We start from the raw sequence: 115,343 nt of genomic DNA on the forward strand, positions 1-115,343 counted from the left end.
CTGGCGGCAACACCAGCACCTGCAAAGCTCAGGAACGCCGTTATCAGCGCCCCTACCAAGAAGACATGCCTCAGCTTCATACATACCTCCGTGTTGATGAAAAAGAGAACTCCAGTAACTCCATTGATCGGCGGCAGCACCGCCGGATCGTTCACCCCTATTGCATGTCGCTCCATGCGCTGCGGCAACTAGCCCCAGCGCTGGACGGCAACAATGAAGCCCACGGAAAACACAGTTGCAATCCAGACAGGCAGGTCGGTAAAGCCCACCCAGGCCAGATGGATATATGCACTGCTCAGCAATCCTATGAAAAGACGGTCACCGCGGGTGGTCACAATGGGCAGCAGCCCCTTGCGTTCCACATTGGGCGAGAAGATCTCCCAGCAGGTCATGCCGATCAGCATAATCACAATAACAATAAAAAAACCAGCAGTAACAGGCGTCCACGCCATCCATTCCATATCCATGTCCGGCTCCTTTGCCTGAAAACTAAACCCGGCCGAGGGCAAAGCCCTTGGCGAGATGGTTACGCACAAACCAGATGACCAGCGCGCCGGGCACGATGGTCAGAATGCCAGCCGCGGCAAGCAGGCCCCAGTCAAGACCGGTGGCGCTTACGGTACGGGTCATGGTGGCAGCAATGGGCTTGGCCGCCGTGGTGGTCAGGGTACGCGCCAGCAACAGTTCAACCCAGCTGAACATGAAGCAGAAGAACGCGGTTACGCCGATACCTGCACGGATAAGCGGAATGAACACGCGCAGGAAGAAGTGCGGGAAGGTATAGCCGTCAATAAAGGCGGTCTCGTCAATCTCGCGCGGCACGCCGGACATGAAGCCTTCCAGAATCCATACAGCCAGAGGCACGTTGAACAGACAGTGGGCAAGGGCCACCGCGATATGCGTGTCGATAAGGTTGAAGGTGGAATACAACTGGAAGAAGGGCAGCAGGAAAACCGCGGGCGGAGCCATACGGTTGGTCAGCAGCCAGAAGAACACGTGCTTGTCGCCGATGAAACGGTAGCGGGAAAAGGCATAGGCCGCGGGCAACGCCGTGACCAGCGAAATGACCATGTTCATGGTCACATAAATGATGGAGTTTATGTAACCGGAATACCATGAAGGATCGCCGAAGATCTTCATGTAGTTATCAAAGGTGGGGTGTTCCGGATACATGGCAAAGGTGCCGAGAATGTCCGCGTTGGTACGCAGCGACATGTTCAGCATCCAGTATATGGGCAGGAACAGTACCATCAGATAGACGGCAAGCATTATGTAACGTTTACGTATCTTCATTACTTGTCTCCCGTGCCCACGGCCTGCAGTGCCTGGTAGAAAAGCCAGCAGAACAGCAGGACAATAAGGAAGTAGATCAGCGAGAACGCGGCAGCAGGACCAAGGTCAAACTGCCCCACCGCAACCTTCACCAGATAGATGGACAGGAAGGTCGTCGAGTTACCGGGACCGCCGCCCGTAAGGACGAAGGGCTCGGCGTAGATAAGGAAGCTGTCCATGAATCGCAGCAACAGCGCGATGGTCAGAACGCCGCGCATCTTGGGCAACTGGATATACCGGAAAATGGCCCAGGCGGATGCGCCGTCGATCTTGGCTGCCTGATAATAGGCTTCCGGAATGGCGCGCAGGCCCGCGTAGGCCAGCAGCGCAACCAGCGGCGTCCAGTGCCACACTTCCATCAGCATCACGGTTACCCACGCGTCCACGGGACTCGCCGTATGGTCGAATGGTATGCCGAAGTTATTGATGGCCGCACCGAAGAGGCCGATATCCGGTCTGGTAAAGATGATCCAGATGGTGCCGATGACGTTCCACGGAATCAGAAGCGGCAACGCAAGCACAACCAGACAGGCCGAGGAGCCCCAGCCCTTCTTGGGCATCATCAGGGCGATGCCTATGCCCAGCGGCATTTCAATGAGCAGCACCAGCCCCGAGAACAGGAGCTGACGCCACAGAGCCTCGTGCAGGCGGCTATCTGAAAGCACGTCCTTGAACCATTCGGTGCCGATGAAGAACCGCTGTCCGGGGCCGAAGATATCCTGCACGGAGTAGTTCACAACAGTCATCAGCGGAATGACCGCACTGAATGCAACAATGATAAAGACGGGCAGAATGAGGAACCACGCCTTGTTGTCTTCCCATTTATTCATAGCGTCCTCCCTACCCTACCAGTCGTTCATTGAAGTAGAGCTTGGTTCTGTCGGCAGGAAAGGTCAGCCAACAGGCTCCGTCGGAAATCGTGCGGCTGTCGCTAATGCGGGCCTTGATTTCCTGCCCGCCGAACTGGACCGTCACAATCCTGCAGAAGCCCTGATCTTCCACAGCCAGCACGCGCCCTTCAAAGGCCGGAGCATCGCCGCACGCTTCGCGGGTGGCATGCACCCCTGTGTACATGGGACGGATACCCAGCTTGAAGTCAGTGCCCAGCTTTCCGGCACGCTCGCCGTACCCTGCCAGAAGCGGAATGGCTGATCCGTTTACACGGGCAAAGTCGCCATCAAGCGTACACTTCATGAAATTCATACCGGGGCTGCCGATGAAGTAACCGACAAACACATGCTCGGGACGCTCGAACAACTCTTCGGGAGTTCCCGTCTGAACGATCTCGCCTTCATACATGACCACAATCTTGTCTGCGAAGGTCATGGCCTCCACCTGGTCGTGGGTCACGTAGATCATAGTGAGACCGAACTCGTTATGAATCTCCTTGAGCTTGCGGCGCAGTTCCCACTTCAGGTGCGGGTCAATAACGGTAAGCGGCTCGTCAAAGAGAATGGCCGCCACGTCGCTGCGCACCAAACCCCGCCCGAGGGAGATCTTCTGCTTCGCGTCAGCGGAAAGCCCAGCGGCCCGCTTTCCGAGATCCGCGGAAAGCTCCAGCGTTTCTGCAATCTTGCGGACACGCGCATCCACATCCCGACTGGAAACGCCCCTGTTCCGAAGCGGAAAGGCAAGGTTGTCGTACACCGTCATGGTGTCGTAGAGCACGGGGAACTGGAACACCTGCGCAATGTTGCGCTGTTCCGGCTGCATGGAGGATACATCCACGCCGTCATACAGAATCTGCCCGTGCGAAGGCTTGAGCAGACCGGAAATAATGTTCAGCATGGTAGTTTTGCCGCAACCGGAAGGACCGAGCAGTGCATAGGCCCCGCCGTCATCCCACGTGGTATGCACGCGCTTGAGCGCAAAATCGTCTTCGCTCTGCGGGTTGGGCTTGTAACTGTGTTTTATTTCATTCAGATCAATACGAGCCATGGTCTTTCTCCGCTACCTGCCGTGCTTCGGCGCGACAAGCAGATTGCCCGCCTTGTTGAACACATAGAAATCGCCGGGGTGCGCATACACGGAAATACGGCTGCCCACCTTATGGGTATGCACGCCTTCTTCCTGCACAACATACGATGCGTTGCCGTGCATAAAATGTATGAACGTTTCCGATCCGTTGATTTCCGCCAGTCCCACAGTGCCGGTAATGGGGAAATACCCCTCGCCCAGATCAAAGAGTGAAAGCTTGTTGGAACGAATGCCGAAGGTATACTCGCCCTTGGGCAAAGCGGCGATTTCCGGCGTCGAAGGAAGACACAGGTCTTCACCGAAACGGTTGCATTTGTCTTCAATGACAACGGGAATGAAGTTGATAGGCGGATCGCTGAAGACTTCAGCCACCTGCATGTTGGCCGGATTCTGGTAGACTTCCGTTGTAGGACCAACCTGCAGCACGCGTCCTTCATGCATAACAATAACGTTACCGCCGAGCATCAGGGCTTCCGTGGGTTCGGTGGTCGTGTACACCACAACCGAATCACGCTGCCCGAATATCTTCTGCAGTTCGTCGCGCAGTTCCTCCCGCAGCTTGTAGTCCAGATTCACCAGCGGTTCGTCCAGCAGCAACAGGTCGACATCCTTCACCAGAGCACGGGCTATGGCGGTACGCTGCTGCTGTCCGCCGGAAAGCTCGGCAGGCAGACGATCCAGCAGATGGTCAATGTGAAGCATGGCAGCAGCCTCGCGGACACGCTTGTCCACTTCGGCCTTGGGAACGCCCTGAATCTTCAGAGGGGAAGCAATGTTGTCGTAGATGGTAAGGGAGGGATAGTTGATGAATTGCTGATACACCATACCGATGTTCCGGTCACGGACGGACATCCCTGTCACATCCTTGCCGTTGGCAACCACGGCACCTTTACTCGGCCTGTCCAGTCCAGCCATTATTCGCAGCAGCGATGTCTTGCCGGCCAGCGTTCTTCCGAGCACCACATACCGCGAGCCCGGATCCAGTTGCAGGGAAATGTCTTTGAGATGAACTTCCTGCCCTACAAATTTGGAAACATCCTTGAGTTCTAAACCCATACAAAGCACTCCAAGTATACACTATCGGCTATATAGCCCACACACACGCCTTCAACTTGGGTAACAATCGAAATGAATGTTCACAAGCGAAAAGAAACAAAATGAAACAAACCGAACCTGTTCGGAATCTTCCATAAAGACACAAACAACTATTCCGCAACATGCAGTGCAACGCCTGAACGTCGCATTATTTCTACCAGCTCTTCGGGTGGTCGCTTGTCCGTAAACAGTGCATCCACCTCTTCAATACTGCCGAGCCGCACCATGGCGTTACGCCCGAACTTGGTATGGTCTGTCACCAGGAACACCTTTCGTGAATTCTCCATGATAGCCCGCGCAGCGCGAACCTCACGATAGTCAAAATCCAGCAGGGTGCCGTCCATGTCGATACTGCTGATACCTATGATCCCATAATCCACCTTGAACTGGCGAATGAAGTCGATGGTCGCTTCTCCGACAATGCCGCAATCCTTGTGGCGGACAAGACCGCCTGAAACGATCACCTCAAACGACGAGTTCTTGGACATGATCTGCGCCACATTCAGGTTGTTGGTAATAACCCGCAGCCGCTCATGCTTGAACAGGGCCTTGGCAACTTCTTCCGTCGTTGTGCCGATATTGATGAACAGCGACGAACGCGCCGGAACCTGCTCCGCGACCAGCTGGGCAATTTCACGTTTTTCCTGAAGACACATGATCCTGCGGTCCAGATAGTCCACATTCTCCGTACTCAGAACCGGTCCGGCACCGCCATGATGCCGCTGCAACAACCCCTGTCTGCTGAGAATGTTGATATCGCGACGCACCGTCTGCGGGGTGACATTAAACCGTTCGGACAGGGTCCCGATGGACATGAACCCCTGTTCCCGAATGAGCTGCAACACCTGCTCATGCCGCATGCGGACGGCCTCGTGCCGGCTTTCCGCTGTTTCCTCTGCCGCAGATTGCGCTTCCACCATCTCTGCTCACCTCACGCTACGCGTAGCCCATTTTCACTTTCAAACAAAAAACGTTCGTTTTTTGATCACAACCGAAAAAGTTAATGACTATCTGCCATGATTTTGTTATTATCAGCCATCATCCAGCTACTAGCCGGTATATTTTTTCTTCTTTCATTGGTATCACGATCAGTTTTTTGCTACAAGAGAAAATAACTCTTTTCACAATACACGCAAAAAGCACCATGTTAATATGATGTGACATCAAACGAAACGAAGACCCATGTGCGGCGAACACGCCGCGAACCGGCAGGTAAGCTTCCTGCGGACACAAGGTCGGCTCAATGAAGACACTTTCAACTACCGTTCTGATTATCGGCGGCGGCGCGACAGGCACCGGGCTTGCCCGGGACCTCTCTCTGCGCGGCATACGCTGCCTGCTTGTGGAAAAGCGCGACATCAACTCCGGTGCATCCGGCGCAAACCACGGACTTTTGCACAGCGGTGCCCGCTATGTGGCATCGGACTCGGAAGCGGCCATAGAGTGCCGCGAAGAAGGCGAAATCCTCAAAAGACTCGCCCCGCAGTGTATTGACGACACGGGCGGGCTTTTCGTGGCCGTACCCGGCGACAGCGAGCAGTACATTGCCGACTTCGAGTCCATGTGCGCCAGAAGCGCCATTCCCTGCAGCCCCATTTCGACTGTCGAAGCACGCGAACTGGAACCCTCGCTTTCCGACCGCATCATTGCGGCCTACAGCGTGGAAGACGCCGCCGTAGATCCGTTCATGCTCTCGCTGGACAACCTTGCGCACGCCGTGAGCCTTGGCAGCGAATTCCGCTGCAATGCACGCGTCACGAACCTGCACATCAGCAACGGGGGCATTGAACGCGTTACTCTTCATGACGACACCACCGGCGAAGACTTTCAGGTAGAAGCCGAGCTTGTGGTCAACGCCGCCGGTGCATGGGCAGGCAACATTGCCGCCATGGCCGGTGCGAGAATCAACCTGCTTTACTCGTCCGGCAGCCTGCTCATTACCCAGAACAGACTGACCACCCGCGTCATCAACCGTCTTCGCAAGCCTGCGGACTCGGACATTCTCGTTCCCGGAGGCACGGTTTCGGTACTCGGCACCACCTCTGTGACCATTGACGATCCGGACAAAAGCCGCCCCACGGTGGAAGAGGCCGACCGCATCATCGACGATGCACGCGCCATGATGCCCATACTGGAGACCACCCGCTACATCCGTGCCTATGCAGGCGTACGCCCGCTCGTTCTGGCAGGAGACTCCAGCGATGCCCGCAACGTCAGCCGAGGTTTCAGCCTTATCGACCACGAACGGGACAACATCGGCAACTTTGTAACCATCACTGGCGGCAAGCTCACCACCTACCGGCTCATGGCCGAAAAAACTGCCGACCTCGTCTGCGCCAAGCTCGGAATCAACGCCCGCTGCGCTACGCGGGAAGTCCCCCTGCCCGCTTCCACCATGGGCAGATGGACGGAACCCGGCCTGACCGCCAAGACATGGCTCGGCACCCGCGACGTGCATGACCAGATTCTGTGCGAATGCGAAATGGTCTCCCGCAGTGTCATCGACAACATTATCGACACGATCGGCTCCGAAGGCCCCAACAGAGGCGACTCCATGCTGACGGCCATCGGCCTGCGCAGCCGCGTGGGCAAGGGCCCGTGTCAGGGCGGCTTCTGCGGCCTGCGCGTTACCAGCCACCTGTACGACCGGGGCTGCGTGCAATCGGATCAGGGCGTTGCCGAGCTCAAGAACTTCATAGAACGCCGCTGGCGTGGGTTCTCTCCCATCCTCTGGGGGCTTCCCGCCATGCAGGCAGACCTGCAGGAAGCGCTCTACTGCGGCATGATGGACATGGAACTCTGCGGCCAAAGGCCGGATGCCGACGCTCTGGGAGCCGACAGCATGCAGGAAATTTCCGCTCTCGGGGGCAGGGAATGAATCGATACGACACAATTTACGATGTCATGGTCATCGGCGCCGGATTCGCCGGCATGGCCGCAACCCTTTTTGCCGCTGAACGCGGCTTGAAGGTCGCCCAGACCGGTGCGACCGGGGGCATTGATTTCAGCACGGGCTTTCTGGACCTGATGGCCGTCCACCCTGTTGCCGAGGGACGGTATTGGGACTCGCCTTGGGACGCGATTGATGCCGTCATCGCCGAACATCCGGGCCACCCCTACGCCCGCCTCGGCAAGGATCGCATCCGTACGGCCATGAACGACTTCACGTCCTTCCTGCAAAGCCAGAAGCTTGAGTACATGGGGCATGAAGACCGTAACACCCCCATTCTGACCCCTGCCGGAACCGTCAAACGCACCTACCGCATTCCCCGCACCGCATGGAAGGGAACCGAGGCGTTGCGCGACAAGGCCCCCACGCTGATTGTGGATTTCAACGGCCTCAAGGGCTTCAGCGGACGCCAGATCGTGGAAATGCAACACAAGGAATGGCCCCGTCTCAAGGCCGTCAGAGTGGATTTCCCCGGATCCTTCGGTGAACTCTATCCTGAACACATGGCGTGGACACTGAGTTCACCTGACCGATGCAAGGAACTGGCAGACTCCATCGCCGAACACGCGAAGGACGTTGAGTACATCGGTTTTCCCGCCGTGCTGGGTCTGAATGATCCCGTACGGACCGTCACTCTGCTGGAAGAACTCACGGGCAAGCACGTATTTGAAATTCCCACCCTGCCGCCGTCGATTACCGGACCGCGTCTCAGGGCGACTTTTGATCGCGGCCTCGCTCCCAAGGGGGTATGCACCTTCTCCCAGAAGATGGTTCTTGAGGCCCGCCGCGACGAAGACGGTCTCTTCAGCTTCCTCATCGGCGTACCGGGAGACGCCCGCACCGTTCGGGCCAAGAACGCCATCCTTGCATCCGGACGCTTCTTCGGCAAAGGGCTGCGCGCGGAACGCACCGGCGTTGTCGAACCCGTTTTCGGCATTCCCGTCACTCAGCCCGAACAACGGGCGGACTGGCACCACCCCCATTTCTTCGACAAACAGGGACATGCGATCAACATGTCCGGCATTGAAGTGAATGACAGCCAGCAGCCGCTGGATGCCGCAGGAAAGGTACTGCACGACAACCTGTATGCGGCGGGAGCCATTCAGGCGCACCATGACTGGATGCGCATGAAGTGCGGCGCGGGCATTGCCATTGCCACTGCATACAGGGCTGTGGAAGTCATTACCGAGAAGAACGGGGAATAGCGCCGGACCCAAAACAACTGTTACAGAAATAATGCATGCGGGAAGGATGACTTCCCGCATGACAACAAGGTACGGGAAAGAACGGAACCATACAGGAGGGCCCCTCGACAATGACCGTTTTTCGCATACTTCTCGCACTGGCTTGTTGCATCTGTATCGCAGGTATTGTCAGACGGTATACCCGACACCACAAACAATCATTTTCTCCCTCGGCTCCCAAAGCGTCAGCCCCATCTGCCTTCTCAGCGCTTGCCGTCATGGCCGACATCCTTCTGCTGCGCCGCACTGCCCGCACCAGTTGGTATCGCTGGGCCATGCACACCCTCATTTTCATCGGCTTCACAGGCCTGCTCGTCTTCCACGCGCTGGACGACATCATCAGCTACCCCTTCATCAGCGGCTACGAATCCACCCTTGATCCCTGGCAATGGCTCCGCAATCTCTTCGGCGGCATGGCCCTCGCCGGGGTCTGTCTTGCCGTAGCACGCCGGCTCGGCAACAGGCAGCTCAAGGCCATTTCCCGACCGCAGGACTGGCTTCTGCTGGGCATCGTGGGCGGCATCATGCTTTCAGGCTTCCTGCTCGAAGCCACCAAGATCATTTCGCCCAACGTCTTCGACAGAATGACGGAATCTTACTTCCTGCCTGAAGAAGAGACCGACGTTCCCGCTTTGCAGGCATACTGGTCCGCCCGCAACGGCGTCATATTTTCTCCTCCTGCAAGCACGGATGCCGACCTTGTTGCCAAAGGCGAGGAACTCAGCGCCAACAACTGCAACTACTGTCATTCCGATACCGCGTCTGCATTCCTGTCCAGAGCACTGTCCACTGCCATCAGTCCGGCGGCTCAAACACTGAACACAACACACGCTGACGAATACTTCTGGTATCTGCATATCGTGCTCGCGCTGCTCGCACTGGCGCTCATGCCCTACGGCAAGTTCCTGCATCCGGTGGCCACGCCTGCCAACCTCGCCGCACGTGGAGGAAGCCATACTGCCACACCACCGCTGGCTTCCGCAGCAGCGCGCAAGCTGGGACTGGAAGCCTGCACCCGCTGCGGGGAATGCAGCCTGCACTGCAGCGTTGCCCCCGCTCATGCCGCTATCGGCAACGCCAACATCCTGCCTTCGGAGAAACTGGTTTCCCTGCGCAAATATGCCGACGACGGCCTTTCCGATCACGATGCAGACGCCTTTGCCGAAGGCAGCCGCATCTGCACGGAATGTCTGCGCTGCACCGAGATATGCCCTTCAGGTATTAATCTGCAGGAACTGTGGCTCTCGTCCAAAGAATCACTCAAACAACGGGAACTGGACGGCCCCAACACCACCATTCGTCAATGCAACGCCCTGCAATGGGCAGAGGTACTCAGCGCACAAGGCAAATCACGATTCGAGCAGATAAAAGGCAACGGCCTTGCAGACAAGGCTGAATCCTTCTGGGGCTGCGTGCAGTGCACGACCTGCACCAGCGTTTGCCCCGTGGTTGCCGTATCCGAAGCACCGGCCAAGGACCTTGATCTTACCCCGCAGCAGATCATGAACCTGCTGCGCATGGGGCTGAAAGACCAAACCCTCGCCGCACGCATGGTCTGGAGCTGCACCACCTGTTACAAATGCCAGGAGCATTGTCCCCAGAACATACAGGTCGCCGACATTCTGTTTGAACTCCGGCAGATTGCCACAGAACGATTGAAGGAACGCAAACTCACGGCCTGCCCCCTGCCCGCAGCTACTTCGGGACGATTCAGCGACACAACAAGAGACATACAAGGCCAGGGCAGCGATTCGGAAGGAGGCAAGGCATGAGATACGCCTATTTTCCCGGTTGCAAGATTCCGCACCACCTGCCGGAGTATGGAGATTCCGTCCGTTCCGTCTGCACCGCCCTCGGCATTGAACTCGTTCCTGTCGAGTTCTCCTGCTGCGGCTGGCCCATCCGTCATGAAAACGCCGTAGCCTCTACGTACTCCGCCGTTCGCAACTTCGCGGTGGTGGCTCAGGAGGGCCTGCCCATCATGACGCCATGCAAATGCTGTTTCGGCAATCTCAAGCATGCGCTGGCCAGAATGAATCAGGATGCCCGCATCGCCGCGGAAGTGGGCAACCTGTTGGGCAAGGAAGGGCTCAGACTGCCGGAGAAGGTCGAAGTGTTCCATCTCCTCACCGTACTGGACAAGGACGTGGGAGCGCAGAAACTGAAAGAACATGTCCGCACCCCGTTGTCAGGACTTCATGTGGCCTGCCACTACGGGTGCCACGCCCTTCGTCCCGGCAACGTCACGGAGTTTGACGACCCGCTGGCTCCGACCGTGTTCGAGCGCATTCTCACCCCAACCGGCGCCGCCATGGTGGACTGGGATCTGCGACTTGAATGCTGCGGGCACCCCTTGCGCGGACGGGACGACACTATTTCAGACGCCCTCATGCGCAAGAAGCTGGAAAACGCCCGTGAAGCCGGAGCTCACGTGGTAGCCACTGGCTGCACGTACTGCCAGATGCAGTTCGAACAGGAGCGAAACAGGCTCGGGGAATCTGCGGAACAAAAACAAACGCCCAAGGCGATACTGTTCACCCGCCTGCTTGAGGCGGCGCTGGGATTGAAGTCGCTGCCGGCATGAGGATGGCATTCCGAAGACAGACACCTCAGTTGATTGTATTTTTAGTGTTTTTTCGGCATATTCACGACCAGATGTGTATGACGCAGAATGCATAAGGAGGAAGGGATGGCGAGATATATCGGCGCAGTGGATTCAGGCACCACCAGCAGCAGATTCATCATTTTTGACCAGAGCGGCAGAATCGTCGGGCTGGACCAGAAGGAACACCGGCAGATCTACCCCAAACCCGGCTGGGTTGAGCATGACCCGATGGAAATCTGGAACAACACGCAGGAAGTGATTCGCGGAGCGCTCACCAAATCCGGCCTGAAGGGATCGGATCTTGCCGCCATCGGCATCACCAACCAGCGTGAAACCACGGTGGTCTGGGACCGCAATACGGGCAAGCCATTCTACAACGCCATTGTCTGGCAATGCACGCGCACCCATGACATCTGCAAGGAGCTTGCTGCAGAAGGCGGTCAGGACCGCTTCCGTGCGCAGACGGGCCTGCCCATTGCCACCTATTTCTCCGGTCCCAAAATCCGCTGGATTCTGGACAACGTTCCGGAAGCCAGGACCGCTGCCGAGAAAGGCGACATCATGTACGGCACCATCGAAACATGGATCATCTGGTGGCTCACCGGCGGTCCCAAGGGCGGTGCCCACGTAACGGACGTGACCAATGCCAGCCGCACCATGCTGATGGATCTGAAGTCCCTGCAGTGGGAAGACAGCATTCTCAATGCCATGGGCATTCCGGCGCAGGGACTGCCCCGCATCGTGCCCTCTTCCGACTCGGCAACGTGGGGCCCCACCAGTGAAGACGGCCCCCTCGGAGCCCGTATTCCCGTCTGCGGTGCCGTTGGCGACCAGCAGGCCGCCCTTGTGGGGCAGACCTGCTTTGCTCCGGGCGAAGCAAAGAACACCTACGGTACGGGTTGCTTCCTGCTCATGCATACCGGCCATGAACCCATCCAGTCCAAGCACGGGCTCATCACCACCCTCGCCTACCAGTTCAGCGGCAGAAAACCCTCCTATTGTCTGGAAGGTTCCATCGCTATTGCAGGTGCGCTGGTCCAGTGGCTGCGAGACAACCTCGGCATGTTTGAATCCGCACCGGAGGTGGAAGCGCTCGCCAAAGAGGTCGAGGATACCGGCGGCATGTATATCGTTCCCGCCTTCTCGGGTCTTTTCGCTCCCTACTGGCGGCCAGATGCCCGGGGTGTGATGGTGGGCCTTACCCGATACATCAACCGCAACCACATTGCCCGCGCCGTTCTGGAAGCCACAGCCTACCAGACCAAGGACATCGTGGAAGCCATGAACAAGGATTCGGGCGTTGAACTGAAGACCCTGAAGGTTGACGGCGGCATGGTTACCAACGAACTGCTCATGCAATTCCAGTCCGACATTCTCGATGTTCCCGTGGTACGCCCGAAGGTGGCGGAAACCACCTGCCTCGGTGCAGCCTATGCGGCTGGCATTGCCTGCGGCTACTGGTCCGGCCGTGAGGAACTTTACAACAACTGGGAAGAGGACAAGACATGGCGTCCCGCTATGGATAATGGAAAACGCGAGATCATGTACTCCGGCTGGAAAAAGGCCGTAGAAAGAACCCTTAACTGGGTTGAGTAGTTCCCTTAACACGGTACAATCAAGCGCCCCGCCTTACGGCGGGGCGCTTTGTCTTTGCATATTGTGCTAAACCACATCCCCGAAGCCGAGCTTTTCCAACACATAGCCGTAGCTCACAGGGAACACACCGACCAGATTCTCAACTTCGCCGAGTGTCAAATCAGGGTCCGGAGGCACAAGCCACGTCCCGTCAGCCTGCGCGATAGCATTCGGTGCGGGAGATGGTTCAATCATCTCGACAGTTCCTGCGGGTTGCTGCCACGGAGTGCTGATAATCTGCGTGGTTTTGCCAACGTATGCATAAACAGGCATATTAATACCCTCGCTCTATCGTAATAGAAACATAGCCAGAATCGTCTACCGTTGCTCCGCCCTGCGATGTCGGGGCAGTTCTTGCATTGGCAAGAATGTTCGGTACGCCAAGCACCCCGAAGGCTTCTTCAAGCCCTACGATTACACCAACAGAAACGGAAGAGCCCGTCATGTAATGAGCAACTACAGGATGAAACTGCCCATCAGAAAACTTTACAGACGCCAGCCCTTTTGCCTTAGCAGAAATCAGAAAAGGCGTTTGAAACAGATAGTCCGTATCGTCTAAACAGATGTCCCCGTTGTTGGCAGGCACAGTTACCTGCCTACCAAGCGCATAACAATTGATGGCAACAACCTTCCCGCCGCTTTTGAGCACGCTTCCGAGTGGCACACGGCGAATTGACTGGTCGTCAACATCAAGAGTCTGTTGTGTCGCCGGATTGAAATGGTCTTCGGAGAAATACAAAATCGCGCCAAGACATGCCAAAGAGTTACGCACAACTCCGTCAGTGCACATAAGACGAAGATAGTGAAACTCGGAGTCTATGGTATGAATGCCACCGTCTCTGTAGCCGCCACCAATGGTATAGCCGCCCCAAGCTGGAGTTATGCTACTTACGTCAGTCCAGTCAGCACCGTTATCACTGGCCTGCACAATCACGCGCGTAGGTTCCCCGTTGCCGGTAAAGGTACTGCGCCCTCCATACAGATGAATGTTCGCAATCCGCCGCTTCTTGGTAAACTGCATCTGCACCCATCCCCCAAGCTCGTTGGAGGACCACATGCCCGTGTCACCGTGAACGAACGCTGCCCAAGGAAGGTACGACTGGTTTGTAGAGACGGTGCTTGCGGAAGCGGTGCCCCACCCCGCCAGAGTGTAGTCGGCAAAGGGCGGCATAGCATCCACACCTTTGCGCTCGGTTCCGACTTCCATTGGTACATCACTGAAGCCAAAGTGGGTGAACGCCCCATCCGCGTTCAGATTCGCATACAGGTAGTGAAAACCATCCGCCGCCGAGCCAAGATCAACAGAAGCCATAGCTCCAAGCACTTCCGAAACCTTCACCCTACCGTTGTCGGCGTAGGAAACTTGCAGACCTGCGGGGAACCCAACATGGCCAAGCGAAAGGTCGGCAAAGATCGGCTCAAGCCGTCCAAAGACAACATAGTTTGAGCCAGAGGTTTCGTTGTTCCTCGTGATTCTCATCCGCAATATTCGGCACGTAATCAGGTCGGAAAGCGGGATGGATTGCAAAACGCCCTGGCCTGCCGCCGTAAAGCCCGTGACGTTTTCTACAACAACGCCATCAGCCAACAGCTCAAATTCTTTGGGGAATCGAATTGCCCAGTCTGTACTGTTATGAGAAGCAATATTCACTGCTCCCACCGTGCGCACCATACCGAAATCGATCTCTACCCACTGATCGCCGGTCCCATTGACGAACGTCCCAGAGGCACTTGCCCATCCATCGTTAGTTCCCGAAGCAGTACCGTTTAAAAGCTTCCATGCCTCTGTTTCCACATACTGGGAACTCGCGTTGATTCTTGCGCCTCCGTTCCAGTTGGTCGAAAACAGGGGAAGACGGTCGGCAACGATACTCATGACAGGCGCGTCACAATCCAAAGCACTCCAACCGAAGGGACGATTACCAGTAATAGCCTTGATAATGGCCTGTGTGGAAGTGGGGCTGCTTACGACTGCATTCCTCGCCACGTCCTCCGGCGCAGCTCCGGAATTCAACCCGGCAGCCGTGCCGCCAAGCGCCCAGCCGCCAACGCCGTCAGCAACAAGGCCGCGCCCGGCATCCCCTTCTATGTGCAAGGGCAGTGCAATGGAAGCAGCCGCAGCCACAGCCTCATCACGCGCCGCGCCTGCCGCACTGGCCGCACCGGCAGAAGCCCCAGCGAACTCGCTAGCGGCTTGCGCGCTGCTGATGCAGCTGTCCGCACTCGCGTCAATGCTCAACAGCAACCCTGACGGATTCAACCCACTTGTGCGGTCAACCTGCACACATCTGCTGATCTGTTCCTGCTGCTGCTGGACCATCAGAGTCAGACGATCCAGACTCCGTTCCAATATTTCCGGAGCAAGAATACCGGTATTGCGAAGATCCACCTCCTGCGTCGGCTCAAGCTCCAGAAACAGCGTCAACCGCTCCCCATCACCCAACGAACAGATGCAGGTCCCCCCAGCCTCCAACGGAACAACGGAATAATCGCTGCCATACTCCAGGGCGCTGTCCCCTCCTGCCACATCCGTCCGGATGGCCTTCACCTCTTCCGGTGCAAAAAACGGAAACAGAATCGGCCAATCCGATTGTGTCCCGTTGCCCACATAAGTGTGAACTATAACCCTTGAAGAAACTGTCATGTATCCATCTCCTTTCAACAACGGCCGCTAAGGCCGACTATTTTGAAACAGGCTACACGACGAAGAGGCTCACATTCCACACCAACGCAGCTCAGTTCCCTTACTTTATCTGCATTTTGTCTTTTAACCGGCTGAGAATTCCGCTATCCCTTGCAGCCGTAACACATTTCACACATGCCAAAGGACTTCCCCATGACCGCTACAGCCGAGCACTACAGGGCAGCACCGAATACCACCCTTTTACGCATGTCCATTCCAGTTCTGATCTCGCTGATAGCCGAGCCTCTCACAGGACTGGCGGATACCGCTTTCGTGGCCCGTCTGGGTGCAGACGCCCTTGCATCGCTGGGCATCGGCACCATGGTGCTCACGTCGACCTTCTGGATATTCAACTTTCTCGGCGTAGGAACACAGACAGAACTTGCCAGACATCTTGGAAGCGGTAAGGCAGGTAACGCTTCGGCCCTGTGCACTGCGTCCATAGCGCTGGCAGTAACGCTTGGAATCCTTTCCATGCTTATCGCATGGCCTTTTCTTGAAACAGCGGCACAGGCCATGGGCGGAAAGGGAGATATGCTGGTTCTGGCGGTGGAATACATGCAGGCAAGGCTGTTCGGAGCTCCGGCCGTACTCATCACGTTTTCATGCTTCGGCGCTCTGCGCGGCGTTCAGGATATGAAGGCACCCCTTTTGATCGCCGCCATGGTGAACGCACTGAATATTCTGCTCGACTGGCTGCTGATCTTCGGCATCGGCCCCTTTCCTGCCCTTGGTGTACAGGGAGCCGCTCTTGCCACGTCTGCCAGCCAATGGGGAGGGGCAATCTGGTCTCTGGCCCTTGTTCATAAACATATAGGATTCAGCCGCACCATACACACCGACGATGTACGCCGTCTGATCTCCATTGGTGGAGACATGTTTGCAAGAACCGGAATGGTGCTTGTCTTTCTGCTACTTGCCACCAGAGTGGCTACAGAGGCAGGCGCAGACTCCGGTGCGGCGCATCAGGCCATCCGACAGTTCTTTTTCTTTACGGCATTGTTCCTTGATGCTTTTGCCATAAGCGGACAAAGCCTCATCGGATTTTTCATGGGCAGCGATGACAGACCCACCGCTCGTAATGTGGCAAAAACCGTATGCATCTGGAGCCTTGGAACAGGGTGCCTGCTGCTTGTCGCCATGCTCGTCTTGAAACAGCAAATCGCCTGGCTGCTCATCCCGCAGGAGTCCTATGCCATCTTCAGCGCAGCGTGGCTCATTGCGGCACTCATACAACCGGTAAATGCCCTGTCCTTTGCCACTGACGGAATTCATTGGGGTACGGGTGATTTCCGATTTCTCAGAAATGCCATGTTCGCATCCGCAACAGCCGGGGCCGCCATTCTTGGGGCCACAACACTGCTTGAACCTGCCACCCCTCTTGTATGGGTATGGATTGCAACAGGCGTCTGGACAACCGCAAGAACCGCCTTCGGCGTATTTCGTGTTTGGCCCGGATCAAAAAAGAGCCCGTTACACATCAATGCCATACAGTAAGGGCTATGGCAGCTTTCCGGCAGCACAGTAATTTCTGTTGAAATAATCCCTGAAAGATGTATAGCCCCCCCAGAAAACAGCAGATACTGCATATCATCTTCACATTGAGGACGCCCTAGTGAATTTCAAGGAATCGGTCTTGTTTGCCATAAAAAAAGCATACAGGGAAAAAAAAGAACTTGTGGTGGGAAAAGAGGAAAACCAATGGGTTATCCGCGAACTTGCCGATCCGAAGTCAGACATGCTTTCACCGAGCATTATTGTCACCGGCCAAGGCATCAAATACCCAGACCATGAAGACCTGTACGCCCGACTTGTATCCATGGGGGCCTGATAGTTTCATGCAGATAACAAATAATCTTGTCATAAGCCTTTTTTTTGAGCTAGATTAGAAACATTCGATTTCACAGTCCGCAACCTTCATTAAGGAGATTTCAATGAAACTTGTAAAAATCATCGCAGCTATTGCAGTTGCCGTGCTCGGGCTTACTGCCGTCGCACAAGCCCAGCCGACCATGCGTATGGAACCCAAAATTGCCAGCTTCGACATTTTCATGGACCACTCCGGTTCCATGATGATGAAGCACAAGACCCTTAACGAGCAGAAGATCGTTCTTGCCCGCGACCTCATGATGAAGGTCAACAAGAAAGTTCCCGCCCTGCCGTACGATGCGGCCATGCATACGTTTGCTCCTTACAGCGAACGCCTGGCGCTTGGCGCGTTCGATTCCGTAGCAATGGATAAGGCACTTGGCGGCATCAGCACCGACGAGAAAATCCGTGGCCGTTACACCCCCATGGGCGACGGCATCATGAAGGTACAGCCCGCCGTGCATCCCATGAAGCGCGAAGGCGCAGTCATCCTCGTTTCCGACGGTGAATCCAACAGGGGCAGCGATCCCGTTGCAGAAGCCCGCGTACTTTACAGCACCGAACCCGGCATCTGCCTGCACGTAGTATCCTTTGCCGATACTCCGGCCGGTGAAGAAACCCTGAAGCAGATTGCCGCTCTCAACGGTTGTTCCGTATACGCAGACGGCCCTGCCCTGCTGGCCAACGAGGTAACTCTGGACAAGTTCATGCAGGACGTTTTCTACCGTATGGTTGAAGAATCCGCTCCCGTTCAGGAAATGGCAGCTCAGGAAACCGCCCCTGCCGAAGAAGAAGCCATCGTGCTGCGCAACGTCAACTTTGCCTTTGACAGCGCCGAGATCAATCAGGAATCCGCAGCTATTCTCACTGAAGCTGCCATGCTGATTCAGGATCGTCCCGGCACTATCGTTCTGACCGGCCATACCGACTCCACCGGTCCTGACGCATACAACCAGAAGCTTTCCGAACGCCGCGCCCAGTCCGTTCGCGCATTCCTTGCCAAGCAAGGCGTCAGCGCCGACCGGATGAAGGCCTTCGGCAAGGGTGAAGCAGAACCCGAGTACGACAACAAGACCAGCGAAGGCCGTCGCCTGAACCGTCGCGTCGTTATCAACTTCGAATAACTCAAGAAAAACTAAAGGCCCGTCAGCCCTTGCCTGACGGGCCTTTTCCATTGTACCAACAACGCCTATGAACATTGCACTGTCATCGCTCAAACGACTTGGCTACGTAGCTGCCTGCCTTGCCATACTCCTGACAAGCCCGGCGGCCTTTGCAGCCCAGCCGGAGGCGATACCGTCTTCAGACGTTGCAACGCCAACGCAGATAGTTCAACCAGCCGATTCAGCCCCAGTCTCCTCTGCAACACAGCAGATTACCCCTGTTACAGTTCCTGCTCCCTCCACCGGCACACTGCAAACGCAGCCTGCCGCGACTGAGGCAGGACAAAACAACTCCAACTCATGCCCTCCTCCTTCGCCCCCTCCGGCCCAGAAGGAACTAGCTCCCCAAGAGGCCGTTGAACCTGCCCATTTAGTCAAAGCCAGAAATCACCTGCATGACTTTGCGTACTCGCGGCTCATCTCCATGGCCAGCAAGCTTTGCTATACCGAATCAAAGCCCAACATCGAAAGGCGAACCGACAAGTGGGTAGCGTCATACAAGAATATTTCTCCGGATACGCTCATCGTGCAGGTCAAACCCATAGAAGGTGCCAAGAACCGTTTCATGGGACTGATAAAGTATGCTGTGCTGCACTACGAAGCTTCCGCAGAGACAAAGCCCATGCTTGCCAAGCAGGATTACCAGATGGTCAAGCGCCTCTGGCAGCTTGAGATACTCCGTTTCGACGGAAAAACTTGGAAGTAGGCTACTGTAAATAAAGCAAGGCGCGGGATAACAATCCCGCGCCTTTTTTTATGTCGTCACAACAAGGCACCGAGTGCATCAGGAGTCGCATTCAAAACAGTCCTCAGGGCAAAAGGCCTGAAGCTCGTTGATAACGTCGTCCGGAGCCACATCAGACAGCAGCAGCGGCCTGCTTTCGCCTTCTTCCCACCCAATATAATCCGGTTGCAGTTCAGCACACCCTCCACAGCCGGTACAATCTCCCATAACTATGTAAAAACGCTTCAGTTCAGCCATTCGGCACCTCCTGTCAGAATCGTAGCAGTCATTGTTCCTTTTCCTGTGCCTATAATAAAATAAGCCCCTCGGGCACGAGGGGCAAGACAAAGGAAGCGGTATGGGAAACTGTTTTTGGCTGAGCTTCTTGCAAAAGGGCTATCAACTCTCCATGACGATTTCAGGACAGCCTGACAACGATTTGGTTGCGCCCCTCTGCTGAACCTCGCTCCGGGTAAAGACAAAAGCGCCGACCAGTGCGGTGAATGGAGCTACCAGCACCAAACCGAAACTTCCGACCATGGTTTTCACCACCTCCGCAGCGACATAGAGCAAATTGAAAATATTGATGAGCGGAACCCCCTGCGCCATGAAGGCCATGAGCAAGGTAATGTACCCGCCGGAGTACGCGAGCAACAGGGTTGTCGTCATGGTGCCCACCACAGATCTGCCGACACGAACGCCTGACCAGAGAGCTTGTGTAGTTGTAACACCAGGCGCCTGATTAACAATCTCATTCTGGCTGGCAGCAACATCCATGGCCAAATCCATCACCGCACCGGATGCCGCAACAAATATTGCGGCCACATAAATACCGGTAATATCCAGATGCGCATAACCGGAATAGAGCAAAGTTTCAGCAAAAGGCATGACAGCCCCGCTCAAATGAAAAGCACTGGCAGCCCACATTGCCAATCCGGTACTGGCTCCCACCCCGAGCATCGCGCCCGAGAATGCGACAACCCCGAGCCGTGTCGGACCAGCCACAAGGAAGATGATACAGGCAGTCAGCAGAGCTACAATAACAAAGGCAAGAGGCACAGGAGAAACTCCGGCCAGCAAGGCCGGCACAAACAGCTTCCATAAGACCATCCCGGAAAAGATAAAAGACAGCAAAGCCTTTGCCCCTGTCCATCCGCCAAAGGCCAAGAGAAGAAGTGAGAATAGACCAAATAGACCAAGCTCAAGCCCGACTCTGTAGTGGTCCTGCGCCACAACCGAATTCACAGAACCATCCACGTTTCTGGTAATCACCAGAAGCACCTCTTCTCCCCTGTCAAACACCTTATCCAAGTCCAACCGCCCCAAAAGCTGGTTCACCACCTGATAACGAGTTCCAGACAATGGGCCTTCCAGCACTTCGACAATCAATTGCTGCGCACCAACCTTGATGATGGCGTGCTGTTGCAGGTTTGCGCTGTCCACCTCAACAACTTTGCCGCGAACCCGTAAGGCGTTATCGTCCACCCGCCCCTCAAATCCCGTCGGCACAAACCACAGCGCAAACGAAAGCAGGGTAAAAACGAACACCAGCATACGGTCTTTATTGCAGATCCGATCCATGTAGCCTTGCCTCCAATTGCACAAAGGGCGGCACAGCCCCGCTGCACCGCCCAAGTTCATTAATTCCGTGTCTTCACTGCAGTTACTTTACCGCCAGATACACGTGAGGCTTGTTGCCCAGAATCGCCATAATCTTCTTGGCAATTTCCGCCTGATGGTAAGAGCTGTTAAAAGACTCTGCACCAACGCCGAGAGCAGAGGTCATGACAGGCACTGCGGTATGGGAGAAAGAAGTCCAGGCCAGTCCGGCCTTGTTGTTCACGATATGCGTAATCGCAACAGTCAGGGGGTCATATCCGCCATAAAGACGATTGCTGTCGCCATCAGGCTTGACCACTTCTTCCAGCATGCTCCGTGCATACGCATCCTTCAGTGCTTCCACCTCATAGGGCTTGAGCACAAGCGGATTCTTTGCGGGATCACCGGAGAACTCCAGACCGAAATAGTGGGTTATGGAAGGCTGCAGCGCCTCGAAGGTCACATCGCCCTTGTTCTCCTGCTTGAAAAGCTTGAGTACATCGTCGGTGAAATACTGGAAGGAAACGCACTGAGACTTGAGAACGTCAAAGTTGGTGTCATACTTCGTCCCGGCAAACCCCAGACTCATGCCCCCGCACTCATGGTCGCCGGTCACAATGATAGCGGTTTCCTCAGGATGCTTCTTGTAAAAGGCCAGCGCTTCGCGAACCGCTTCGTCAAAAGCCACGGTGTCCATGATGGCAGCCTTGGCATCGTTGGCATGGCAGGCCCAGTCGATCTTGCCGCCCTCAACCATCATGAAGAAGCCCTTGCTGTTGTCCAACAGTTCGATACCCTTGCGGGTAAACTCGGCCAACGAAATATCCTTGTCCTTGCGCTGGTCAATAGCATAGGGCAACGCTGCGGAATCCTGCAGCCACTGATTGTAGGCCAGTACCTTTCCGGACTTTCGGGAAAGGGAAAGGAAGTCTTCACGATTATCCACCACCGTAAAGCCAGCGTTACGAATGGCTTCCATGGCATCACCGCGGGACTCAATGCCCTTCTTCTTCCCCTTGGGGTCTTTCAGGCCGCCACCGGCAAAATAGTCAAAACCGCTCTCGGCAATGGCGTGGTCAATGTAGTGATACTGCGATCTGCTCGGAACATGCGCATAAAATGCCGCAGGAGTCGCATGGTCAATGGAAACGCTGGAAACAATGCCCACCTTCATTCCGCGTTCCTTGGCCATTTCAGCGATGGTTTTGACTTTGCTCTTATCCGGAGCAAGGCCAATCATACCCACATTGGTTATTTGCCCCGCGCTCATGGCCGTGGCCGCAGCAGCGGAGTCAACGATGAAACGGTCTGCTGCAGGAGTGGTGGTCACTCCCTGCGCCGGAAACGACCGCATGGACAATTCCTTGCCGAGAAATGCCTCGGTGGCCACCTGCTGCGGTATGCCCATACCGTCACCAATGAATAGAAAAACGTACTTGGCAGCCTTGCCGGAGTAGTAGTCGCTTCCGCCTGCCGCCGCCCCGCCAGCCAGCATGGTGCCGAGCAACATGCATGCGACCAGAAAGATCTTGTACCCCCGTAGCAACACAGTAGACATAACCTGAACCTCCTGAAGGATAGATAGCGTCCGCGACAAGCGAATCGCCCATATCCTGCAGGGATAGTTATGCAAAGTTACATGCCAGTGACAGAGGAACAACAATAAGGCGACGGCATCACCAAGATGCTCAAACTCGCAAGGTGGGAATCAGTCAAGAAGGATGGGATCGAGGTCCAGCCTTAGGGACTCTCTCCTTTCCCGTGTTTGAGAGGAAAAAGAATCGTCTTGTCCGCTGACAAGGGAGCCAGACGAACAATGCGATGAAGAACCAGAACCAGTGGGCGCGGACTGGGAGTCCGAAGCAGGTTTGGAATCCGCATCCGCTGACAAAACACTCTCCGCAGCGGCATCCTCGTCCCCTGCAGAGCCTGAAACAGCTTCAAGCGCTTCCACCATCAGGCAGAAATCCGCCCACGGAACAATGACGGATTCCGGCATACCGTCATGAAGCAGTACCGCGGAATGAATCTCTCCATTGCGCAATTGTTCTGCAATTTCGGCCAGCCGCTCGCGGGCTTCATCAACGTTTTGAAAAAAAATCACATTGCCCCCTAATGCAACGAATCAAGCATAACAACGCCAACCGAAAAGGACCAGACAGGCTTCATTCATGCCAGCCCAATCAAGCATGGACAGCAAGCCAGGCGTTTATGGAATCCGTAGTATCCGCAACAATCGCCAGCAACCTGCTTTTAAGCTCGCCCATGCCAGCAACATTCTCATCGCGAGCCGCCACTTCAAGCTCCAACGCGCAGGCATGAAGAGCATCGGCATTGATGGTTCCACTTGCTCCTTTCAGACTATGGGCTTCCTTGCGAAGCACCTCAAAGTCGCGGGCATCAATTGCACTGGCGATACGCTGGATACGCGCATCAAGGGTATCAAGAAATGTCACATACAGCTCACCCACAAACGCGGCATCGTTCATCAACCGCGTGAGCGTGACTTCGGAGTTCAATATCAGCATGCTTTTCTCCTCATACGGGAAACACCTCAGGTTCAACGACGCCATATCCCCTGACTTCATCCTCCCCCATTATGAGAACAGCATCATGCTAGGCCATATGTCTGAAATATGCAATTCCGGCCCGCTTTTCGGTGAAAAAGGCCGGACATGGATCAGTTTCGCTTGGTCAGACCATACTTCCGCAACTTGTATTGCAGGGTGCGGCGGCTTATCCCCAATGCGTCGGCGGTTCTTTCGCGGTGACCACCTTGCGCTTCCAGTGCGTCCATCAAGGCAATCCGTTCGGCATCGTCAAGAGTTTTCGGCCTGCTTCGCTGGGGCTCGGCACTGGTCTCCACATCCTCCCTGAACGCTGACGGGGCAGGCTCCACAGAAGGAATGCGCCGCATCTCGCCAGCCCTGAACTGAGCCGGCAAAGACTCCGTTCCCAGCGTCTCGGAGCGGGAAAGGATAAGCGCCCTTTCCAACACGTTTTCCAGTTCACGCACATTGCCGGGCCAATCATACTCCAGAAGCGCCTGCATGAAATCAGGACTTACCGTACGGATGTCCTTGCGGTTCTTCTTGCCCAGCTTATCCAGCAAACGGCTGACCAACAGGGGGATGTCCTCCTTGCGATCCCGCAGAGAGGGAGAGACTATCTCCAGCACGTTAAGACGGAAGTACAGATCTTCGCGGAACTCACCACGAGCCACGGCTTCACGCAGATTCTTGTTGGTTGCTGCGATGATGCGGACATCCACTTCAACCGGACGCACAGCACCGAGAGGCTCCACAATGCGCTCCTGCAAGGCTCTGAGCAGCTTGGCCTGCAGTTCCACGGGCATCTCGCCCACTTCATCGAGAAACAGGGTACCCCCGCGAGCCAGTTGGAAGCGTCCTGGTTTGTCCTTGATGGCACCAGTAAACGCGCCCTTCATATAGCCAAACAGCTCGCTTTCAAGAAGGTTTCCCGGCAAGGCCGCACAGTTGACCTTTACCAGTGCATGTGGGGAGCGCGGGCTCGCCTCGTGAAGGGCTTCGGCAATCAGCTCTTTGCCAGTACCGGACTCGCCCATGATAAGCACCGTTGCCTCCGAAGGACCGGCCTGTCTGATCAGTTCCAGCAAATGAAGCATGGCAGGGCTGCTGCCAACGATCCTTTCGGAAGGATCACCTGCGGCCAACTTCTTGCGCAGATTTTCATTTTCAGACAACAACCTTCCATATTCATAGGCCTTTTCAAGAACAGCAACCAGCTCTTCGTTATCGGCAGGCTTGGAAAGATAATCGAACGCACCACGCTTCATGGCTTCTACGGCAGAGCCGACCGTGCCATAGGCCGTGAGCATAATTACAGGCAGACTGGGACGAATCTCCTGAATGCGGGCCAGCGCTTCGCTGCCGCTCATACCGGGCATGCGCATATCCAGCAGAACGACATTGGCGTCGTTGTACATCAGATAATCAATGCCCGCCTCACCGGAGCCCGCCTCATCCACATGCCAGCCAGCATCTTCCATGACGGCGCGCATCATGAGGCGCAGGCCGGGTTCGTCATCAATAACCAGTAATCTTTTCACGATGCGCTCCAATCGTACTCAGTATCTTCGCTATCCGGGAAGAACAGGGCCACGGTGGTACCCCGTCCTATTTCCGACTCAATGAGAGCCTTGCCACCATGTTCCCGCATGGTCTTATGCACCAGTGCCAGGCCCAATCCGGTGCCCTTGGATTTGGTAGTGAAGAAGGGCTCAAAGGCCTGCTCCTTCTGTTCACGGGTCATTCCGGGCCCGCTGTCCCGGACAAATATCCACACGCCGTCTTCGCCGAAAGTGGACGCGATATGGATCTGCTTTGTCTCCACGCCACTCTCGGTGAGGGCATCCAGGCTGTTCAGCACAAGATTGAGCACAGCCTGTTTGAGGAGATCTTCATCTGCTCGCACAGATTGGGATTCAAGGCTGATATCCAATGTTACGCCTCTGTCTTCCAGATCCATCCGCACGAGGTTGCTGATGTCTTCGGCCAGTTGCAGCAGACTGATTTCTGCAGGCTGCACGGAACGGGGACGGGACAGGTACAGAAGGTCGGTAATAACACGGTTCAGACGATCCGCCTCGCGAATCATTGTCTGGGCGTAGGTTTCATCTGGTGTGCTGCCCTTGAATTTCTTGGCAAAATACTGTGCAAAACCGCGAAGAGAACTGAGCGGATTACGAATCTCGTGGGCAACGCCTGCCGCCAGAGTGCCCAAAGCCGCCATTTTCTCGGCATCGGCCAGACTCTTTTCCAGCTCTCTCATGCGGGTTCTGTCACGGATGATGACCAGACGCACCCCCACCTCGTCGTGCTCCCGCAGGGGAACAGACAAAATTTCTAGGTGTGTCCCTTTGGCTGTCTTACGCTGCCATCCTGCGTCCGCGCCATCTTCAGGCGGCAGCAGGCACTCGCCCACGCTGTCCGGCAGTTGATCCAGCGCCAGACCGGCAAGGCCCGACCCCTTGGCATCCAATATGGTATGCGCTGCCGGGTTAGCCGCCCTGATCACGTTTTTCGGGCTGACGATAAGCAGGCCATCCGGCAGATTATCCAACAGCTTGGCCTGAAAGCGCTCCAATTGGAGAGCCTTGCCCGCCAACTCACGGCGCTTGAGAAGTCCCATTGCCAAAGCCCAGATAAAAAGGGCTGCGGCCAGAATGTAGGCAGCCTGAAACAAGGCGTTCTGCCTGAAGCCGTGATACACGGCCATATGCTTGGTCATATCCAGCCCGACAACTAGAAAGGAAGGTAAAGGCTTACCGGCGGCATCCTGCCGCGCGGCATTACCCAGCGCGGTATTACGCGCGTAGACGTATACCTTGTCCTTCCCGTAGGTGGCTCTGCCGGACCATTCCCCCTGCTCCCGCAACGTACCGAGAGCATCAGGCGGGAAGACAATGGTGGCGGTTTCGCTGCTGCTATCACGGGAAGTAATTACACGCCCCCCCCGTTCGTCCAAAATACCCACGAACACCACTTCGCCACTGCGTTCAAGCTCACGAAAGTATTCAGCAGTTCCCGGACGGAACAATCCGGCGTCGGGACGTGTGATAATGCCAGTGCGCAACGAGCTTTCAACAGCCTGCAAAACAGAACGGGCACTCAGTTGCAAGTGCAGCACGCCTGCCTCTTCCTGTCTGGACAAGGTCTGCCCCGTGGAGATGATGAGCGACAACCCTATCGTCACAAGAGTCATCACCGCGATTATCAGGGTGCTTCGTTCTTTATTGAGATCTGCAACTTCCATTTACTACCCGCTTAGATATTCAGTCGTTCCTCAGACTGCGCTTGCAACTTCACCAGTTGCACACAGCGCATGTCAGATGAAAAAGACGTGCCAAAACTGCACATGATGACCGCCTTTGCGCATGCACAAGCCAGTCGGCAACAACATATTAAAATAAAACAAAATATAGAAACAGAGAATAAGAACCCCAACCTCCCGTCTCGGCTTGTGCAATATATGCACTCATGGCAATGGTCATTTTTTGCACAAAAAAACCTCATGTGCAAGATAATGCACATGAGGCCAACACAAAAGCCCTTCATATCAGGAGCAAAACAACGAACGAGGGATGAAAAGGCAAGCAAAGACTACTTGGAAACAGTACCGTTTCCGGCCAGCCTGCCCAGCATTTCCAGAGCCTTGAACGGTGTAGTGATGACGCGTTTGAAGAGGTTGAATACACCACCACCAATCTTTCCAATGGTTTGGGGCAATATCTCAGCGCCACGGATGGAAGTTTTAGGATCGTTTAACGGACCGTAGATACGCACGGGAAAAGTCGGTATCTCTGCGTAGGTTACGCTTACACGATAATCCACAGACTTGCGGGCAAGATCCACATCCCCTGCCCCCTGCATGGATACGAGCAGCGAATCAAGCTTCAAATTATTGTTCCTGAGTACGCCCTGTTCCATGGAACCGGATGCAGATGCTTTGGAAAAACTGGAGCGCTGACGCGTTCCGTTGGTGCTCTTGCTCAGGCTGTAGTAGCCGTCAACGATGTCGAATCCCCAAAAACCATTAAGGCGTGCAGGAATATCATCATTGCTGGTCAGCATCCCCGTCACGTCCAGTGTTGCCGAAGTGGTTCCGCCGAGATAGTCGTCACCCGCAAGCCGCATAGCCGGATGTTCAAGGTCCACACCTTTGAGCCTCAGGGCAAAGTGGCTATTGAGGGCTTTTCTCTGAATAGTTGTGCCTGCTACGGGCTCCTCGGCAACACGCCCCGTAAACTCTCCCTCAAGCGTTCCTTTGTAAAACCCTGATGAGAAAGGAGCCAGCGTCACAACGCCATTACCGATCTTCGTACGGGCAGCGACCGAAGAGAAATCCAGATTCTTGTATGTGAGCCTGCCCACGGCAATTTCACCGGCCAAATCCAAATCATTAATCCAGTCCAGCTTCCAAGGCGTTGCCGCTCTCTTTTTGCCGTTTTCAGAAGGAGGCAAATACCGATCAAGGTCAACCGAGTCTGCCTTGAAGCTATAACGGGCCACAAAAGGCTTGCCGTGCGTAAAGGCCACGCCGCCGGTTATCTTGCTGCTATCAAGTCCGATGGTCATATCCTGAAGAGATGTGTTGCCGGACTCCACATGAAAGCGGGAGCGCACCGCGGCATACGAAAGCGCCCTGAGGTCTGCGGTGTTCCAAAGCGTTCCGTTGAAAGCAGCAATGGTCTTGCGCAAATCAATCTCATCGGTTGCCACAGACCCGTCCCACACCGGAGATCCCAGAAGACTACCACCTGAAAGACTGCACGCTCCGGTCAAATAGGGCGTTTTCAGACGACCGTCGGCAAGCTTCAAGGTTTCCCTTTCGAGATCGAAGTCCAACGTACCAGTCAAAGAAATATCCTGCGAAACGGCCTGCCCAAATGTGGGCACCTTACCGCGCCACCGCAGCTCGGACACAGCCCCATTCACCTTGACCGGCAAAGCACGTCGGGAATCAATAATCACCGGACCGTTCAACCGCACATCATAACGCTCCTGAGCCCGGGGAGGCACAAAGCCCAGTTGCAGGTTCCATGAGTAGGGTAAATATCGCTCCGCATTATCCGGATTGGGATGCTGGCTCTTGCCCGACAACCGAATGGAGCATGCTTCCAGCTCATGCTTGGGCTTGGTACCGTCTCGCTTGGCGACTGTCTGAATATACCCGTCGTTCAACGTCGCTTCGGCCTTGCCTTCAAGACCAGCCACCATTCCCCATATGGTATGGGCACCGGACTTCACAGAGGCCTTACCGCTCAGTCTGCCGCCAAGAATGGGCTCTCCGGTAATAAGCCTGCTCACCTCACGGGTTCGAACGTTGCTGACGCTGATATCCAGCCCCATGGTATCACGGATGCTCAGAAGCGAATCAACAGAACCGCCGTAGAAAGAGTCCACGGTATAGGACGTGTATGTCCCTGTTGCAGGCATGGGCCAGCAACGGAAGGAAAGTCCACCCATCTCGAAAGAGCGTGCAACGGCCTTGTCCGCCCTGACGCGGATGTCATAGCCCATGTCATCCTCAGGGTTATCATCCGGATCCATATCTGCGGAAAAAACAGCCTTTCCCGGACGTGCAGGCTTGGGAAACTTTGCCGGCGGCTTTTCCATGATCTCGGGAAACACCTTGTTCACATCAATGAAAGGCCCCGCGACATCAATAAAGATTTCAGGACGGCTAAAGTCTGCCACCGCCCCTTTGCCATGGAAGGGCATCCCCAGAATGCTCACGTCCAGCGAATCCACCTGCAGGCCTTTGCGGTCCATTCTGAGTGAAAGCGTACCTTCAAGGGAATCAAGGGCATGCTGAAGGCTGGTGGGCAGCAGTTCACCAAAGGCGAACCAGTACGGCAGACTCAACTTGCGGACAGAGGCCTTGCCGGAGAGCTGCCAACCGGGCGAGGTGCAGTTTGCCAACCTCAGGTCGCCGTCGAGTTCCAGACCATCAATATTCACATCCTGCAGACTGAACTCCGCGTTCTGCACTGCGGGAGCATACTTGGCCCGCGTCGCCAGGGAGAGCGGCAACGACCGGCCCTCCACCGCAACACTGCCTCTGGCGGAAAGAAAGCTCTGCACAATATCCGGCTTCATGGTTCCGGCAACAAAATCCACAGCCCCGTTCGTCAGAAAGGCCAGATTGAGCGAAGCAACCGAACTCTCCAGCACCCCGTTTCCTTCCCAGATGCCTCTTCCGTTCACGTCGGCTTCCAATTCAAGACGGGAAACCCGCACGAAAGGCGCTGTGCCATTGCCGGACACAGCGGATTCATCAATCCACTCGAACAATCCGTTCTCAATGTTAACGCCAGTGACGGAAACAGCATTGAGCGCATACCCGGAATCAGGTTCGCTGACTCCGGCCTGCCCTTCCACCGGGGAGACTGTGGACAACATGGTTCGCCAAGGGACAGTCCCGTTCTGCGAAGTACGCAGGGTGACAACAGGATTGGCCAGAGTAATCTCGGCAAACTCAAGGGAACGGGAAAGAAGAGGTTTAAGGCGGAGCGCGGCGTAGAGCTTGTCTACCCTGATGACTTCAGTTCCCTGTTCCGGCTCTTTCAGAACCACATCATCAAGGGCCAGCGCCAGCCACGGATAGAAAGAGAGGGTGATACCGCCTTCTACGCTGCATTCACCGCCCGTAAGAGAAGACACACGCGTTTCAATGCGTGCTCTGAGGGCCTCCGTATCCAGCAACCTCGAAAGCAAAAGAGCCGCTCCCCCTGCCCCAAGCAAAGAGAACAGCACGAGGATAATCAGAATTCTCGCGATACTGCGCAACAGCCCGCTCCTGACATCTGTCTTGTATTGACCGGCTCAAGACTCAGAAAAGTCCAGCCACATCACTATAGACCGGAAACGTCCTTGAAGTCACCTGATTCGGTTGAGACTCTGAGGTATGCCAGAGGCTCTTTCATTGCAAGCAGAGAGTCGACGTCTGTACAGGAAAGACTGGAGGAATACAAAAACCCTTGCAGGTAGCGGCATTCCATATCTTCCAGCAACTGTTCCTGATGCAGACTTTCCACCCCTTCGGCAATGACGTCCAAACCAAGACTGTGCCCGAGAGACAGAATGCTGCGCACGATGGAACGCCCTTCTTTGTCGTCCTGCAACTGGGCAATGAACGATCTGTCAATCTTGATGGTGTCTACAGGCAGCCGCTGCAGATAACTGAGAGAAGAATAGCCGGTACCGAAATCATCTATACACATGCGCACACCAAACGAACGCAGACGTGCGATAGTCTCTGCAACAAAACTCACCTGCTCCATCAATACGCTTTCCGTAATCTCAAAGCGCAGATGCTCCGGATTCGCATTCCACTCGCGAATGAGGTATTCCACGTGTCCTGCAAAATCGGGTTGCATAAACTGCCTGCCGGAAATGTTGACGCACACATAGAGACCGCCGTGCAATGCAATGCCTTCCGGCGTATTCCATTTCTTGAGGTCGCTAACCGCCTGCTCGAACACGAAGTCACCGATTTCCCCGATCAGGCCGGAATCTTCAGCCAAAGGAATAAACTCGGCAGGAGATATGAAACCAAGAGTCTCATGCTGCCACCGGACAAGTGCCTCGAATCCGCAGATTCTGCCCTCCGAAATGTCGATGATGGGCTGATATTGCAGATAGAGTTCCTTGCGCTCAACCGCTTTGCGCAATTCGGTTTCCAGCGCCATAATCCGCAGAACAGCTTCATGCATACGCTGATTGAAGACCTTGAACCGCGCCTTTCCCATTTCCTTGGCGCGATACATGGCCGTGTCCGCATCCCTCAACACTTCTTGCGGGTTCGCATACCGTGCTGTCTTGAGCACAATACCCACGCTGGCGGACGTGAACACCTCGTGCCCATCCAGATCGACCGGGGTTCCCAGCGTTTCGAGAATACGACGAGCGATACGCACGGCCTCTCTGGGAGCAGTTATCTCTTCCAGCAAAATGGCAAACTCATCACCGCCGAAACGGGCCACCGTATCCACCTCGCGCACACAACTCCGCAACTGGGTAGAGACATGACACAAAAGTTTGTCGCCGGTCGCATGGCCAAGGCTGTCATTGATCATCTTGAAGCGGTCCAGATCCAGATAAAGCACGGCAAAGGCATAATCCAACCTGCGCTGTACGCGGGAAAGGGCCATGGCAAGGTGGTCCTGGAACAACAGTCGGTTGGGAAGACCGGTCAGCGGATCATGGTAGGCCTGATGTTCAAGGCGCTCCAACGCCTCCTTACGGACCGTCATGTCTTCAATGAAACCTTCGTAATAAAGCAGCCTTCCGTCGCGGTCATGAACGGTTCTGGCGCTTGTCGTCACCCAGATGACCCCGCCGCAACGCCGTTTGGCCTTGAACTCGAAGTCGCTTATGCTTCCTTCAGAGCCGATACGCTCAACAAAGGCTCTGCGGTCTTCCGGACGGGCATAGATGTCCTTTCCGACGTCAGCTACCTCGGTCATAATCTCCTGCGGAGAGGCATAACCGAATATACGGGCCAATGCCGGATTTGCATTGATCAAACGTCCTTCCGGCGAGGTCTGGAAAATACCTTCTATTGAATTTTCGAAAATGGAACGATAGCGTTCCTCTGTGCGCCTGAGCGCCTGCTCCACAACCTTACGCTCGGCGTTTTCCAGCATAAGCTGGGAGTTCATACGGGAAAGTTCTCGTGTCCGTTCCGCCACCTTCTGCTCAAGGATATCGTGAGACTTGCGCAGACTCTCCTGGATACGCCTCCGTTCAGTGACATCCCGCATCAGACACAGCAGGGAACGAACGCCGTCGCGCTCGAAACAGACAAGAGAGATTTCAGCCGGGAACTCACCACCGTCCACACGACAGCAGACAGTCTCCAGTTCATGCGCCCTTGCCTCAGTTATACAGTGGCCGTCGGTAAGAACCCGGCGCAATGCCCCCACCAATTCAGCGTTGGCGTGCGGGTTCCGCTCCTGAATAAAGGCCTGCTCCACGGATAATCCTTCAAGCGCAGAGCACCCGAACATGCGTTCCAGCGCGGCGTTGGAGTTGGCCACCCTGCCATCAGCGTCCACCACCAGCAGGCCTTCTGTTATATTCCCGATGATCGCGGAAATATAAGCGACCGTCTCACTCAACTCCTGAGTCTTTTCTTCAACCGCCATTTCCAGATTACCCACCAACGCAGCAAGATCGCGGGACATGGATTGCATGGTCTGGGCCAGCGCTCCCACCTCATCCTTGGTCCTGATGTCGATTGAACCGGAGAAATCATGCGCAGCCACTCGGTTGGCGTATTCGGTGAGACTCATCAGGGGCATGGATATGGATCGGATGAACAGGAACGCCACAATGGCGCTGACCACAAAAATCACCATGGTTAGCGCCTGTTGCTGCAACGCGGCCTGCCAGATGTACCTCACGATTATGGACCGGTCCATGCCGATATAGACATAGCCGCCTGCACCGGCGAGAATGGGCATACCCACATGAATGACATCGCCCCGCGGAAGCGTGATATGCTGAACAAGCTTGTCGTCAGCCAGTTCCCCCGGCTTGCGGTCGTGCTTGATGACAGCAAGAACCGGGTCCGGGATGACAGGGATGAAGGTATGCGCCAAAACCTCCCCGTCCGCATCCGTCACCAGCACATAGGACACCCCTTCCAGATCAAGATACTGATCGATCTTTGACTGTATGTGGGCGGCATCGCTTTTCGCGACAATCTCGATATCGGAGTGGGCAACGCTACGGGCTATGGCAACGGCCTTGCTCTCATACTCCTGTGAAATACGGTTATAGAGAAGCCAACCGGAGTACAAAGCGCTTACATTGGCTACGACACCAAAAAGGATAATGAAAAAGACAAGGGTCTTACGGAAAAGCCTGGACCGAATCATAACCGCCACCGTTCCCAGTTGCGAACGGGCATGTGCATGTCACCCGTCAGCATCATGAAATAGACGCGGTCCAGCCCCTGATGGCGGTCAGGGGAAAAACTCACGGGCACATCAAGCCCCAGATTCAGACTGTCCATGCCCTCCATGACGGCGGGAATGTCTGCCCGCTTCGGCTGTGGCCCCATCCGCCGGAGCATCTCAACCACCAGACGGGCATTCAGGTACCCCTCAAAACTCACGGCGCTGTATTGGCGGGGAATATACTGCTCAGGATTCAATTCTTCAGGTGGAAGCTGTGCATAGGCATCCATCACGCTGCGGTATTCCCGTACAGCCGAAAGCGTTGTGTCCTCGTAACACGGAACAACCTGCATATTGATGATGTTTTCGGCTAAACGCCCCCCTGCCCCGGGGAACATCTCATGCAACCTGCGGATCAGGTTATCCCCATCCGCAAACGAAACGCTTGCAATGAGAGCATTGTCATGCAACGTCCGAAGGTCACGGACAAAACCGGCACTTGATGCATAGGTGCTGATGGCAACAACCGCATCCACCCCTGCTTCATGTATGATGCGAGCCTGCTCTGCATATGAATAGTCGGCTCCGCTTCCTCGCGGATAGGAAACGTCCACAACCGGCTTGAGATCATATTTGGCCAAGGCCCGTCGCACGCCATCCCAGCCGCCGCGACCATAGGCATCGGCCTGATAGAAGACGGCTATGCGCTTTCTGCCCAGCGAGACGAGCCGGTCCACAATGGCTTCCGTTTCCTGCATGTACGAAGTGCGAAGATTGAACACATACTGACTGTAAGGTTCACGACGATGAGGCTCGGCGCCAGTGAAGGGAAAAAGGAGGAAGGCATGCTGCTGACGATATTTGATCAGCAAAGGCAGTATGCGGGTAACAGTGGGCGTTCCCACATAGGAAAACAGGGCAAAAACCTTGTCCTGTTCTATGAAACGAATGGTATTGGCAATGGCGGGCGTGGGGTTGTAGCCATCGTCAAGCGGCAATAGTTCGAGTTTCTGTCCGTAGACGCCGCCGTTCGCATTTATATAGTCGAAATATGCGGCCGCTCCACGATACAATTCGATCCCCAGCCCTTTGGAGGGACCGGAAAACGCGGCAGACATGCCGAATTTAAGAGTGTCCTCCGCTGCCCAGATTCTGCCGCCATCCACACCACCCAAGACCAGCAGAATTGCAAAGATCACACTCGTCAGTCTCAAGACGTTCAAGTAGCATCCCCCGTCTTAGACACTTTACCCGCACCAATTGAAAGTCTATCCTGTCAGTAAGCACTCTATTATTTCACAGAACATATAGAAAAAATTAACTCATTGGCAACAATAATATTTCTAAGGAGTCACAAATGCGCATAGTTGTGCTGGACGGTCATACCCTGAATCCCGGAGACAATCCGTGGACTGCTGTCGAACCTCTGGGGACACTTGAAGTCCATCCCCGCACAAGCCACTCCGAACTGGCAGGCAGGGCCAACGGAGCGCAGGTTCTGCTGACCAACAAAACCCGCCTTACGGAAGATGTTATCAACGCCCTGCCTGATCTGAAATTCATCTCCGTTCTCGCAACCGGCTATGACGTGGTGGACATCCGCGCGGCCGCTGCCCGGGGCATCCCCGTTTCGAATGTCCCGGGATACGGCACGAATGCCGTGGCTCAGCACGTATTCGCCATGTTGCTGGAACTGTGCCGCCGCGTTTCGGATCATTCCGAAAGCGTACGCAAAGGACAATGGACCACAAACGCAGACTGGTGCTACTGGAACTCAACCCAGATCGAACTGACGGGCAAAACCCTCGGCCTTGTCGGGTTCGGCAACATCAGCCGCCGCGTTGCCGAAATTGCACTTGCCTTCGGCATGCGGGTGCAGGCGTATGTTCCCCGCCCCAAGCCGCACCCCGGTCTGGACAACTTTTCCTTCTGCGATCTGGAAACCCTGTTCGGCAGTTCGGACGTCATCAGCCTGCACTGCCCTCTCACGCCGGAGAACAAGGGCTTCGTCAACAAGGACCGCATTGCAGGCATGCGCCCGGGCAGCATTCTCATCAACACGGCACGCGGCCCGCTCGTAGACGAACAGGCGGCGGCCGAAGCCCTGAAAGCCGGAACGCTTGGCGGGCTGTGCACCGATGTAACCAGCGTGGAGCCCGTTCCTGCCGACAATCCTCTGCTCTCCGCCCCCAACTGCCTGATCACCCCTCATCTGGCATGGGGCACGCTCACGGCGCGGCAAACACTCATGCGTGTCACGGCGGAAAACATTCAAGCGTTCCTTTCCGGCGTCCCGCAGAACGTGGTGAACGCACACCTGCTCTAGCCGCCCCGGACAAAAAACAATCAGGCCGGACTCCCTTGCGGGAGTCCGGCCTTTTCTACCATACGGCAACTGACATGGTCAGCGCCGCGGCAACATGCGATGATGCAGTATCGCTAGTCGCCGCAGGAGGGATTCTCTTCAACCATCTTGTACGCGCAGAACTTGCCGCACATGGCGCATTCGCGCTTGTCCTTGTGCTCTTCGCGACGCTTTTCAACCGTCTGGGGGTCCAGCGCCAGAGTAGACATTGCTTCCCAATCCAGCGCCTTACGCGCACGGGACATGGCAAGCTCACGCTCTACCGCATGGGGACGCCCGAGGGCCGCCTCTCCGGCCTGAGCCGCAATCCTGGAAGCCATAACGCCAGCATGCACATCTTCAATGGAGGGCAGGGTCAGATGCTCTGCGGGAGTCAGGTAGCACAGGAAGTCCACACCGGCGCGCACGCCGATGGCGCCACCGATGGCACCGGCAATGTGATCGTAACCGGGGCTGCAGTCGATGGTCAGCGGGCCAAGCACGTACAGCGGCGCACCGTTGGTCAGCTTCTTGATGCCCCTGATCTGGGCCTCAACCTCGTCCATGCGGACGTGGCCGGGACCTTCGATCATGCACTGCACGCCTGCGGCAAGACCGCGTTTGGCAAGCTGACCGAGCACCATGACTTCTTCCCACTGGGCAGCGTCACCGGCATCGGTGCCTGCGCCCGGGCGCAGACCATCGCCAAGGGAAAGGGTCACGTTGTACTTGCGGGCGATCTCAAGAATGCGGTCATATCCGGTAAGAAGCGGATTTTCCTTATCATTCTGGATCATCCATCGAGCGAGGATGGAACCACCGCGGGAAACGATACCCATGATGCGATCGCCGCTGGTGGCAAACTCAGCGCCACGACGGGTAAGGCCGCAGTGAACGGTCATGTAGTCCACACCCTGCTGTGCCTGGCTCTCGATTTCCGCAAAGATTTCCTCAGGATCGATCTCCGCAGGATCCTTGCCGGCATCAATGTACTTCTGAGCAACAGCGTACATGGGAACAGTGCCGAGCGGCAGGATGCACTTGTCGAGCATCTCCACACGAATGGCGTTCAGATCGCCGCCGATGGAAAGATCCATGACGGTATCAGTGCCGGCGTTGATGGCAGTTTGCAGCTTGACCATCTCGCAGCGAACGTCATTCTTGAGCGGAGAGGTGCCGATGTTGGCATTAACCTTCACGCTTGCGGGCTGTCCCACCAGAGTGGGCACCACATTCTTGTGGTTGGGGTTGGCGAGCAGCACCATGGTGCCGTTCTCAATCCCCTTGATGATGTCTTCAGGAGCCAGACGCTCCCGGGCCGCCAGCGCGTCCATATGCTTATCCAGCATGGAGGCAAGGGCGGTGTTCAGGTTCAGAATGGACATATGGTCCCCTTTTCCTTTCGGAAACTGACGCAGGGACGGGCCTTGGAACGACAACAACGACGGGATTAGATACCAAGCGAAGCCAATTTGCAAGCGATTCCCGACACCGCCACACCACCGCGCCACCTGAACAAAGCAGCCTGCCGGAGACCGTCGCGTAATTATTGAACAAACGCACAAACTTTGCCATACTGACTCCAGCCATCCGTGAACGGGCACCAATTAACCCATTCACGAATCGACACACTGTCCATCCAAAGGGTCTGCATGAAAAAACTGTTCTGGATAGGTTCTCCCTTCTTCTCCGGAGCCTTGGCCGCATGCGGCTGGGAAGTGCATGTGCACAACTTTGAACAGACTGCCGTATTCGGGTGGGGAGACATCGTCTCCCTTGCCGGATGGGAGCCGGACGTTGTGGTCGTGGCTGACAAGAGCCGCCCCCCGTTTGTACTGGGCATGGAAAAGTTTCCCTGTCTCACCGTCTTCTACTGCGTGGATTCCCACATCCACAGCTGGTACCCCCTCTACGCACAGGGGTTTGACGTCTGCCTCATGAGCCTGAAGGATCATCTGCCGAGAATGGCAGGGGAATTCCTCCCGGCGGAACGCATCTGGTGGTTCCCCGCCTTCGCCAAGAACGAAGACCAGCCCATGCCGTATGCTCCCGAATGGGATCTGCTTTTCGTAGGCACGGTCAATGCGCAGACCACGCCGAAACGGCATCAGTTCATGCAGGAGCTGAAGGAGCGGATTCCCTCCCTGCATGTCACCCGGGGCAATTACCGCCAGCTGTATCCCAAGGCGAGACTGGTCCTGAATTTCTGCGAATTCGACGACCTGAATTTCCGAGTCTTCGAGGCCCTCGGCTGCGGCGCATGCCTTGTGACGCCGGAGATAGAAAACGGCCAGCCCGAACTGTTCACGCATGGAGAGGACCTGCTGACGTACCCTGTCCATACGGAAGACAGCATGGACATTCTCGTTGCCACCGTACAGGAAGCCCTGCAGGACGAAACCCGCTGCAGACGCATCGCGGCCAGCGGACATGCAAAGGTGGACGCCAGGCACAGAGCCGTTCATCGGGCTGAGGCCTTCACGCAGGCCGTACACGAACTGGCTGCGGGAGAGCTCATAAAAAAACGGACGCAACGTGCGTCCGTTATCAGGGCTGGCGCCCTGCGTTTCATTTACCTGCTGCTTGCTGAAAGCGTGGATTCTCCCCTTCTCAAGCAGTCATATCTTAAAGCGGCAGGATAAGGTCTTCCCTAGTCTTTGCAAGCCCGCCCCGCAGCATAGGCCGCTTTGGCCTGCTGCAAAGCCGTACCGGAAACAAAGTCGAGCATTATCAGCAATTCCTCAACGGAATTCTGGCTCCTGTTCTTTTCCTTGTAAGCTTTGACCTTGATCAAATGTTCTTTTGTGACAACGCCGGTACGCATCAGGAACTCGACAAACGTCTCGGTCTTCAACTGCTCCTGCTGCAGTGCAGCTTCGCTTATGGCCCGTTGCTGCGCGGCAAGCGCTTCTTCGTACGCCTCCACCCGCCCTTTCAACTGGGCAACGTTTCCCTGAACCAGATTCCGCTCTTCCTCCATCTCGTTCACACGGATTTCAAGAACGTTGTTGTCGTTTTCCAACTTGAACAACAGAGCGCGCAACCCTTCGGAACGCTTGTGGATGATCATGAAAATGAATGCCGCTACAGCGATACCGCCCACCATAATATACACGAAGCTCATGAACTCTCCCCTGCCGAACCGGTAGCGCACCAGCAGGCGCGCAAACACTATTCGGGCACGATGAAATCTGTGATATTGCGGTTGCCGCTCTCCTCTTCTTCTGCGGCTTTTTCTCTACGGAGCTTGTCTTCGTCCGAAATCATGTCCACGTCCTGCGCTTCAAAAAAACCGGGCAGGATGGTCTGATCATCGCCCGCCTCATCTTCCTCGGCAGATGAAAAATCAAACTCGTCGCCGGCAACAGCGCCATCGGCAGGCTCTTCCTTCGCTGCAGAAATGGTGTCGTCTTCCCATACGAAGTCGAGAGATTCTCCGGCCTCCAGCTCTTCATCGGAGACGGAGCCACTTACTGCGTCTTCCGTGACATCAGAAAGATACCGATGGCCATCCGCAGCCGGGGTATCATTATCAATGCCTGCTGCAGCCAACGCCTTGGCAAGCGCGGAGTCCATGTCGACAGGATCATCAAGGCCCTCTGGAACAATGTTGTTCTCGTCCTCCACCATATCAACCAGAGTGTCATCTTCTTCATCAACGCCCAACGACTCGTCCGGATCGAAGAAGGCGATGCCGTCTTCGTCCTCACGCACAATCTCGTCGGGAGTCAGCAGAATGACGTCATCGACGCCCACCGCTTCACACTCTTCCTCGTCATCAAAAATGTTCGAGAACCGATACTCCGGACGAGGACGTTCTTCGGCAACCGGTGTATCAGAAGCGGCAATTCCGAGATGATCTGCCTCTGCTTCCGGTGCAAAACCAAAACTGTCTTCGTCTTCAACTACGCCCACGCCAAGCCCCTGCTCAGCTTCTTCATCTTCAGGCGAAAAAAGGAAAAGGCCGCGTTTTTCGGGTGCTCTACCTGTTGCGGGACGTTCAAGCCCTTCAAGGTGCAGGTCCGGAACCTCTCTGAACTCACGTACGGACGTATCGCCGATCTCACCCAGTTCCGAAGAAGTTTCGCCGTCAGCAACGGCATCCAAGGGAAGCTCAAAAACCTCGTCGGAGGAAACAGAACTCTCATCCTCAACCCCTGCGGCCATCATTTCCAGTTCTTCTGCCGGAAGAATTTCATCAGCACCGGATTCAGGTTCGGCTGTCATCTCATCATAATTGATCGGCAAATCTCGCGGCAGACTGTCTGTCGCATCTTTCAGCACTGCCGGATGCACCTCTGCCGGAACGCCCAGCAGTTCTTCGGGCTCCGTCTCGCCAAAAACATCGTCCGTTTCCGCAGGTGCGAAAACAGGCTCCTCGCCAAGCAGTTGATCCGGAACCTGACCAATACCCTCTTCAGCCTCTGCAAACTGCCCAGAGAGGGGAAGCTCAGAACCTGCGGTATCAAAAGGAATTCCTTCCTCAGCAACTTCAGTCACAACGTAGCTGGCGGATACTGAGTATTCATCAGCAGGAGAAGATACCTCAACGGAATCTCCAGCGTCGAACTGCCACCCCTGTGCATTGGTATCGTTATCAGCTACCTGCCCATCCCCTTGGCGCTCGATTTCATCCGGTAGCCCGTAGACGATAGTGTCCTCGCAAGCATCGGAAGCAATGTTCCCGTCAAAGTAAAGGGAGTCTTCAGATTCGAACGACACCGTTTCGCCAGCAGTCGCAGGCTCGCTGCCGGCAGTCTCCAACGCTCCGTACTCGGTCCCATCCAGCTCTTCAGCGGCTTGCGCGTCATCAAACTCCACAGCCTCACTGTAGGCAGCCGAATCATCAACCACGGTCACAGCGCCAGAGGCTTTCTGCACTCCGGCTGTAATCGCCGCACCGGCAATACCAGCCACAACTCCTGCTGGGAACGCACTGCCGGATGATGCTCCGGCATCAGCGTTGCCAGCCTCAGCGAAAGGGACTACGGCTTCTTCAAACACTACCTCCCCGTCACGGTTGTAGTGCACGCCCTTTTTGGGGGCAGCCGTCTGCGACACCTCGGAAAGCGTCTGTTCGTGACGCTGCAGAGTGACAAGCTGGGCTATGCGCTTTTCAATGGAGCGCAATACTTCGTTCATGCTGTTGCGCTCTTCGCGGATGCTGCGGGTCATCTCCTCCATGCTGCGGAGCATGAAGTAGAACATGACCATGAGTCCTGCGAAACAGAGCAGGATAAAAACCATAAATAGTGTATATTGCTGACTTAAAATGAGCATACCTTCGCTCTTTCGTTTAATCGCCCGTTGAAGTACCATGAGACATGGCGAGTCCACTTCCTTTACTTCAGCGCATTTAGCACAGAAACACCACGATTAACAATATACACGAACCTCAGGAACCCGCATGGCTTCTTCAAATATCCGCCCGAATCTCCTTGTCGCGGACAAGGATGGAAACATTTTCGACCACCCCGACCTGCTCATGGTCTGCCGCCGCGGCAATGAACTGGCGCTGCCCAAACCGGATGAACTGATGCCCCTGCCCGAAGGCAGCGACCTGTTCCTGCTCCCCGGCAGACTGGCCGTAGGGCTTGATCCCGAAACCGGCGAGGCGGAAGCACTGGAAGAGTATGCCGTAGCTGCCTTTGCCGCCCCGGCCCACACGCTCACGGCGCATCCCGCATACCTGACGCAGGACGATGCCCCCACCCTGCCCCTCTTCGCCTATGGTGCAGTAGGCTTTGCCAACGGCAAATTCTACGTCTGCGCCAAAAAAGTGGATCAGGATGTACGACAGGTATTCACCGGAATATCCTGCAAGAAAATTGAAAACAACGCGCACCAGCTCATGAAGCGCTACCCTGACAATAGGCTCATGCAGCATATTATGGGCAACTGTGTGCTCAAGTATTCCTGCCCGGCCGCACGCAACCTTGCCCTGGGACGCTTTGAAGCCCCTCTGCCCACCTCACGGACCTGCAACGCACGATGCATAGGCTGTATCTCGCAGCAGGATGAGGATTCCGAAATTTGTTCAACGCCGCAGAGCCGCCTCACCTTTACGCCTACTGCCAAGGAAGTGGCGGAGGTCATGACGCACCACTTCGGTAACGTGAAGGAAAAACCCATCTATTCCTTCGGTCAGGGCTGCGAAGGTGAACCGCTCACCGAAGCCCCACTGTTGGAAGAGGCCATCAGCCTGTTCCGTGCGCAGGGCGGCAAGGGCACGGTAAACCTGAACACCAACGCATCCATGCCCGACAAGATTGCCCACCTCTGCGATGCCGGTCTTTCCTCCATTCGCGTCAGCCTGAACTCAGCCCGCGAAGAGGTGTACAACCGTTACTACCGGCCCAAGGGCTTCACCTTTGCGGATGTGCGCCAGTCCATTGTGGAAGCCAAGTCGCGCGGCAAGTGGGTATCGCTGAATCTGCTCTTCTTCCCCGGCATCACCGATTCCGAACCGGAAATCGAGGCTCTCACGGCGCTGGTGGCTGATACCAAGGTCGATTTCATCCAGCTGCGCAACCTGAACATCGATCCCGAAATGTACATGGAACTGCTGGAAGGCATTGAATTCGGCCCCAGTACCGGATTCTCCTTCTACCGCAAACGCATCAAGAAAGCCTGCCCATGGGTGGAGTTCGGTTACTTCAACCCCTTCGTCGGGGACTAACAGCCAATAAAAAGGGGAGCCAGCAGGCTCCCCTCTTTTTTTGTCACCGTCATCTCAGCCTAAAAGACATCCAGCTCCGTCTTCATGGCATTGATCAGCAACACGGCATCCACACCGGAAACAGTATCCAGCGGTTTGAACAGCCCCTTGGCCACATCAGCGGTCAGCAGGCCGCGCGTGGTGACGAACATGACCGAGTTGAAATACGGATGGTCGCCACGCACATCGGGGAAGGGAGACTCCTGCCCCATGAAACGGGTAGCCAGCGAAGTATCGTTCTTGGCGCGGATGTAGATGTCTTCCAGAATCAACGCCAGCTCCGCACGGGTTATGGGCTTGTTGGGCTGAAAGGTATGATCCGCATAGGGCTGCAGGCCGCGCATGCGATACGGCAATATCATCTTGATATCCGCAACAAGCGGGTGGTTTTGAATATCCACCGCTTCAACCGCATCTGCTGCGGCACCGGCAGCGGCATCCTGCGGAGTCACGAAGGAACTGGTGTCGGGCATCTCTGTACCCTCAAAAAACTTTTCAATGCCCAGTTCCTCGATCAGCAATGCCGACATGTCCGCACGGCTGACCTCGTCCACCAGAGCAATCCGCTTGCCAACAGACGTCTTCAGGGAAGCCTTGATGATCTTCTCAAGCAGCTCCAGTCTGGCGCTCGCCAGTTCGCCGTAGCCTTGGTCACGTACCTGCGCCTCCCTGAACAGGGAACGGGCTTCGTCAAACTCAAGCGCACGCAGGTAGGCCACTCCTTCCCAATACCACGGCATGGCTGCCTGTTCATCGGCGATACGGGCATCGTTGAAAGCTCTGCGGCTCTCCCGCAACAGGGCGGAATCGGAGACCTTGCCCTGCTCGTGCAACACAATGAAGGCGCGCTGCTCGGCCACAAGAGTCCACATGCGCTCCGGAGAATCGCTGCTGCGGCTGGCCTTGCGCTGGCCGGAACGGATGAGTTCCAGAGACTCGCTCACATCGCCCTTGGAGGCCAGAACAAGCCCCTTGCCCGCAATGGCGGGACCATAGTCGGCATCCAGCTCCAGTGCCGTATTAAAAGAACGCAGGGCTGCATCCGCCTGACCGTCGTCGAGGAGCCGCATGCCTGTCTCGTAATGATGCAAGGGGGTATCAAGCATTCCCTGCGCCTCACGCGGAGCCTTGGCGCATCCGGCAACACCGGCAGCCAGAAGTACCACGCAACAACAAATCAGGCGCCTGACAGACATTCCGAAAAACGTACCGCGTACCATTTCGGCCTCCTTCGCTTGCTGCCTAATCAAGAATGATCATGACACGGCATTTTTCCAGAAAATCCTGCCCGGTAGCCATTTCACGCAGCTTGGCAGCATCATCATTGGATATGACCAGATTGGTGCGGGCCTTCCCGTTCACGGCAACAGCCTTGACCACCACGGGGTTGCTGGCGACACGCGGATTCGCGGCAGCCTTGTTGATATCCTTGGCATACCCGGCCATGCCCTGCTGAATGGCATATTCCCGGCTCACGGAAGCCGTGCCGTACACTTCCTGACCGCTTTCATCCAACAGTTTGGGACTCATGGCAGGACGCGCTCCAAGACCACGGGCGTCAACCAGCAGTCCCGTAAACACGTCGGGCTTTTCCGGTGCGGGAGCGGGAGCCGCTTCCGGCATGGAAGGCGGCACAGCAGCTCCACCGTCAGTCATAGGCGGTACCGCTGGGGACATGGGAGCCCCCGGCGCAAGAAAAGGCATATCCGGCGAGAGAAGGGAATTGGCGAGCCCACCACGCAGGTTCATGCCCACGGTTACCTCGACGGATCCGTCAGACATATAGGCAGTATCAAGTATCTGGGAATTCTGCAGGAAGCCCCGCACGCGTTCCACAACGGTGTCATCCGCAACCATGGCGTTCTGTACAGTTGTCTGCGCATCAATCTGCACTCCCTTGATCACTGCAAGCAGGTTACGGCGGGCGTCAACGGTGGCGGCACGAATGGCCATGCCGCGAGCCTGGGCAAGACTGACGGAATTTGGCGGCGGCACACCTATGCCTTTAGCCGTGACAAATCCGGTTTGCCAGTTGACCGCGCCGTTATCCATATCCTGCACATATTCTGCGTTGCCGAAATCCTGAGCAAGAGCCTGTACTGCCAGCAGGAGCAGACAGACACCCGCTGCAGCCAATGATCTCATGAAGTACATGAGCTTCCTCCTGAGTAACGGTTTCGTCCCTGAAAGCACATAACATGCCGGAGACGCATGATTTCATCCTGCCTTTTTTACCTTAGCGACCAAGTTTCTGCAAATAGTATCTGGCCGCCTTGTTGTCGGTTTCATACCGCAACGTCTGCTCCCAGAGGCTGCGCGCCAGACGGGCATCTCCATTCCGGTAGGCGGCGTAGGCCCTGTCATTCATCACCTTGGCAAGGCTGGAACGGGCCTCGGCATCTCTTGCATTGATCTGCAGCACCCGCTCCCACAACCGGACAGCATGATCAGGATATCCCTGATTGAACAAATTCCACCCCAGTCCATGCATCGCCTTGGTGTGACGCGGATTGATGGCAAGAGTACGCTCAAACTCCAGCCGCGCGTTCATGGGCATGTCCATGGACAGAAACGCCCCCGCCAGCCTGTAGTGCGTTTCAGGGTCATCCGAGCCCAGCTCCTGCGCCTTGCGAAACCAAGCCACAGCGCCTGCGCCGTCATGATCCACTGCGGCCATGACTCCGAGGAAATAGCAGGCATCGGCATTGCTGCCATCTATTCTCAACACCTGCTCGAACAACCCGCGGGCTTCCTGTTTACGCCCATCCTGCAAACGCATCACGCCGAGCCAAAGACGGGCAAAAGTATTATCGGCGGAAATGGCGACAACTTTGGAGAAGAAGCCCACGGCATCCTCAAACCGTTCCTGCTTCGCACTGATGAGGCCGAGCTGGTTAAGGGCGAACAGATTGACCGGATCTTCGCGCACCACCTGAGCAAACAGCTGTCTGGCCTCATCAAGACGCCCCTTGTAATGCAGGTCGGCCCCTTGCAGGATACGCTCATCCAACGCCCCGCCTGCCTGCGCCGGATGTATGAAAACCGAAGAAGGCACGGGGGAAATATTACCGGCAACAGCCGAATGTACCATGCTGGCATGAAGCAGCAACAGGCTGAAGCAGACGTGTCGCACAATAAGATGCATCACGACCTCCCTGCACCGGCAAGCCGGATGATGCCTGCAGCAACCGAAGCCGCTATGCGCTGCCGGTACCCCGAATCAGCCAGCAGACGTTCTTCCTGCATATTGGAAACAAAGCCTGTTTCCAGAAGCACGGAAGGCATACGCGCCTTTCTGAGCACATAGAAATCCGCTGAATGGACACCCCGATCCGGAAGCTGCAACCGTGCGGCCAGCACTTGCTGCATGAAACCTGCAGCCGCATCCGCCGCCTGCCAATAGCGACGGCGCTCGTACCGGAACAACAGCTCCTCGATGCCTGTAACCTCTGCAGATGCCGCCGTATCCTCATAGCGGAGGACGGCATTCTCGAAACGCGCCACCCGTTGCGCCTCATTGCTTGAGGCCCGCTCAGAACAAAAATAGGTCTCCACGCCGCGGGCGTCCCTGTTTTCGCTGGCATTGCAGTGGAATGAGATAAAGATGTCCGCACTATACTGATTGGCCACAGCGGTACGGGCGCTCAAGGGAACGTAGTAGTCTTCCGTACGGGTCAGAAACACGCGCAGGTCGGGGGCCTGCCGCTCCAGCATTGCGGCGCACCCCAGTGCCAGAGCCAGATTCACGTCCTTTTCCTTGAGGCCATAGCTTCCCACGGCTCCGCTGTCGAAGCCGCCATGCCCCGGGTCCAGCACCACCCGCCGGATTCGATAGCCCGTCCCCGTCCCCGCCCCCTGCTGCTCTGCAAGCCAGCGGGCCATGCGCTCTTCTTCCTGCCTGGCTGCAGCCTCAAGAGGTGTCAAAGGCTTTGCGGGAGCGTTAGCGACCGCCCCTCCCGCTGCAGGACGCTGCGAGAGCATATCCGCCATCATGCGGGAATAGGTGTCTTCAGGGTTCAGCGAAGCGGCAGTGCGAAAATGGACAATGGCCGCCTTCTGTTCTCCCGTTGCCAGCAGCGCCCTGCCCAGAAGGCCCTGCACAAAATCATCTTCCGACGACAGCCCGGCAGCCTGCCGGAGCACGCGAAGAGCGTCTTCATAGCGCCCTTCAGCCAGAAGATTCTGGCCCTGCATGGCGAGATCGAAAACCCGGGATGCAGTCTCCGGTGTGAGCGTGGCGTTTGTTCCGGAATCCGGCACAAAGGTATCCGGGGGCGGCAGCCCGGCCAATGTCTGCGCGGGCAGCATGGGAGACAACACACCCAGGAGTCCCTGAGCTGCAAGTCCTGTCGCCATACGGCGCAGAAATACCCGCCTTGTCAGCACATCTGCCACCAGCCGCCTCCGGTTAGGGTTGGACGAAAAGCTGCCTCACTCGGCCTGCTTCACGCAATACTGCAGAATCATCAGGCTACATCAGTATCGAAGCCCGGGCAATGCGCTTTACAATTCCCGAGAAGCAGCCTGTCAGCTAGTAAGACAGTCCGCAGACTTACCGCCTTATGGAACCGCATTTCGAGAATCAGCCAATTGTAAATAAAGGTAAACAGACTGGTCGGGCGAGGGTTTTGCATTGACGCCCGCCATGGGAGACTATTATCGATTGTGCAGACGATGAACCACTACAGATGAACAGACAGGCCATCATCGCATCCCGAACCATTTTGCAACGAGTCTCCCCCATGCCCAATTTCGTGCTCATTCTGCTGCTGTCAGCCTTTCCCGCCCTGTCCACAGACATGTACCTGCCCGCCATTCCGACGCTCTGCGAGTTATGGCAGATCCCCCTTGCGCAGGCCAATCTATCGCTGGTGGCATTCTTCATAAGCTTCAGCGGCTTCCTGCTCGTGCACGGACCGCTCTCCGACAGATACGGCAGGCGTCCCATCCTGCTCATCGGCATAAGCTTGTATGTTCTCGGCTGCATACTCTGCGCCTCTTCCGTCTCCATCTCCATGCTCGTGCTTGCCCGGATGGTACAGGCCATGGGGGCGGCGGCAGCGTCCGCCATGTCCCTCGCCCTTGCCAAAGACCTTTACGACGGCGAAGGACGCAAGAAGCTGCTGGCCTACCTCGGAGTCATTGTCCCCCTCTGCCCCATGGTCGCGCCCACCATCGGCGCATTCATGCTGAGCCATGTATCGTGGCGCGGCATATTCCTCTCGCAGGGAGTGCTCTCACTGCTGGCGCTCTATGGCGCATTCCGTTTGACAGAACCATTGAAGGAACGTGGAGCCGGAGGCTTTTCCGCAGCGGTCGAACGCTATCGCAACCTGCTGCGCAACAAGACGTATCTCGGCTACGCAATATCCTTTTCCATGCTCGGCTTTCCCTTCTTTGCCTACATCGGCTCCTCAGCCGACATTTTCATCACCGGCTTCGGCATGACCGAACAGACCTACGGTCTCTATTTCGCATTCAACGCCTTTGCGCTCATGCTCGGCTCATTCCTGTGCGCACGCCTGTGCGTTGGCATCGCATCGCGCACCATCCTGCTGATTTCCGTAACGGGCATGATCGGCTCCGCTGCGGGCATGCTCTATCTGGGCGGCAGCACCCCCATGCTCTTTGCGCTGCCCATGTTCGCCTATTCCATGTTCCTCGGCATGAGCCGCCCCATCAGCAACCACATGATCCTTGAGCAGGTAGAAAAGGATGCCGGGACCGCCTCATCCCTGCTGACCTTTTTCTTCTTCATCTGCGGGGCGATAGCCATGGAGACCATTTCCTTCGACTGGCCCTCCAAACCCGAAACCATTGCCGTGACGGGACTCATTGCAACCATCACGCCTTTGATTGTCGTGTTCAGGATTCGGGATAAAAACGGACAACAGGCCTGATCCTCCACCCAAAAAGAAAAGCCCCGGAAAGGGGCTTTTTCGTATTCGCTGATTATATCCTCGCCCAGACTTACAGGCGGTTCAGGGCATCGCCAAGATGGCGTATCCAGATATCGACAAAGCCCGAATATTCGGCCACACCGACCAGCACGGGCAGACAGTCGAACCCCGCTGCCTCAATGTGCGACTTCCACGATTCCGGCCCCTCTCCAGCCATATCCTTGCGAGCATGACGCCCGACAACTGACAGCAATGGCAGCAGCCACACCCTGCGGAAGCCACCGGCCTTCAGCGCGGGGAGAATATCGTCGATGGTATGATTGCCGTCCATAGTCCCGATGAAAACGCCTTCATCAACAGCCCTGACTGCGCGGGAAAGATCTTCGTAGCGGGAATCGCCGGAATGCCATGTTCCGTGTCCCATGAACACCACGGCATCGCCCTCTGTGCGTTCGGACGGCAGATGACGCAGTATGGCTTGCGCCGCGTGCTGCACATCGTCATCCGTATGCAGCAAGGGACTTCCCACAACCACACCATGCAGGCGCTTCTGCTCCAACATCTGCTCTCCGTCCGCCAGCAGATCTTCATATTCGGCGCCGGGAATGATGTGCAGCGATTGCACGGCTACATGGGTATATTTCTCGAAGCCCATCTTCTCCAGCGCTTTGCGGACGGAGTCCGTCTTCACCCGCTGTTCGGCAAGGCGATCACGGATAAGCTCGGAAGTGAACGCCCAGCGGACATTCACCCCGGGAAACGCGGAGCGCACCCGATCATCCACAAGGGAGAGAGTGTCATTGGCTTGTTTGCTGTTCGCCCCGAAGGCAACGAGAAGAATACCGCGCTTCATGAATACATCCGTCGTAAGCATATCGTCAGCGTCGGCGTGCCGAAACTGACACCGAAGCTCATCAAGTCAAAAAAAATACGTTAATGACGGGGCGTTGGCAAGCCACACATGACATATGCGCATCACATAGACAGCCGCCTGCCACAAACGGAACCGAACCCTGCGAAAAATAACACCCTATCCCCCGCAAGAGATCCACTGACATTTGACCGCGTCACGCCCAAAGAGTACAAGAAGCAGATCAACAACCATTCCCGAGAGGATAGAACATGCGACTTCTCGTTACCGGAGGCTGCGGCTTCATCGGTTCCAATTACATACATTATCTCTTCCGCAACGATGATTCCGTTGTCGTGGTGAACCTTGACAAGCTCACCTACGCAGGCAACCCGCTCAACCTCAAGGCCATCGAAGAGCAGCACGGCGGCACCCGCTATTTCTTTGAAAAAGCGGATATTGCTGATCCCGTTGCCGTTCGCCGCATTCTGGAAGACTACGCCATTGACGCCGTGGTGAATTTTGCTGCGGAAACCCACGTGGATCGCTCCATCAACGACCCCGCCCCCTTTGTCACCACCAACGTGCTGGGTACCCAGAATCTGCTCACCACGGCACGTGCTGCGGGCATTGAGCGATTTGTCCATGTCTCTACCGATGAAGTATACGGTGACCTCGGCCCTGAAGATCCGCGTTTTACGGAACAGACGCCGCTCAAGCCAAGCAGCCCTTATTCCGCCTCCAAAGCGGCGGCGGACATGCTGGCCTATGCCTTCTACCGCACCTACGGCTATCCCGTGTGCATTACCCGCTGTTCCAACAACTACGGTCCGTACCAGTTCCCGGAAAAGCTCATTCCGCTCATGTTCAAGCTGGCCAGCAGCGATTCTCCGCTGCCCGTGTACGGCGACGGCAGCAACGTCCGCGACTGGATCCATGTGGACGACCATTGTCACGGCGTACATCTGACCCTGCTCAAGGGCGCGCCCGGCAAGGCCTACAATTTCGGCGGCAATGCGGAACGCAAAAACATCGACGTGGTGCGCACCATTCTTGCCCTGCTGAACAAACCCGAATCGCTCATAACCTATGTGAAGGACCGGCCCGGTCATGACCTCCGGTATGCCATGGACTACTCCCTTGCGCAGAAGGAACTCGGCTACGAACCCGCCTACACTTTCGAACGTGGCCTCGCTGAAACCATTGCGTGGTATCAGGCCAACGGAGAATGGCTGCAGAGCGTGGAGTCCGGCGCATACCGCGAATTCATGCAAACTTGGTACGGTGACAGGTAATGAGCACTACCCCCGCTTCTTCCGAAGCCTTGCGGACGGCCATCGTCCTCGGCGGCAAGACCGGCCTGCTGGGCCATATGCTGGCAAAGACGCTACGCGGCAAAGGCTGGACTGTGCACGCCCCCAGCCGCGAAGACGTGGACCTGTTCAGCGAAGCCGCCCTTGCGGACTACATTGACCGCTGCGAACCCTCCATGGTGTTCAACACCGTGGCCTACACGCAGGTAGACAAGGCTGAAGACGAACCGGAAGAAGCACGCCGCGTAAACAGAGGCCTGCCTGCCACACTGGGGCAGGTACTGCGCACCCGCCCCGTACGCTGCCTGCACATCAGCACGGATTTCGTTTTCAACGGCAAGCACAACGCCCCCTACACGGTGGATGATACTCCCGACCCGCAGTCGGTGTACGGCCGGACCAAGCTGGAAGGAGAACGGGCTCTGCTGGAACGCATTCCGGAAAAGACCATCATCGCCCGTACAGCATGGCTGTTCGGCCCCGGCAAAAAGAACTTTGTGCATACCATTCTAGGCCTGTGCCGCGACCGCAACTCCCTTAACGTGGTGCATGATCAGATGGGATCGCCAACCTATACCGTGGACCTTGCCGCCATGTGCGCCGTGCTGGCGGAACATGACACGACCGGCCTGTACCATCTCGTGAACGGCGGACAGGCAAGCTGGTGCGAGCTGGCTGCAGAGGCCACAGCGCTGGCGGAAATGTCCTGCGTGATTCACGCCATCCCGTCCGAAGAATATCCTCAGAAAGCATGCCGTCCCCGCTACTCCGTGCTTGATACCTCGCGGTACACCGAAACAACAGGCCTGACACCGCGTCCGTGGATTCAGGCTCTGCGCGACTACATCTTTCACGATCTCTGGAACACCGAACTAATTTCCGCCAACCGGTAAAACACATGAGCACCCAGCAATCCCTCTTCGGCACCCTGATGCAGACATCTGCGGAAATCTTCCGCAATGCCGTGAATGCCAGCTTCATCCTGTTCAAAGTGATGGTGCCCATCATCATTGCCGTAAAGCTTCTCAATGAATTCGATCTGGTAAGATATCTTGCCCTCCCCCTTGAGCCCTTCATGGGGCTGGTGGGCCTTCCCGGAGAAATGGGGCTGGTCTGGGCTACGTCCATTGTCGTGAACATCTACAGCGGCATCATTGTCTACGTGGCCATGCTGCCGACCATAGAACCGCTTTCCGTGGCGCAGATTTCCGTGCTTTCCGCCATGATTCTGGTGGCCCACTCCCTGCCTGTGGAATGCAAGATCGCCCAGCGTTGCGGGGTCAGCCTGAGCAGCCAGGTGATTTTCCGCATGGGTTCCGCTATGATGCTCGGCATCATTCTGCATCTCGTCTATTCCGGCTTCGGCCTGCTGCAAGACCCGAGCACGGTCATGTGGCAGCCGGAGCAGACATCTCCGGACCTGCTCCACTGGGCCATAGGTCAGGCTCGTAACCTGCTCTATATTTTCATCATCATTCTCGGACTCATGGTGTTCATGCGCCTTCTGGATGCCTTGCGTATCACGGAGTGGATAAACAACCTGCTCACCCCCTTCCTGCGCTTCATGGGCATAAGCCGCAACGCCGCCACCATCACAGTGCTTGGGCTGACCATGGGAATTACCTACGGTGGCGGGCTGATCATCCATGAAGTGCAGTCCGGCCGAGTCTCCCAGCGGGATGTATTCGCCTCCCTCACGCTCATGGGGCTCTCCCACGCCCTGATCGAGGACACCCTGCTGATGATGCTGCTCGGAGCGCACTCCAGCGCCACCCTGTGGGCCAGACTCATTTTCTCGCTGGTTTTCGTGGCCGTGTTCATGCGCATTTTCGACAGCTACCGCAAGCGCCGCGGGCTTGATGCGCCCGCCACTCCCGTAACAATACCTGCCGAACCGGATAACTAGCCATGACGAAATCAGGCACCATATGGATAAACGCCGGTGAAATGTCCGGTGACATGCATGGCGGCAAGCTCATGGCGGCCCTGCTCAAGAAAGCGCCTAAGCTGCAATTCTGCGGCATGGGCGGGCCCGAGATGCGCTATCAGGGGCTGGATGCCGTACTGCGCGTGGAAGACCTTTCCGTCATGGGGTTCACCGAGGTGCTGGGACACATTCCCCGCATCTTCCAGATGCTCAAGCGCATCAAGGCGGAACTGGCCCTGCGCAAACCGCGCGCCGTCATTCTCATCGATTCCCCGGAATTCAACTTCCGCGTCGCAAAGTATGCCCATGCACTGGGCATTCCGGTCTACTACTACATTTCGCCCAAGCTCTGGGCATGGAGAACGGGACGCGCCAAGTTCATCGCCAAGTACATCACGCGCATGATCTCCATCCTGCCCTTCGAGATTGAATTCTACAAACAATTCGGCATGCATGTGGATTATGTGGGCAACCCGCTCGTGGATATGGTGGACTGGCCCACAATAGATCACATAGAGCCGATCCCCGGCCGCATCGGCCTGCTGCCCGGCAGCCGCAGAAAGGAAATCGAACCACTGATGCCGGAATACGCCAAGGCCGCAACCATTCTGGCCAAGGAGATGCCGCATCTCGAATTCCACTGCATACAGGCTCCGGGGGTGGAACAGTCCCGCCTGCGCGAACTGTGGCAGTCCGACGTGCCTTTGACCATCCACGGCCCGCTCAACCGCTACGCCTTCATGCGGGGCTGCGAAATGCTCATGGCCGCATCCGGTACCGTAACGCTGGAAAGCGCCCTCATCGGCACCCCCACGCTGGTGGCGTACAAGCTCTCCAAACTCACCTACGCCATTGGCAAGCGCATAGTGAAGGTGCCCTATGTGGCCTTGCCCAACCTCATCATGGGACGCGAAGTCTTCCCCGAACTGCTACAGGAGAAGGCGGACGGCGCAGTGCTGGCGGAACACGCCCGCGCTTGGCTTACCAACCCGCAGGCCATAGACGCAGTACGGGCTGATCTTGCCCAACTGCGCACCATGCTCGGAGAACCCGGCGCTCCTGATCGGGCAGCACAGGTGATTCTACAGGATTTTTAGCGCGACTGCAGATTCGAAATGAATGACAAAGGCGGCCTTCCGGCCGCCTTTGTCATACCCCCAAATACAAAACAAAAAGAGGCGGCCCTGAGGCCGCCTCTTCCATATCATTTTTAGCACCCTGCCCTATTGAGGCGTGGTGTGCGCTTCACCGTCGGGAATCTCACCAATTCGCAGCGAACGGGTCAGCACGGAGCAGTCTTCACCATTGGTGTAGATCTTGTCCTCCTCGGCCATGAGCGCCAGCGGAAGCACTTCATCCACATGCTCCACGGGAATGATCTTGAGTCCCTTCAGGATATCTGCAGGCACTTCCTTGAGGTCCTTCTCATTATCCTTGGGGATGATCACCGTGGTGATGAGACCGCGATGGGCTGCAAGCAGCTTTTCACGCAGACCACCGATGGGCAGCACGCGCCCGCGCAGGGTTATTTCACCGGTCATGGCCACATCATTGCGCACGGGAATGCTCAACAGCGCAGAAACCATGGAGGTGCACAGCGTGATGCCTGCAGAGGGGCCATCCTTGGGCGTGGCGCCTTCCGGCACGTGCACGTGGATGTCGATCTCCTTGTGGAAGTCGGGCTTCAGGCCGAACATGCCGGAACGGGAACGCACATACGAGAATGCGGCCTTGGCGGATTCGGTCATAACCTCGCCCAACTTGCCGGTGATGGCAACCTTGCCGCCGCCGGGCATAATGGCGGTTTCCACCATCAGCAGTTCGCCGCCGAGCTCCGTCCAGGCAAGCCCGGTGGTAACGCCCACCTGCGGCTGATTCTCACGTTCGCCGTAGCGGAACTTCTTCACGCCGAGGTAGTTGCCGAGGTTCTGACGGGAAACCGTAAGCACCTTGCCGAGATCATCGGATTCCACCAGCTTCATCGCCACTTTGCGGCAAATGGAAGCAATCTCGCGCTCAAGGTTACGCACGCCGGCTTCACGGGTGTAATGCCGGATGATGTCCACAAGCGCGTTGTCGGAAAGCTGCAAGTTGGCATCCTTGATGCCGTGCTGCTCCACCTGCTTGGGCAGCAGGAACTCGCGCCCGATGCGCCGCTTTTCCGTTTCCAGATAGCCGGGCAGGCGGATGATTTCCATACGGTCCTGCAGGGGCAACGGAATGGAATGCAGATTGTTTGCGGTGGTGATAAAGAACACCTGCGACAGATCATAATCCAGATCCAGATAATGATCGTTGAAGGAGTTATTCTGTTCGGGATCGAGCACTTCCAGCAGCGCAGCCGAAGGATCGCCGCGGAAGTCCGTGCTCATCTTGTCGATCTCGTCGAGGCAGAAGAGCGGGTTATTGAACTCCACACGCTTCAGGGACTGAATGATCTTGCCGGGCAGCGCACCAACGTAGGTACGGCGGTGACCACGAATCTCGGCCTCGTCGCGCACGCCGCCCAGAGACAGACGCACGAACTCGCGGTTGGTCGCACGGGCGATGGACTTGGCAAGAGAGGTCTTGCCTACGCCGGGAGGGCCTACAAGACAGAGAATGGGGCCCTTGAGCTTGGTAGCGAGCTTCTGAACGGCGAGATATTCAAGAATGCGTTCCTTGGGCTTTTCCAGCCCGAAATGGTCGGCATCCAGAATGGAGCGCGCCTTGTCGATATCAATGGTAGTTTCGCGCAGCTTGTTCCACGGCAGTTCGATAATCCAGTCAACATAGTTGCGGATAACCGTATACTCAGCGGAGGAAGAAGGCATGGAACGCAACTTCTTCAGTTCACGCAGAGCCTTACCGCGGGCCTCATCAGGCATGTCCTTGGCCTTGAGAAGCTGCTCTATCTCATTGAGCTCTTCCTGAGGATCGTCGTCGCGGCCCATCTCCTTGTTGATGGCCTTGATCTGCTCGTTCAGGTAGTACTCTTTCTGATTGCGCTCCATCTGGTTCTTCACGCGGTTCTTGATGCGCTTCTCCATGGAGGTGATGGCAATCTCGCCCTGCAGCAGCTCATACACCTTTTCAAGGCGCACAATGGCATCCTGCAGCTCAAGCACTTCCTGCTTCTTGCGGTAATCGACCTTCAGGTGCGGCATGATGGCATCTGCCAGCTTGCCGGGATAGGTGATAGAGGTGATGGCCAGCAGGGTTTCCTGCGCCAGCTTCTTGTTGATCTTGGAATACTCGTCCAGCGCCTCGTGGCAGGCACGCATAAGCGCTTCGGCCTCGGCTCCGGCATAGTCGTTGTCTTCTATGCGGGAGATGGCGGCCTTGGGAAAATCCTGATCATCGTCAAAGGACTGAGGACCTTCCGGCGACCAGTAGGCACGGTACATCCCCTCGAAGAGCACCTTGATGGTACCGTCGGGCAGACGCAGAAGCTGAAGCACCTTGGAAACGGTACCGACCTCGAACAGGTCTTCCTGCCCGGGCTTTTCCATTTCCGGCTCACGCTGGGCGACCAGCAGAATTTCCTTGCCGTGATCGGCAATGGCGCTTTCTATGGCCTTGATGGAGGCCTCACGGCCGACAAACAGGGGAACTATGGAACGCGGGAACATAACCACTTCCCGCAAGGACATCAAAGGGAGCGTAATCGTCTCGGCACGGTCTTCACCGTACGTTCCGAACTCGGTCATAAATCCTCCTCGTAGAACTGCCACCGCCCCGCTGAAACGTAAGATGGGGCATAAGAGATACACCTAATGCCCCATCTTCCATTGTCAACAATTCAATATGGTCACGGCAGCAGATTGCCCGAAAAAACAGGCATCACCGCACCGGACCGCAATGCACCGGGCAAAGCGATCCGAAGAGATACTAGGAGCCGGTTTTCGCCTCATTGTGATAGATAAGCATCGGTTCCTTGCGCTGTTCGATAACGGCCCTGTTCACCACGCACTCCTTCACACCCTGCAGGGAGGGCAGACGGAACATGATGTCCAGCATGGCGCTTTCCATCACGTTTCGCAGACCACGGGCCCCGGTTTTACGGGTAATGGCCTCTGCAGCAATGCTGCGCAGCGCGTTGGTGGTAAAGCGAAGCGAGATCTTATCCAGCTCGAACAGCTTCTGATACTGCTTGACCAGAGCGTTCTTGGGCTCAGTGAGAATACGGATGAGGTCATCCTCTTCCAGTTCCTCAACGTGGGTCACCACAGGAATACGACCGATGAATTCGGGAATGAGACCGAACTTCACCAGATCGTTGGGGTGAACCTGCTTGAGCAGTTCGCCGTAGGTCATGCTGTTGGGCGCTACAACCTTGGCACCAAAGCCCATGGCGCCGCCGTGCACGCGCTGCTCGATGATCTTGTCCAGCCCGATGAACGCGCCACCAAGGATGAACAGGATGTTCGAGGTATCCAGACGAATGAACTCCTGCTGGGGATGCTTGCGGCCGCCCTTGGGAGGAATGTTCGCCTCGGTACCTTCGATGATCTTCAGCAGCGCCTGCTGCACGCCTTCGCCGGACACGTCACGGGTGATGGAAGGACCATCGCCCTTTCGGGAAATCTTGTCGATTTCGTCGATGTAGATGATGCCCTTGGAAGCCGCCTCAATGTCATAGTCGGCGTTCTGCAGCAGCTGAACGAGAATGTTCTCCACGTCCTCGCCCACATAACCGGCTTCGGTCAGCGTGGTGGCATCGGCAATGGCGAAGGGTACGTTCAGCACGCGAGCCAGCGTCTTGGCGAGCAGCGTCTTGCCGCTACCGGAAGGACCGGACAGCAGGATGTTGCTCTTCTCAAGCTCGATCTCGTCGCCCAGAGCTTCGGCGTAGAACACGCGCTTGTAGTGGTTATGCACCGCTACGGAAAGAATTTTCTTGGCCTGATGCTGACCGATGACATATTCGTCCAGCTTGGCCTTGATCTCTTCGGGAGAGAGCAGACGACCTTCGTCCACGGTCTCCTGTACAGATTCCTGCGCAATGATCTCGTTGCACAGGGCAACGCACTCATCGCAGATATACACTTCAGGACCGGCAATCAGGCGCTGAACCTGTTCCTGTCCCTTGCCGCAGAAAGAGCAACGCAGTTCCTGCAGCTTGTCTTTGTTCGTCTTGTCCATACTTCGGTATCCCGTAGGTCTTACTCTTCCATCACTTCACGACGGGAAGTGAGGATGCGGTCAATGAGGCCAAACTCCTTGGCGCTCTCGGGTCCCATGAAATAATCACGTTCAGTGTGCTCGGCAATCTTTTCGATGGGCTGTCCGGTATGTTTTGCAAGAATTCCGTTCAGGGAATCCTTCATGCGCAGAATTTCACGGGTGTGAATCTCAATGTCGGTAGCCTGCCCCTGATACCCGCCCAGAGGCTGGTGAATCATGATGCGGCTGTTGGGCAGCGCATAGCGCATGCCCTTTTCACCGGCGGAAAGCAGCAGCGCGCCCATGCTTGCGGCCTGCCCCATGCACAGGGTGGCTACAGGCGAGGAAATGTACTGCATGGTATCATAAATGGCCATGCCGGCCGTTACAGCACCACCGGGGGAATTGATATAGAGATAGATTTCCTTCTCTGGATTCTCCGACTCAAGGAAAAGCAGCTGCGCGCAGATGAGCGAAGCCACGTAATCGTCGATGGGGGTGCCCAGCAGAATGATACGGTCCTTGAGCAGACGGGAATAGATATCATAGGCGCGCTCAGAGCGGCCGGTAGATTCAATGACAATTGGCACTGCCATTTCTGACTCCTGATAGGGATGCGATACGTTGAGAAGAAGAGGAAAGCAGATTCGACCGCAAACGGCATGCAGACCGATCCATGGCGCGCCGCAACGTTTTCTGCGCCTGCGCTCTACAGCATGTTGCAAAGTAGCAAATTATGCAAGCACTCCTCAAGATACATACGGCAGGAAAACGTGATTATTTAGGCCTGAAAGAAAAAAACAGGGGAAGCGATGCCGCTTCCCCTGCAAAAGAGGCGATTTTACACCCCAAGCCGGCACTTATGCGTCGGCTTTGAGATCCTTGGGCTCAACTTCGACCACATTGGCCTTCTCGAAGATGGCGTCCATGGCCTTGTCAGCCAGCATGCGGTCACGCAGACCAAAGATCAGGTTGTTCTGCATGTAGTAATCCTTGATGGAGCGGAAGTCCTGACCGGTCTTCATGGCCATCTGCTGGAGCTGCATGTCCACTTCCTGCTCGCTCACTTCCACGCCTTCCTTGCGGGCGGCGGCTACGAGGAAGATCTGGGTCTTGGCAATGCGCTCAGCTTCGGGGCGCATATCTGCACGCAGTTCGTCGGGAGTCTTGCCGAGAGATTCGATGGCCTTGCCCTGACGCTCAACCTTGATCTTCTGGTCCTGCAGCAGGTTGTCCAGGTACATTTCCACCATGGACTCGGGCAGGGGGTAATCAACGGTCTTCATCAGGCCATCCAGCATGGTGGTCTGAGCCTGAGACTTGCACAGCTGGCCGCGGCTCTGCTTGTAGGACTGCACAACGGCGTCGCGCATCTTTTCAACAGATTCAAAGCCGCCGGCCTTGCGAGCCATTTCGTCATCCAGTTCAGGCAGCTTGCGCTCCTGAATGGAGTGCACGGTCACCTTCATGCTGACGGTCTTGCCTGCGAAGTCAGGATTGATGAAATCTTCGGGGAAGGTCACGTCGCCTTCCTTGGTTTCACCAGGAGCAACGGTCTTCACGAGGTTTTCGAAATCTTCCAGGGCCTGCTTGTCGCCGAGGGACATCTGGAAGTTTTCAGCTGCAATGCCTTCGATGGGTTCACCGTTCTCATAAGCGGCGAAGTCAATCACGGCAATTTCGCCGTCCTTGGCGGGACGGTTTTCAGCAAGCGGAACGATTTCGGCCATGTTGGTACGGATGCGGTTGAGCACTTCGTCAACTTCATCTTCCTTGACCATGACCTTTTCCATTTCCACTTCCATGCCTTCGTAGTTGGGCAGCTCGAATTCGGGCAGCACTTCAAAGGACAGGGAGTACTTGAACTCTTCGTCGCGAACCAGCTCGCCGCCGTCGAAGTCGATGCGGGAAACAGGGTTTGCGTTCAGTTCACCAATGATTTCATTGATGTGAACGTTCACGAGATCCTGAGTCGCCTCGGAATATACTTCCTTCTTGAAACGTCCTTCGATCACGCTGGACGGCACCTTGCCCTTGCGGAACCCCTTCAGGTCCACGCTGGTACGGTACATGGCGATGGTTGCAGAAAGGGATGCATTCACTTCGTCAACCGGAACGGTGACGGAAACCTTCTTCTTTACCGGGGAAAGGTCTTCAACGGTATATTCCATGGCTTTTTGCTCCTCCTTGCCTGATGGCAAAAAATCAAAATATGCGGAATACCGACAGCGGGACGGTGCAACATCGCCCCGCCCTGTCGGTCAATATCTGGTGCGAGAAGGGAGACTCGAACTCCCACGGCTAAGCCGCTAGATCCTAAGTCTAGTGCGTCTACCAATTCCGCCATTCTCGCAGGTATGTACTGCTTGCATGTTCATGCAGTCATGAAAGATGCTGCACGAAACTAAGCGTCGCAATGGACGCTGTCAACGCGTAGAAGGCGCGAAGATGTACCATTAGTCGAAGCAGAGTTCAAGCCTCGGAGTGCACTAAATCGTAGTATGGAGACAGGCTTTTGCGTATTCCTGCCTAAGGGAGGATATTCAGGTGCCCGCACTTGTGCGAACCGAGCACTTCGCCCACAACAGCGGCCAGCTCACCGGCATCCTCAAGGCGCTTCACAACCTCGGCAAGCTGCTGCTGCGGAACCGCAAGCAACAATCCTCCAGAGGTCTGCGCATCGAACACCAGATCACGGAGCAAGGGATCGACGGCATCGTCCACCGTCGTACTAAGCGCGAAATGCTGCCTGTTGGCGTAACTGCCTGCGGGAATCATTCCCATGCCGGCCAGTTCTACTGCTTCAGACAGAAAAGGAATGGCAGCAACGGACAATGCAACCTCGCATGCCGAAGCACGTGCCATTTCGAGCAGGTGCCCGCCAAGACCGAAGCCTGTGATATCCGTAACGGCCTTGATCCGCATTTCGCGAACAACCCTGCCGCTCCGGTCATTCAAATGCGCCGCCCATGTGTAGAGCAGATCTTCCAGTGCCTCCTTGCCTTCCCAATCGCCCTTGATGGCAGTGGCAATAACGCCGGTGCCTATGGGCTTCGTGAGAATCAACCCGTCTCCAGGCCGCAAGGCGGCATTGGAGGTATATCCGTCCGGGTCGATCACGCCAGTTACAGAAAGACCATACTTGATCTCGGGGTCCTCAACACTGTGTCCTCCGGCCAGAACAGCGCCCGCCTCCCGAATCTTGTCATACCCCCCGAGAATGATGTCCCGCAGCATGTCCTTGGGCATCGTCTTCACGGGAAAGCACACAATATTCATGGCACACCACGGTTCACCGCCCATGGCGTAGACATCGGAAAGGGAATTGGCTGCGGCTATCTGACCAAAACGATAGGGATCGTTTACGATAGGGGTGAAGAAATCAAGGGTCTGCACCAAGGCCTTGCCTGCAGGAAAATGCAGAATGGCGGCATCTTCGTTATTCGAAGTGCCGGTAATCACCCTGCCCTGCCCTGCGGAATCATCCTTCGGCAGTGAAGCCAGAATCTGCTCCAGGTCCCCCGGAGCTATTTTGGCAGCTCAACCTGCCGCCTTGACCTTATCAACCAGTGTGGGTCTGGAAACTGTCATGCCTGCGTGTTCCGAAGTTGCTTGGTCTTTTCCTTGAGATAGTGAACAAAACCGGTGACTGCGGGGAAGAAATGCCTCTTGGCGTGATGCACACAGTAGAATTGCCTGCGTACAACCACATCTGTCAACGGAATAATCCGCAACTCTCCACGATCAACCATGTCGGAAACGGCCAGTCGCGAAGTCATGCTTACGCCCAGACCTGCCTTTACGCATTGCAAAACAGCCTGTGTGGAATCAACGGTAAGCCCTGCGGAAAAACGGCGCACGTCAACGCCCTTATCCGCGAGAACCCGTGTAAAACTCTTACGAGTGCCTGAGCCGCTCTCGCGCATGATCCACGGATAACGTCCCAGATCCTTGCTGCTGAGGGTGGTGCCGTCAGGAAACAGGTCCGTAGGGGCAATGAAGACAAGCTCGTCGTCAATGATGGGGGTATAGGCCAATTCGGGATGGGTGTCCTGAGCACCGACGATTCCCAACGTCAATTCCCCCTCGGTAACCATTTCAATGATGCGCGAGGAATCGCCCACCTTAAGCTCCATGGTCACGCCGGGATGTCGCTTCATGAAGCCGGAGATTATTGGAGGGATAAGATAATGCGCCGGAATGGTACTACCGCCGACAATAAAATGACCGGTAATTTCATCCTGCAACTGCGTAATTTCAGCCTTGGCGGCCTCTATACTGGCAAAGGCCTGCCGGGCGTACTGATACAGCACTTCCCCGGCAGCTGTGGGCAGAACCATACGCCCCATGCGGTCCAGAAGCTGAACCTCAAGTTCTTTCTCAAGAGACAGAACATGCGCGCTGATGGTCGGCTGCGAAAGAAAGAGCTCTTTTCCGGCTTGGGAAAAGCTCTTCAACTCATACACCTTGCAAAATGCTTCGAGCTTTCTGAAATCGATCATGACTATGCGTTACATCGGTTTTTCCAATAACACAAGAGGCACAAACAATAAGACTACGACAAAAGCAAAAAGACCGCTGTGCGAACACAGCGGTCTTAATAAGCTTCAGTAACAGCGACCCGGTGGGGTCAGCTGATTCTGACTATTCAGCCTTGGCTGCAGCTTCTGCTGCGGCCACAGCCTGCTTCACGGCTTCTTCCTTGGCAACCTTGGGTTCAACCTGGGCTGCCTCAACGGATTCGCCGGGCTTACGGGTCAACTCTATTACGGCCATGGGTGCGTTGTCACCGCGGCGGTTTGCGCCGAGCTTCAGAACGCGGGTGTAGCCGCCGGGAACACCGACATAGAGAGGGCCGATTTCATCAAAGAGCTTCTTCACCAGCTGGTGAGAGCCAAGAACGCTATATGCCTGACGGCGAGCATGCAGGTCGTTGCGGAGGGCCAGAGTGATCAGGGGCTCTACAACGCTGCGAAGGTTTTTGGCCTTAACTTCAGTGGTACGAAGCTTATAATGAGTCAGCAGGGACTTAGCCATGTTGCGGAACATGGCCTTGCGATGAGCGGGAGTCCTGCTCAACTTCTTTCCGGAATTGCTATGCCTCATTTTGCTGCTTCCTCTTCAACCAATCCTGGTATTTCTTCTCAAATCCATCAACCTGCATACCGAAGTCCAGATCCATTTCGCAGAGTACGCGACGGATTTCGTCGAGAGACTTGCGACCGAAGTTCTTGGTCTTCAGCATTTCAGATTCGGAGCGCTGAACCAGTTCGCCAACGAGGGTGATGTTTGCGCTCTTCAGGCAGTTGGTGGCACGAACGGAAAGTTCGAGTTCATCAATGCCCTTGAAGAGATTTTCATTCACACCGCTGTCTGCGGAAGAAGAGCTGGACTCTTCTTCGGAGATGCGCTCATCGAAGTTGATGAACACAGAGATCTGGTCCTTAATGATCTTCGCGCTGTATGCGATGGCATCTTCAGGGGAAATAGAACCGTCGGTCCATACCTGAAGAATGAGCTTGTCATAGTTCGTCATCTGCCCAACGCGAGCCTGCTCAACGGCGTAGGCAACCTTGCGTACAGGCGCGAAGCTGGCATCGAGAGCGATAAGCCCGATCTCGTCACCGAGTCCTTCGTGCATGTCAGCCGGCACATAGCCCTTACCCATTCTCACTTCGAGTTCGAAGGTAAGTTCCTTGTCCTCGGTGAGGGTAAAGAGGTGCAGATCAGGGTTGAGCACCATCACGTGCTGGTTGCCGGGAATGGCAGCAGCAGTAATGGGACCCTTCTGATTTACGGTGAACGCAATCTTCTGTGGCTCTTCCGTATCCATGCCGAACCTGATTTGCTTCAGGTTCAGAATCACGTCGGTCACGTCTTCCAGCACACCTTCGATGGTGGTGAACTCGTGCTGTACACCGGAAATCTTCACAGCGACAATAGCTGCGCCCTGAAGCGATGCGAGCAGTACACGACGAAGAGCATTACCGATGGTGTTGCCGTAGCCACGTTCCAGCGGTTCGCAAACGAACTTGCCGTACTGGGTATCGGCATCACCGGAGCGGGTGATGGTTTCAGGTTTAACCAGTTCAGACCAGTTTCGCGTATTGATCGTCCTGTCGCCTTGTTTGATGAGCATGCTTTATACCCGCTTATTTGGAGTAAAGCTCGACAATCAGCTGTTCGTTGATGGGGAACTGAATGTCTTCGCGCTGAGGCAGAGCCTTAACGGTACCCTTGAAATTGGGACCGTCCACTTCCAGCCAGGTCGGGCAGCCACGACGTGCGATCACGTCCTGTGCTTCTGCCAGAACCGGATTCTTGCGATGCTTCTCATTAACAACGATCACGTCGCCTACCTTCACCTGCATGGAGGGAATGTTGGCCTTGTGGTCGTTCATAGAGAACACACCGTGACGAACCATCTGGCGAGCCTGCTGACGGGAGTTGGCAAAGCCGAGGCGGTAGATAACGTTGTCAAGACGGCGTTCAAGCAGGGCGAGCAGGTTGAAACCAGTTACACCCTTCTGCATGTCAGCCTTTTCAAAATAACCGCGGAACTGCTTTTCCAGAACGCCGTACATACGACGAACTTTCTGCTTCTCACGAAGCTGCAGTGCGTAGTCGCTCACCTTCTTGCGTGCACGACCAGCTGCGCCCGGGGCATAGGGGCGGCGGTCGAAAGCGCATTTGTCAGTGTAGCAGCGATCACCCTTCAGGAACAGTTTAGAACCTTCACGCCGACAAATGCGGCACTTGGAACCATTATACTTAGCCAAGACACTATCCTCCTACTAGACGCGGCGACGCTTAGGCGGGCGGCAACCGTTGTGGGGGATGGGGGTTACGTCACGAATAAACGCGACCTTGAAGCCGGCGGCATTTACAGCACGCATTGCAGCTTCACGACCGGAGCCGGGTCCTTTGACGTAAATGCCGACGGTGCGCATACCGTTTTCCTGCGCCTTCTTGGCTGCAGATTCGGCGGCGACCTGTGCGGCGAACGGGGTGGACTTACGAGAGCCCTTGAAGCCGCTCTGGCCTGCGGAAGACCAGCTTACAGCATTACCCCTAGTGTCCGTAAAGGTGATAATGGTGTTGTTGAAGGTAGCCTGGATATGGGCGATCCCTACGGGAATGTTCTTCTTTTCTTTCTTCTTGCCCGCGCGTTTGGGTCTAGCCATAACTATACTCTCTCAACTGAATGATTGATGGACGGGGTTGGAACCTCGTACGAGCTCAGTCATGACTAAGCCGTGAACGCCGGGCCAATGGGAAATTTTCATAGATCCCTGTGGCTCGGGAGAGATTCCACGCCTGATCCTAAGATCCGTGTAGGAACTTACTTCTTCTTCTTGCCGACAACAGCGCGACGGGGACCCTTACGGGTACGGGAGTTGGTCTTGGTGCGCTGGCCATTTACTGGCAGCCCACGACGATGACGAAGACCACGGTAACACCCGATATCCATCAGACGCTTGATGTTAGAGGACACTTCGCGGCGGAGATCGCCTTCAACCTTGTAGTTGGTTTCGATTTCCTTGCGGATTTCGTTGACTTCTTCTGCGGTGAGGTCGTCAGCACTACGGGTCCAGTCAACACCGGTGGTGTCGAGGATCTGGAGCGCAGTGTAACGGCCGATACCGAAGATGTAGGTCAGGGCGATATCCACCCGCTTGCCTCTGGGGAGGTCAACACCAGCAATTCGAGCCACAATCTACTCCTGCTTCGCTTAGCCCTGGCGCTGCTTGTGCCGGGGGTTTTCGCAAATGACTCTAAGGGTGCCCTTGCGCCGAATTACCTTGCACTTTGGGCACATCTTTTTGACAGAAGGCCTGACTTTCATGATAGACTCCATAAGTCTGGGATCGTTCTGACACAACAAAACTCACGGCAGCACTCCGGCTGCCGGAACGGAGGTCAGTACCATCCTGTTCCGTAAGCCGTCAATACAATTTTCATCATATTGACGTTATTTATTCGGACAAGCTGAGAATCTCAGGTCCGTTTGCTGTGATGGCAACACTATGTTCAAAGTGAGCAGAGAGTTTCCGGTCCTTGGTAACAGCCGTCCAGTTGTCCTCAAGAATGTCCACATCGTACGAACCGACAGTAACCATAGGCTCTATCGCCAGTACCATGCCGACCTTCAGCGGAACTCCCGGCAGCCCCGGAGGAACAAAGTTCGGAATCTCGGGCCGCTCATGCAGCCTGGTACCGATACCGTGTCCCACAAACCGCCGAACCACACCGAATCCATTAGCTTCGACATGCTTCTGTACGGCACGGGAAATGTCATACAAGGAATTGCCATTAACAGCCTGCTCTATTCCGAGCATCAGAGATTCACGCGTTACGGTCATCAACCTGTCAGCCTCTTCGGAAACGGTACCTACCGGATATGTTCTGGCTGAATCGCCATAAAACCCGTTGTAGATAACTCCCATATCAAAGCTGACTATGTCGCCTTCCTGCAACACCCGCTGCGAAGGAAACCCGTGCACAATCTCTTCGTTAACCGAACAGCACAGTGCATAGGGGAATCCGCAGTATCCCTGAAACGCAGGCCTCACACCGAACTGCTTACACAAATTCTGCGTGAGATCTTCAAAGAACATAGTCTTGACGCCCGGACGCACGTGCTCACCAAGAACGTCAAGAATCGTTGCCACAATTCGATTGGCCTCCCGCAGGAGGCCAATCTCTTTGTCATTCTTCAGAAAAACACCGCGAAACTTTTTCAACCTACTGCCTTCCCTTGATTCTGGACTTGTTCATGAGTCCTTCATACTGACGGGAAATCATATGGGATTCAACCTGGGACATGAAGTCCATGGCTACCCCCACAACGATGAGCAGGCTGGTGCCACCGAAGTAGAACGGAACGTTCGCCCATGAAATCAGGGCCATCGGAAGCACACATACCGCGGCGATATAGAAGGCACCCCACAGCGTAATGCGGCTGAGCACCTTATCTATGTAGTCACGAGTCTTCCCGCCGGGGCGGATACCAGGAATGAAGCCGCCGGAGTTCTTCAGGTTCTCGGCAATATCCTTGGGATCAAAGATGATCGCCGTATAGAAGAAGCAGAAGAAAACAACCAGGGCAACAAACAGGATATTATAGAGAATGGTCGTGGGAGCGAACCACGAAGTAATCTGCTGCAGCATCTCGTTGCCGGGAGCGAAGGAGCCGATGGTCGCGGGGAACATCAGCAAGCTCGAGGCGAAGATGGGCGGAATAACACCGGCGGTGTTGATTCGCAGCGGCAGATGAGTGGTCTGCCCGCCGAACATCTTACGACCCATCTGCCGTTTGGCGTAATGGATCGGAATACGACGTTGACCACGCTCCATGAAGACTATGGCGCCGAGCACAATCGGCATCAGTGCCAGAATGATGATCCCCATGAAGATGGAGAGTTCACCGGCACCGATAAGATTGAAGGACTTGAGAATCGCACCGGGAAGACCAGCGACGATACCCGAAAAGATGATGAGGGAAATGCCATTGCCCACACCCTTTTCAGTAATCTGTTCACCGATCCACATGATCAGCACGGTTCCAGCGGTAAGCGTGAGGATAGTGATGAGACGGAATCCCCACCCGGCAGTAAGAACAACCGGAGCACCTGTGGGGCTGGTCATACTTTCCAGACCCATAGCGATACCGAACCCCTGCATGACGGTGATGACCACCGTCAGATAGCGGGTCCACTGCGTAAGCTTCTTACGCCCGGCTGCCCCCTCTTCCTTCGCAATACGCTTCAGGTCAGGTGAAACCACCTGGAGCAACTGAATGATAATGGAAGCGGAGATATAGGGCATGATACCGAGGGCGAAGATCGAAAGATTTCGAAGTCCGCCCCCGGAAAACATGTCAAACATGCCGAACAGGGTGTTTTGGACGCTGGCGAAGAATTCAACGAGAGCGGCAGTGTCTACGCCGGGCACCGGGACATGAATCCCGACACGGTAGAAGGCGAGCAACAGGAACGTCCACATCAACTTCTTCTTCAGTTCTGGCATTCTTGCCAGGTTCTCAACACCACTGAGCGCCACGTTTTACCTACCCTTCAAGCGCCTTGGCTTCGCCGCCGGCGTTTTGGATTTTCTCAACGGCGGAAGCACTGAACTTGTGTGCTTCTACCTTCAGGGCCACAGAGATCTCTCCACGACCGAGAACCTTAACGGCAGCACCGTTGGTAGCGAGACCGCTTGCGTAGATGTCTTCAAGAGACACTTCGCCCTTCTCAGCGAATACTTCTGCCAGACGATCAAGATTCACTACATCGTAGGTGTTCTTGAAACGATAGTTGGAGAAGCCACGCTTGGGAAGACGACGCTGCAGAGGCATCTGGCCGCCTTCGAAGCCGGGACCCTTTCCGCCGCCGGCTCGAGCGTTCTGACCCTTGTGACCCTTGCCAGCAGTCTTACCCAAGCCGGAGCCGGAACCGCGACCTACGCGTTTGCGGGCCTTGCGTTCTTCAGCAAAGGGATAGAGTTCGTGAAGCTGCATTACTCCGTGACCTCCACCAGATGGGATACTTTGGCAATATTACCGCGTACTGCGGCATTGTCCTCAAACTGCTTTTCCTGACGGATCTTCTTCAGGCCGAGAGCGTCCAGAGCCTGGCGCTGTTTCGGCGTGGTTGCGATCCGGCTGCGTACAAGCTTTACCTTGATCATGGTCGTAATCCTTACTTCCTGGGAGCTTCAAGCTTTTTGCCGCGCAGCTCGCTCACATACTCGGCGCTGCGCAGGGAAGTGAGACCAGCGACTGCAGCACGCAGTACGTTGTGGGGGTTGTTGGTGCCGATAGCCTTTGCAAGCACGTCGTGCACACCAACAGCTTCCATGACGGCGCGAACTGCACCGCCGGCGATGATGCCGGTACCCTTGGAAGCGGGCTTCAGCAGAACGCGGCCTGCGCCGAATTCGCCGAGCACTTCGTACGGCAGAGTGCCGTCCACCAAGGGAATTTCAACCATGTCCTTCTTCGCGCGCTCGGTGGCCTTGCGGAGGGCTTCCGGAACTTCCTGGGCCTTGCCCAGACCGAAACCTACGGAACCCTTACCATCCCCAACGACTACAAGGGCGCTGAAGCTGAAACGACGGCCGCCTTTCACAACCTTTGCTACGCGGTTGAGAGAGACAATCTTCTCAATTAAGCCGAGTTCGTTCTGTTCCATGCCAATACCTATACCTGTTAGAATTCCAGGCCAGCTTCACGAGCTGCGTCAGCGATTGCCTTGATGCTGCCGTGATAGATGTAGCCGTTACGGTCGAACACCACGCGCGCGATGTCCTTTTCCTTGGCGAGGCGGGCAATTTCGGCACCAACTTTACCAGCGCCGATCTTGTTAGCCTTCAAGGTTTCACCATCCTTGCCAAGGGCCAGAGTGGAAGCGGACGCAACGGTCGCACCAATCTGATCGTCCACCAGCTGGGCGTAGATATGCAGGTTAGACCTGAAGACGACCAGACGGGGACGCTCCGCAGTACCGGAGATCTTTTTGCGGATGCGGACCTTGCGGCGCAGCCTTTTTTCGTTCTTGGACTTCATTTGTCTATACCTGCCTATTTACCTGCAGACTTACCGGCCTTGCGGCGGATCTGCTCATTTTCGTACTTAATGCCCTTGCCCTTGTACGGTTCAGGCTTGCGGATACGGCGGATAGACGCTGCAAACTCGCCAACGAGCTGCTTGTCTGCGCCGGATACGGTCAGCTTGTTCCCTTCAGCCTTAGCTTCGAGTCCCTTGGGGAGCTCAACAACTACGGGGTGGGAGAAACCAACGGCAAGTTCAATGGAGCTGCCCTTCACTGCGACCTTGAAGCCAACGCCGATGACTTCCAGGGTCTTGGAATAACCCTTGGAAACGCCTTCGATGCAGTTGGCAAGAAGAGTACGACGCAGGCCGTGCTGAGCACTGGCCTGACGGGTCTCATTCTTGCGGGTGAGTACTACGTGGCCGTCGGCCATTTCGTAGTTCAGGCACGCTTCGACAGGAGTAGAAAGGCTGCCCTTGGGGCCCTTTACCTCAACAACGTCCGCACCGATCTTTACTTCAACACCGGAAGGGATCGGGATAGGCTGTTTTCCGATTCGAGACATGACTGCACCTGCTACCAGATTTCACAAAGAAGTTCGCCGCCGGTGTTGGCGTCTTTAGCAGCGCCACCTTCGAGCAAACCACGGGAGGTGGACAGGATGCAGATTCCAAGGCCGTTCTGAACCTTGGGAATCTCCTGAGCACCGACGTAAACACGACGGCCAGGCTTGGAGATCTTCTTCAGACCGGCGATAACCGGCTTGCCCTGATGGTACTTGAGGGCAATCTTGATCTCACGGTCGCCTACCGTGTAATCGTTCACGTAACCTTCTGCCTTGAGGATGAGGGCAATGGCTTCCTTCATCTTCGAGCGCGGCACACTCACTTCCTGATGCAGGGCCAAGTGTGCGTTGCGGATACGCGTCAGCATATCAGCAATAGGATCAGTCAGCATGTAATTCTCCTTGTGACTTTACCAGCTCGACTTGCGAACACCGGGCAGTTCACCACGCAGAGACATGTTGCGGAAGCAGATACGGCAGATGCCGAACTTACGCATGTATGCGCGGGGACGCCCACAAATGGGACAACGGTTGTATGCGCGAGCACTGAACTTCGGCTTGCGCTTTGCTTTAACTTCAAGCGACGTACGAGACACGGCTGTTTCTCCTTACTTCTTGAAGGGCATGCCCAGCTGGTCCAGCAGGAACTTGCCTTCTTTGTCAGTGGTCGCGGTGGTCACGATAGTGATGTTCATACCCTTCGGATTGTCCACGCGGTCCACTTCGAGTTCGGGGAAGATAGTGTGCTCCTTGATGCCCAGGGTAAAGTTACCACGGCCATCAAAGCCACGATCCGGAATCCCGCGGAAGTCGCGGACTCGGGGCAGCGCGAAGTTTACCAGCTTGTCATAGAAGTCCCACATCATGTCCTTGCGGAGCGTTACACGGCAGCCGATGGGCATGCCTTCACGCAGCTTGAACGCAGCGATGGACTTCTTTGCGCGGGTGATAACTGCCTTCTGCCCGGCAATGACGGAGAGCTCCTTAACGGCTTCTTCGAGAAGCTTGTTGTTGTTGCTTGCTTCGCCAAGGCCGATGTTCAGGGAGATCTTTTCCAGCCCGGGAACCTGCATGGAGCTCTTATACTGGAACTCCTTCTGCAGGGCCGGCACCACAGTTTCCATATAGATCTTTTGCAGACGGTTCATCGTCTTTCACCCTATCCAATGATTTCGTTGCACTTTTTGCAGAAACGGACTTTTTTGCCGTCTTCGGTGTAACGGTAGCCAACCTTAGTGGGGCTGGCGCAAGCGTCACACATGACCATCACGTTGGAAACGTGGATGGGCATTTCCTTTTCGACAATGCCGCCGGGCTGCTGCAGGTAAGGGTTAGCCTTGGTGTGGCGCTTTACCACGTTTACCTGCTCAACAAGTACTCGGTCCTTCTTGCGAAGGATCTTGAGAACCTTGCCGATCTTGCCCTTATCCTTACCGGAGACAACCATTACTTTGTCGTCTTTGTGAATACGATACTGCTTCATGGTTATCTCCTACAGAACCTCAGGTGCGAGGGATACGATCTTCATGAAACCCTTACCGCGCAGTTCGCGGGCAACGGGTCCGAAGATACGGGTGCCGACAGGCTCACCCTGCTTGGACAGAACCACAGCAGCGTTGGTGTCGAACTTGATGTAGGAACCATCGGCGCGACGAATTTCTTTCTTCGTACGCACGATAACTGCCTTCATCACATCCCCTTTCTTTACCTTAGCATGAGGTATAGCCTCTTTCACGGAGACAACGATGATATCGCCCACGGAGGCATAGCGGCGGTGAGAACCACCGAGTACCTTGATGCAGGCAACCTTCTTGGCACCGGAATTGTCGGCTACTTCAAGAGTAGATTCTACCTGGATCATCGTTAACCCCTAAACGGCTTTTTCCAAAATGGATACCAGATGCCAGCGCTTGTTGCGGCTGAGCGGACGAAACTCAACGATCTTCACCTTGTCACCCATGCCGCATTCGTTCTGCGGATCATGTGCGGTGAACTTTTTCCTGCGGCGGATGTACTTCTTCAGCAGGGGGTGCTTAACCAGAGTTTCAACACGAACAACGATGGTCTTGTCGTTCTTGTCGCTTACAACAGTGCCAACGAGCGTTCTGCCGTTTTGCTTTACGATAGCTTCGGACATACTACGCTCCCTTTTCTTTCAGGATAGTCAGTATACGCGCAATGTTGCGCTTGGTTTCCGGCAATCCGGAGGTCTTCTGAAGCTGTGCGGTAGCATGCTTGAAGCGCAGGTCGAAGAGTTCCTTGCGGGATTCTTCGAGCTTGGTCTTCAGCTCTTCGGCGCTCAGCTTTCTCAATTCTGCAGTCTTCATATATTAGATCCCCTCCTTTACCACGATAGCGGTCTTGATGGGGAGCTTGTAGGCAGCACGGGAAAGTGCTTCCTTAGCGAGTTCAATATCAACACCCTTGATTTCGTACAGAACGCGGCCGGGCTTTACGGGGGCGTACCAACCGCAGGGAGCACCCTTACCTTTACCCTGACGAACTTCAAGAGGCTTGCTGGTCTTGACACGGTCGGGGAAGACGCGAATCCAAACCTGGCCACCACGCTTGATGTGACGGATCATGGCAATACGTGCAGCTTCAATCTGCTGGTTGGAAAGCTTGCCATGTTCCAACGCCTTCAAGCCTACATCACCGAAAGCAACGCTGTTACCGCGAAGGGCCTTACCCTTCAGGCGGCCAGTCTGGTGCTTACGGAATTTAGATCTTTTGGGCATCAGCATTACTGCATTACCTCACTGTCAAGGATTTCACCTTTGAAGATCCAGACCTTGACGCCGATGATGCCGTAAGTGGTAGAGGCCTCGGCAAAGCCGTAGTCGATGTCAGCGCGCAGAGTCTGCAGCGGAACGCGACCTTCGCGGTACCATTCGCTACGTGCGATTTCTGCACCGGCAAGACGACCGCCGCAACCAACCTTGATGCCTTCTGCGCCAAACTTGCGAGCCATGGAAACGGTACGCTTCATGGCGCGACGGAAGGCAACACGGCGCTCAAGCTGCTGAGCGATGCTTTCTGCCACCAACTGGGCATCAATTTCAGGACGACGGATCTCGTTGACTTCGATGGAGAACTCACGGTTGAACTTCTTGCGAAGGTCAGCGCGGAGCTTTTCGATTTCAACACCCTTGCGACCGATAACAATACCGGGGCGTGCAGTGGAGAGAATCAGACGAACCTTACCACCGGCGCGCTCAAGTTCAATGCTGGCGATGCCGGCATGGAACAGGGCCTTCTTCACATACTTGCGAATCTTGTCGTCTTCGTAAACGAAGGCCGGGTATTCCTTTTTGCTGTACCAGCGGGACTTCCAATTCTTGTTGTACCCGAGGCGGAATCCGTACGGATGTACTTTTTGACCCATAACTGTATCCTAATTTTCTTCAAGAATTACAGTGATGTGGCTGGTGCGCTTCTTGATGCTCGTGGCACGACCTTGTGCACGGGGCATAAAACGCTTCCAGGTAGGACCTTCGTTAACGATAACCTGCTTGACTACCATCGCGTCCACGTCAACGCCGGGCATCTGCTCTGCGTTGGCCACTGCGGAATGAAGCACCTTGTAGATGATTCCGGCAGCTTTCTGCGGGGTAAGCTTCAGGATATTAAGTGCGTCTTCCACGGGAAGACCGTTCACGTTGCGTGCAACGAGACGGGTCTTGCGCGGGGACACGCGGATAAACTTTGCTGTAGCTTGGGCTTGCATAGTACTCACCTACCTAGCGCTTGGCCTTGCTCTTCTTGTCGGCTGCGTGGCCGTAGTAGGTACGAGTGGGAGCAAATTCGCCCACCTTGTGCCCTACCATGTTTTCAGTAACGAAAACAGGAATGAACTTCTTGCCGTTATGTACCGCGAAGGTAAGGCCTACCATTTCAGGAAGGATGGTGGAACGACGGGACCAGGTCTTGATGACGCGGCGGTCGCCGGATTCCTGAGCCTTCTCGACCTTCTTGTACAGATGGTCGTCGACGAAAGGACCTTTTTTAAGAGACCTTGGCATTTTCTACTCCTACTTCTGACCGCGACGCTTAACGATGAGCTTGGAAGAAGCCTTCTTGCGATCACGGGTCTTGTAGCCCTTGGTGGGAATACCCCAGGGGGTAACCGGGTGACGACCACCGGAGCTACGACCTTCACCACCACCAAGCGGGTGGTCAACCGGGTTCATGGCTACGCCGCGAACCTTAGGACGGCGACCCAGCCAGCGGTTACGACCTGCCTTACCCAGAGAGATGTTCTCATGGTTCACGTTACCAACCTGACCAACAGTGGCCACGCAGGTAAGCAGAACCTTGCGAACTTCACCAGAGGGCATACGCAGCAGAGCGTACTTGCCTTCCTTGGCGATGAGCTGTGCGTAGGAACCGGCTGCGCGGCAGAACTGTCCGCCCTTGCCGGGTGCAAGCTCAATGTTGTGGATGATGGTACCAACCGGAATCTTTGCCATGGGCAGAGCGTTACCGGGCTTGATGTCAGCGCTTTCACCGGCGATCAGCTTGTCACCCTGCTGGATGCCAAGAGGAGCCAGAATGTAGCGCTTTTCACCGTCTGCGTAGTTCAGCAGAGCAATGCGAGCGGTACGGTTGGGGTCGTATTCGATGTGGGCAACGGTTGCCGGAATATCGAACTTGTCACGCTTGAAGTCGATGAGACGGTACAGGCGCTTGTGCCCGCCGCCACGGCGACGCATGGTGACACGGCCATAGCTGTTACGACCGGCCTTCTTTGTCAGACCTACGGTCAAAGACTTCTCAGGGGTGCTGCGCGTTACTTCCTCAAAGTCGGAGACGGTCTGGAAGCGACGACCCGGAGAAGTAGGCTTAAGCTTACGAACTGCCATTGCTTACACTCCCTCGAAGAATTCGATTTTTTCGCCGGGTGCGAGGGTGATATACACCTTCTTGTAACCGGGAATTCTGCCGACAGTGCGACCCTGACGTACGCGAGCCATGGGCTGGCGACGTACAACGTTCACACTCGCAACCTTCACGTTGTAGGCTTCTTCGACGGCCTTCTTGATTTCAATCTTGTTGGCGCTGGGAGCGACGTAGAAGGTCACCTTCTCGGCATAATCCTTAAGATCGGAAGCCTTTTCAGAGACCAGAGGCTTGATAAGTATCTGAGTGTAGTTCATATCATCAACCTCTTACTTCAGTCGTTCCTGAACGGGTTCAACGGCGCCTTCAAGCAGAACCAGCTGCTTGTGACGGAGCACGTCATACACGTTCAGCTGTTCAACATTCTGCACGGTGATGCCGGGCAGGTTGCGAGCAGAAAGCGCGAGCTTTTCATCGGCACCGTTGGCAATGATCAGAGCCTTGCCCAGACCCAGCTTGCCGACAACGTCAGCCATCAGCTTGGTCTTTACTTCGGGCAGCTCAATAGCCTTTACAACCATCAGAGACTCTGCAGCCAGACGGGAGGAAAGAGCCATGCGCATTGCAAGGCGACGAACCTTCTTGTTTACCTTGAAGCCGTAATCGCGGGGCTGGGGGCCAAAAATAACGGCACCACCACGCCAGATGGGCGAACGGGAAGAACCGGAACGAGCACGGCCAGTACCCTTCTGGCGCCAGGGCTTGGCACCACCGCCGCTAACTTCGGCGCGGGTCTTGGCAGCATGAGTTCCTGCACGCATGGCGGCACGCTGAGCGCGAACCACGAGGTTCAGGATTTCCGGCTTTACCTCGACTTCGAACACTTCAGGAGCCAAGGTGATGTCACCAGCTTCCTGCTTGTTCTGATCGTATACTTTTACAACAGCCACTGTAGTACCCCTTTACTGCTTGCGAACCATTACCAGACCATTCTTGGGACCGGGAACGGCACCCTTGATCAGGATCAGGTTTTCATCGGCGCGCACAGCGACGACTTCGAGGTTAATGACAGTTGTACGCTCGCTGCCCATGTGGCCAGCCATCTTCTTGCCCTTGATGATCTTACCGGGCTCGGTGTTGTTACCGATGGAACCGGGGGAGCGATGTACCTTTTCGTGACCGTGGCTCGCGGGCATACCACCGAAGTTCCAGCGCTTCATAACGCCCTGGAAGCCCTTACCAATGGAAGTGCCGGTAACCTTCACCTTGTCGCCGGGATTGAAAATCTCGACGGTGAGTTCCTGGCCTACTTCCATCTCAGGCGCACCTTCGAGACGGATTTCACGAGTTTTACGGAACAAGCCCTTGCCGGCCTTTTCAAAATGACCCTGCATAGGCTTGGTGACGTGCTTTTCCTTGGCGGTGCCAAAGGCGATTTGCACTGCATTATATCCATCAGAGGCCGCATCCTTCACCTGGATAACGGGGCAGGGGCCAGCTTCGATGACGGTACATGCTACTGCGGAACCGTCACTGACGAAGATGCGCGTCATGCCCAACTTGCGGCCCAAGATTGCCATTTTCTCAGCCATGACTACCTCTCGCTAGAGTTTGATTTCTACGTCCACGCCAGCGGGCAGACTCAGCTTACCAAGTGCATCCACGGTCTGCTGGGTGGGCTCAAGGATGTCCATGAGCCGCTTGTGAATGCGCATTTCGAACTGTTCACGAGACTTCTTGTCTACGTGAACGGAACGGTTGACCGTGAACTTGTGGATGTTGGTGGGGAGCGGAATAGGACCGGCTACCCCAGCGCCCGTGTTGCGCGCCGTATCTACGATTTCAGCCACAGCCTTATCAAGGATGCGGTAATCGTAAGCTTTCAGCTTGATCCTGATACGATCACTGCTAACAGTCGTCATAGTTTATTACTCCATGATTCGGGAAACAGTACCCTTGCCTCTGGTGGCCCCGTGAGGTGGAGCGCACCCTGCCTTTCAGGCGATAGGCAGTAAATTCCTCACAAACGATGGCTGCTCGCCGGACTCACTTGCGGATAACGACTCCGCAGGCTTTAGGCTTTGCTTGCCGTTCAGTCCGGCGATGAACGAGGGTTGCCACGACTTCGCTTGCGAAATCATGCGCTCTTTATGGAGTATATGGGGAGGAGAAGAAAAAGAGGGGGATTCGGACCTTTCCAGTCCAGCAACACCTATTGTCTTCTCTCCGCTTCCACGAAGAACGCCCACGTTGTCGCCAGCCTGGCCCGGTACTGATATACGATCAGCCGGACAGGTGGTCCAAGAGGGTTCCTAAATGCGGGTGCTTGAGCACCCTTCTATTGTATGTGCACCATTATCTGGATTATCCCAGACTGATTGGTGCGACACCATGCAGCATTTAGAAACGCCTGCAAATGTCAAACAACAGCAGAACAGACTCAACCTGTTCTTTATTCCCCCCAGGGTGAGGAGGAGATTTGCCGTCTCGGGAGACACAGAGTCCCGAACAGCGAAGACGGTTTATACATGCCGCCACAGCAGGCGTCAAGCAGGAAATATTTTTTCTTGAAAAAAATATAATCCACCGGTGCCCTACCCTTTCAAAAAAAGAAAGCTCCGGTCCCAGAGGAGACCGGAGCTAATCATTATATATAGGTCGTCACTACGCGGTCTTGGCCTTGATGCCTTCGGCAATCGAGTTGGGAACGGGCTCGTAGTGGTCGAACTGCATGGTGAAGGTTGCGCGACCCTGGGTCTTGGAACGAAGGTCGGTAGCGTAACCGAACATTTCGCTCAGCGGAACCATACATGCAACAACCTGCGCATTGGCACGGGCTTCCATACCCTGCACGCGACCACGACGGCCGTTCAGGTCACCCATAACGTCGCCGAGGTATTCCTCGGGGGTAACAACTTCAACGGACATGATCGGCTCAAGGATCTGGGGACCAGCCTTGCGCATAGCTTCCTTCACTGCCATGGAACCGGCAATGTAGAAAGCCTGTTCGGAGGAGTCAACATCGTGGTAGGAACCGAACACGAGGGTAACCTTCACGTCAACAGTGGGGAAGCCAGCGGAAACACCGCTCTTGAGCGCTTCCTGAATACCCTTGTCGACAGCGGGGATGTATTCCTTGGGAATAACACCGCCGGTGATGGCATTGATGAACTCGTAGCCCTTTTCGGGGTTCGGCTCGACCTCGATAACAACGTGACCATACTGACCGCGACCACCGGACTGCTTGGCGTACTTGTGGTCTTCCTTGGCAGCCTTGGTGATGGTTTCGCGGTACGCAACCTGGGGCTTGCCCACGTTTGCGTTAACGCTGAATTCGCGGGTAAGGCGGTCAACGATGATTTCGAGATGCAGCTCGCCCATACCGGCAATCAGAGTCTGGCCGGTTTCGTCGTCGCCCTTCACGCGGAAGGACGGGTCTTCCTTGGCCAGCTTGGCGAGCGCTGCGGACAGAGCATCGCGGTCAGCCTTGGTCTTGGGCTCGATGGCAACTTCGATAACCGGTTCGGGGATGTCGAGAGACTCCAGAACAACGGGACGCTCAACGGCACATGCGGTGTCACCGGTGGACACGTTCTTCATGCCAACAACGGCTACGATGTCACCTGCGCCCGCCCACTTGATTTCTTCACGCTTGTTGGCGTGCATCTTCAAGAGACGACCGACACGTTCCTTCTTGCCAGTGTTAGCATTCAGAATGGTCATACCGGACTCGATGAAGCCGGAGTAGATACGGACGAAGGAAAGGTGACCGATGTAGGGGTCGGACATCAGCTTGAACACCAGACCGGCGAGAGGCTCGCTGTCCTTACAGGGGCATTCGTACTTGATTTCTTCCTTGTCAGGATCAGTACCAACCATGGCGGGAATATCGACAGGGCTGGGCAGGAAGTCGATAACAGCGTCCAGCAGGGGCTGTACGCCCATGTTACGGAATGCGGAACCGCACATAACCGGAACGATGGAACGACGGATGGTGGCCAGACGAACAGCGTTCTTGATTTCTTCCACGGTCAGCTCTTCGCCGCCGAGGTACTTTTCAAGAAGTGCTTCGTCTTCTTCAGCCACGGCTTCCATCATTTCGAGGCGCTTCTCATCAAACAGGTCCTGCATGTCTGCAGGAACTGCCTTGATTTCGAACTCCGCACCCTTGGATGCCTTATCGTAATAGATGGCATTGCCTTCGATGAGGTCAACAATGCCTTCATAGTGATCTTCGGAGCCGATGGGCAGCTGAAGCGGAATGGGCTTGGCACCGAGGCGATCCTTAATCATGCTCACGCAACGCCAGAAGTTGGCACCGATACGGTCCATCTTGTTGACGAAGCAGATACGGGGAACGCCGTAACGGTCAGCCTGACGCCATACGGTTTCAGACTGGGGCTCAACACCGGCAACGGAGTCGAACACGCACACGCAGCCATCGAGTACACGCAGGGAACGTTCAACTTCCATAGTGAAGTCAACGTGGCCGGGGGTATCGATGATGTTTACGCGGTGCTCCTTCCAGAAACAGGTGGTAGCAGCGGAGGTAATGGTGATACCGCGCTCCTGCTCCTGCTCCATCCAGTCCATGGTAGCCTGGCCATCATGAACTTCACCGATCTTATGCGACACACCGGTGTAATAAAGGATACGCTCAGTGGTCGTGGTCTTACCGGCATCGATGTGAGCCATGATGCCGATGTTCCTCTGCATGGGAATTGGTACTTTTCTAGACACGCTTCGTCTCCAGCACTACCAACGGTAATGAGCGAAAGCCTTGTTGGCTTCGGCCATACGGTGGGTGTCTTCTTTCTTCTTCACGGCGCCGCCGCGGTTGTTGTATGCATCAAGCAATTCGCCGGACAGGCGGTTAACCATACCCTGCTCGCCACGGCCGCGGGAGTAGGTGATCAGCCAGCGGATAGAAAGAGAAACCTGGCGGTCGGGACGCACTTCCAGCGGCACCTGATAGGTAGCACCGCCAACGCGGCGGGACTTGACTTCGAGATGGGGCTTCACGTTCTCAATCGCACGCTCGAAAGCGCGGATTGCGTCTTCACCGGTCTTCTCGGCCAGTACTTCCAGGGCCTTGTAGAAAATCTTTTCAGCCGTACCCTTCTTGCCGTCGTACATCAGACGATTGACAAAACGGGCAGCCAAACGGCTTCCGTATACCGGATCAGGCAGGATTTCACGCTTTGGGATAGGACCTTTACGAGGCATAGTATCTTACTCCAATATCTACTTGGGCCGCTTGGCACCGTACTTGGAACGTCCCTGACGACGATCGTTAACACCAGAAGTGTCGAGAGTACCACGAACGATGTGATAGCGCACACCGGGAAGGTCTTTTACGCGGCCGCCGCGGATCATAACAACAGAGTGCTCCTGCAGGTTGTGGCCTTCACCGGGAATGTAGGCGGTCACTTCAAGACCGTTGGTGAGACGTACACGAGCAACCTTACGCAGAGCGGAGTTAGGCTTCTTAGGCGTGGTGGTGTACACACGGGTGCAAACACCGCGACGCTGAGGGCAGGCCTGCAGAGCGGGAGTCTTCTTCCGCTTTACAACAGCCTTACGCTCCTTGCGGATGAGCTGGTTAATAGTGGGCATTTTTCCTCCGTAGGAAATTATCAAAGTCTTTCGCTCAGTTTAAGACGCACGGCCATACACCGCCACTGACAAACTGTCAAGCGGCAGCACAATACGAACCCTCCCACCAGTCAGCATGTCTGGAAGGAGAAGCGCGCGCCTGCGCCAATCCAAACGGGGACTCCGATGCGGCCCAGCAGCCCGCTTGGCATCGAAATCAGACCCGTGAAATCAGAAACATGGTTCTTTACGCCGTTTCGAAAAGGTATTCAAGCAAATTCTTGCTGTCCGGCCATGATATTTAATTCGTCCCCCCGCCCCCCCTTCTTGCGCTATTTATCACATGCCTAAAACATCATCCTTATTGGGGCTCTTAAAGGCCCTTTTATGCCCGGTCCATCTATCTTAATGATTAGACATGCACATACGCCACTATTTTCAAAAAATGCTTGACAGACAACCACTCTTGCAACTCTCTAATTTTATTAGTTTTAAAAAGTGAAGTTTTTACGCTTGACTTTTTGTCTAATTTTTCACAAGACCTTCAACACGTGCAAGGGACTAATCCGAACAGGCATTCCTGATACTTAATGTACTCGCTATGTCGATCGGATCCGAGCACAGAGATTTTCCAATACGGCATTTACGGATTTTCGCACGTATACCACGTCTTAAATCCCCAGGGAAAAAACTCATTATATTTTCGGAGGAAGGAAGTTATGTCCAAGCTGGTACCCCCGCATGGCGGCAAAGGTCTCGTATGTTGCCTTCTCGAAGGCGCTGAGCGCGAAGCTGAACTGAAGAAGGCCGCTGGCCTGAAGCAGCTCGAAATTTCTGCCCGTGCAAAGGGCGACCTCATCATGATGGGCATCGGCGGTTTCTCTCCGCTGAACGGCTTCATGGGTAAGGCTGACTGGAAGGGCGTTTGCGAAAGCTTCACCATGGCTGACGGCACCTTCTGGCCCGTGCCCGTAACCCTGGACGCTGAAAAGGCTTTTGCTGACGGCGTTGCAGTAGGCGAAGAAATCGCTCTGGTTCGCAAGGGCGAAGTTTTCGCTACCATGACGGTCACCGAAAAGTTCGAAATGTCCGAAGAAGACAAGAAGTGGGAATGCTACCAGGTCTTCAAGGGCGAAGGCGCTGACTCCGCTGACGACAAGTTCTGGGAAGTTGCTCTGGCCGACCACCCCGGCGTTCAGATGGTAATGGCTCAGAAGGAAGTTAACCTTGCCGGTCCCGTTAAGGTTCTTTCCGAAGGCGAATACCCCACCGAATACAAGGGTGTTTACCTGCGTCCCGCAGAAGTTCGCGCCATGTTCGAAGAGCGCGGCTGGGCCAACGTTGCTGCTCTGCAGCTCCGTAACCCCATGCACCGTTCCCACGAATTCCTCGCAAAGATCGCTATCGAAGTTTGCGACGGCGTTCTGATCCACTCCCTCATCGGCAACCTGAAGCCCGGTGACATTCCCGCAGACGTACGTGTTAAGGCCATTGACTGCCTCGTAGAACACTACTTCGTGAAGGAAAACGTAATCCAGGCTGGTTACCCCCTCGACATGCGTTACGCTGGTCCCCGCGAAGGTCTGCTCCACGCTACCTTCCGTCAGAACTACGGCGTTAACAACATGCTGATCGGCCGCGACCACGCTGGTGTTGGCGACTTCTACGGCCTGTTCGAAGCTCAGACCATCTTCGACAAGATCCCCACCCCGGCTGATTCCGGTAAGGCTCTGCTCTGCAAGCCCATGAAGATCGACTGGACCTTCTACTGCTACAAGTGTGACGGCATGGCTTCCCTGCGTACCTGCCCCCACACCAAGGAAGACCGCGTAATCCTGTCCGGTACCAAGCTGCGTAAGGCTCTGTCCGAAGGCGCTGAAATCGTGCCCCACTTCGGTCGCGATGAAGTTCTCGACATCCTCCGCGCTTACTACGAAGGTCTGACCGAGAAGGTTGAAGTTAAGATGCAGGGTGCCGCTTCCGGCGCCGCCATGTAATCTGACTGACCTAGTATGACTATAAAGGGGGAGATGCTTCGGCATCTCCCCCTTTCCTTTGGCTTCTGGAAAAATTGCGGTATATCCTTACGTCTCCCCCGTCCTTGCTACAATTACCACGCCCTGTCACGGATAACCGTAGCCAGCTCACTCAATGACATCAGAAGACTATCGCATGTATTGGATACCCCACCAGCGACGCCGCAGCAAACAACACGCTCCAGCTCTTCGGCATCCCGCCTGACACGAACAGCCCCGACATTCCCACTCTCCCCTTTTATTCTGTGAGCAAGGCGTCCCAAGTTCACTAAGTCCTTTTCCCTGAGCAGCCTCTCGACATCATTAATATAGGTCGGAATCCACGTAAGAACCTCATTTAGCAATTCCGCATACTGCGACATTCCTATTCCCATTTCATTCAAGGCAAACTGAACGTCCAGCACCGGTAACACTTCAGTAACCGGGGAACCACAGTCTATTTTGGGGGGCGAACCACTGGCTATCCCCTCAGAAGAAGGTATTGCCCCGGGTTCATAGCTATCATGAGCAAACACCAAAACGCCTTCCGAGTGCAGAAGAGGGTCCGCATAAACCTCCTCCAGTGCTCCCTGCAGAAGGGCATGCAACACTGGAACAGTAAGGGGTTTCTTCAGAACCCCCAGCATCCCTGATTCGCGACAAGCTTCCGCTACAGACGGTACCTCGTCGGCAGTGAGGGCAAATACCGGCACGAGCCTGTAGCGCGTCAGCTTCTTCAACCTTCGCGCAACTTCATAACCGTCCATACCCGGCATGGAAATATCCACAAAGACCATACGATAATTTGAATGCTCTGCCGCCTCCAACGCCCTGAAGCCAGACTCGAAATGCTGTGGAACCAATCCGGCATTGCGTAGCACGTGCAGACTCACCTCTGCACTTAACGGACTGTCCTCAACCAGCAGGACAGACGTCTTGCTGTCCACATCCGGCTCCGCATTATCGTTCCCATACCCTTTCCGGAATGATGAGAAATCCGTGTCGGCCTCCTTGCTCCGATGCAATTCATCCGTCTCCCCCTGCCCCTCCACCACCTCGGGGCCATCAATCATCAAGACATAGCCCCCAAAGGCAACTGACCAACTTTTCCCTCTTTCCTGAGAAATTCTTTGCACGGGGTTTAGTACAAAGCTCCGGACCGAGACATATAATGCCGCAAGTGCCAACAGGGCAAAACCGAGACAGGGCAACAGAACCCAACTGAAACTCCCCCCCGTCGAAATCTGCACTGAAAAAATGGAGGCGCTGCTGGACTGTTGCGAGCGAAGAGCTTCGGCAAGAAAGAGCATGCGGCTTTTGCACGGCACCCAGAGTCCCTCAAGGTCGAATTCTTTCCTGTCATGCTGTGCAAGGACCCCAAGAATCTCCCTACCCTCTGCCAAAACATCCGAAACCGCACTAAACTGCGATGCTTCAGCCAAATCCATATAACGATCAACAATGCGAAGATGGAGTTGGCGTTCCGCCCCTTCCGGGGTGGCAATCATGCTATCTCCGGTAAGAACAACCAACTCGAGTAAGGCTGCGCTCTGAAGTCGATTTGCCTGCTGAGCGTCAACGCTGTTGGGGGAACCGGATGAAGGCACATGGGGCGCGGAAGAAACCTCCCAGGCCAGCATCAATGTCACCAAAAGGATGCAGCCGACCGCCCCGAAAAACAGATTCAGGAGCGTTGACAGGGAAACCCGCATGGTTCCTCTATGATGAGAGAGACGCATGACCATACTGCCGCCTGGGTTAACGTAAACAGATAGTGAAAAACTACTGCGCCAAAGCGCAGAAAGGCATGATTTGATCTCAAGAACAAACCCGGCTTAATGCCTCACGCCCATAAAGGGATCAGGCGTAAGACCATCGGGGAATGAAACGCCACGCCCCCCCCAGTGCGGCATCAAACCGACGCGCCTCCGGCATCATGCCCTCCAGATGCTGCCAGAACGCCTTGGAATGGTTGTGATGTACACAGTGCGCCAATTCATGCAGACAAACATACCTGAGCATAGGCTCCGGCAACAACATCAATCTGGCATTCAGATTGATGGTATTATCCACGGAACAACTCCCCCAACGGCTACGCTGCAGGCGGATGCGCACATCTTTCAACACAATCCCCTGCCGCTCGGCCAATTCATACATCAACGGAATCAAAAATACCGTTGCCTGTCGCTTCAGCCATTCTCGAAGAAACGTCTGAATCCGCTGGGAATCATACCGCCCCGAAACCATAAGACCGTCTCCGTTCTCCCGCACGGAAAAAGGACGAGAAGAGGGAGCATACCGTATAGGCACAACCTTTCCGGCCCCCCTCAACAGAACCGCTTCAGGAAAATCCGGCTCGTTGGCATATTGTTCCACACGCTGCTGGAACTGATCGGCAACCCTCGCTATCCAATCCTTCTTGCGTTGCACAATGGACGGAATGCGTGAAAGATCATAGGCTTGCGGCACGACAACGATCAGCCCTTCCAATGCGGAATAGCGCAACGACACTCGCTTTGCCCGTGCGCTCCGCCTGACAGAATAGGGAATGTCCGCTTCCGGCTTTGCCGGCTGAGAGTTATCCAGTCCTTCACGTGTAAGCATGGCAAACTCTTTACCCTGAAACAGATACACAGTACAGTACCGCCCGAACCGGCTTTGATCATGAGAAATAATATCCCGCTGGCACCCTTGCGTGATTCCGGCGAATGTGGAGCAAGTCATGTTTGAGCAGTCTCGGAAGAATAGAGTTGCATGGATTCCAGCCTTCTTAGCCCTGACAGGATTGACATACTCCACCCTGCAGGCTCTGGGAAAGGCCGAAAGCTTTTGCATCACAACCGGGTGCGAACTGTTCAAGGACATCACAATCCAAGGTTACTCCCTGTGGTGGTTCGGCAGCGCATTCTTCGCCTTTACGTTGCTGTTATGCCTGGCAGGTCGTCGTCCTATTGCGCTGGCTGTTGCAACGCTGGCTCTCTTCATCGATATTTTGCTTCTGGTTTTCATGGCTTTTACAGCCCCCTGCTTTGCCTGCCTCGTTGCGGCGTTACTTATCGCCTTGATTTTCTACTCCCTTTATCGTGATACCGGCGCTCGCAACCGCCGGAGCAGCCTCCTGCTCACCGTCTGGCTCTTCGCCTTCTGCCCGAACATTTTCGGCACGCTTAACGAATCATTGGGAGTGTGGGCCATCGCCGGCCCGGAAAAGGCAGACATGCAGGTTTTCTTCTCGCCCAGTTGCCCGGTTTGTCTTGCCACTATCGAACGATTCGCCGTCAATCCAGACGCCAGAATCGCCTTCATCCCTGTTGCCGAAAGTGAAGCGGACATTGAGTCCATTGCCCGCATCAGCAACTCCATGCAGGAAGGAACCTCATTCTATATTGCCTTCAAACGCACCACCCGCCCTGCGGAAAACCCCGTCTCAACATCGGTTCCCCTTGCGCTTCGCTGGGATCTCTTCCGCAACAAAGCACGCCTCGGAGCACTTGGCGCAACACGCATCCCGGTTTTGGTTACCAGCGGGGTTCCACGCTCTCTGCTTGATGCCTCCCCCTCCTTTGATGGCGGCATTCCCCCTATCCAGAACAGCACACCATCCATGCCGCAGTCTCCCGCATTCCAACCAACAATGCCGAATATTGAACAATTCGCCGGATGCGGCGGAGAAGCAGCTCCCCCCTGTCCGCAATAAGCACCAAAATAGCAGTTTTGCTTTTTCGAATAACTTCGGATGTATGCGGCCGTTTGATTACACACTCAGAATGTTCTGATTTTGTTGACCTTTTTTTCGAATCAGACTATGTGAAAAAAATAATTTTCGACAGCCCTGTCTAGGCACCGTCACAACCGTCTGCAAAGGCCCTCTTATCCGGTGATTTCATTTGGACAATGTCCAAAAAACGCCGTATACGGGGGCCCGAGATTGGACTTAGCGGTGCCTTATGTTGCGCATTTCGTCACAATGGCAACGACAGTCGCAATGAACCAAGCACCCGTACTGTAATTGAAGCACCTCAACAATCGATTTCACTGATGAGCATACTGGGTAGCCTGCAGGAGCATCGCGAAGCGATCACCAAGGAATGGATAGACGTAATTTACGGAACCTATCCATTTGACACCGTTGGTTTTCTACGAAGCCAGACCAACGCATTTTCCAATCCGGTCGGAGCAAAGACCAGAAAGGCTGCGGAGACCATTGTCTCCGCGCTGCTTGCCCCGACCCTCGATTCTGAAACGGTTTCTCCAGCCGTTGACGAACTCATCCGGGTCCGTGCCGTTCAGAAGTTTGCACCTGATCAGGCCATGGCCGTCATTTTCTTCCTCAAAACAATTATCCGTAAACATATCAAGGCAGCGCTAACCTCAACGGCAGCGTATGATGAGTTGCTTGGCATTGAAGCCAAGATAGACTCCATCGCCTTGCAGGGTTTCAAGATCTACAGCGAATGCAGAGACAGAATTCAGCAACTTCGAGTTGAGGAATTCAAGCGTGCGCACTCACAGCTCATTCGAAGAGCTGAGCGTATATTGGAAAAACCGGTTGGGGAACCGGATAACGAAAACCGATAGCCTAGCAGCGAGGTACGGAATGATTATTTCACTTCTCGCGGTCACAGCATTGGGAGTCATGGCTTGGATGGGAGCCCAGATGGGTCTCCAGTACGTCTTTGCAGCATGCATTCCCTACACTGCTTTGATCGTCTTCCTGATCGGGTTTGCTTGGCGGATTATGGACTGGGCCCGTCGCCCTGTTCCGTTCCGCATCCCGACCACCGGAGGCCAGCAAAAGTCTCTGCCCTGGATCAAGCCCGCATCTCTGGACAACCCGTCCGACACCACCGGTGTCATCATCCGCATGGTTCTTGAAGTGTTGCTGTTCAGATCCCTGTTCAGAAACACCTCTGTTTCCATCGAAGGCGGCAACCGTGTTGTCTACTGGTCCAACAAGTTCCTGTGGTTGTTTGCCCTTATTTTCCATTACTGTTTCCTGCTTATCTTTGTTCGCCACTTCCGTTTCTTCATGGAGCCTGTTCCGTTTGTCATCAGCGCTCTTGAGACTCTGGACGGCATGATGCAGATTGGTGTTCCCCGCCTGTTCATGACGGATGCCCTTGTTGTTCTGGCACTGTGCTACCTGCTCGGTCGCCGTCTCTTTGACCAGAAGGTGAAGTACATTTCGCTCATCAACGACTACTTCCCCCTCTGTCTTATCTTCGGTCTGGTGGGCAGCGGCATTTCCATGCGCTACTTCACCAAGGTTGATATCGCTTCCGTGAAGACCTTCACCATGAGCCTTGTCAACCTGAGCCCCGATACCGCCGCACTGGCCAACATCGGCGCCCCCTTCCTGATTCACATGTTCTTCCTGTCAGTACTCCTCATGTACTTCCCCTTCAGCAAGCTCATGCACATGGGTGGCGTATTCCTGAGCCCGACCAGAAACCTTCCCAACGATTCCCGTGTGAAGCTCCACGTGAACCCGTGGAACCCTGCAAAGGAATACCGCACGTACGAAGAGTACGAGGACGATTTCAGGGATGCTATGTATGAAGCGGGTCTCCCTGTTGTTAAACTGCCGGAAGACGCAGAGTAATAAGGAGCAGCCATGTCAATGCCTACCCCTGAAGAGTTGATCAAAATCAACTACAATACCCCGGCTGAGTCCTGGATGGACATCAAGCCGGAAATCGTTCCCGGCGCAGTTGCTTATCCTGCCAAGAAGGAAACCATGGAAGGGCTGCATATGCCCAACCCCCACACCTGGGACCCCTTCGAAGAAGACTGGAACCTGCCCGAGAACTGGGAAGAGATCATCTACAACGGCCTGAAGGAACGTCTTGAAAAGTACCGCTCCTTCAAGCTGTTCATGGATATCTGTGTTCGCTGTGGCGCCTGTGCCGATAAGTGCCATTACTACATCGGTTCCGGCGATCCCAAGAACATGCCTGTGCTGCGCGCTGAACTGCTGCGCTCCGTATACCGCAAGGACTTCACCACTGCAGGCAAGATTCTCGGCAAGCTCGCCGGCGCCCGCAAGCTGGATAAGGAAGTCATCAAGGAGTGGTTCTACTACTTCTACCAGTGTACTGAATGCCGTCGCTGTTCGCTGTTCTGCCCCTACGGCATCGACACTGCGGAAGTGACCATGATGGCACGCGAACTGCTGCACGAGCTCGGCCTTGGTCTTCACTGGATCATGGACCCCGTCAGCAACTGTAACCGCACCGGTAACCACCTCGGCATCACCCCCCACGCCTTCAAGGAAATCGTGGAATTCCTGTGTGATGACATCGAGGAAATCACCGGCGTACGCATCAACCCGCCCCTCAACGAACCCGGCCACGAAGTGCTGTTCATCACCCCCTCCGGCGACGCTTTCGCCGATCCGGGTATCTACACCTTCATGGGCTACCTGATGCTCTTTGAAGAAATCGGGCTGGACTACACCCTGTCCACCTACGCATCTGAAGGCGGCAACTTCGGTCTCTTCACCTCTTCCAAGATGATGAAGAAGCTGAACGCCAAGATGTACGCCGAAGCCGAGCGCCTCGGTTCCAAGTGGATTCTGGGTGGCGAATGCGGCCACATGTGGCGCGTCATCAACCAGTACATGTCCACCATGAACGGTCCCACTCCGAGCTGCATGGAAACCCCGGTCAACCCCATCACGGGCACCGTGTTCCATAACGCCGCTGAGACCAAGATGGTGCACATCACCGAGTTCACCGCAGACCTCATCAAGCATGACAAGCTGCGTCTCGACCCGTCCCGCAACGATCATCTGCGCGTTACCTTCCACGACTCCTGCAACCCGGCTCGTGCCATGGGTCTGCTTGAAGAGCCGCGTGAAGTTCTCAAGGCAGCATGTAACAACTTCTTCGAAATGCCCGAGAACACCATCCGCGAACAGACCTTCTGCTGCGGTGCCGGTTCCGGTCTCAACACCGACGAAATCATGGAAATCCGCATGCGCGGCGCCCTGCCCCGAGGCAACGCCCTGCGCTACGTGCAGGAAAAGCACGACGTCAACACGCTGGCATGTATCTGTGCCATCGACCGTGCAACCCTGCCTCCCCTGGCTGACTACTGGGCACCCGGCGTCAGCGTTTACGGCACCCACGAACTCGTCGCCAACGCTCTTGTCATGAAGGGCGAGAAGAAGCGTACCATGGACCTCAGGCAGAATGACCTGCCCGGGATGGAGGATGAATAACCATGTATAACACCAAGTACGTTCTCCCCGGTCTGCTGATCTTCCTGGCACTGTTCACCTCTCCCTTCTGGGCTGGCAAGGTCTTCGGTACCGCTTCCTATGAGCGCCCGAAACTGGCTCTGCCTGCCGACCAGAAGGAGTGCATTGAGCCTGTGGAATATATGCGAGCCGAACATATGCAGATTCTGGATACTTGGCGCGATCAGGCCCTGCGCGAAGGCAAGCGCACCTACGTTGCCTCCAATGGCAAAGTATGGAACGTCAGCCTGCAGAACACCTGTATGAAGTGTCACACCAACAAAGCAGAGTTCTGTGACAAGTGCCATACCTCCAATAGCGTGACCCCCTATTGCTGGGATTGTCACGTCGAGCCGAAGGGGAATCAATAATGAAACGTAGCAGAAGACAATTCCTCAAGGTTGCCAGCCTTTCCGTTCTGGGTCTGAGCACCCACCTTGCCACTGGCGGCATTGTCAATGCCGCGGAGCAGGGCGCGCAGTACCTGCCCAACGAAAACGGCTTGAAGGCCGGTCGCTGGGCCATGGTTATCGACACCCGCGCGTTCGAGACGCCTGAGGACTTTGACGTATGCGTAAAGGCATGCCACAAGGCCCACAACGTCCCTAACATTCCCAACAATCAGAACATCAAGTGGCTCTGGACTGACACGTACGAGCACGTTTTCCCTGAGCAGGGCAATAACCACATGTCCGAATCTCTGGAAAACCGCGACTTCTTCGTGCTGTGCAACCACTGTGAGAATCCTCCCTGTGTTCGCGTATGCCCCACCAAGGCAACCTACAAGAAGCCTGACGGCATCGTGGCCATGGACTACCACCGCTGCATCGGCTGCCGCTTCTGTATGGCCGGCTGCCCTTACGGCGCCCGCTCCTTCAACTTCTCCGATCCCCGCAAGCATCTGGACATGGGTGAAGTAAATCCCGAGTTCCCGACCCGCATGCTCGGTGTTGTTGAAAAGTGTAACTTCTGCGTGGAAAGGCTTGCTCAGGGACTTATGCCTGCCTGCGTCGAGGCTGCGGAAGGCAAAATCGTTTTCGGCGACCTGAATGACCCCGAGTCCGAGGTACGCAAGGTTCTGGCCGAGAACTTCACCATCCGCCGCAAACCCAATGTCGGTACACAGCCTGGCGTGTACTACATCATTTAGGAGGCGGACATGATTGAAAAAGTATTGAAAGGCTCTCCCAAGTTCTATGTTTGGCTCGCCTTCCTCGGCAGCCTCATAGGCCTCGGCGCCTTCACCTATCTGTTCCAGATGAAGTACGGCCTCTCCATCACCGGCATGAGCCGTGACGTATCGTGGGGCTTCTACATCGCCCAGTTCACCTATCTGGTCGGTGTTGCCGCATCCGCTGTTATGCTGGTGCTGCCCGCATACTTCCATCACTACAAAAAGTTCAAGAAGATGATCATCTTCGGTGAATTCATGGCCATCGGCGCTGTTCTGATGTGCATGCTCTTCATCGTTGCCGACATGGGCCAGCCCCAGCGCATGCTGAACGTTATTCTCCACCCCACTCCGAACTCCGTCATGTTCTACGACATGATGGTTCTGATGGGCTATCTGGTGCTTAACGCCGTCATCGGCTGGGTCACCCTTGAGTGCGAACGCCATCAGGTTGAGCCGCCCAAGTGGATCAAGCCCATGATTTACCTGTCCATCTTCTGGGCATTCAGCATCCACACCGTAACGGCGTTCCTGTACGCTGGTCTGCCCGGCCGTCACTACTTCCTGACCGCCATCATGGCAGCCCGCTTCCTGAGCTCCGCATTCTGTGCCGGTCCCGCCATCCTGCTGCTCCTCCTCTTCGTGGTGCGCAAGATGACCAACTTCAACCCCGGCAAGGAAGCTGTTCAGACCCTGACCAAGATCATCACCTACGCGATGACGATCAACGTGTTCTTCTTCCTGTTGGAAGTGTTCACGGCTTTCTACAGCGGCATGCCCGGTCACGCTCACCCCATTACCTACCTCTTCGCAGGTCATGGCGGTCATGTTGACTGGATTACCGGCTTCATGTGGGTTGGCGCCATTCTGGCACTTCTCAGCCTCGCACTGCTCATCCCCCCGAGCCTGCGCGACAATGAAAAGCTGCTGCCTTGGTCTCTCGGTATTCTGGTTACGGCCACCTGGATCGACAAGGGCCTCGGCCTGATCATCGGTGGTTTCACGCCGAACCCCTTCGAGAAGTACACTGTGTACACGCCTACCGTGCCTGAACTGCTGATTTCCCTCGGCATCTTCGCAACCGGTCTCTTCGTAGTATCCATTCTGTGGAAGATCGCGCTGGATGTTAAGAAGGAAGCTGGCACCTTCTAAGCCGACGCTGCAACTCGCTGCTTGGAACAACGGGGCCTGTCCGCAAGGACAGGCCCCTTCTTTTTGCCGCCTATCATCTCCCCACCCAATTCAACCGTACGCCAAAAAAAAGCCCGCCTCATATTGAGACGGGCCTTATCTATTCTGTATCCGGCTGCCTACACGGTTACTTGCAACATGGACGACTGTCTTGCAAATGCCGCTTCGGACTGCTGGTAGGCATTGGCGCCATACCTACGCATCCACTGAGACTCGGGCGCACCTTCCAGCTGTGTTGCTGCCGAAATCTGTCGCCTGAGGCCTGCAGTTTCCAAATCTGGAACATAGCTCTCGCGAAGCGTCGAACGGGCCTCAGACATCATGTCATCAGACGAAGCCGGCTCCTCGGTTTCATATCGAACCCCGAACTTGCCCAGCTTGAATCCTACAGATGACTGCGTACGGAATTGCTGCGCGGCAGCGGCTGCCTCAAGCCGCTCTGTCGCTGCCGCTTTGGCGTAGGCTTCATAGCCCCGCACAGCACTGTTCATTCCGCCGATTTCCATTCCTGCACCGCCAAATAATAGCCTTAGGTATCGCTCATGTCATAATTACGATTCAATAGCATCACTCCCTGAAATATAGCCTTCACTGCGGGCAAGTGCAAGACTTGTAAAGATATCAAACCGAATAAAGTTACGTGACCAATTGTTAACCGCACGGATGACGCAACTCAAAAATAACAAACTCAACCACCTTAAATTAATGATTAAAACAAGAAACAACTTCCGTAACAAAGATGTGTCTACTGCGACACCTTTCTGTAACACAGCAACCTTAGTTTGCCTTCATCGCAAGACCGAAACGGCCTGCGACCGAATCAAAAAGCAACCAAATCTGGAGGAAAACCACATGCGTTTCAAATCTCTTGCCATCATGGCCGCTCTGGTACTCGGTCTCGCCACCTCCGCCTTTGCAGGCGAAAAAATCACCATCAAGGGCTCCACCACTGTTCTGCCCATTATGCAGAAGTCGGTTGAAGCTTTCATGAAGAAGCACCCCGACGTCACCATCGAAGTTTCCGGCGGCGGCTCCTCCAACGGCATCAAGGCCCTGCTGGACGGTTCCACCGACATCGCCATGGCCTCCCGTCAGATGAAGGACAAGGAAGTGAAGCTCGCTTCCGAGAAAGGCATCGACGCCAAGGAAATCGTTATCGCCTTTGACGCCGTTGTGCCGATCGTCAACCCCGCCAACCCCGTAACCGACCTCACTGCCGACCAGCTGAAGGCCATCTACGAAGGCAAGATCACCAACTGGAAGGAAGTGGGCGGCAACGACGCCCCCATCGTAGTCATCTCCCGCGACACCTCTTCCGGCACCTACGAAACCTGGGAAGGCAAGATCATGAACAAGGCCCGCGTATTCCCCGGAGCCCTGCTTCAGGCTTCTTCCGGTGCAGTTCTGCAGGCTGTTGCCAAGAACCCCAAGGCCATTGCCTACGACGGTCTGGGCTATGTGAACGACTCCGTTCGCGCCGTAAAGGTTAACGGCATTGCCGGTTCCGCTGAAACCGCCAAGAACAACACCTACAAGGTTGCCCGCTCCCTGCAGATCTACGTGAACGGTGCCCCCGCAGGCGCAACCAAGGATCTTTTAGACTTCATCCTCTCCGAAGAAGGCCAGAAGATCGTTGAAGAAACCGGCTTCATCAAGATGTAAGTCCCCCGCACGGCAAACCGTGTGGACTGCAAAATGACCTTACGCCTCCTCCCGTCCCGTGCGGGAGGAGGCACATCGCATAACACGCCATCTCCAAACGGCATTTTCGGGGACAACATACATGCTCATTACCCGCCGCACCAAGGACAGAATCATTCATGGCACCTTCTTTGCCATTGCTGCCAGTTGTGTTCTGGTGCTTTTTCTCATCATGCTTTTTCTATTCATTGAAGGGCTTCCCATCTTCAAGGTCGTATCTGTTCCGGACTTCATCTTCGGCACCGCATGGTATCCGACGGACGATCCTGCGGACTTCGGCATATTGCCCATGATTGCCGCCTCTTTTTCGGTCACGCTTCTTTCATCGCTCATCGCCATTCCCCTCGGCATCATGACGGCAATCTACCTCGCGGAAATCGCAACGCCCAGAATGCGCAACATCGTTAAACCGTTCGTGGAAATGCTGCAGGCACTGCCCTCGGTCGTCATCGGTTTCTTCGGCATGGTTGTGGTTGCCCCCTTGATGCAGGAGTGGTTTGACATCCCCACCGGCCTGAACATGTTGAACGCCTCCATCATGCTCGCCTTCATGGCTGTGCCGACCATCACTTCCATCTCCGAAGACGCTATTTTCAGTGTGCCCAATGAAATGCGGGAAGCTTCTCTGGCTCTGGGAGCCACCAAGTGGCAGACCATCGCTAACGTTGTGCTCCCCGCCTCGCTCACAGGCATCAGCACGGCAGTAATCCTGGGTATGGCACGTTCCATCGGCGAGACCATGGTCGTACTGATGGTGGCAGGCGGCGCGGCCATGATTCCTACCTCCATTTTCAATCCGGTACGCCCCATGCCCGCATCCATTGCCGCAGAAATGGCGGAAGCTCCATTCCAGAGTGATCATTACTACGCACTCTTCGCCACCGGCATGGTGCTCTTCCTTTTCACCCTCATGTTCAACGTACTTGCCGCCTACTTTGCGGAAAAGAAAAAGCAGGTCGGCGTGGCCTCCCTGTAACCCAGGATGCCCCGACAGGACGGAGACCTATAATGAGCCAACTGGCACAGCCCCTTATCGGAAACACCACCATGGCAGACACACACAACGGCATGCCTCAGGACCAGAGCTTCCTGAAACGCAGACTCCCCATACAGTCCCTCATGTTCACCCTGTTCAAGGGAAGCGTCATCATCAACGCCTTGGCATTGGCCATTATCTGCGGCTTTGTTCTCTATTACGGCCTGCCCGCCATTTCTTGGGAATTCCTTCTGGAGCATCCGCGCGAGGCCATGACCGAGGGCGGCATATTCCCCTGTATCGTCGGCACCATCGCCCTGTCGTATGGTTCCATGCTCATAGCGCTGCCGTGGGGCGTGGCCACAGCCGTCTACCTGCACGAATACGCCAAGCCCGGCCCCTTCGTGTATGCCATTCGCCTTGCCATCAACAATCTCGCCGGTGTCCCTTCGGTGGTATTCGGGCTCTTCGGCCTTTCCTTCTTCGTCACAGTCATGGGCATGGGCGTTTCCATGCTCGCGGGCATGTGCACCCTTGCAGCCCTGATACTCCCCTTGATCATCGGTGCTACCGAAGAGGCCCTACGCAGCGTTTCCCCCACCTACCGTGAGGCTTCCCTCGGTCTCGGGGCCACCAAATGGCAGACCATCTCCAAGGTTGTGCTGCCTGCCGCCACACCCGGCATTCTCACAGGCGCCATTCTCGCCATCGGCAGAGCCGCAGGTGAAACAGCTGCCATCATGTTTACCGCGGCCATGTTTTTTTCTCCCAAACTTCCCGCTTCCGTATTCGACAGCGTCATGGCTTTGCCGTATCATATCTATGTACTGGCAACCGCAGGCACGGAGATCGAAAAGACCCGTCCGCTGCAATACGGAACCTCTCTTGTGCTCATCGCACTGGTACTGGGCATGAACCTCATGGCCATTATCATAAGAGCCCGCCTGCAACGAAAGCTCCGCTAGTCTGCACCTGCGTTCCGAGGACTCCGCGGCGGTCCGGCCCCTGCGCAGGACCGCCGTATGCAACCCACCTCAACCAAAGGGGTATGCATGGGCAGGAAAAACTTCGTTCTCGACACCAACGTCCTCATCGAAAACCCGGACTGTATCCACAACCTCAGAAACGGTGATGAAAACAACATCTTCATCCCCTACCACGTCCTCATCGAGCTGAACTCCCTCAAAACCAATCCTCGCCTCCGCCACATCGTCTCTCGCGTGGTGGACACCCTTCTCGCCAACAAGGAAATCATCCAGTTCATCCAGAACGATTCCAGCGTCTCTCCCTTTACGGAAGAGGTGGTGGACAACTTCATCCTGCGCGAGATCAGTGCCGCGCAGATTGATTCTCCCATCCTCGTTACCAATGACAAGATACTGCGCCTGCAGGCCGGGCTTACCGGCATAGACAGCGAGGAACTACGCGACTCGCGCCCCTTTGAATCAGACTCACAACGATACACCGGCTTTCTGGATGCCACGGAGCCCCGGATGGACAATGCCTTCAGCTGGCATGAAGGCAAGCCCATGTTCCACGGGACAGACGGAGACGAACTCATCACCTACCAGATGAATGTCTGGAACGTGAAACCGCGCAACGTATACCAGAACCTCGCGCTCATGCTCATGCAACGCGAAGGGATAGACCTTGTCTCCATCCAGTCCGAAGCGGGCTACGGCAAAACCTATCTTGCCCTTGCCACTGCGCTCTATCTGGCGCTTGAACGTAAGCTTTATGAAAAGATATTTGTGGTGAAACCCCTTATAGAACTGGGGACCAAGATGGGCTACCTGCCCGGGGACGTGAGGGAAAAGATGGAACCCTACGTCAAATATATTCAGGACCTGCTGCTGAAGCTGCATGGCACTCGTCCGGCCAACCGCATATTCGCCAACCCCGGAGAGGAACTGCTGCGCTACAACCCGAAACGCTTCGAAATTCTGCCCCTGGCCTACATACGGGGTATGAACATCGAAAACGCCATAGTTATCGTGGATGAATCACAGAACCTTTCCCGCACCGAAATGCGCGCACTGCTGACCCGTATGGGAGAGAATGTAAAGTGCTTCTGCCTTGGCGATACCCGACAAGTGGATAACCCCTATCTCAATGACTCCAATAACGGGCTGAACTGGATCGTACGCAAGCTCAAAGGCTTTCCCAACTATGCCCACATCGTCCTCAAAGGAGACAGATCCAGAGGGCCCATAACTGACATGGTTCTCAAGGCAAAGTTATAGCCATAATTACTAAAACTTCACCCTCCGGAATCCTCCGGAGGGTTTTCTCTTGCCATGCGAAATAGATAAGTCTATATCGAAGACGGATAACAATTCACACTGGTCACTGATGCTCCGCCGGAAGCTGAAACGAGACCCGCATGAGACAAACTACCCCATCAGTCCATGCACCTTTCTGCCATGCCCCCCTTATGGCCCCCAAACGTTCCGTCCGGCGGTGTTACGAGGGCTGCCTCCTTCCCCCAAGGAGGCAGCCCCTTAATTTCTTCATGCCTTACGGCGTTCTTCACTGCCGCTGGTTATCATTCATCTCTTGCCCCTTCGCTGCAATGCTTGCTATAGCCTGAAAAGGAAACAATACACGGCTATGGAGGCACCATGTCTGAAAGGAAGGACAAGTACCGCGTCGGCACTCTGAATTTCTCTGAAATCCGAAACAGAAACGAAATCCGGGTTATCAAGATGATACAAAAAGTCATGAGCGAACCGCCCGGATACCAGCCTGATGAACTGTCACTTCAGGACATATACGCACTGGCACTCAATTCTCTTCCGCCCAGATACACACAGGCCGGCACCATTGTGCTCCGCGATCCGGTGAAGGATGAAGATGTGCTCGCCGCCGTGCGCAAAGCCTTTGCCATCGTCGTGCAGAACCCCAAATACTGATTCCCCAAAACCGTCATGGGGCGTTTCGCACATGCGGAGCGCCCTTTCTTCTTGCGCCTCTAGCCGTCTCATATTTTCAAGGAACACTATGATCACTGTAGATACGCATATTCACACGTCGTTTTCCCATGGAAAAGCCACGGTGCAGGAGATGTACACAGCTGCCCGCGAGAAAGGCATGACCGTATTCGGTTTTTCCGAGCATTCCCCGCGTCCCGCCGGTTTCGATTACCCGACGGACTACAAGGCCAAACTGACTGCCGCGTGGCCTGAATACGTTCAGCAGGTTACGGCCCTCAAGTCCAACGATGACAACATGAAGGTACTCTTCGGCATCGAGATGGACTGGACCAACGGACAGGAGCCCTACATTCGTGAAAAGCTCTCTGCCGACCCGTTCGACTACGTGATTGCGGGCATCCATTTCCTGGACACTTGGGGCTTCGACTTCAAACCAGACGACTGGTCAGCATGGACAGCCGAAGAATGCCATGCGCGGTACGAAGCGTTCTTCACGTCCATGATCGCCGTCGCCCAAACCGGTCTGTTCAACATCATCGCCCATCCGGACATCATAAAGATCTTCACGGTGGATACTTTCAGCAGCTGGATCGCGACTCCCAACGCGCAGGAAGTCGTTCGTAGCGCCCTGAAGGCAGTAAAGGATGCCGGCATGGCCATGGAAATTTCCTCTGCCGGCCTGCGCAAGCTGTGCAAGGAAATCTACCCCGGCCCCTTCCTCATGAAAGCGGCACGCGAACTGAACCTTCCCATCAGCTTCGGCTCTGATGCCCACTCCACCGCATCCGTAGGCTACGCCTTCGATCAGTTGGAAACCTATGCCCGCAGCTACGGCTATAGCGAAAGCGTGTATTTTGAAAACCGCACAATGCAGGTCAAGGCCTTCTAACTGCCACCATGTCCTTCCCCCTTGTAGCCCTTGGCCATTGTACGGTTTCCTTCACCCGGCATGTTACCGGCACAGCCACCGTAACCAAGGCTGTCGACAGGCTGGACTGGACGCTACACCGCGGTCAGCATTGGGCCATTATCGGGCCTAACGGAGCGGGAAAATCCACCCTGCTGCGCCTGATTCGCGGCGAACAACGCCCAGACCAGACCGATGGTGGCTCAGTCACGTGGTGTCTTGATGGCGTCACGGAAACAACCCCGCTGGCCGTGCGTAAACGCATTGCCATTGTCAGTTCGGAAATGCAGGAGCATTACGTTCGCCAGCAGTGGAAGCTCACCGGCGAAGAGCTGCTCCTGACGGGCTACTTTGATTCCCCCCTGCTGTACGAGTCCCCCAGTGAGCCGCAGCGTGAAGAAGCGATGCAACTTGCCTGCACTCTTGGTGTGCAGCATCTGCTGGACATGCAGCTCCCCGCCATGTCGCAAGGACAGCTGCGCAAGTTGCTGGTGGCACGGGCGCTGGTCAACAGTCCGGCCATTATCGTGCTGGACGAGGTCTGCGAAGGCTTGGACCAAACGGCACGGGCCGAGGTTCTTGAGACCATCGACAAGGCCGCTGCACTCGGCGCGACGATACTTTTTGCCTCGCATCGTCTGGATGAGCTTCCTGCCTGCATATCGCACGGCCTGCTTCTGCGCAGAGGAAGCATTGTCATGCAGGGACAGGTGGCTGAACTTCTGGCCACGCTTGGCGAAACGCCCCACTGCAAGGACTCCGTTGCTCCCGAGGGAACTCCGCCTCATATCCGTCCCGCAGTCAGACACACCGCCCCGCTGTTCGAGCTGGATAAGGCCACGGTATACATCAACCGCGCACCGGTCCTGCACGACATCTCATGGCGTTTGCTCGACGGCGAGAACTGGGCCGTATGCGGCGCAAACGGGGCAGGCAAGTCCACCCTCCTGCGCCTTCTGATGGGCGACGAGCGGCAGGCGTGGGGCGGCACGGTCAAATGGTTCGGCGACCCGGAACCCGACCTGAACGCCGTGCGCAGGCGTATCGGCTATGTATCTGACAGGCTGCAGGCCACTTACGGGCACGACCACTATCACGGCACTCTTCTGGACATTTCCGGCGAAGAGCTGGTTCTGTCCGGCTTTTTTGCCAGCATAGGGCTCTGGGATTGGCAGACCATAACCGAGCAGGAGAGAGAAGGCGCAGCAGCATGGATGCGCTATATGGGACTTGCGGACTATGCCGGTCAGCGCATCCGCGACATGTCCTACGGCAGACTCAGGCGTTTCATGCTCTGCCGCGCCCTGGCTCCCGGCCCGGACATCCTGTTGCTGGATGAGCCCTGCTCAGGACTTGATCCCGAATCCAGAGCGCACTTTCTGTATCTGTTAAGTACGCTTGCCCAAAACGGCATACAGTTGCTGTACGTCACGCATTATGCCTCGGAACTGATTCCCGAGATTACGCACGTTCTGAAACTGGAAGACGGACACATCGCATCCTGCGGCCCTAGACGCTCATAGGCCGGAAACAGACTCACACCGAGAGTGGGAAGACATCATGAACACCCCGCCCCCCAGCCTCAGTCTCATCCCGGGGAAGCCATTTCACGGACTCGTGCAGATTGCAGGCGTGCACGATATGCAGGAAGTTGCGCTGCTGCTGGATTCCGGTGTCGACGCCATCGGATTCCCTCTGCGGCTGCCCGTCAATGCGGAAGACTGCACCGAGCAGGAGGCAGCCGCCATGGCACGTGCAATCTCTCCGCAGGCCACCCCCGTCTGCATCTGCTATCTGGACAGGACTGAAGCCGTGGTCCGCTTCTGTACCGAGATTGGCATGCGTCATGTACAATTACACGGGCCCATCTCCGTGCAGGAACTGAAGAAGCTCAAGGCCCTTACACCGGAACTCTTTGTCATAAAAAGCCTTGTTGTCTGCCGCGACGGAAGCAACGCCAATGAACTGGAAGCAATGGTCAGCCAGCTCAGCCCCCATGTGGATGCCTTCATCACAGACACCCACAACCCCGCCACCGGCGCGGATGGCGCCACCGGACTGACGCACGACTGGTCGGTCTCCAGACGTCTGGTCGAGTTGTCGCCCCGTCCCGTCATCCTTGCGGGAGGACTGACGCCGGACAACGTGGCCGAGGCAATCCGCATTGTCCGCCCTGCGGGAGTTGATGCCCATACCGGTGTGGAGGGAGCGGACGGACGCAAGGACCGCAACCTGACACTGCGCTTTATTCAACAAGCAAAACAGGCATTTATAAATTTTTCCGCAACCAGATCGTGATTTTTGTCAACAATACTTGTGCTTCAGCGGCTTTTCCAGTACACATCTCTTCGTGGGCTTGAGAATTTTTTAACAAGTAGGCACACGCCAGGAGTTGGAGACATGGATTTTGTTTTGTTTTTCGTAGGCATCGTCACCGTTCTCGGTGCGCTGTACTACATCAAGAAGACCAGCTAGCTTCGCGGCCTCAATTTTGCGGCCACTGTGCCGGAAATTGAGCAGACCGGTTCACCGGTCTCAAGGACATGTGCTCGGGCAAGCCATGTCCTTTTTCTTTTGCCCAATTTTTGCCAGCCACTCTGCAACTTCAGGGCTGACATCCGGCACGGTATGTGACATGGATTCCTGTCGATCAAAACAAGCGCGATATTGACAGGTAGTACATGCCCAGCCCCTCTCTTCCGTTCTGGCGGCGTCCGCGCGGACTCCGCTTTCTCATTCAGTTCCTCTTCACGACCTTCTGCCTCTATGCAGGCCATACATTCTACAACCACGTTGCCTGGTTGAGCGGCAAGACCGATCAATTTACGGCAAAGCCCCCCTCAGTCGAAGCCTTTCTGCCCATCAGCGCCCTTATGGCCGCAAAACGCTTCATTCTGACCGGCCTGTGGGACTCCATTCACCCTGCAGGGCTGACGCTGTTTCTTACATTCATCCTCATAGCCGTTGCTTTCCGCAAAGGCTTCTGCGGCTATATCTGTCCCATCGGCTTCATTTCATCCCTGCTGGAAACACTGGGCCGCAAGCTCGGACTCTGTCGTGAAACGGGGAGAATCGCCTCGCGCCTCATGACCATTCCCAAGTACATCATTCTGGGCGGTTTCCTCTGGTTCATCATTATCGGCATGGATGTAAGAGCCATAGAAAGCTTTCTCTCCGCCCGATACAACATGGTTGCCGATGCCAGCATGCTGCACTTCTTTCTGGCGCCTTCCGTCACGACCATATTTATCATCACAGGGCTTGCGGCAGCCTCTCTCTTCATCCGCAACGCGTGGTGCCGCTTCCTGTGCCCGTACGGGGCGCTGCTGGGCCTGTTCGCCCTGTTCAGTCCCGTGGCCCTCACACGCGACAAGGAGCGCTGCATATCCTGCGGCAAATGCAGCAAGGCCTGCCCGTCCGGCATATCCGTTGAGACGAAACTGCGAGTGAACACACCGGAGTGCATCGGCTGCGCCGCGTGCGAAGAAGCCTGCCCCGTGCAGGGTTGCATTTCCGTGCGACTGGGCAACAGGCGAACCTCCTTCATGTTTATTGCAGTCGGCAGCGTGGCGCTTCTGCTGGGCATTTACTGCTGGGCCCTGTCTACGGGGCGCTGGCACTCCGAAATCCCTGTGGACATGCTTCGGCGTGTCTACATGATGCAATACGGAAGCTGATCCTTTCCCTCCCCCTGCAACACAGTGCACCATCCGGACACACCCCTTTGTTTCCGGATGGTTTTCTCCGTTTCACCCCTTGCCAATCGCGGCGCACGTATTACACATACCATCGAAACAGAGCGGCAAGACTATTCTGTCTGCCCCGCCGTTTCGCGCGGCCCAGACGCTTCTGCCCAGTCGCGCAAACCATACACTGACGGGTTACACAATCCCGCAAGGAGTTTTAAACCGATGACCAGCAATCTCAAGACCGTCATGCTTCTCGCCCTGCTTTCCGGCATCATCATCTTTCTTGGTGGCGCCATGGGCGGTAAAACCGGCCTTGTCTTTGCCTTTGGACTGGCACTGCTCATGAACGTGGGCAGCTACTGGTATTCCGACAAGATTGTTCTGCGCATGTACGGCGCACAGGAAATTGATGAAGCCGATGCCCCCGGCCTGCACCGCATGGTGGAGGAACTGGCCCAGAAGGCCGGCATTCCCAAGCCCCGTGTCTGTATAATCCAGCAGGACGCGCCTAATGCATTTGCAACGGGTCGAAATCCTGAACACGGTGTTGTAGCTGTCACCAGCGGCATCATGCGCCTTCTGAGCCCTGAAGAACTCAAGGGCGTTATCGCCCACGAAATAGGTCATATTGCCAACCGCGACATTCTCGTGCAATCCGTTGCTGGCGTACTTGCTTCCGCCATCGTCACGGTAGCCAACATGATGCAGTGGATGGCCATTTTCGGCATGGGCAGCAACGATGATGAAGAAGGCGGCAGCAATCCTTTTGCGGCCCTGTTGCTGGCCTTTCTGGCTCCGGTTGCAGCAAGTCTTATCCAGTTCGCCATTTCCCGCTCACGGGAATACCTTGCGGACGATACGGGCGCACGTCTTGCCGGCAACCCGCTGCACCTTGCCTCCGCGCTGGAAAAGCTCAATGCCTATTCCCAGCATGTGCCCATGCGCGCCGGTAACGAAGCCACTGCGCATATGTTCATTGTGAACCCCTTTGCCGGTGCCAACCTTGCACGCCTGTTCAGCACCCACCCTCCCATCGAGGAGCGAGTGCAGCGTCTGCGCGACATGGCCCGCAGTCGTTAAAATATCCCATTCCGCAAAGCACAAGGCCCGCATCCTTAACGGATGCGGGCCTTTCTCTTTTGATACAACAGCCTAGCTGTTTTCTTCAATCCACCGTTGCATTTCTCGCTTCACTGCATCCAGCGGAGACCGCCCCCGACCTTTTTCAGGCTTCTCAGGTGCAACTTCTGCCCTCATACTTCTCGGCATCTGCTCGATATCGCCTTCTTCCATACGCCGTTTCTCCATACGGGACTCCATACGCTCCCTGAACGTATCCAGCCTGAGAAGTTGCGGAGCGGACAGCAGCTTACGCAATTCCGCATTGAATTTTGCCCGCTCAACCGCACGCTCGGACATTTCTTCGCCGCGTATGCGGGAAAGACTGCGAACAGTTTCAACATCACCAGTCTCTACAGCCGTGCGCATAGCCTTCATCTGTTCTTCACGAAGCGCGGGACGCTCTTCTGCCTGCACCTTGTCAATGAAGGCTATCTGCTGCTTCAAAAGCACCGCAATATCGGCTTTTTGCTTGGGCGTAAGTTCCAGCCAGTCCAGCATATCCAGTGACGAGTACTCCATACAGGGAGGACGAGGGCCATGAGAGGGTCTATCCATTCCGATCCCCGGACCATGTAGCCCTTGTGGCTGAGCACTGGCAACGCCAGCACTTGCAATCATTATAACAAACACAATCAAAACTATTCTTTTCATATGGCATTCTCCTTGCTCCATATCAGATACATACAAAAAAAACACAGAAACAATTGTTCTATCCATATGACGTCAAGCACAGCGACAACGGTTACATTAAGAAATGTAGCCCGACAGGGGAGTTATCGGGCTACATTATAGAGACCGCCTAGACATTGAAAAATGATACAAGGGGTGGCATAGGAGATCGTGGCCGGTCAGGGGTATTCGGCACACTCCAGCCTCACATTTCACATTGCATCAGCGGTTACAGTATGTGACGCAACAACGAAACCAACAGTTACAAAAAAACCGCCCTAAGGCGGTTTTATTCATAACTACATGGGAGGTGGCGGGGGCGGATGCTCACCGAACATGGGAGGTGGCGGAGGTGGATGCTCACCAAACTTTCCACGCCGTTCGTCCAGACGCTTACGGAAGGCATCAAGCAGTTCGATCTGCTCGGGTGTCAGGTAAACACGCATGCGCATGTCCGTCTCATCCATGATTGCCTTGAACTTGGGGTCAATCGCCTTTCTGAGCTCCACCCCCTTTATCCAGGCTTTCTCAAACTCAGGGCGGACCAACTTCTCCTGCTCGGGGGTCAGGCGGATCTCTCGTTTCAGATGCGAGAATATCCTCTCACGCATTTCCTCGGGACGCGGAGGAAACGCCGGCCCGTGGGCCACCATCCAGCAATACGTCCCCACAGCGCCGACGATTATGCCGGAAACGAGCAAGGCAACTGCAGCAATATATCTCTTCACAAGCGAAGAAAGCATAATGCAACCTCTTTAGAATTCCATGTAATACAACGTAAACAGACCCGCGGGATCATACAGCAGGCCATTAATGACACGGTCGATGTAGGTACCTTGTCCTACCGTACCGGAAACAACGAATAATGCGAGAGCAGCCATACAGGCTACGGCTGAAAAAGAGTATGCGGTCCTCGCAAACCCCATCCAGCCGTCTTCAAGCGACAGGAAGAATATCTCGTCCATTACGGACGCGGTGAGCCGCGCTCCCCCATGGCTGAATCTGTTATCGGATTCGGCCACAACAGCTTTATGGGCCATGCGGAGAAAAGCCATGAACCGTTCAACACTGCTACCCATACTACACCTCCGATATTCCGGCCTGGGCGAGAATGTCCTTGAGCTTTCTGCGCACCCGCAGGGAACGCACTTTCACATTCACCCTGCTCCAGCCGAGCAGTTCTGCCGCTTCGGCAACTGTCTTTTCTTCCAACGCAGTCAGGGTAATGACCATTCTGTCCTCCGGTGAAAGCTGATCCAAAGCCCACGAGAGCACAGCAGCGGCATCATGACTGCGTGCGGCATCATGATAGGTCGTCATGGCCGTATCGGCCATCAGCCTATCCAGAAATTCCGTGCTGTCTTCCGACAGCGCAACCTGATGTCCGGACTTCCTCCCGTTCTCCCGCCAATAGTCATAACAGCAGCGCACCGCGATACGGGAGAGCCAGTTCGGAAATTTGTCCCCTCCACGATAGGAGGCCAATCCCTTGTATGCATTGACAAAGGTATCGTGAACCACTTCATCCCCGCGGTCGTGCGGGACATGACCGGCAACAATACGACAGACGCACGGACTGTGCCGGTCGATCAGAACGGAATAGGTATTGATATCCCCGCGCAACACGCGCTGCACTATCTCATCGTCACTCAACAAAGCTGTTCCTCAGGGCATATGTCACTGCGGGAAGAAGGGATCGCCTTTCGGCACACTGCATCTACTACCCTTATGACTCCCAGAATTACGCTCAGGTTACAATCCCCGTGGAAGAAAAATAAGAAACCCGCGAGCCGGAACCCGCGGGCTTGAAAAGTCAACATCTCTACAGAGCACTATGCCAGAAGCTCCAGCAATGCCTTGCGAATACCCTGTTTATCAATGCCGAGCATGGCGCGCAGTTCCTTCTGCTTACCATGTTCCACAAACTTATCAGGAATGCCCAGACGCTTCACAACCTTGCCACCAAGGGCGTTGCGGTCGGAAAGCAGTTCCAGCACACCGGACGTAAACCCGCCAACAAGCGCGTTCTCTTCAATGAGCAACAGCTTGTCATGGGTGGCCGCCAATTCCAGAAGCTGTTCTTCCGGCAGCGGCTTTACGCAGCGCGAATTGAAAATGGTAACCTGAACGCCTGTTTCCTCAGCGACTTCGCGGGACACCTCAAGCGAAGGCTGCACGCGGGAGCCCACGGCAATAACAGCCACCTTTTCTCCCTTTTCCAGCACCACGCCGGTTCCAACGGGAAAAACCTCCGGCTCGGGCTTCAGGGGTACACCATACCCCGCCCCACGCGGATACCGGATAGCCACGGGCCCGTCATGCGCAAAGGCAGTTGCCATGCAATCCTGCAGCTCGGCCTCGTTACCGGGCACCAGCACCACAAGGTTGGGAATATGCCGCAGATAGCTCAAGTCGAATGCACCATGGTGCGTGGGACCGTCTTCGCCCACAAGGCCGCCACGGTCTATGCAGAACAGCACGGGCAGATTCTGCAGGCAGACGTCATGCACGATCTGGTCATAGGATCGCTGCAGGAAGGTGGAATAGATGGCCACAACAGGACGCAGCCCCTGCGTTGCCAGACCGGCGGCAAAGGTCACCGCATGCTGCTCGCAGATGCCCACGTCCACGAAACGTTCGGGGAACTGCTCTGCAAAACAGGCGGTTCCGGTACCTTCCGGCATGGCGGCGGTAATAGCCATGATGCGCGAATCCTGACGCGCCATGCGGCACAGGGTAGACCCGAACACATCGGTATAGCTGGGCAGATTGCTCAGCGCTGCAAACTTCTTGGCCTGCCCCGTTTCCGGCTCGAAACGGCCAACACCATGAAAGTGGGTGGGATTGGATTCCGCAGGCTCATACCCCTTACCCTTCTTGGTCATCACATGCAGCAATACGGGTTCATCAAGGTCCTTGCAGAGCTTGAAGGCCTTCTGCAGCTCCTTGATGTTATGACCGTCCACCGGCCCCATGTAGTTGAAGTGGAACGCTTCAAACAGCATGCCGGGGGTAAAGAAACTTTTCAGGCTGTGCTCGCTGCGCTTGGCATAGTTGAGCATTTCCTCGCCAATGCCGGGCACGGAGTTGAGCACCGTCTCCAGATCCTTCTTGAAACGGCGAACCCAGCGTGAAGAAAGATTGCGGGAAAGGAAATGCGACATGGCTCCCACGTTGCGGGAGATGGACATTTCATTGTCGTTCAGAATGACCAGCAGCTTGCGGTCCATGTGACCGGCCTGATTGAGCCCTTCGAAAGCGAGGCCTGCCGTCATGGAGCCGTCGCCGATGACTGCCATGACCTCATGCTTCTTTCCGGCCAGATCGCGCGCCACAGCCATGCCCAGCGCAGCGGAAATGGACGTGGAAGAATGCCCCACGCCAAAGTGGTCATACGGGCTTTCGGACATCTTGGGAAAACCGCTGACGCCGTCTTTAGTGCGCAGCGTATGGAAGGTATCGGAACGGCCGGTGAGCAGCTTCCATGCATAGGCCTGATGCCCAACATCCCAGACCACCTTGTCCTCTTCAAAATCGAAGGAGGAAAGCATGGCGAGAGTCAGTTCCACCACACCAAGCGACGGGGCCAGATGCCCGCCGTTCTGGGAAACCGTATTGATTATGGCCTGACGAAGTTCAGCAGCCAACTGCTCAAGCTGGGGAACATCCAGCGCGTGCACATCGCGGGGACTGCGAATTCTGCCCAAAAGCCCGGTCGAAATACCTTCTGAGGTCATGAATCATCCTGATACGTTTTACAACTAACCTTGCAAAGACAACTGGTTGCGCAGAGAAACCCATCGGCAACCATACGCAAAGGCACCTTATCCTGTTACGACACCCTGTCAACAATGTATTGGGCAAGGCATCTCAGAAAATCAGCTTCTGCTCCCGCGTAGGGACGTAATTGCTCCACAGCCCTGTCCACATGCTGCTGCGCCAGTTCACGGCTTTTTTCGATGCCCATCAGGCTCGGATATGTGGTCTTTCCTTGCTCGATGTCACTACCCACAGGCTTGCCAAGCTGCGCCTCATCGCCCACTTCATCAAGGATATCGTCCACGATCTGGAATGCGGCACCGATGGCTTCACCATAAATCTTCAGGCGTTGGACATCCTCTTCAGACGCACCGGCCAGAATGGCGCCGGAAAGGCAGGAGCAACGAATCAGCGCACCAGTTTTCATGGCATGCATGCCACGCAGTTCATCATAGCTTACGCCATCACGACCCGTGTATTCCATGTCCAGCTGCTGGCCACCCACCATGCCTCCGGAACCGGCGGCGGTAGCCACCTCCACCATGGCACGGACCACGCGGTCGGCGGGAATGTCGCCTGCAACCGATCCCATGACGGCAAAAGCCTCTGTCAGCAGGCCGTCACCGGCCAGAATGGCCGTGGCTTCGCCGAACATCTTGTGGTTGGAAGGTTTGCCGCGCCGAAGATCGTCATCGTCCATGGCGGGCAGATCATCGTGGATAAGCGAATAGGTGTGGATGAATTCGATGCTTGAAGCAAACGGCAGCACGCGTGCGGCATCCAGTCCCATCATCTGTGCCACGGTAAGGCAAAGCACGGGACGCAGACGCTTGCCGCCGGCCAGCAGGCTGTATTCCATGGCCTTGAGCAGCCCTTCCGGAATACTGCGATCATGCAGGCACGTTGCCAGATACGATTCCACCATACGGGCGCTTTCACCCAGACGCGCCTTAAGCTCCTGCGGGGTCATCCACGTTCTCCTCGTTCCCTTCGAAGGGCTGAACTTCGCCTTCGCTGAACACGGTTATCTCGTTTCTCGCCTTTTCCAGCTGACCACGACACGCCTTGGAAAGCGTCAGGCCTTCCTTGTACAACTCCACGCTCTTTTCGAGAGGAAGCTCGCCGCGCTCAAGCTCTTCCACTATGGTCTGCAACCTCTTGAGCTGCTCTTCAAACCGTATTTTCTTTTGTGCCATGTCGCTCTCCCGAAGTTCCGAACCGTGCAGAATAACGCAACATGATCCGGAAGCTGGCAATCCGCTAACTATCCGCCAGAAGCGGCGTGGGGTCAACCAGTTCACCCTGTACCGCAATACCGAAATGCAGATGCGGGCCGGTCACGCGTCCAGTGCTGCCCACCATACCGATAACGGTGCCGCGCTTCACCTTCTGCCCCACCTTCGCATCAATCTTTGACATGTGAAAATACATGCTCACCACGCCCTGCCCGTGATCAACGTAGACGGAGTTTCCGGCAAAGAAATGCTGCTCGGCCAGAACAACCACACCGTCGGCGCAGGCACGGATCGGCGTCCCTGCCGCCCCGCGCAGGTCCAGCCCCTTATGCGGGTTGCGCGGTTTCTCGTTGAAAAAGCGGGTAAGGCCATACTCGCTGGAAATACCGCCAGGCACAGGACGCAGAAAGGGCAACGCCCACTCGCTGTCGGGACTGATACGTCCAAGGGCTGCAACAACACGCTCCCGCTCGGCCTTATGCCTGTCCAGATCCTTCTTCGCCACTTCCACGTACTTCTTGTCCACCGTGAGATGCTGCTCAGGATACTTTTTGGCAACCAGCTTCACGTGGTGCTCCGAGGTTTGATACCCCGCCTTGGAAACCGTGCTGAGACGCAACGGCATACTATCACCCTTCTCACCGAAAGGAACGCCGAGCAAGGCCAGCCCCCGCCACCGAGTTCCGGCAGCATCGGTCTTCAGCATGGACACCGGAACGGATTTCCCGTTCCATTCCACAAACGCGTCTCCAAGAGGCGCGTCGGAGAGCACCTCGGCCACGAAGGCTTGTCCCGGGGAAGCGTGTTCGGGCAATACGACGTTCACCTCTGCACAGGCCACACCCGCACCAAACCCGGCACACATAAGCAGCACCAGCAAAACAACAGCCATTCCGGTCCGGCGAACCGCACACGGCAACATATCTGAAAACAACACTATTCCGCTCCCGTTTTCGCGGCTTCCGTACCCGTCACTTCGGTTTCCACCACGCCGTCACGTACAGTGACATGCAGCCTGCTGCCCACCTCTACCTCATGCACGCTACGCAGGATACTCCCGTCCGCCTGACGGACAAGGCTGTATCCACGCTCCAGCGGACGCATGGGGTCAAGCACGGCAAGCTGGGCCGACAGCCGTTCAAAAACGACCTGTCTGCCGTGCAAAACCTTCTCGCCAGCCCAACGCAGACGATCCTCAAGGGCGCTGACACGAAGAGCATGCTGGGCCACAACATCCGGCCCGAAAGCACGCACAAGCCTTTCAGCGCAGCCCTGCACCATCATCTCGGCATGAGATACTTTCCCTTCCATGGCGCGGGCAAGGCGCGCTTCCAAATCCTCAAACCGCTCATCCAGCCGCTGCAACTGCCGTGCGGGAGAAAGCCACGCAAGGCCGCGAGACAGGGCGGCAAGCAGCGTTTCCCGTTCTCGCATGCCGCTTTCCCAGCGACGCTGCAGACGCATCTGGCACTCGTCCACGGTCTGCATGAGCGTTGCACGTTCCGGCCAAAGCAGCTGGGCCGCATGGCTCGGCGTGGCAGCCCGCACATCGGCGACTAGGTCGGCTATGGTCACATCCACCTCATGCCCCACGCCGGAAATGACCGGAATGGCCGACCCGAACACGGCGTCCGCCACCCGCACGTCATTGAACGCCCACAAGTCCTCTATGGAACCACCGCCGCGCACCAAGGCAATAACATCGGCCCAGCCGTGAGCGTTGGCAGCTTCCAGCGCCTCCACAATCTGCTGCGGAGCGGCATCGCCCTGCACCAGCGAAGGATAGATGCGGATTTCCGCTCCCCAGCCCCGCTCGCCTGCAATGCGCAGAAAATCCCGTATGGCCGCGCCGGTGGATGCGGTTACCACGGCTACGCGGGCCGGATGGTACGGCAACGCCCGTTTGCGCGCGGCGTCAAAGTAGCCCTTGGCGGCAAGCGTGCGCTTCAGTTCCTCAAACTCCAGATACAGGCGGCCCAGCCCGGCATCCTGCGCGATCTCGACAACAAGCTGATACGCGCCTCGCGGCGGATAGACGTTCAGCCGCCCAGCGCACATGATCTCCATGCCTTCGCGCATGGTCTGGGCAAGGCTCGGACGCGGGCCGTCCTCGTAGACCTCGCCGGTCAGCGGATCAAAACTCTCTTCGCCCCGCTGTGCGGTACGGAACCATACACAGTTCAGTGTGGCATCCGCATCCTTGAGAGAAAAATATACGTGGCCGGAAGCGGCCTTTGTCAGATTGGAGACCTGCCCCTTCACCCACACGAACGGATACGCCCCCTCAAGCGTGCGCTTGATGGCGTCGGTAAGTTCACGGACGGAAAAAATGCGGCTCATAGTACGCGTGGCCTCCGGCGGGCAGGGAGGCTGTCCCTGCACCCTGCCAAAGGGGATAATTCCCTTTGGCCCCTCTGACGGCGGAACATGACTACGGATGGGAATATCCATGCCATGTCCGATGCCTGCAATATGAAAAAACTCCTGCCGCCCCCATATGGGCGGCAGGAGCAGGCTAAACCCAAATCGTATCCGGTAGCAATGCCTAACCCCACGAAACGTGGGACCACCCCTTTCGCGGGGTGCAGGGGGACCATCCCCCTGCCGAGGGTTCCAAGGGGGGCACTCCCCCTTGGCCGCCGGAGGCAGCTCGTTAAAACAATCTGTTACTAGATTCCCCAACCGGCGTAGACATCCTTCTTCCACGCGGCAAAGGCTTCAGCAAAGCCTTCCACGGGCAGTTCGGACTTCTCGCCGGTACGGCGATCCTTCACTTCAATGATGCCGCGGGCAAGTCCCTTGCCGCCCACAACGAGCTGCATGGGAATACCGATCAGGTCGGCATCCTTGAACTTGACGCCGGGGCGCTCTTCACGGTCATCCACCAGCACATCCACGCCCTGCGACTTGAGCAGTTCGTAGATTTCGTCAACCTTGGCGCACACGTCGTCGGTGCGGATATCAAGGTTGAGAACAAGCGCCTCGAAGGGAGCGATGGGGGGCGGGAACTTGATGCCGTCCTTGTCGTGATTCTGCTCGATGCAGGAAGCAACAACGCGGGAAACACCGATGCCGTAGCAGCCCATGATCATGGTCTGATCCTTGCCCTGCTCATCCACGTACTTGCAGTTCATGGCCTCGGAGTACTTGGTGCCCAGCTTGAATACATGGCCCACTTCGATGCCGCGAGTCAGGGAGATGGCGCCGCCGCACTTGGGGCAGACGTCGCCTTCGGTGATGAGGCGCAGGTCGGCGAAGCCGGAAAGCTTCACGTCGCGCTTCAGGGAAACGTGCTTCAAATGCGCATCGCCCTTGTTGGCGCCCACGATCCAGTCGGTGGCAAGACGCAGTTCGTTGTCCGCATAAATGCGGGCGATCTTCAGACCAACGGGACCGGCAAAGCCCACGGGGGCTTCGGTCCACTTCTGCACCTGCTCGGGGGTGGCCATTTCCAGCACGTCGGCGTGCAGCAGGTTCTTCAGCTTCACGTCGTTCAGTTCGCGGTCGCCGCGCACAAGCGCAGCAACGGGCTCACCGTCCGCTACAAAGATAAGGGTCTTGATGATGGCAGCCTGCGGCACGTCAAGGAAGGCGGCTACGTCTTCCACGGTGGACTTGCCGGGGGTGGAAACTTCTTCCACGGGCGTATCCAGACGGTCGCACTCATCGCCGGTGCAGAGCACTTCCGCACGCTCGATGTTGGCGGCGTAGGAACATGCCTGACATACGACAACAGTGTCTTCGCCGGTTTCGGCCAGCACCATGAACTCGTGCGAGAAGCTGCCGCCGATGGAGCCGCTGTCGGCTTCAACAGGGCGGAAGTTCAGGGCCATGCGGGAGAAGATGGCCATATAGGCATCGTACATGGCCTGATAGCTGGCATCGAGACCTTCCTGATCCTTGTCGAAGGAATAGGCGTCCTTCATGATGAATTCGCGGCCGCGCATGAGACCGAAGCGGGGACGGATTTCGTCACGGAACTTGGTCTGAATCTGGTACAGGTTCATGGGCAGCTGACGGTAGGAACGCACTTCGCCGCGCACGATGTCCGTAATGACTTCTTCATGCGTGGGTCCGAGACAGTAGTCGCGCTGGTGTCTGTCCTTGATACGCAGCAATTCCGGCCCGTAGAAATCCCAGCGGCCGGATTCCTGCCACAGGTCGGCAGGCTGCACCATGGGCATGCTCACTTCGTTGGCACCGGCCTTGTCCATTTCCTGGCGCACGATGTTCGCGGCCTTGGAGATGGAACGCAGACCAAGCGGCATATACGTGTAAATGCCGGAGGTCAGCTTGCGGACCATGCCCGCGCGGGTCAGCAGCTTGTGGCTGACTACTTCCGCGTCACTGGGGGCTTCCTTGAGAGTCGGAATGTAAAAACGGCTCCAACGCATCGATTATCCTTTTTTCCGTTCTGCGAGGAACGAATCGAGTTCTTCCATAAAGGCTTCCAGCAGCTGAGCGCCGCCTTTCACCGTTCTAACGATCTCTCCCTTGCGGAAGATAATACCTTTGTCACGTCCTCCGGCCACACCGATATCCGCTTCGCGTGCTTCACCGGGCCCGTTCACCACGCAGCCCATGACAGCGACCTTGAACGAGTCGGTCACGCCTTCAAGACGGCGTTCCACTTCTTCCGCGAGATTGATGAGGCCGATTTCCGTTCTGCCGCAGGTGGGACACGAGATGATTTCCGGTCCGCGATAGCGCAGGCCGAGTGCCCGCAGCAGCTCCCATGCGACGGCCATTTCCTTTACGGGGTCTTCCGTCAGGGAGATCCGCAAAGTATCACCAATGCCCTGCCAGAGCAATATGCCCAGCCCCACGGAAGACTTGATGGCACCACGCATGAGCGTGCCGGCCTCGGTCACGCCGATGTGCAACGGATAGTCGCAGCGCCCGGCAAGAAGGCGGTACGCATCAATGGTATGCAGCACCGAGGAGGACTTGAGAGAAATTTTGGTTTCGTAGAAATCTCGCTCCTCCAGCATGCGGACATGGGCAAGGGCGCTTTCCACCATGGCTTCCGGCGTGGGACCGCCGAACTTTTCAAGCAACGCCTTCTCGATGGAGCCGCTGTTCACCCCGACGCGGATGGAAGCACCATGGGCGCGGGCGGCATCCACCACTGCGTCCACGTTCTTTCTGCCGCCAATGTTGCCGGGATTAATGCGCAGGGCATCCGCCCCTGCCTCCAGCGCCATCACGGCGAGGCGATGGTCAAAATGGATGTCGGCGATAAGAGGAATGGAAATCTGCTGCTTGATCTGACCAATGGCCCATGCGGCTCCTTCGTTGAGCACCGCAACGCGCACAATTTCACAGCCTGCGTCCGCAAGCTGACGGATCTGTTCCACCGTCGCTTCCACGTCACGGGTGTCCGTGTTGGTCATACTCTGCACGACAATGGGATTGTCTCCGCCAATGCGGACATTCCCCACCCGAATCTCGCGAGTCTTTCTGCGTTCTATAGACATTCGCACATCCTGCTGTATCCGGTCCCCGCCTTCTGCCAGCCACAAAAAACAACAATACTTCAGCAACCAGCGGGTGTTCCGTATCATTCGGCACCAATGTGCCGTTGGGCCAAACCATTACGCCATTTCATCAGGCAAGCCAAGCGGTACGGGGCCGGAAGAACGAATTGCCGGACAAATCATGAAGCCATGAAAGATGCCCCTCACCACAACCCTGTCCACCAACAAATGTAAGAAAGCAGCACGGCCTGCTCCGACGATTTGAAAAACTGCGCCGGGAACGCCCGCAATACGACTTCCGCGCTGTTGACTCTCCTCCTGAATGCTAGCATATACTATGTGTCTAAACGGGTTAGCGTATTCACGCACCGCTTTCCGCCATCCCCATTGCTCAAGGAGCCGCCATGGATCGCCGCACTCATTCTCCCCGCTCTGCTCTGCGCATTCTGTTCATCGCCACAATGCTTATCGCCCTTCCTGCCCTGGTGCAGGCAAAGGTCCCCGTGGTGGTCAGCATCGTTCCGCAACAATTCTTTGTGGAACGCATAGGAGGCGAATTCGTCGACGTATCCGTCATGGTACAACCCGGGGCAAGTCCCGCCACCTACGAGCCCAAGCCCCGCCAGATGGCGGCCCTGTCCGGCGCAACGCTGTATTTTGCCATCGGCGTTCCCTTTGAAAACGCATGGCTGCCTCGCATACAGGCCGCCAACCCTGCCATGAAAATAGTCTACATGGACAAGGGCGTGCACAAGCTCCCCATGGCCGAGCATCACCATGAAAACAAAGCAGGGCATGAAGAGCACAAGCAATCCATGAATGACGAACAAGGGGGGCTTGACCCGCACGTGTGGCTCTCCCCCATGCTCATGAAGCACATGGGCATCACCATCAGAAAGGAACTCTCAAAGGCCGACCCCGCCCATGCCGCCATCTTCCGGACCAATTTTGCCGAACTTGAAAAGGAGATTGATGCGCTGGACAGGGAACTGATGGATGTTTTCGCTCCCATTCCGCAGGAAAAGCGAATTTTCATGGTTTTTCATCCCTCATGGGGCTACTTTGCCATGAACTACAGCCTGAAGCAGGTTCCCATCGAATATGAAGGCAAGGAACCCACCCCCCGCATCCTCAAGGAACTGATGGAAGAGGCAGCCGGGATGAACGTCCGCACCATCTTTGTGCA

General features: G+C 55.8%; 115 protein-coding genes and 1 tRNA gene (2 of these 116 only partly in view). 36 read left to right on the forward strand and 80 right to left on the reverse strand.

The window, feature by feature from the left end; translation table 11 throughout:
* From N1030_RS06090 to N1030_RS06120, 7 genes are all read right to left on the reverse strand, one after another.
* Window positions 1-80, reverse strand: partial view of an ABC transporter substrate-binding protein gene (locus N1030_RS06090; RefSeq protein WP_265828321.1) — the start only. It extends 1,663 nt beyond the left edge of the window; the window shows 80 of its 1,743 coding nt (coding positions 1-80); its start codon is at window positions 78-80; its stop codon lies beyond the left edge, outside the window.
* Between the two features lie 108 nt (window positions 81-188).
* The gene (locus tag N1030_RS06095) at window positions 189-467 is read right to left on the reverse strand and encodes a DUF2160 domain-containing protein (RefSeq protein ID WP_265828322.1); all 279 of its coding nucleotides are present in this window, start codon (window positions 465-467) and stop codon (window positions 189-191) included.
* A 22-nt stretch (window positions 468-489) separates the two neighbouring features.
* Window positions 490-1,293, reverse strand: coding sequence for a carbohydrate ABC transporter permease (locus N1030_RS06100; protein WP_265828323.1), 804 nt, complete (start codon window positions 1,291-1,293; stop codon window positions 490-492).
* Window positions 1,293-2,162: a carbohydrate ABC transporter permease gene (locus N1030_RS06105; protein WP_265828324.1), complete on the reverse strand. Its 870-nt coding sequence runs from the start codon at window positions 2,160-2,162 to the stop codon at window positions 1,293-1,295. The genes N1030_RS06100 and N1030_RS06105 overlap by 1 nt, the downstream gene beginning before the upstream one ends.
* Window positions 2,163-2,172: 10 nt before the next feature.
* Window positions 2,173-3,270, reverse strand: a complete 1,098-nt coding sequence (locus N1030_RS06110) for an ABC transporter ATP-binding protein (protein ID WP_265828325.1) — start codon at window positions 3,268-3,270, stop codon at window positions 2,173-2,175.
* Between the two features lie 12 nt (window positions 3,271-3,282).
* A complete protein-coding gene (locus tag N1030_RS06115) occupies window positions 3,283-4,365 on the reverse strand; it encodes an ABC transporter ATP-binding protein (protein WP_265828326.1) in 1,083 nt (360 codons plus the stop codon).
* 149 nt (window positions 4,366-4,514) lie between these two features.
* Entirely contained in the window at window positions 4,515-5,324 is an 810-nt protein-coding gene (locus N1030_RS06120) for a DeoR family transcriptional regulator (RefSeq protein WP_276038163.1), read from the reverse strand.
* 323 nt (window positions 5,325-5,647) lie between these two features.
* Here N1030_RS06120 and glpA point away from each other — a divergent pair, with 323 nt between their 5' ends.
* The 5 genes from glpA (at window position 5,648) to glpK (ending at window position 12,799) form a co-directional block, all read left to right on the forward strand.
* On the forward strand, window positions 5,648-7,282 hold the full coding sequence (gene glpA, locus N1030_RS06125; RefSeq protein WP_265828327.1) for an anaerobic glycerol-3-phosphate dehydrogenase subunit GlpA: 1,635 nt from the start codon (window positions 5,648-5,650) through the stop codon (window positions 7,280-7,282).
* Entirely contained in the window at window positions 7,279-8,559 is a 1,281-nt protein-coding gene (glpB, locus tag N1030_RS06130) for a glycerol-3-phosphate dehydrogenase subunit GlpB (protein WP_265828328.1), read from the forward strand. Before glpA ends, glpB begins: the two co-directional genes overlap by 4 nt.
* Before the next feature lie 257 nt (window positions 8,560-8,816).
* Window positions 8,817-10,370: a 4Fe-4S dicluster domain-containing protein gene (locus N1030_RS06135; protein WP_265828329.1), complete on the forward strand. Its 1,554-nt coding sequence runs from the start codon at window positions 8,817-8,819 to the stop codon at window positions 10,368-10,370.
* Window positions 10,367-11,182: a CoB--CoM heterodisulfide reductase iron-sulfur subunit B family protein gene (locus N1030_RS06140; protein ID WP_265828330.1), complete on the forward strand. Its 816-nt coding sequence runs from the start codon at window positions 10,367-10,369 to the stop codon at window positions 11,180-11,182. Before N1030_RS06135 ends, N1030_RS06140 begins: the two co-directional genes overlap by 4 nt.
* 105 nt (window positions 11,183-11,287) lie before the next feature.
* Entirely contained in the window at window positions 11,288-12,799 is a 1,512-nt protein-coding gene (gene glpK / locus N1030_RS06145; RefSeq protein WP_265828331.1) for a glycerol kinase GlpK, read from the forward strand.
* 66 nt (window positions 12,800-12,865) lie between these two features.
* Here the strand turns inward: glpK and N1030_RS06150 are convergent, their stop codons facing one another.
* Together N1030_RS06150 and N1030_RS06155 are read right to left on the reverse strand one after the other, a co-directional pair.
* Window positions 12,866-13,111 carry a hypothetical protein gene (locus N1030_RS06150; RefSeq protein WP_265828332.1) on the reverse strand — a complete coding sequence of 82 codons (246 nt, stop codon included), beginning with the start codon at window positions 13,109-13,111 and terminating at the stop codon, window positions 12,866-12,868.
* A gap of 1 nt (window position 13,112) precedes the next feature.
* Window positions 13,113-15,482: a discoidin domain-containing protein gene (locus N1030_RS06155; protein WP_265828333.1), complete on the reverse strand. Its 2,370-nt coding sequence runs from the start codon at window positions 15,480-15,482 to the stop codon at window positions 13,113-13,115.
* Between the two features lie 192 nt (window positions 15,483-15,674).
* Here N1030_RS06155 and N1030_RS06160 point away from each other — a divergent pair, with 192 nt between their 5' ends.
* The 4 genes from N1030_RS06160 to N1030_RS06175 all read left to right on the forward strand — a co-directional run bounded on the left by N1030_RS06160 (window position 15,675) and on the right by N1030_RS06175 (window position 19,259).
* Window positions 15,675-17,018, forward strand: a complete 1,344-nt coding sequence (locus N1030_RS06160; protein ID WP_265828334.1) for an MATE family efflux transporter — start codon at window positions 15,675-15,677, stop codon at window positions 17,016-17,018.
* A 118-nt stretch (window positions 17,019-17,136) separates the two neighbouring features.
* Window positions 17,137-17,352, forward strand: a complete 216-nt coding sequence (locus N1030_RS06165; RefSeq protein ID WP_265828336.1) for a hypothetical protein — start codon at window positions 17,137-17,139, stop codon at window positions 17,350-17,352.
* A gap of 103 nt (window positions 17,353-17,455) precedes the next feature.
* A complete protein-coding gene (locus N1030_RS06170) occupies window positions 17,456-18,514 on the forward strand; it encodes an OmpA family protein (protein WP_265828337.1) in 1,059 nt (352 codons plus the stop codon).
* Window positions 18,515-18,977: 463 nt separating this feature from the next.
* Window positions 18,978-19,259: a hypothetical protein gene (locus N1030_RS06175; RefSeq protein ID WP_265828338.1), complete on the forward strand. Its 282-nt coding sequence runs from the start codon at window positions 18,978-18,980 to the stop codon at window positions 19,257-19,259.
* A gap of 78 nt (window positions 19,260-19,337) precedes the next feature.
* Here N1030_RS06175 and N1030_RS06180 read toward each other — a convergent pair whose 3' ends face one another.
* The 10 genes from N1030_RS06180 to N1030_RS06225 form a co-directional block, all read right to left on the reverse strand.
* Entirely contained in the window at window positions 19,338-19,535 is a 198-nt protein-coding gene (locus N1030_RS06180) for a ferredoxin (RefSeq protein ID WP_265828339.1), read from the reverse strand.
* 141 nt (window positions 19,536-19,676) lie between these two features.
* Entirely contained in the window at window positions 19,677-20,858 is a 1,182-nt protein-coding gene (locus tag N1030_RS06185; RefSeq protein WP_265828340.1) for a YibE/F family protein, read from the reverse strand.
* An 82-nt stretch (window positions 20,859-20,940) separates the two neighbouring features.
* Window positions 20,941-22,434, reverse strand: a complete 1,494-nt coding sequence (locus N1030_RS06190) for an alkaline phosphatase (protein WP_265828341.1) — start codon at window positions 22,432-22,434, stop codon at window positions 20,941-20,943.
* A gap of 150 nt (window positions 22,435-22,584) precedes the next feature.
* Window positions 22,585-22,980: a hypothetical protein gene (locus N1030_RS06195; protein WP_265828343.1), complete on the reverse strand. Its 396-nt coding sequence runs from the start codon at window positions 22,978-22,980 to the stop codon at window positions 22,585-22,587.
* A 79-nt stretch (window positions 22,981-23,059) separates the two neighbouring features.
* Entirely contained in the window at window positions 23,060-23,404 is a 345-nt protein-coding gene (locus N1030_RS06200) for an Hpt domain-containing protein (protein ID WP_265828345.1), read from the reverse strand.
* Window positions 23,405-23,556: 152 nt separating this feature from the next.
* A complete protein-coding gene (locus tag N1030_RS06205; RefSeq protein ID WP_265828347.1) occupies window positions 23,557-24,966 on the reverse strand; it encodes a sigma-54-dependent transcriptional regulator in 1,410 nt (469 codons plus the stop codon).
* The gene (locus tag N1030_RS06210; RefSeq protein ID WP_265828348.1) at window positions 24,963-26,672 is read right to left on the reverse strand and encodes a two-component system sensor histidine kinase NtrB; all 1,710 of its coding nucleotides are present in this window, start codon (window positions 26,670-26,672) and stop codon (window positions 24,963-24,965) included. Before N1030_RS06210 ends, N1030_RS06205 begins: the two co-directional genes overlap by 4 nt.
* Before the next feature lie 347 nt (window positions 26,673-27,019).
* A complete protein-coding gene (locus tag N1030_RS06215; RefSeq protein WP_265828350.1) occupies window positions 27,020-30,208 on the reverse strand; it encodes an AsmA family protein in 3,189 nt (1,062 codons plus the stop codon).
* Window positions 30,209-30,273: 65 nt separating this feature from the next.
* Window positions 30,274-33,303: an EAL domain-containing protein gene (locus tag N1030_RS06220; protein WP_265828351.1), complete on the reverse strand. Its 3,030-nt coding sequence runs from the start codon at window positions 33,301-33,303 to the stop codon at window positions 30,274-30,276.
* Window positions 33,300-34,523: an ABC transporter substrate-binding protein gene (locus N1030_RS06225; protein ID WP_265828353.1), complete on the reverse strand. Its 1,224-nt coding sequence runs from the start codon at window positions 34,521-34,523 to the stop codon at window positions 33,300-33,302. The genes N1030_RS06220 and N1030_RS06225 overlap by 4 nt, the downstream gene beginning before the upstream one ends.
* Window positions 34,524-34,681: 158 nt before the next feature.
* Here N1030_RS06225 and N1030_RS06230 point away from each other — a divergent pair, with 158 nt between their 5' ends.
* Complete coding sequence (locus N1030_RS06230; protein ID WP_265828354.1) at window positions 34,682-35,650, forward strand: D-2-hydroxyacid dehydrogenase; 969 nt, start codon at window positions 34,682-34,684, stop codon at window positions 35,648-35,650.
* A gap of 113 nt (window positions 35,651-35,763) precedes the next feature.
* On the opposite strand, the gene thiC is transcribed toward N1030_RS06230, so the two are convergent.
* On the reverse strand, window positions 35,764-37,053 hold the full coding sequence (gene thiC, locus N1030_RS06235; protein ID WP_265828356.1) for a phosphomethylpyrimidine synthase ThiC: 1,290 nt from the start codon (window positions 37,051-37,053) through the stop codon (window positions 35,764-35,766).
* A gap of 267 nt (window positions 37,054-37,320) precedes the next feature.
* Here thiC and N1030_RS06240 point away from each other — a divergent pair, with 267 nt between their 5' ends.
* Window positions 37,321-38,310 (forward strand): glycosyltransferase family protein, encoded by a 990-nt coding sequence (locus N1030_RS06240; RefSeq protein ID WP_265828357.1) that lies wholly within the window; start codon window positions 37,321-37,323, stop codon window positions 38,308-38,310.
* Between the two features lie 8 nt (window positions 38,311-38,318).
* Here the strand turns inward: N1030_RS06240 and N1030_RS06245 are convergent, their stop codons facing one another.
* Both N1030_RS06245 and N1030_RS06250 read right to left on the reverse strand, forming a co-directional pair.
* On the reverse strand, window positions 38,319-38,792 hold the full coding sequence (locus N1030_RS06245) for a hypothetical protein (protein ID WP_265828358.1): 474 nt from the start codon (window positions 38,790-38,792) through the stop codon (window positions 38,319-38,321).
* Between the two features lie 47 nt (window positions 38,793-38,839).
* Window positions 38,840-40,948: a hypothetical protein gene (locus N1030_RS06250; RefSeq protein ID WP_265828359.1), complete on the reverse strand. Its 2,109-nt coding sequence runs from the start codon at window positions 40,946-40,948 to the stop codon at window positions 38,840-38,842.
* Window positions 40,949-41,075: 127 nt separating this feature from the next.
* On the opposite strand from N1030_RS06250, the gene N1030_RS06255 reads away from it, so the two are divergent.
* Window positions 41,076-42,347, forward strand: a complete 1,272-nt coding sequence (locus N1030_RS06255; protein WP_265828361.1) for a radical SAM family protein — start codon at window positions 41,076-41,078, stop codon at window positions 42,345-42,347.
* Window positions 42,348-42,406: 59 nt separating this feature from the next.
* On the opposite strand, the gene N1030_RS06260 is transcribed toward N1030_RS06255, so the two are convergent.
* The 4 genes from N1030_RS06260 to N1030_RS06275 form a co-directional block, all read right to left on the reverse strand.
* The gene (locus N1030_RS06260; RefSeq protein ID WP_265828362.1) at window positions 42,407-43,606 is read right to left on the reverse strand and encodes a tetratricopeptide repeat protein; all 1,200 of its coding nucleotides are present in this window, start codon (window positions 43,604-43,606) and stop codon (window positions 42,407-42,409) included.
* Window positions 43,607-43,628: 22 nt separating this feature from the next.
* On the reverse strand, window positions 43,629-44,540 hold the full coding sequence (locus N1030_RS06265) for an LPP20 family lipoprotein (RefSeq protein WP_265828363.1): 912 nt from the start codon (window positions 44,538-44,540) through the stop codon (window positions 43,629-43,631).
* 82 nt (window positions 44,541-44,622) lie between these two features.
* Window positions 44,623-45,531 carry a tetratricopeptide repeat protein gene (locus tag N1030_RS06270; protein ID WP_265828364.1) on the reverse strand — a complete coding sequence of 303 codons (909 nt, stop codon included), beginning with the start codon at window positions 45,529-45,531 and terminating at the stop codon, window positions 44,623-44,625.
* Window positions 45,531-46,781, reverse strand: coding sequence for an N-acetylmuramoyl-L-alanine amidase (locus N1030_RS06275; protein ID WP_265828365.1), 1,251 nt, complete (start codon window positions 46,779-46,781; stop codon window positions 45,531-45,533). Before N1030_RS06275 ends, N1030_RS06270 begins: the two co-directional genes overlap by 1 nt.
* A gap of 347 nt (window positions 46,782-47,128) precedes the next feature.
* On the opposite strand from N1030_RS06275, the gene N1030_RS06280 reads away from it, so the two are divergent.
* On the forward strand, window positions 47,129-48,286 hold the full coding sequence (locus N1030_RS06280; RefSeq protein ID WP_265828366.1) for a multidrug effflux MFS transporter: 1,158 nt from the start codon (window positions 47,129-47,131) through the stop codon (window positions 48,284-48,286).
* 70 nt (window positions 48,287-48,356) lie between these two features.
* Here N1030_RS06280 and N1030_RS06285 read toward each other — a convergent pair whose 3' ends face one another.
* Window positions 48,357-49,139 (reverse strand): sirohydrochlorin cobaltochelatase, encoded by a 783-nt coding sequence (locus tag N1030_RS06285; protein ID WP_265828367.1) that lies wholly within the window; start codon window positions 49,137-49,139, stop codon window positions 48,357-48,359.
* A gap of 269 nt (window positions 49,140-49,408) precedes the next feature.
* Here N1030_RS06285 and rfbB point away from each other — a divergent pair, with 269 nt between their 5' ends.
* From rfbB to lpxB, 4 genes are read left to right on the forward strand one after another with little or no spacing between them, the layout of a single operon-like run.
* Entirely contained in the window at window positions 49,409-50,431 is a 1,023-nt protein-coding gene (gene rfbB / locus N1030_RS06290; RefSeq protein ID WP_265828368.1) for a dTDP-glucose 4,6-dehydratase, read from the forward strand.
* Complete coding sequence (rfbD, locus tag N1030_RS06295; protein WP_265828369.1) at window positions 50,431-51,342, forward strand: dTDP-4-dehydrorhamnose reductase; 912 nt, start codon at window positions 50,431-50,433, stop codon at window positions 51,340-51,342. Before rfbB ends, rfbD begins: the two co-directional genes overlap by 1 nt.
* A 5-nt stretch (window positions 51,343-51,347) precedes the next feature.
* Complete coding sequence (locus tag N1030_RS06300; protein WP_265828370.1) at window positions 51,348-52,355, forward strand: hypothetical protein; 1,008 nt, start codon at window positions 51,348-51,350, stop codon at window positions 52,353-52,355.
* A gap of 2 nt (window positions 52,356-52,357) precedes the next feature.
* Complete coding sequence (gene lpxB / locus N1030_RS06305; protein ID WP_265828371.1) at window positions 52,358-53,473, forward strand: lipid-A-disaccharide synthase; 1,116 nt, start codon at window positions 52,358-52,360, stop codon at window positions 53,471-53,473.
* A gap of 126 nt (window positions 53,474-53,599) precedes the next feature.
* Here the strand turns inward: lpxB and lon are convergent, their stop codons facing one another.
* The 39 genes from lon to rpsL form a co-directional block, all read right to left on the reverse strand.
* Window positions 53,600-56,065 (reverse strand): endopeptidase La, encoded by a 2,466-nt coding sequence (gene lon, locus N1030_RS06310; protein WP_265828373.1) that lies wholly within the window; start codon window positions 56,063-56,065, stop codon window positions 53,600-53,602.
* A gap of 181 nt (window positions 56,066-56,246) precedes the next feature.
* Window positions 56,247-57,500 (reverse strand): ATP-dependent Clp protease ATP-binding subunit ClpX, encoded by a 1,254-nt coding sequence (gene clpX / locus N1030_RS06315; RefSeq protein ID WP_265828375.1) that lies wholly within the window; start codon window positions 57,498-57,500, stop codon window positions 56,247-56,249.
* 20 nt (window positions 57,501-57,520) lie between these two features.
* Window positions 57,521-58,168, reverse strand: coding sequence for an ATP-dependent Clp endopeptidase proteolytic subunit ClpP (gene clpP, locus N1030_RS06320; protein WP_265829027.1), 648 nt, complete (start codon window positions 58,166-58,168; stop codon window positions 57,521-57,523).
* Between the two features lie 213 nt (window positions 58,169-58,381).
* Entirely contained in the window at window positions 58,382-59,692 is a 1,311-nt protein-coding gene (tig, locus tag N1030_RS06325) for a trigger factor (RefSeq protein WP_265828377.1), read from the reverse strand.
* Between the two features lie 98 nt (window positions 59,693-59,790).
* A tRNA-Leu gene (locus N1030_RS06330) sits at window positions 59,791-59,874 on the reverse strand.
* A 176-nt stretch (window positions 59,875-60,050) separates the two neighbouring features.
* Window positions 60,051-61,112 (reverse strand): selenide, water dikinase SelD, encoded by a 1,062-nt coding sequence (selD, locus tag N1030_RS06335; RefSeq protein ID WP_265828378.1) that lies wholly within the window; start codon window positions 61,110-61,112, stop codon window positions 60,051-60,053.
* Window positions 61,109-62,023, reverse strand: coding sequence for a selenium metabolism-associated LysR family transcriptional regulator (locus N1030_RS06340; protein WP_265828380.1), 915 nt, complete (start codon window positions 62,021-62,023; stop codon window positions 61,109-61,111). Before N1030_RS06340 ends, selD begins: the two co-directional genes overlap by 4 nt.
* A gap of 142 nt (window positions 62,024-62,165) precedes the next feature.
* The gene (gene rplQ / locus N1030_RS06345) at window positions 62,166-62,627 is read right to left on the reverse strand and encodes a 50S ribosomal protein L17 (protein WP_265828381.1); all 462 of its coding nucleotides are present in this window, start codon (window positions 62,625-62,627) and stop codon (window positions 62,166-62,168) included.
* A complete protein-coding gene (locus N1030_RS06350) occupies window positions 62,617-63,660 on the reverse strand; it encodes a DNA-directed RNA polymerase subunit alpha (RefSeq protein WP_265828382.1) in 1,044 nt (347 codons plus the stop codon). Before N1030_RS06350 ends, rplQ begins: the two co-directional genes overlap by 11 nt.
* 13 nt (window positions 63,661-63,673) lie before the next feature.
* Window positions 63,674-64,300: a 30S ribosomal protein S4 gene (gene rpsD / locus N1030_RS06355; RefSeq protein WP_174405920.1), complete on the reverse strand. Its 627-nt coding sequence runs from the start codon at window positions 64,298-64,300 to the stop codon at window positions 63,674-63,676.
* 15 nt (window positions 64,301-64,315) lie between these two features.
* Window positions 64,316-64,705 carry a 30S ribosomal protein S11 gene (gene rpsK / locus N1030_RS06360; RefSeq protein WP_265828384.1) on the reverse strand — a complete coding sequence of 130 codons (390 nt, stop codon included), beginning with the start codon at window positions 64,703-64,705 and terminating at the stop codon, window positions 64,316-64,318.
* Window positions 64,706-64,863: 158 nt separating this feature from the next.
* Window positions 64,864-65,235 (reverse strand): 30S ribosomal protein S13, encoded by a 372-nt coding sequence (gene rpsM / locus N1030_RS06365; protein ID WP_174405922.1) that lies wholly within the window; start codon window positions 65,233-65,235, stop codon window positions 64,864-64,866.
* An 18-nt stretch (window positions 65,236-65,253) separates the two neighbouring features.
* Window positions 65,254-65,367, reverse strand: a complete 114-nt coding sequence (rpmJ, locus tag N1030_RS06370; protein WP_174405923.1) for a 50S ribosomal protein L36 — start codon at window positions 65,365-65,367, stop codon at window positions 65,254-65,256.
* A gap of 130 nt (window positions 65,368-65,497) precedes the next feature.
* Entirely contained in the window at window positions 65,498-66,265 is a 768-nt protein-coding gene (gene map, locus N1030_RS06375; RefSeq protein ID WP_265828386.1) for a type I methionyl aminopeptidase, read from the reverse strand.
* Between the two features lies 1 nt (window position 66,266).
* Window positions 66,267-67,583 (reverse strand): preprotein translocase subunit SecY, encoded by a 1,317-nt coding sequence (secY, locus tag N1030_RS06380; protein WP_265828387.1) that lies wholly within the window; start codon window positions 67,581-67,583, stop codon window positions 66,267-66,269.
* A 7-nt stretch (window positions 67,584-67,590) separates the two neighbouring features.
* On the reverse strand, window positions 67,591-68,040 hold the full coding sequence (rplO, locus tag N1030_RS06385; protein WP_265828389.1) for a 50S ribosomal protein L15: 450 nt from the start codon (window positions 68,038-68,040) through the stop codon (window positions 67,591-67,593).
* Window positions 68,040-68,210, reverse strand: coding sequence for a 50S ribosomal protein L30 (rpmD, locus tag N1030_RS06390; protein WP_265828390.1), 171 nt, complete (start codon window positions 68,208-68,210; stop codon window positions 68,040-68,042). Before rpmD ends, rplO begins: the two co-directional genes overlap by 1 nt.
* Before the next feature lie 11 nt (window positions 68,211-68,221).
* A complete protein-coding gene (rpsE, locus tag N1030_RS06395) occupies window positions 68,222-68,713 on the reverse strand; it encodes a 30S ribosomal protein S5 (protein WP_265828391.1) in 492 nt (163 codons plus the stop codon).
* 17 nt (window positions 68,714-68,730) lie between these two features.
* The gene (rplR, locus tag N1030_RS06400; protein WP_265828392.1) at window positions 68,731-69,087 is read right to left on the reverse strand and encodes a 50S ribosomal protein L18; all 357 of its coding nucleotides are present in this window, start codon (window positions 69,085-69,087) and stop codon (window positions 68,731-68,733) included.
* 14 nt (window positions 69,088-69,101) lie between these two features.
* Window positions 69,102-69,638, reverse strand: a complete 537-nt coding sequence (gene rplF, locus N1030_RS06405) for a 50S ribosomal protein L6 (protein ID WP_265828394.1) — start codon at window positions 69,636-69,638, stop codon at window positions 69,102-69,104.
* An 11-nt stretch (window positions 69,639-69,649) separates the two neighbouring features.
* Window positions 69,650-70,030, reverse strand: coding sequence for a 30S ribosomal protein S8 (gene rpsH, locus N1030_RS06410; RefSeq protein ID WP_265828395.1), 381 nt, complete (start codon window positions 70,028-70,030; stop codon window positions 69,650-69,652).
* Between the two features lie 18 nt (window positions 70,031-70,048).
* On the reverse strand, window positions 70,049-70,234 hold the full coding sequence (locus N1030_RS06415; protein WP_174405932.1) for a type Z 30S ribosomal protein S14: 186 nt from the start codon (window positions 70,232-70,234) through the stop codon (window positions 70,049-70,051).
* Window positions 70,235-70,246: 12 nt separating this feature from the next.
* Entirely contained in the window at window positions 70,247-70,786 is a 540-nt protein-coding gene (rplE, locus tag N1030_RS06420) for a 50S ribosomal protein L5 (RefSeq protein WP_265828397.1), read from the reverse strand.
* A gap of 11 nt (window positions 70,787-70,797) precedes the next feature.
* Window positions 70,798-71,121 carry a 50S ribosomal protein L24 gene (gene rplX, locus N1030_RS06425; RefSeq protein ID WP_265828398.1) on the reverse strand — a complete coding sequence of 108 codons (324 nt, stop codon included), beginning with the start codon at window positions 71,119-71,121 and terminating at the stop codon, window positions 70,798-70,800.
* A 9-nt stretch (window positions 71,122-71,130) separates the two neighbouring features.
* Window positions 71,131-71,499: a 50S ribosomal protein L14 gene (gene rplN / locus N1030_RS06430; RefSeq protein ID WP_174405935.1), complete on the reverse strand. Its 369-nt coding sequence runs from the start codon at window positions 71,497-71,499 to the stop codon at window positions 71,131-71,133.
* Between the two features lie 9 nt (window positions 71,500-71,508).
* The gene (gene rpsQ / locus N1030_RS06435) at window positions 71,509-71,775 is read right to left on the reverse strand and encodes a 30S ribosomal protein S17 (protein ID WP_174405936.1); all 267 of its coding nucleotides are present in this window, start codon (window positions 71,773-71,775) and stop codon (window positions 71,509-71,511) included.
* 1 nt (window position 71,776) lies between these two features.
* Window positions 71,777-71,965 carry a 50S ribosomal protein L29 gene (gene rpmC / locus N1030_RS06440; RefSeq protein ID WP_265828399.1) on the reverse strand — a complete coding sequence of 63 codons (189 nt, stop codon included), beginning with the start codon at window positions 71,963-71,965 and terminating at the stop codon, window positions 71,777-71,779.
* A gap of 3 nt (window positions 71,966-71,968) precedes the next feature.
* On the reverse strand, window positions 71,969-72,382 hold the full coding sequence (gene rplP, locus N1030_RS06445) for a 50S ribosomal protein L16 (RefSeq protein ID WP_265828400.1): 414 nt from the start codon (window positions 72,380-72,382) through the stop codon (window positions 71,969-71,971).
* Entirely contained in the window at window positions 72,382-73,023 is a 642-nt protein-coding gene (gene rpsC, locus N1030_RS06450; protein ID WP_174405939.1) for a 30S ribosomal protein S3, read from the reverse strand. Before rpsC ends, rplP begins: the two co-directional genes overlap by 1 nt.
* Window positions 73,024-73,032: 9 nt before the next feature.
* Entirely contained in the window at window positions 73,033-73,365 is a 333-nt protein-coding gene (gene rplV / locus N1030_RS06455) for a 50S ribosomal protein L22 (protein ID WP_265828401.1), read from the reverse strand.
* Between the two features lie 13 nt (window positions 73,366-73,378).
* Window positions 73,379-73,660: a 30S ribosomal protein S19 gene (gene rpsS / locus N1030_RS06460; protein ID WP_265828402.1), complete on the reverse strand. Its 282-nt coding sequence runs from the start codon at window positions 73,658-73,660 to the stop codon at window positions 73,379-73,381.
* Window positions 73,661-73,669: 9 nt separating this feature from the next.
* On the reverse strand, window positions 73,670-74,500 hold the full coding sequence (rplB, locus tag N1030_RS06465; protein WP_265828404.1) for a 50S ribosomal protein L2: 831 nt from the start codon (window positions 74,498-74,500) through the stop codon (window positions 73,670-73,672).
* A gap of 3 nt (window positions 74,501-74,503) precedes the next feature.
* Window positions 74,504-74,794, reverse strand: coding sequence for a 50S ribosomal protein L23 (gene rplW, locus N1030_RS06470; RefSeq protein WP_265828406.1), 291 nt, complete (start codon window positions 74,792-74,794; stop codon window positions 74,504-74,506).
* Between the two features lie 12 nt (window positions 74,795-74,806).
* Window positions 74,807-75,427: a 50S ribosomal protein L4 gene (gene rplD, locus N1030_RS06475; RefSeq protein WP_265828408.1), complete on the reverse strand. Its 621-nt coding sequence runs from the start codon at window positions 75,425-75,427 to the stop codon at window positions 74,807-74,809.
* 12 nt (window positions 75,428-75,439) lie between these two features.
* A complete protein-coding gene (gene rplC, locus N1030_RS06480; protein WP_265828410.1) occupies window positions 75,440-76,069 on the reverse strand; it encodes a 50S ribosomal protein L3 in 630 nt (209 codons plus the stop codon).
* 12 nt (window positions 76,070-76,081) lie between these two features.
* On the reverse strand, window positions 76,082-76,399 hold the full coding sequence (gene rpsJ / locus N1030_RS06485) for a 30S ribosomal protein S10 (RefSeq protein WP_010938597.1): 318 nt from the start codon (window positions 76,397-76,399) through the stop codon (window positions 76,082-76,084).
* A gap of 742 nt (window positions 76,400-77,141) precedes the next feature.
* Entirely contained in the window at window positions 77,142-79,217 is a 2,076-nt protein-coding gene (gene fusA, locus N1030_RS06490; protein ID WP_265828415.1) for an elongation factor G, read from the reverse strand.
* Between the two features lie 15 nt (window positions 79,218-79,232).
* Window positions 79,233-79,703 carry a 30S ribosomal protein S7 gene (gene rpsG, locus N1030_RS06495; protein WP_265828417.1) on the reverse strand — a complete coding sequence of 157 codons (471 nt, stop codon included), beginning with the start codon at window positions 79,701-79,703 and terminating at the stop codon, window positions 79,233-79,235.
* Window positions 79,704-79,721: 18 nt separating this feature from the next.
* Entirely contained in the window at window positions 79,722-80,093 is a 372-nt protein-coding gene (gene rpsL / locus N1030_RS06500) for a 30S ribosomal protein S12 (RefSeq protein ID WP_174405948.1), read from the reverse strand.
* Window positions 80,094-80,791: 698 nt separating this feature from the next.
* Between rpsL and sat the strand changes: the two genes are divergently transcribed.
* Window positions 80,792-82,069: a sulfate adenylyltransferase gene (sat, locus tag N1030_RS06505; RefSeq protein ID WP_265828418.1), complete on the forward strand. Its 1,278-nt coding sequence runs from the start codon at window positions 80,792-80,794 to the stop codon at window positions 82,067-82,069.
* 113 nt (window positions 82,070-82,182) lie between these two features.
* Here the strand turns inward: sat and N1030_RS06510 are convergent, their stop codons facing one another.
* Together N1030_RS06510 and N1030_RS06515 are read right to left on the reverse strand one after the other, a co-directional pair.
* Complete coding sequence (locus N1030_RS06510; protein WP_265828419.1) at window positions 82,183-83,832, reverse strand: response regulator; 1,650 nt, start codon at window positions 83,830-83,832, stop codon at window positions 82,183-82,185.
* A gap of 115 nt (window positions 83,833-83,947) precedes the next feature.
* Window positions 83,948-84,691: a M48 family metallopeptidase gene (locus tag N1030_RS06515; RefSeq protein ID WP_265828420.1), complete on the reverse strand. Its 744-nt coding sequence runs from the start codon at window positions 84,689-84,691 to the stop codon at window positions 83,948-83,950.
* A gap of 118 nt (window positions 84,692-84,809) precedes the next feature.
* Here N1030_RS06515 and N1030_RS06520 point away from each other — a divergent pair, with 118 nt between their 5' ends.
* The 7 genes from N1030_RS06520 to dsrP all read left to right on the forward strand — a co-directional run bounded on the left by N1030_RS06520 (window position 84,810) and on the right by dsrP (window position 91,650).
* The gene (locus N1030_RS06520; RefSeq protein ID WP_265828422.1) at window positions 84,810-85,784 is read left to right on the forward strand and encodes a hypothetical protein; all 975 of its coding nucleotides are present in this window, start codon (window positions 84,810-84,812) and stop codon (window positions 85,782-85,784) included.
* A gap of 197 nt (window positions 85,785-85,981) precedes the next feature.
* Window positions 85,982-86,665 (forward strand): RsbRD N-terminal domain-containing protein, encoded by a 684-nt coding sequence (locus tag N1030_RS06525; RefSeq protein WP_265828423.1) that lies wholly within the window; start codon window positions 85,982-85,984, stop codon window positions 86,663-86,665.
* 19 nt (window positions 86,666-86,684) lie between these two features.
* Window positions 86,685-87,689, forward strand: coding sequence for a sulfate reduction electron transfer complex DsrMKJOP subunit DsrM (gene dsrM / locus N1030_RS06530; protein WP_265828425.1), 1,005 nt, complete (start codon window positions 86,685-86,687; stop codon window positions 87,687-87,689).
* Between the two features lie 12 nt (window positions 87,690-87,701).
* Window positions 87,702-89,309 (forward strand): sulfate reduction electron transfer complex DsrMKJOP subunit DsrK, encoded by a 1,608-nt coding sequence (gene dsrK / locus N1030_RS06535; RefSeq protein ID WP_265828426.1) that lies wholly within the window; start codon window positions 87,702-87,704, stop codon window positions 89,307-89,309.
* 2 nt (window positions 89,310-89,311) lie between these two features.
* Window positions 89,312-89,698, forward strand: a complete 387-nt coding sequence (gene dsrJ / locus N1030_RS06540) for a sulfate reduction electron transfer complex DsrMKJOP subunit DsrJ (RefSeq protein ID WP_265828427.1) — start codon at window positions 89,312-89,314, stop codon at window positions 89,696-89,698.
* A complete protein-coding gene (gene dsrO, locus N1030_RS06545) occupies window positions 89,698-90,477 on the forward strand; it encodes a sulfate reduction electron transfer complex DsrMKJOP subunit DsrO (protein ID WP_265828428.1) in 780 nt (259 codons plus the stop codon). Before dsrJ ends, dsrO begins: the two co-directional genes overlap by 1 nt.
* A gap of 9 nt (window positions 90,478-90,486) precedes the next feature.
* The gene (dsrP, locus tag N1030_RS06550) at window positions 90,487-91,650 is read left to right on the forward strand and encodes a sulfate reduction electron transfer complex DsrMKJOP subunit DsrP (RefSeq protein WP_265828430.1); all 1,164 of its coding nucleotides are present in this window, start codon (window positions 90,487-90,489) and stop codon (window positions 91,648-91,650) included.
* A 158-nt stretch (window positions 91,651-91,808) separates the two neighbouring features.
* On the opposite strand, the gene N1030_RS06555 is transcribed toward dsrP, so the two are convergent.
* Window positions 91,809-92,195 (reverse strand): hypothetical protein, encoded by a 387-nt coding sequence (locus N1030_RS06555; protein ID WP_265828431.1) that lies wholly within the window; start codon window positions 92,193-92,195, stop codon window positions 91,809-91,811.
* Between the two features lie 346 nt (window positions 92,196-92,541).
* Here N1030_RS06555 and N1030_RS06560 point away from each other — a divergent pair, with 346 nt between their 5' ends.
* The 10 genes from N1030_RS06560 (at window position 92,542) to htpX (ending at window position 102,975) form a co-directional block, all read left to right on the forward strand.
* The gene (locus N1030_RS06560; RefSeq protein WP_265828432.1) at window positions 92,542-93,351 is read left to right on the forward strand and encodes a phosphate ABC transporter substrate-binding protein; all 810 of its coding nucleotides are present in this window, start codon (window positions 92,542-92,544) and stop codon (window positions 93,349-93,351) included.
* A gap of 121 nt (window positions 93,352-93,472) precedes the next feature.
* Complete coding sequence (pstC, locus tag N1030_RS06565; protein WP_265828433.1) at window positions 93,473-94,366, forward strand: phosphate ABC transporter permease subunit PstC; 894 nt, start codon at window positions 93,473-93,475, stop codon at window positions 94,364-94,366.
* A gap of 92 nt (window positions 94,367-94,458) precedes the next feature.
* Window positions 94,459-95,331 (forward strand): phosphate ABC transporter permease PstA, encoded by an 873-nt coding sequence (pstA, locus tag N1030_RS06570; RefSeq protein WP_265829028.1) that lies wholly within the window; start codon window positions 94,459-94,461, stop codon window positions 95,329-95,331.
* Between the two features lie 87 nt (window positions 95,332-95,418).
* Window positions 95,419-96,609: a PhoH family protein gene (locus tag N1030_RS06575; RefSeq protein ID WP_265829029.1), complete on the forward strand. Its 1,191-nt coding sequence runs from the start codon at window positions 95,419-95,421 to the stop codon at window positions 96,607-96,609.
* Between the two features lie 378 nt (window positions 96,610-96,987).
* Window positions 96,988-97,278 carry a late competence development ComFB family protein gene (locus N1030_RS06580; RefSeq protein WP_265828434.1) on the forward strand — a complete coding sequence of 97 codons (291 nt, stop codon included), beginning with the start codon at window positions 96,988-96,990 and terminating at the stop codon, window positions 97,276-97,278.
* An 88-nt stretch (window positions 97,279-97,366) separates the two neighbouring features.
* Entirely contained in the window at window positions 97,367-98,188 is an 822-nt protein-coding gene (locus N1030_RS06585) for a histidinol-phosphatase (protein ID WP_265828435.1), read from the forward strand.
* A gap of 8 nt (window positions 98,189-98,196) precedes the next feature.
* On the forward strand, window positions 98,197-99,729 hold the full coding sequence (locus tag N1030_RS06590) for an ATP-binding cassette domain-containing protein (protein WP_265828436.1): 1,533 nt from the start codon (window positions 98,197-98,199) through the stop codon (window positions 99,727-99,729).
* Window positions 99,730-99,766: 37 nt separating this feature from the next.
* Complete coding sequence (locus tag N1030_RS06595) at window positions 99,767-100,504, forward strand: phosphoribosylanthranilate isomerase (RefSeq protein WP_265828437.1); 738 nt, start codon at window positions 99,767-99,769, stop codon at window positions 100,502-100,504.
* Window positions 100,505-100,887: 383 nt separating this feature from the next.
* Window positions 100,888-101,883 carry a 4Fe-4S binding protein gene (locus N1030_RS06600; RefSeq protein ID WP_265828438.1) on the forward strand — a complete coding sequence of 332 codons (996 nt, stop codon included), beginning with the start codon at window positions 100,888-100,890 and terminating at the stop codon, window positions 101,881-101,883.
* A 234-nt stretch (window positions 101,884-102,117) separates the two neighbouring features.
* The gene (htpX, locus tag N1030_RS06605) at window positions 102,118-102,975 is read left to right on the forward strand and encodes a zinc metalloprotease HtpX (RefSeq protein ID WP_265828439.1); all 858 of its coding nucleotides are present in this window, start codon (window positions 102,118-102,120) and stop codon (window positions 102,973-102,975) included.
* Window positions 102,976-103,047: 72 nt separating this feature from the next.
* On the opposite strand, the gene N1030_RS06610 is transcribed toward htpX, so the two are convergent.
* From N1030_RS06610 to ispG, 11 genes are all read right to left on the reverse strand, one after another.
* Window positions 103,048-103,668: a Spy/CpxP family protein refolding chaperone gene (locus tag N1030_RS06610; protein WP_265828440.1), complete on the reverse strand. Its 621-nt coding sequence runs from the start codon at window positions 103,666-103,668 to the stop codon at window positions 103,048-103,050.
* 317 nt (window positions 103,669-103,985) lie between these two features.
* Window positions 103,986-104,429: a hypothetical protein gene (locus N1030_RS06615; protein ID WP_265828441.1), complete on the reverse strand. Its 444-nt coding sequence runs from the start codon at window positions 104,427-104,429 to the stop codon at window positions 103,986-103,988.
* Between the two features lie 12 nt (window positions 104,430-104,441).
* Entirely contained in the window at window positions 104,442-104,765 is a 324-nt protein-coding gene (locus tag N1030_RS06620; protein ID WP_265828443.1) for a hypothetical protein, read from the reverse strand.
* 1 nt (window position 104,766) lies between these two features.
* Window positions 104,767-105,339 carry an RNA polymerase sigma factor gene (locus N1030_RS06625; protein ID WP_265828445.1) on the reverse strand — a complete coding sequence of 191 codons (573 nt, stop codon included), beginning with the start codon at window positions 105,337-105,339 and terminating at the stop codon, window positions 104,767-104,769.
* Between the two features lie 179 nt (window positions 105,340-105,518).
* Entirely contained in the window at window positions 105,519-107,423 is a 1,905-nt protein-coding gene (dxs, locus tag N1030_RS06630; protein WP_265828446.1) for a 1-deoxy-D-xylulose-5-phosphate synthase, read from the reverse strand.
* Between the two features lie 95 nt (window positions 107,424-107,518).
* Window positions 107,519-108,415, reverse strand: a complete 897-nt coding sequence (locus tag N1030_RS06635) for a polyprenyl synthetase family protein (RefSeq protein ID WP_420842830.1) — start codon at window positions 108,413-108,415, stop codon at window positions 107,519-107,521.
* Complete coding sequence (locus N1030_RS06640; RefSeq protein ID WP_265828447.1) at window positions 108,396-108,641, reverse strand: exodeoxyribonuclease VII small subunit; 246 nt, start codon at window positions 108,639-108,641, stop codon at window positions 108,396-108,398. The genes N1030_RS06635 and N1030_RS06640 overlap by 20 nt, the downstream gene beginning before the upstream one ends.
* A 64-nt stretch (window positions 108,642-108,705) precedes the next feature.
* Window positions 108,706-109,572, reverse strand: coding sequence for a M23 family metallopeptidase (locus N1030_RS06645; protein WP_265828449.1), 867 nt, complete (start codon window positions 109,570-109,572; stop codon window positions 108,706-108,708).
* Between the two features lie 44 nt (window positions 109,573-109,616).
* Window positions 109,617-111,020 carry an exodeoxyribonuclease VII large subunit gene (gene xseA / locus N1030_RS06650; protein WP_265828450.1) on the reverse strand — a complete coding sequence of 468 codons (1,404 nt, stop codon included), beginning with the start codon at window positions 111,018-111,020 and terminating at the stop codon, window positions 109,617-109,619.
* A gap of 329 nt (window positions 111,021-111,349) precedes the next feature.
* Complete coding sequence (locus tag N1030_RS06655) at window positions 111,350-113,074, reverse strand: proline--tRNA ligase (protein WP_265828451.1); 1,725 nt, start codon at window positions 113,072-113,074, stop codon at window positions 111,350-111,352.
* 3 nt (window positions 113,075-113,077) lie between these two features.
* The gene (gene ispG, locus N1030_RS06660) at window positions 113,078-114,157 is read right to left on the reverse strand and encodes a flavodoxin-dependent (E)-4-hydroxy-3-methylbut-2-enyl-diphosphate synthase (RefSeq protein WP_265828452.1); all 1,080 of its coding nucleotides are present in this window, start codon (window positions 114,155-114,157) and stop codon (window positions 113,078-113,080) included.
* Between the two features lie 404 nt (window positions 114,158-114,561).
* On the opposite strand from ispG, the gene N1030_RS06665 reads away from it, so the two are divergent.
* Window positions 114,562-115,343, forward strand: partial view of a metal ABC transporter solute-binding protein, Zn/Mn family gene (locus N1030_RS06665; protein WP_265828453.1) — the 5' portion only. 142 nt of this gene lie beyond the right edge of the window; only the first 782 of its 924 coding nucleotides appear in the window; the start codon lies at window positions 114,562-114,564; its stop codon lies off the right edge, out of view.

Origin of the sequence: Desulfovibrio mangrovi (genome assembly GCF_026230175.1) — a bacterium.
GTDB lineage: Bacteria > Desulfobacterota > Desulfovibrionia > Desulfovibrionales > Desulfovibrionaceae > Halodesulfovibrio > Halodesulfovibrio mangrovi.

Excerpts from the sequence above, each read along its gene's own strand:
- rpmD (WP_265828390.1), bottom strand. The coding sequence starts at position 68,210 with ATGATCAAGGTAAAGCTTGTACGCAGCCGGATCGCAACCACGCCGAAA.
- N1030_RS06655 (WP_265828451.1), bottom strand. The coding sequence starts at position 113,074 with ATGCGTTGGAGCCGTTTTTACATTCCGACTCTCAAGGAAGCCCCCAGT.
- N1030_RS06645 (WP_265828449.1), bottom strand. The coding sequence starts at position 109,572 with ATGGCTGTTGTTTTGCTGGTGCTGCTTATGTGTGCCGGGTTTGGTGCG.
- dsrK (WP_265828426.1), top strand. The coding sequence starts at position 87,702 with ATGTCAATGCCTACCCCTGAAGAGTTGATCAAAATCAACTACAATACC.
- dsrO (WP_265828428.1), top strand. The coding sequence starts at position 89,698 with ATGAAACGTAGCAGAAGACAATTCCTCAAGGTTGCCAGCCTTTCCGTT.
- N1030_RS06575 (WP_265829029.1), top strand. The coding sequence starts at position 95,419 with ATGGGCAGGAAAAACTTCGTTCTCGACACCAACGTCCTCATCGAAAAC.
- N1030_RS06240 (WP_265828357.1), top strand. The coding sequence starts at position 37,321 with ATGAAAAAACTGTTCTGGATAGGTTCTCCCTTCTTCTCCGGAGCCTTG.
- N1030_RS06280 (WP_265828366.1), top strand. The coding sequence starts at position 47,129 with ATGCCCAATTTCGTGCTCATTCTGCTGCTGTCAGCCTTTCCCGCCCTG.
- N1030_RS06220 (WP_265828351.1), bottom strand. The coding sequence starts at position 33,303 with ATGATTCGGTCCAGGCTTTTCCGTAAGACCCTTGTCTTTTTCATTATC.
- dxs (WP_265828446.1), bottom strand. The coding sequence starts at position 107,423 with ATGACCTCAGAAGGTATTTCGACCGGGCTTTTGGGCAGAATTCGCAGT.
- N1030_RS06245 (WP_265828358.1), bottom strand. The coding sequence starts at position 38,792 with ATGAGCTTCGTGTATATTATGGTGGGCGGTATCGCTGTAGCGGCATTC.
- pstC (WP_265828433.1), top strand. The coding sequence starts at position 93,473 with ATGCTCATTACCCGCCGCACCAAGGACAGAATCATTCATGGCACCTTC.
- N1030_RS06615 (WP_265828441.1), bottom strand. The coding sequence starts at position 104,429 with ATGCTTTCTTCGCTTGTGAAGAGATATATTGCTGCAGTTGCCTTGCTC.
- N1030_RS06140 (WP_265828330.1), top strand. The coding sequence starts at position 10,367 with ATGAGATACGCCTATTTTCCCGGTTGCAAGATTCCGCACCACCTGCCG.
- N1030_RS06260 (WP_265828362.1), bottom strand. The coding sequence starts at position 43,606 with ATGGTACGCGGTACGTTTTTCGGAATGTCTGTCAGGCGCCTGATTTGT.
- N1030_RS06585 (WP_265828435.1), top strand. The coding sequence starts at position 97,367 with ATGATCACTGTAGATACGCATATTCACACGTCGTTTTCCCATGGAAAA.
- rpsC (WP_174405939.1), bottom strand. The coding sequence starts at position 73,023 with ATGGGTCAAAAAGTACATCCGTACGGATTCCGCCTCGGGTACAACAAG.
- rplN (WP_174405935.1), bottom strand. The coding sequence starts at position 71,499 with ATGATCCAGGTAGAATCTACTCTTGAAGTAGCCGACAATTCCGGTGCC.
- N1030_RS06610 (WP_265828440.1), bottom strand. The coding sequence starts at position 103,668 with ATGAAAAGAATAGTTTTGATTGTGTTTGTTATAATGATTGCAAGTGCT.
- clpX (WP_265828375.1), bottom strand. The coding sequence starts at position 57,500 with ATGGACAAGACGAACAAAGACAAGCTGCAGGAACTGCGTTGCTCTTTC.
- tig (WP_265828377.1), bottom strand. The coding sequence starts at position 59,692 with ATGGAATATACCGTTGAAGACCTTTCCCCGGTAAAGAAGAAGGTTTCC.
- dsrJ (WP_265828427.1), top strand. The coding sequence starts at position 89,312 with ATGTATAACACCAAGTACGTTCTCCCCGGTCTGCTGATCTTCCTGGCA.
- N1030_RS06155 (WP_265828333.1), bottom strand. The coding sequence starts at position 15,482 with ATGACAGTTTCTTCAAGGGTTATAGTTCACACTTATGTGGGCAACGGG.
- rpsG (WP_265828417.1), bottom strand. The coding sequence starts at position 79,703 with ATGCCTCGTAAAGGTCCTATCCCAAAGCGTGAAATCCTGCCTGATCCG.
- N1030_RS06230 (WP_265828354.1), top strand. The coding sequence starts at position 34,682 with ATGCGCATAGTTGTGCTGGACGGTCATACCCTGAATCCCGGAGACAAT.
- rpsK (WP_265828384.1), bottom strand. The coding sequence starts at position 64,705 with ATGGCTAGACCCAAACGCGCGGGCAAGAAGAAAGAAAAGAAGAACATT.
- N1030_RS06180 (WP_265828339.1), bottom strand. The coding sequence starts at position 19,535 with ATGGCTGAACTGAAGCGTTTTTACATAGTTATGGGAGATTGTACCGGC.
- rpsJ (WP_010938597.1), bottom strand. The coding sequence starts at position 76,399 with ATGACGACTGTTAGCAGTGATCGTATCAGGATCAAGCTGAAAGCTTAC.
- rplO (WP_265828389.1), bottom strand. The coding sequence starts at position 68,040 with ATGCAGCTTCACGAACTCTATCCCTTTGCTGAAGAACGCAAGGCCCGC.
- dsrP (WP_265828430.1), top strand. The coding sequence starts at position 90,487 with ATGATTGAAAAAGTATTGAAAGGCTCTCCCAAGTTCTATGTTTGGCTC.
- N1030_RS06150 (WP_265828332.1), bottom strand. The coding sequence starts at position 13,111 with ATGCCTGTTTATGCATACGTTGGCAAAACCACGCAGATTATCAGCACT.
- N1030_RS06200 (WP_265828345.1), bottom strand. The coding sequence starts at position 23,404 with ATGCTGATATTGAACTCCGAAGTCACGCTCACGCGGTTGATGAACGAT.
- N1030_RS06350 (WP_265828382.1), bottom strand. The coding sequence starts at position 63,660 with ATGCTCATCAAACAAGGCGACAGGACGATCAATACGCGAAACTGGTCT.
- N1030_RS06620 (WP_265828443.1), bottom strand. The coding sequence starts at position 104,765 with ATGGGTAGCAGTGTTGAACGGTTCATGGCTTTTCTCCGCATGGCCCAT.
- rfbD (WP_265828369.1), top strand. The coding sequence starts at position 50,431 with ATGAGCACTACCCCCGCTTCTTCCGAAGCCTTGCGGACGGCCATCGTC.
- rplP (WP_265828400.1), bottom strand. The coding sequence starts at position 72,382 with ATGCTGATGCCCAAAAGATCTAAATTCCGTAAGCACCAGACTGGCCGC.
- glpB (WP_265828328.1), top strand. The coding sequence starts at position 7,279 with ATGAATCGATACGACACAATTTACGATGTCATGGTCATCGGCGCCGGA.
- htpX (WP_265828439.1), top strand. The coding sequence starts at position 102,118 with ATGACCAGCAATCTCAAGACCGTCATGCTTCTCGCCCTGCTTTCCGGC.
- rpsQ (WP_174405936.1), bottom strand. The coding sequence starts at position 71,775 with ATGTCCGAAGCTATCGTAAAGCAAAACGGCAGAACGCTCGTTGGCACT.
- N1030_RS06175 (WP_265828338.1), top strand. The coding sequence starts at position 18,978 with ATGGCCAGCAAGCTTTGCTATACCGAATCAAAGCCCAACATCGAAAGG.
- glpK (WP_265828331.1), top strand. The coding sequence starts at position 11,288 with ATGGCGAGATATATCGGCGCAGTGGATTCAGGCACCACCAGCAGCAGA.
- N1030_RS06560 (WP_265828432.1), top strand. The coding sequence starts at position 92,542 with ATGCGTTTCAAATCTCTTGCCATCATGGCCGCTCTGGTACTCGGTCTC.
- ispG (WP_265828452.1), bottom strand. The coding sequence starts at position 114,157 with ATGTCTATAGAACGCAGAAAGACTCGCGAGATTCGGGTGGGGAATGTC.
- N1030_RS06095 (WP_265828322.1), bottom strand. The coding sequence starts at position 467 with ATGGATATGGAATGGATGGCGTGGACGCCTGTTACTGCTGGTTTTTTT.
- N1030_RS06580 (WP_265828434.1), top strand. The coding sequence starts at position 96,988 with ATGTCTGAAAGGAAGGACAAGTACCGCGTCGGCACTCTGAATTTCTCT.
- N1030_RS06595 (WP_265828437.1), top strand. The coding sequence starts at position 99,767 with ATGAACACCCCGCCCCCCAGCCTCAGTCTCATCCCGGGGAAGCCATTT.
- N1030_RS06525 (WP_265828423.1), top strand. The coding sequence starts at position 85,982 with ATGTCCAAAAAACGCCGTATACGGGGGCCCGAGATTGGACTTAGCGGT.
- N1030_RS06160 (WP_265828334.1), top strand. The coding sequence starts at position 15,675 with ATGACCGCTACAGCCGAGCACTACAGGGCAGCACCGAATACCACCCTT.
- sat (WP_265828418.1), top strand. The coding sequence starts at position 80,792 with ATGTCCAAGCTGGTACCCCCGCATGGCGGCAAAGGTCTCGTATGTTGC.
- N1030_RS06170 (WP_265828337.1), top strand. The coding sequence starts at position 17,456 with ATGAAACTTGTAAAAATCATCGCAGCTATTGCAGTTGCCGTGCTCGGG.
- N1030_RS06640 (WP_265828447.1), bottom strand. The coding sequence starts at position 108,641 with ATGGCACAAAAGAAAATACGGTTTGAAGAGCAGCTCAAGAGGTTGCAG.
- pstA (WP_265829028.1), top strand. The coding sequence starts at position 94,459 with ATGCCTCAGGACCAGAGCTTCCTGAAACGCAGACTCCCCATACAGTCC.
- N1030_RS06265 (WP_265828363.1), bottom strand. The coding sequence starts at position 44,540 with ATGTACTTCATGAGATCATTGGCTGCAGCGGGTGTCTGTCTGCTCCTG.
- rplV (WP_265828401.1), bottom strand. The coding sequence starts at position 73,365 with ATGCAAGCCCAAGCTACAGCAAAGTTTATCCGCGTGTCCCCGCGCAAG.
- N1030_RS06105 (WP_265828324.1), bottom strand. The coding sequence starts at position 2,162 with ATGAATAAATGGGAAGACAACAAGGCGTGGTTCCTCATTCTGCCCGTC.
- N1030_RS06270 (WP_265828364.1), bottom strand. The coding sequence starts at position 45,531 with ATGCATCTTATTGTGCGACACGTCTGCTTCAGCCTGTTGCTGCTTCAT.
- N1030_RS06600 (WP_265828438.1), top strand. The coding sequence starts at position 100,888 with ATGCCCAGCCCCTCTCTTCCGTTCTGGCGGCGTCCGCGCGGACTCCGC.
- rplX (WP_265828398.1), bottom strand. The coding sequence starts at position 71,121 with ATGAAGCAGTATCGTATTCACAAAGACGACAAAGTAATGGTTGTCTCC.
- rpmC (WP_265828399.1), bottom strand. The coding sequence starts at position 71,965 with ATGAAGACTGCAGAATTGAGAAAGCTGAGCGCCGAAGAGCTGAAGACC.
- lpxB (WP_265828371.1), top strand. The coding sequence starts at position 52,358 with ATGACGAAATCAGGCACCATATGGATAAACGCCGGTGAAATGTCCGGT.
- N1030_RS06190 (WP_265828341.1), bottom strand. The coding sequence starts at position 22,434 with ATGTCTACTGTGTTGCTACGGGGGTACAAGATCTTTCTGGTCGCATGC.
- N1030_RS06185 (WP_265828340.1), bottom strand. The coding sequence starts at position 20,858 with ATGGATCGGATCTGCAATAAAGACCGTATGCTGGTGTTCGTTTTTACC.
- N1030_RS06300 (WP_265828370.1), top strand. The coding sequence starts at position 51,348 with ATGAGCACCCAGCAATCCCTCTTCGGCACCCTGATGCAGACATCTGCG.
- N1030_RS06110 (WP_265828325.1), bottom strand. The coding sequence starts at position 3,270 with ATGGCTCGTATTGATCTGAATGAAATAAAACACAGTTACAAGCCCAAC.
- rplE (WP_265828397.1), bottom strand. The coding sequence starts at position 70,786 with ATGAACCGTCTGCAAAAGATCTATATGGAAACTGTGGTGCCGGCCCTG.
- glpA (WP_265828327.1), top strand. The coding sequence starts at position 5,648 with ATGAAGACACTTTCAACTACCGTTCTGATTATCGGCGGCGGCGCGACA.
- lon (WP_265828373.1), bottom strand. The coding sequence starts at position 56,065 with ATGACCGAGTTCGGAACGTACGGTGAAGACCGTGCCGAGACGATTACG.
- N1030_RS06510 (WP_265828419.1), bottom strand. The coding sequence starts at position 83,832 with ATGGTCATGCGTCTCTCTCATCATAGAGGAACCATGCGGGTTTCCCTG.
- N1030_RS06515 (WP_265828420.1), bottom strand. The coding sequence starts at position 84,691 with ATGCTTACACGTGAAGGACTGGATAACTCTCAGCCGGCAAAGCCGGAA.
- N1030_RS06340 (WP_265828380.1), bottom strand. The coding sequence starts at position 62,023 with ATGATCGATTTCAGAAAGCTCGAAGCATTTTGCAAGGTGTATGAGTTG.
- N1030_RS06255 (WP_265828361.1), top strand. The coding sequence starts at position 41,076 with ATGGCTTCTTCAAATATCCGCCCGAATCTCCTTGTCGCGGACAAGGAT.
- N1030_RS06250 (WP_265828359.1), bottom strand. The coding sequence starts at position 40,948 with ATGCTCATTTTAAGTCAGCAATATACACTATTTATGGTTTTTATCCTG.
- xseA (WP_265828450.1), bottom strand. The coding sequence starts at position 111,020 with ATGAGCCGCATTTTTTCCGTCCGTGAACTTACCGACGCCATCAAGCGC.
- rplC (WP_265828410.1), bottom strand. The coding sequence starts at position 76,069 with ATGGCTGAGAAAATGGCAATCTTGGGCCGCAAGTTGGGCATGACGCGC.
- N1030_RS06100 (WP_265828323.1), bottom strand. The coding sequence starts at position 1,293 with ATGAAGATACGTAAACGTTACATAATGCTTGCCGTCTATCTGATGGTA.
- N1030_RS06115 (WP_265828326.1), bottom strand. The coding sequence starts at position 4,365 with ATGGGTTTAGAACTCAAGGATGTTTCCAAATTTGTAGGGCAGGAAGTT.
- N1030_RS06555 (WP_265828431.1), bottom strand. The coding sequence starts at position 92,195 with ATGGAAATCGGCGGAATGAACAGTGCTGTGCGGGGCTATGAAGCCTAC.
- rplW (WP_265828406.1), bottom strand. The coding sequence starts at position 74,794 with ATGAACTACACTCAGATACTTATCAAGCCTCTGGTCTCTGAAAAGGCT.
- rpsH (WP_265828395.1), bottom strand. The coding sequence starts at position 70,030 with ATGCTGACTGATCCTATTGCTGATATGCTGACGCGTATCCGCAACGCA.
- N1030_RS06135 (WP_265828329.1), top strand. The coding sequence starts at position 8,817 with ATGGCCGACATCCTTCTGCTGCGCCGCACTGCCCGCACCAGTTGGTAT.
- N1030_RS06285 (WP_265828367.1), bottom strand. The coding sequence starts at position 49,139 with ATGAAGCGCGGTATTCTTCTCGTTGCCTTCGGGGCGAACAGCAAACAA.
- rfbB (WP_265828368.1), top strand. The coding sequence starts at position 49,409 with ATGCGACTTCTCGTTACCGGAGGCTGCGGCTTCATCGGTTCCAATTAC.
- rplR (WP_265828392.1), bottom strand. The coding sequence starts at position 69,087 with ATGAAGTCCAAGAACGAAAAAAGGCTGCGCCGCAAGGTCCGCATCCGC.
- rplB (WP_265828404.1), bottom strand. The coding sequence starts at position 74,500 with ATGGCAGTTCGTAAGCTTAAGCCTACTTCTCCGGGTCGTCGCTTCCAG.
- rpmJ (WP_174405923.1), bottom strand. The coding sequence starts at position 65,367 with ATGAAAGTCAGGCCTTCTGTCAAAAAGATGTGCCCAAAGTGCAAGGTA.
- rpsL (WP_174405948.1), bottom strand. The coding sequence starts at position 80,093 with ATGCCCACTATTAACCAGCTCATCCGCAAGGAGCGTAAGGCTGTTGTA.
- N1030_RS06210 (WP_265828348.1), bottom strand. The coding sequence starts at position 26,672 with ATGGAAGTTGCAGATCTCAATAAAGAACGAAGCACCCTGATAATCGCG.
- N1030_RS06590 (WP_265828436.1), top strand. The coding sequence starts at position 98,197 with ATGTCCTTCCCCCTTGTAGCCCTTGGCCATTGTACGGTTTCCTTCACC.
- rplF (WP_265828394.1), bottom strand. The coding sequence starts at position 69,638 with ATGTCTCGAATCGGAAAACAGCCTATCCCGATCCCTTCCGGTGTTGAA.
- rplQ (WP_265828381.1), bottom strand. The coding sequence starts at position 62,627 with ATGAGGCATAGCAATTCCGGAAAGAAGTTGAGCAGGACTCCCGCTCAT.
- thiC (WP_265828356.1), bottom strand. The coding sequence starts at position 37,053 with ATGTCCATTCTGAACCTGAACACCGCCCTTGCCTCCATGCTGGATAAG.
- N1030_RS06635 (WP_420842830.1), bottom strand. The coding sequence starts at position 108,415 with ATGACCCCGCAGGAGCTTAAGGCGCGTCTGGGTGAAAGCGCCCGTATG.
- N1030_RS06520 (WP_265828422.1), top strand. The coding sequence starts at position 84,810 with ATGTTTGAGCAGTCTCGGAAGAATAGAGTTGCATGGATTCCAGCCTTC.
- N1030_RS06120 (WP_276038163.1), bottom strand. The coding sequence starts at position 5,324 with ATGGTGGAAGCGCAATCTGCGGCAGAGGAAACAGCGGAAAGCCGGCAC.
- dsrM (WP_265828425.1), top strand. The coding sequence starts at position 86,685 with ATGATTATTTCACTTCTCGCGGTCACAGCATTGGGAGTCATGGCTTGG.
- rpsS (WP_265828402.1), bottom strand. The coding sequence starts at position 73,660 with ATGCCAAGGTCTCTTAAAAAAGGTCCTTTCGTCGACGACCATCTGTAC.
- rpsE (WP_265828391.1), bottom strand. The coding sequence starts at position 68,713 with ATGGAACAGAACGAACTCGGCTTAATTGAGAAGATTGTCTCTCTCAAC.